This is a genomic window from Pseudenhygromyxa sp. WMMC2535, assembly GCF_011083025.2.
Genome location: NZ_JABJWV010000001.1, coordinates 1,382,090 through 1,497,136, shown reverse-complemented (window position 1 = coordinate 1,497,136; position 115,047 = coordinate 1,382,090). Strand labels below are relative to the sequence as shown.

General features: G+C 68.0%; 101 protein-coding genes (1 of these 101 running past the window's edge). 47 read left to right on the top strand and 54 right to left on the bottom strand.

The window, feature by feature from the left end; genetic code table 11:
• Positions 1-125: 125 nt before the first annotated feature.
• On the top strand, positions 126-719 hold the full coding sequence (locus G6O69_RS05515) for a cytochrome P460 family protein (protein WP_172302478.1): 594 nt from the start codon (positions 126-128) through the stop codon (positions 717-719).
• A gap of 37 nt (positions 720-756) precedes the next feature.
• Here G6O69_RS05515 and G6O69_RS05510 read toward each other — a convergent pair whose 3' ends face one another.
• Entirely contained in the window at positions 757-1,692 is a 936-nt protein-coding gene (locus tag G6O69_RS05510; protein ID WP_172302477.1) for a ribonuclease Z, read from the bottom strand.
• A 93-nt stretch (positions 1,693-1,785) separates the two neighbouring features.
• Between G6O69_RS05510 and G6O69_RS05505 the strand changes: the two genes are divergently transcribed.
• Positions 1,786-3,252 (top strand): dihydrolipoyl dehydrogenase, encoded by a 1,467-nt coding sequence (locus G6O69_RS05505; protein WP_172302476.1) that lies wholly within the window; start codon positions 1,786-1,788, stop codon positions 3,250-3,252.
• Between the two features lie 18 nt (positions 3,253-3,270).
• Here the strand turns inward: G6O69_RS05505 and G6O69_RS05500 are convergent, their stop codons facing one another.
• The 4 genes from G6O69_RS05500 to nhaC all read right to left on the bottom strand — a co-directional run bounded on the left by G6O69_RS05500 (position 3,271) and on the right by nhaC (position 8,767).
• A complete protein-coding gene (locus G6O69_RS05500; RefSeq protein ID WP_172302475.1) occupies positions 3,271-3,834 on the bottom strand; it encodes a hypothetical protein in 564 nt (187 codons plus the stop codon).
• A gap of 298 nt (positions 3,835-4,132) precedes the next feature.
• A complete protein-coding gene (locus G6O69_RS05495; protein WP_172302474.1) occupies positions 4,133-6,058 on the bottom strand; it encodes a DUF255 domain-containing protein in 1,926 nt (641 codons plus the stop codon).
• Positions 6,055-7,182 (bottom strand): ferritin-like domain-containing protein, encoded by a 1,128-nt coding sequence (locus tag G6O69_RS05490; RefSeq protein ID WP_172302473.1) that lies wholly within the window; start codon positions 7,180-7,182, stop codon positions 6,055-6,057. The genes G6O69_RS05495 and G6O69_RS05490 overlap by 4 nt, the downstream gene beginning before the upstream one ends.
• Before the next feature lie 118 nt (positions 7,183-7,300).
• On the bottom strand, positions 7,301-8,767 hold the full coding sequence (nhaC, locus tag G6O69_RS05485) for a Na+/H+ antiporter NhaC (protein ID WP_172302472.1): 1,467 nt from the start codon (positions 8,765-8,767) through the stop codon (positions 7,301-7,303).
• A gap of 88 nt (positions 8,768-8,855) precedes the next feature.
• On the opposite strand from nhaC, the gene add reads away from it, so the two are divergent.
• Positions 8,856-9,905 carry an adenosine deaminase gene (gene add / locus G6O69_RS05480; RefSeq protein WP_172302471.1) on the top strand — a complete coding sequence of 350 codons (1,050 nt, stop codon included), beginning with the start codon at positions 8,856-8,858 and terminating at the stop codon, positions 9,903-9,905.
• Positions 9,902-10,567 carry a cyclase family protein gene (locus G6O69_RS05475; protein ID WP_172302470.1) on the top strand — a complete coding sequence of 222 codons (666 nt, stop codon included), beginning with the start codon at positions 9,902-9,904 and terminating at the stop codon, positions 10,565-10,567. The genes add and G6O69_RS05475 overlap by 4 nt, the downstream gene beginning before the upstream one ends.
• Positions 10,568-10,774: 207 nt before the next feature.
• Here the strand turns inward: G6O69_RS05475 and G6O69_RS05470 are convergent, their stop codons facing one another.
• On the bottom strand, positions 10,775-11,920 hold the full coding sequence (locus G6O69_RS05470; protein ID WP_172302469.1) for a site-specific integrase: 1,146 nt from the start codon (positions 11,918-11,920) through the stop codon (positions 10,775-10,777).
• A 68-nt stretch (positions 11,921-11,988) separates the two neighbouring features.
• Positions 11,989-12,216, bottom strand: coding sequence for a helix-turn-helix domain-containing protein (locus G6O69_RS05465; RefSeq protein ID WP_172302468.1), 228 nt, complete (start codon positions 12,214-12,216; stop codon positions 11,989-11,991).
• 125 nt (positions 12,217-12,341) lie between these two features.
• On the opposite strand from G6O69_RS05465, the gene G6O69_RS39810 reads away from it, so the two are divergent.
• The 4 genes from G6O69_RS39810 to G6O69_RS05450 all read left to right on the top strand — a co-directional run bounded on the left by G6O69_RS39810 (position 12,342) and on the right by G6O69_RS05450 (position 16,296).
• A complete protein-coding gene (locus tag G6O69_RS39810; protein ID WP_255215709.1) occupies positions 12,342-12,470 on the top strand; it encodes a hypothetical protein in 129 nt (42 codons plus the stop codon).
• 371 nt (positions 12,471-12,841) lie between these two features.
• Complete coding sequence (locus G6O69_RS05460) at positions 12,842-13,642, top strand: hypothetical protein (RefSeq protein WP_176396648.1); 801 nt, start codon at positions 12,842-12,844, stop codon at positions 13,640-13,642.
• Between the two features lie 213 nt (positions 13,643-13,855).
• The gene (locus G6O69_RS05455; protein ID WP_172302466.1) at positions 13,856-14,437 is read left to right on the top strand and encodes a hypothetical protein; all 582 of its coding nucleotides are present in this window, start codon (positions 13,856-13,858) and stop codon (positions 14,435-14,437) included.
• 656 nt (positions 14,438-15,093) lie between these two features.
• Complete coding sequence (locus tag G6O69_RS05450) at positions 15,094-16,296, top strand: hypothetical protein (RefSeq protein WP_172302465.1); 1,203 nt, start codon at positions 15,094-15,096, stop codon at positions 16,294-16,296.
• Between the two features lie 141 nt (positions 16,297-16,437).
• Here the strand turns inward: G6O69_RS05450 and istB are convergent, their stop codons facing one another.
• Entirely contained in the window at positions 16,438-17,196 is a 759-nt protein-coding gene (istB, locus tag G6O69_RS05445) for an IS21-like element helper ATPase IstB (RefSeq protein WP_172301648.1), read from the bottom strand.
• Positions 17,193-18,635 carry an IS21 family transposase gene (istA, locus tag G6O69_RS05440; protein WP_172302464.1) on the bottom strand — a complete coding sequence of 481 codons (1,443 nt, stop codon included), beginning with the start codon at positions 18,633-18,635 and terminating at the stop codon, positions 17,193-17,195. Before istA ends, istB begins: the two co-directional genes overlap by 4 nt.
• 214 nt (positions 18,636-18,849) lie before the next feature.
• On the opposite strand from istA, the gene G6O69_RS05435 reads away from it, so the two are divergent.
• Positions 18,850-20,073, top strand: coding sequence for a hypothetical protein (locus G6O69_RS05435; protein WP_172302463.1), 1,224 nt, complete (start codon positions 18,850-18,852; stop codon positions 20,071-20,073).
• Between the two features lie 18 nt (positions 20,074-20,091).
• On the opposite strand, the gene G6O69_RS05430 is transcribed toward G6O69_RS05435, so the two are convergent.
• The 6 genes from G6O69_RS05430 to G6O69_RS05405 form a co-directional block, all read right to left on the bottom strand.
• On the bottom strand, positions 20,092-25,302 hold the full coding sequence (locus G6O69_RS05430) for a CHAT domain-containing protein (RefSeq protein WP_172302462.1): 5,211 nt from the start codon (positions 25,300-25,302) through the stop codon (positions 20,092-20,094).
• Between the two features lie 63 nt (positions 25,303-25,365).
• Complete coding sequence (locus G6O69_RS05425) at positions 25,366-26,070, bottom strand: SIR2 family protein (protein ID WP_255216092.1); 705 nt, start codon at positions 26,068-26,070, stop codon at positions 25,366-25,368.
• Positions 26,071-26,448: 378 nt separating this feature from the next.
• Positions 26,449-29,577 carry a type I restriction endonuclease subunit R gene (locus G6O69_RS05420; RefSeq protein WP_172302460.1) on the bottom strand — a complete coding sequence of 1,043 codons (3,129 nt, stop codon included), beginning with the start codon at positions 29,575-29,577 and terminating at the stop codon, positions 26,449-26,451.
• The gene (locus G6O69_RS05415) at positions 29,574-30,809 is read right to left on the bottom strand and encodes a restriction endonuclease subunit S (RefSeq protein WP_172302459.1); all 1,236 of its coding nucleotides are present in this window, start codon (positions 30,807-30,809) and stop codon (positions 29,574-29,576) included. The genes G6O69_RS05420 and G6O69_RS05415 overlap by 4 nt, the downstream gene beginning before the upstream one ends.
• 40 nt (positions 30,810-30,849) lie before the next feature.
• Positions 30,850-32,442: a class I SAM-dependent DNA methyltransferase gene (locus tag G6O69_RS05410; protein WP_346017136.1), complete on the bottom strand. Its 1,593-nt coding sequence runs from the start codon at positions 32,440-32,442 to the stop codon at positions 30,850-30,852.
• 720 nt (positions 32,443-33,162) lie between these two features.
• Positions 33,163-33,501 carry a helix-turn-helix transcriptional regulator gene (locus G6O69_RS05405; RefSeq protein WP_172302457.1) on the bottom strand — a complete coding sequence of 113 codons (339 nt, stop codon included), beginning with the start codon at positions 33,499-33,501 and terminating at the stop codon, positions 33,163-33,165.
• Between the two features lie 394 nt (positions 33,502-33,895).
• Between G6O69_RS05405 and G6O69_RS05400 the strand changes: the two genes are divergently transcribed.
• Positions 33,896-34,210: a helix-turn-helix transcriptional regulator gene (locus tag G6O69_RS05400; RefSeq protein ID WP_346017007.1), complete on the top strand. Its 315-nt coding sequence runs from the start codon at positions 33,896-33,898 to the stop codon at positions 34,208-34,210.
• Positions 34,211-34,219: 9 nt separating this feature from the next.
• Here G6O69_RS05400 and G6O69_RS41930 read toward each other — a convergent pair whose 3' ends face one another.
• Positions 34,220-34,444 (bottom strand): helix-turn-helix transcriptional regulator, encoded by a 225-nt coding sequence (locus tag G6O69_RS41930; protein ID WP_172302455.1) that lies wholly within the window; start codon positions 34,442-34,444, stop codon positions 34,220-34,222.
• A 133-nt stretch (positions 34,445-34,577) separates the two neighbouring features.
• Here G6O69_RS41930 and G6O69_RS05390 point away from each other — a divergent pair, with 133 nt between their 5' ends.
• From G6O69_RS05390 to G6O69_RS05375, 4 genes are all read left to right on the top strand, one after another.
• Positions 34,578-34,949 (top strand): hypothetical protein, encoded by a 372-nt coding sequence (locus G6O69_RS05390; protein ID WP_176396644.1) that lies wholly within the window; start codon positions 34,578-34,580, stop codon positions 34,947-34,949.
• Positions 34,949-35,362: a hypothetical protein gene (locus G6O69_RS05385; protein WP_172302453.1), complete on the top strand. Its 414-nt coding sequence runs from the start codon at positions 34,949-34,951 to the stop codon at positions 35,360-35,362. Before G6O69_RS05390 ends, G6O69_RS05385 begins: the two co-directional genes overlap by 1 nt.
• A 572-nt stretch (positions 35,363-35,934) precedes the next feature.
• Entirely contained in the window at positions 35,935-36,153 is a 219-nt protein-coding gene (locus tag G6O69_RS05380; RefSeq protein WP_255215707.1) for a helix-turn-helix domain-containing protein, read from the top strand.
• Positions 36,143-37,348: a site-specific integrase gene (locus G6O69_RS05375; protein ID WP_172302451.1), complete on the top strand. Its 1,206-nt coding sequence runs from the start codon at positions 36,143-36,145 to the stop codon at positions 37,346-37,348. Before G6O69_RS05380 ends, G6O69_RS05375 begins: the two co-directional genes overlap by 11 nt.
• Before the next feature lie 17 nt (positions 37,349-37,365).
• Here G6O69_RS05375 and G6O69_RS05370 read toward each other — a convergent pair whose 3' ends face one another.
• The 5 genes from G6O69_RS05370 to G6O69_RS05350 all read right to left on the bottom strand — a co-directional run bounded on the left by G6O69_RS05370 (position 37,366) and on the right by G6O69_RS05350 (position 40,844).
• Entirely contained in the window at positions 37,366-38,235 is an 870-nt protein-coding gene (locus G6O69_RS05370; protein ID WP_172302450.1) for a hypothetical protein, read from the bottom strand.
• Positions 38,236-38,721: 486 nt separating this feature from the next.
• Entirely contained in the window at positions 38,722-39,063 is a 342-nt protein-coding gene (locus G6O69_RS05365) for a helix-turn-helix transcriptional regulator (RefSeq protein ID WP_172301374.1), read from the bottom strand.
• A gap of 64 nt (positions 39,064-39,127) precedes the next feature.
• The gene (locus G6O69_RS05360; protein ID WP_172302449.1) at positions 39,128-39,682 is read right to left on the bottom strand and encodes a Uma2 family endonuclease; all 555 of its coding nucleotides are present in this window, start codon (positions 39,680-39,682) and stop codon (positions 39,128-39,130) included.
• 24 nt (positions 39,683-39,706) lie between these two features.
• Positions 39,707-40,147 carry a hypothetical protein gene (locus tag G6O69_RS05355; RefSeq protein WP_172302448.1) on the bottom strand — a complete coding sequence of 147 codons (441 nt, stop codon included), beginning with the start codon at positions 40,145-40,147 and terminating at the stop codon, positions 39,707-39,709.
• 157 nt (positions 40,148-40,304) lie between these two features.
• Positions 40,305-40,844, bottom strand: a complete 540-nt coding sequence (locus G6O69_RS05350; RefSeq protein ID WP_176396643.1) for a sigma-70 family RNA polymerase sigma factor — start codon at positions 40,842-40,844, stop codon at positions 40,305-40,307.
• 154 nt (positions 40,845-40,998) lie between these two features.
• Between G6O69_RS05350 and G6O69_RS05345 the strand changes: the two genes are divergently transcribed.
• Positions 40,999-42,498: a serine/threonine-protein kinase gene (locus G6O69_RS05345; RefSeq protein WP_255216091.1), complete on the top strand. Its 1,500-nt coding sequence runs from the start codon at positions 40,999-41,001 to the stop codon at positions 42,496-42,498.
• Here the strand turns inward: G6O69_RS05345 and G6O69_RS05340 are convergent.
• The 5 genes from G6O69_RS05340 to G6O69_RS05320 form a co-directional block, all read right to left on the bottom strand.
• Positions 42,495-43,025 carry a hypothetical protein gene (locus G6O69_RS05340; protein ID WP_172302445.1) on the bottom strand — a complete coding sequence of 177 codons (531 nt, stop codon included), beginning with the start codon at positions 43,023-43,025 and terminating at the stop codon, positions 42,495-42,497. The two genes, G6O69_RS05345 and G6O69_RS05340, sit on opposite strands and share 4 nt — an antisense overlap.
• 102 nt (positions 43,026-43,127) lie before the next feature.
• Positions 43,128-43,394: a hypothetical protein gene (locus tag G6O69_RS05335; RefSeq protein WP_176396642.1), complete on the bottom strand. Its 267-nt coding sequence runs from the start codon at positions 43,392-43,394 to the stop codon at positions 43,128-43,130.
• A gap of 176 nt (positions 43,395-43,570) precedes the next feature.
• Complete coding sequence (locus tag G6O69_RS05330; RefSeq protein WP_172302443.1) at positions 43,571-45,532, bottom strand: hypothetical protein; 1,962 nt, start codon at positions 45,530-45,532, stop codon at positions 43,571-43,573.
• Positions 45,532-45,744 carry a hypothetical protein gene (locus G6O69_RS05325; protein WP_172302442.1) on the bottom strand — a complete coding sequence of 71 codons (213 nt, stop codon included), beginning with the start codon at positions 45,742-45,744 and terminating at the stop codon, positions 45,532-45,534. The genes G6O69_RS05330 and G6O69_RS05325 overlap by 1 nt, the downstream gene beginning before the upstream one ends.
• 28 nt (positions 45,745-45,772) lie before the next feature.
• Positions 45,773-46,900, bottom strand: coding sequence for a hypothetical protein (locus G6O69_RS05320; protein WP_172302441.1), 1,128 nt, complete (start codon positions 46,898-46,900; stop codon positions 45,773-45,775).
• 365 nt (positions 46,901-47,265) lie between these two features.
• Here G6O69_RS05320 and G6O69_RS05315 point away from each other — a divergent pair, with 365 nt between their 5' ends.
• The 12 genes from G6O69_RS05315 to G6O69_RS05260 are packed head-to-tail and all read left to right on the top strand — an operon-like array spanning position 47,266 to position 57,727.
• Positions 47,266-47,658, top strand: coding sequence for a hypothetical protein (locus G6O69_RS05315; protein WP_172302440.1), 393 nt, complete (start codon positions 47,266-47,268; stop codon positions 47,656-47,658).
• A gap of 30 nt (positions 47,659-47,688) precedes the next feature.
• A complete protein-coding gene (locus G6O69_RS05310; RefSeq protein WP_217909773.1) occupies positions 47,689-47,958 on the top strand; it encodes a hypothetical protein in 270 nt (89 codons plus the stop codon).
• Entirely contained in the window at positions 47,955-48,554 is a 600-nt protein-coding gene (locus G6O69_RS05305) for a hypothetical protein (protein WP_255215706.1), read from the top strand. Before G6O69_RS05310 ends, G6O69_RS05305 begins: the two co-directional genes overlap by 4 nt.
• A complete protein-coding gene (locus G6O69_RS05300) occupies positions 48,554-49,012 on the top strand; it encodes a hypothetical protein (RefSeq protein WP_255215705.1) in 459 nt (152 codons plus the stop codon). The genes G6O69_RS05305 and G6O69_RS05300 overlap by 1 nt, the downstream gene beginning before the upstream one ends.
• Positions 48,975-49,661, top strand: coding sequence for a hypothetical protein (locus G6O69_RS05295; RefSeq protein ID WP_172302439.1), 687 nt, complete (start codon positions 48,975-48,977; stop codon positions 49,659-49,661). Before G6O69_RS05300 ends, G6O69_RS05295 begins: the two co-directional genes overlap by 38 nt.
• Positions 49,658-49,858 carry a hypothetical protein gene (locus tag G6O69_RS05290; RefSeq protein ID WP_172302438.1) on the top strand — a complete coding sequence of 67 codons (201 nt, stop codon included), beginning with the start codon at positions 49,658-49,660 and terminating at the stop codon, positions 49,856-49,858. The genes G6O69_RS05295 and G6O69_RS05290 overlap by 4 nt, the downstream gene beginning before the upstream one ends.
• Before the next feature lie 3 nt (positions 49,859-49,861).
• Positions 49,862-50,683 (top strand): hypothetical protein, encoded by an 822-nt coding sequence (locus G6O69_RS05285; protein WP_172302437.1) that lies wholly within the window; start codon positions 49,862-49,864, stop codon positions 50,681-50,683.
• Entirely contained in the window at positions 50,673-51,419 is a 747-nt protein-coding gene (locus tag G6O69_RS05280) for a hypothetical protein (protein ID WP_346017006.1), read from the top strand. Before G6O69_RS05285 ends, G6O69_RS05280 begins: the two co-directional genes overlap by 11 nt.
• Entirely contained in the window at positions 51,416-51,841 is a 426-nt protein-coding gene (locus G6O69_RS05275; RefSeq protein ID WP_172302436.1) for a hypothetical protein, read from the top strand. The genes G6O69_RS05280 and G6O69_RS05275 overlap by 4 nt, the downstream gene beginning before the upstream one ends.
• 28 nt (positions 51,842-51,869) lie before the next feature.
• Positions 51,870-52,709, top strand: a complete 840-nt coding sequence (locus G6O69_RS05270) for a hypothetical protein (RefSeq protein ID WP_172302435.1) — start codon at positions 51,870-51,872, stop codon at positions 52,707-52,709.
• Positions 52,710-52,751: 42 nt separating this feature from the next.
• Positions 52,752-57,092, top strand: a complete 4,341-nt coding sequence (locus tag G6O69_RS05265) for a methyltransferase (protein WP_172302434.1) — start codon at positions 52,752-52,754, stop codon at positions 57,090-57,092.
• Positions 57,092-57,727 carry a peptidoglycan recognition family protein gene (locus G6O69_RS05260; protein WP_172302433.1) on the top strand — a complete coding sequence of 212 codons (636 nt, stop codon included), beginning with the start codon at positions 57,092-57,094 and terminating at the stop codon, positions 57,725-57,727. Before G6O69_RS05265 ends, G6O69_RS05260 begins: the two co-directional genes overlap by 1 nt.
• A 319-nt stretch (positions 57,728-58,046) precedes the next feature.
• Here G6O69_RS05260 and G6O69_RS05255 read toward each other — a convergent pair whose 3' ends face one another.
• Positions 58,047-58,820: a GGDEF domain-containing protein gene (locus G6O69_RS05255; protein WP_172302432.1), complete on the bottom strand. Its 774-nt coding sequence runs from the start codon at positions 58,818-58,820 to the stop codon at positions 58,047-58,049.
• A gap of 64 nt (positions 58,821-58,884) precedes the next feature.
• Here G6O69_RS05255 and G6O69_RS05250 point away from each other — a divergent pair, with 64 nt between their 5' ends.
• Positions 58,885-59,640 carry an NAD(P)H-binding protein gene (locus G6O69_RS05250; protein ID WP_346017005.1) on the top strand — a complete coding sequence of 252 codons (756 nt, stop codon included), beginning with the start codon at positions 58,885-58,887 and terminating at the stop codon, positions 59,638-59,640.
• Positions 59,641-59,686: 46 nt separating this feature from the next.
• Here the strand turns inward: G6O69_RS05250 and fmt are convergent, their stop codons facing one another.
• From fmt to G6O69_RS05215, 7 genes are all read right to left on the bottom strand, one after another.
• Positions 59,687-60,655 (bottom strand): methionyl-tRNA formyltransferase, encoded by a 969-nt coding sequence (gene fmt, locus G6O69_RS05245; RefSeq protein WP_255215704.1) that lies wholly within the window; start codon positions 60,653-60,655, stop codon positions 59,687-59,689.
• Between the two features lie 43 nt (positions 60,656-60,698).
• Complete coding sequence (locus G6O69_RS05240; RefSeq protein ID WP_172302431.1) at positions 60,699-63,407, bottom strand: DUF4388 domain-containing protein; 2,709 nt, start codon at positions 63,405-63,407, stop codon at positions 60,699-60,701.
• A 240-nt stretch (positions 63,408-63,647) separates the two neighbouring features.
• On the bottom strand, positions 63,648-65,048 hold the full coding sequence (locus G6O69_RS05235) for an MYXO-CTERM sorting domain-containing protein (RefSeq protein WP_172302430.1): 1,401 nt from the start codon (positions 65,046-65,048) through the stop codon (positions 63,648-63,650).
• Between the two features lie 157 nt (positions 65,049-65,205).
• Positions 65,206-66,768, bottom strand: coding sequence for a zinc-dependent metalloprotease family protein (locus G6O69_RS05230; protein ID WP_172302429.1), 1,563 nt, complete (start codon positions 66,766-66,768; stop codon positions 65,206-65,208).
• Positions 66,769-66,939: 171 nt separating this feature from the next.
• Entirely contained in the window at positions 66,940-68,298 is a 1,359-nt protein-coding gene (locus G6O69_RS05225; RefSeq protein ID WP_172302428.1) for an MYXO-CTERM sorting domain-containing protein, read from the bottom strand.
• Between the two features lie 136 nt (positions 68,299-68,434).
• Positions 68,435-69,964: a zinc-dependent metalloprotease family protein gene (locus G6O69_RS41925; RefSeq protein ID WP_172302427.1), complete on the bottom strand. Its 1,530-nt coding sequence runs from the start codon at positions 69,962-69,964 to the stop codon at positions 68,435-68,437.
• 173 nt (positions 69,965-70,137) lie between these two features.
• A complete protein-coding gene (locus tag G6O69_RS05215) occupies positions 70,138-71,466 on the bottom strand; it encodes a hypothetical protein (protein WP_172302426.1) in 1,329 nt (442 codons plus the stop codon).
• A 264-nt stretch (positions 71,467-71,730) separates the two neighbouring features.
• On the opposite strand from G6O69_RS05215, the gene G6O69_RS05210 reads away from it, so the two are divergent.
• The 6 genes from G6O69_RS05210 to G6O69_RS05185 all read left to right on the top strand — a co-directional run bounded on the left by G6O69_RS05210 (position 71,731) and on the right by G6O69_RS05185 (position 76,988).
• Positions 71,731-72,576 (top strand): DNA-formamidopyrimidine glycosylase family protein, encoded by an 846-nt coding sequence (locus G6O69_RS05210; RefSeq protein ID WP_172302425.1) that lies wholly within the window; start codon positions 71,731-71,733, stop codon positions 72,574-72,576.
• Positions 72,577-72,619: 43 nt separating this feature from the next.
• On the top strand, positions 72,620-73,492 hold the full coding sequence (locus G6O69_RS05205; RefSeq protein WP_172302424.1) for a S8 family serine peptidase: 873 nt from the start codon (positions 72,620-72,622) through the stop codon (positions 73,490-73,492).
• Positions 73,493-73,665: 173 nt separating this feature from the next.
• On the top strand, positions 73,666-75,105 hold the full coding sequence (locus G6O69_RS05200) for an AAA family ATPase (RefSeq protein ID WP_172302423.1): 1,440 nt from the start codon (positions 73,666-73,668) through the stop codon (positions 75,103-75,105).
• Positions 75,098-75,940 (top strand): hypothetical protein, encoded by an 843-nt coding sequence (locus tag G6O69_RS05195; protein ID WP_172302422.1) that lies wholly within the window; start codon positions 75,098-75,100, stop codon positions 75,938-75,940. Before G6O69_RS05200 ends, G6O69_RS05195 begins: the two co-directional genes overlap by 8 nt.
• Complete coding sequence (locus G6O69_RS05190) at positions 75,937-76,374, top strand: hypothetical protein (RefSeq protein ID WP_172302421.1); 438 nt, start codon at positions 75,937-75,939, stop codon at positions 76,372-76,374. Before G6O69_RS05195 ends, G6O69_RS05190 begins: the two co-directional genes overlap by 4 nt.
• Positions 76,371-76,988: a nucleotidyltransferase domain-containing protein gene (locus G6O69_RS05185; protein WP_176396640.1), complete on the top strand. Its 618-nt coding sequence runs from the start codon at positions 76,371-76,373 to the stop codon at positions 76,986-76,988. The genes G6O69_RS05190 and G6O69_RS05185 overlap by 4 nt, the downstream gene beginning before the upstream one ends.
• A gap of 10 nt (positions 76,989-76,998) precedes the next feature.
• Here the strand turns inward: G6O69_RS05185 and G6O69_RS05180 are convergent, their stop codons facing one another.
• Positions 76,999-77,916, bottom strand: a complete 918-nt coding sequence (locus G6O69_RS05180) for a sigma-70 family RNA polymerase sigma factor (protein WP_172302420.1) — start codon at positions 77,914-77,916, stop codon at positions 76,999-77,001.
• A 7-nt stretch (positions 77,917-77,923) separates the two neighbouring features.
• Positions 77,924-78,259 (bottom strand): antibiotic biosynthesis monooxygenase family protein, encoded by a 336-nt coding sequence (locus tag G6O69_RS05175; RefSeq protein WP_172302419.1) that lies wholly within the window; start codon positions 78,257-78,259, stop codon positions 77,924-77,926.
• Positions 78,260-78,446: 187 nt separating this feature from the next.
• Here G6O69_RS05175 and G6O69_RS05170 point away from each other — a divergent pair, with 187 nt between their 5' ends.
• Positions 78,447-81,089 (top strand): hypothetical protein, encoded by a 2,643-nt coding sequence (locus tag G6O69_RS05170; RefSeq protein WP_176396639.1) that lies wholly within the window; start codon positions 78,447-78,449, stop codon positions 81,087-81,089.
• Here the strand turns inward: G6O69_RS05170 and G6O69_RS05165 are convergent.
• Together G6O69_RS05165 and G6O69_RS05160 are read right to left on the bottom strand one after the other, a co-directional pair.
• Complete coding sequence (locus tag G6O69_RS05165) at positions 81,080-81,397, bottom strand: hypothetical protein (protein WP_172302417.1); 318 nt, start codon at positions 81,395-81,397, stop codon at positions 81,080-81,082. The two genes, G6O69_RS05170 and G6O69_RS05165, sit on opposite strands and share 10 nt — an antisense overlap.
• A complete protein-coding gene (locus G6O69_RS05160; protein ID WP_172302416.1) occupies positions 81,394-82,107 on the bottom strand; it encodes an SDR family NAD(P)-dependent oxidoreductase in 714 nt (237 codons plus the stop codon). Before G6O69_RS05160 ends, G6O69_RS05165 begins: the two co-directional genes overlap by 4 nt.
• A gap of 106 nt (positions 82,108-82,213) precedes the next feature.
• On the opposite strand from G6O69_RS05160, the gene G6O69_RS41920 reads away from it, so the two are divergent.
• Both G6O69_RS41920 and G6O69_RS05150 read left to right on the top strand, forming a co-directional pair.
• Positions 82,214-83,854: a zinc-dependent metalloprotease family protein gene (locus G6O69_RS41920; protein ID WP_172302415.1), complete on the top strand. Its 1,641-nt coding sequence runs from the start codon at positions 82,214-82,216 to the stop codon at positions 83,852-83,854.
• Between the two features lie 84 nt (positions 83,855-83,938).
• Positions 83,939-84,373, top strand: coding sequence for a ribonuclease III domain-containing protein (locus tag G6O69_RS05150; RefSeq protein WP_172302414.1), 435 nt, complete (start codon positions 83,939-83,941; stop codon positions 84,371-84,373).
• Positions 84,374-84,418: 45 nt separating this feature from the next.
• Here the strand turns inward: G6O69_RS05150 and G6O69_RS05145 are convergent, their stop codons facing one another.
• The 4 genes from G6O69_RS05145 to G6O69_RS05130 all read right to left on the bottom strand — a co-directional run bounded on the left by G6O69_RS05145 (position 84,419) and on the right by G6O69_RS05130 (position 89,049).
• Positions 84,419-85,576, bottom strand: a complete 1,158-nt coding sequence (locus G6O69_RS05145) for a DUF3089 domain-containing protein (RefSeq protein ID WP_172302413.1) — start codon at positions 85,574-85,576, stop codon at positions 84,419-84,421.
• 105 nt (positions 85,577-85,681) lie between these two features.
• On the bottom strand, positions 85,682-86,545 hold the full coding sequence (locus tag G6O69_RS05140) for a carboxypeptidase-like regulatory domain-containing protein (protein WP_217909771.1): 864 nt from the start codon (positions 86,543-86,545) through the stop codon (positions 85,682-85,684).
• Between the two features lie 380 nt (positions 86,546-86,925).
• On the bottom strand, positions 86,926-88,494 hold the full coding sequence (locus tag G6O69_RS05135; RefSeq protein ID WP_172302411.1) for an OmpA family protein: 1,569 nt from the start codon (positions 88,492-88,494) through the stop codon (positions 86,926-86,928).
• Between the two features lie 51 nt (positions 88,495-88,545).
• Positions 88,546-89,049 carry a hypothetical protein gene (locus G6O69_RS05130; protein WP_172302410.1) on the bottom strand — a complete coding sequence of 168 codons (504 nt, stop codon included), beginning with the start codon at positions 89,047-89,049 and terminating at the stop codon, positions 88,546-88,548.
• A gap of 208 nt (positions 89,050-89,257) precedes the next feature.
• Here G6O69_RS05130 and G6O69_RS05125 point away from each other — a divergent pair, with 208 nt between their 5' ends.
• Both G6O69_RS05125 and G6O69_RS05120 read left to right on the top strand, forming a co-directional pair.
• Complete coding sequence (locus G6O69_RS05125; protein ID WP_176396638.1) at positions 89,258-90,616, top strand: hypothetical protein; 1,359 nt, start codon at positions 89,258-89,260, stop codon at positions 90,614-90,616.
• A gap of 88 nt (positions 90,617-90,704) precedes the next feature.
• On the top strand, positions 90,705-92,438 hold the full coding sequence (locus G6O69_RS05120; protein ID WP_172302408.1) for an IgGFc-binding protein: 1,734 nt from the start codon (positions 90,705-90,707) through the stop codon (positions 92,436-92,438).
• A gap of 215 nt (positions 92,439-92,653) precedes the next feature.
• Here the strand turns inward: G6O69_RS05120 and G6O69_RS05115 are convergent, their stop codons facing one another.
• Both G6O69_RS05115 and G6O69_RS05110 read right to left on the bottom strand, forming a co-directional pair.
• Positions 92,654-94,252 carry an IS1182 family transposase gene (locus G6O69_RS05115; RefSeq protein ID WP_172302407.1) on the bottom strand — a complete coding sequence of 533 codons (1,599 nt, stop codon included), beginning with the start codon at positions 94,250-94,252 and terminating at the stop codon, positions 92,654-92,656.
• Between the two features lie 204 nt (positions 94,253-94,456).
• Positions 94,457-94,822, bottom strand: coding sequence for a TerB family tellurite resistance protein (locus G6O69_RS05110; protein WP_172302406.1), 366 nt, complete (start codon positions 94,820-94,822; stop codon positions 94,457-94,459).
• 43 nt (positions 94,823-94,865) lie between these two features.
• Here G6O69_RS05110 and G6O69_RS05105 point away from each other — a divergent pair, with 43 nt between their 5' ends.
• The 3 genes from G6O69_RS05105 (at position 94,866) to G6O69_RS05095 (ending at position 99,397) form a co-directional block, all read left to right on the top strand.
• On the top strand, positions 94,866-97,241 hold the full coding sequence (locus G6O69_RS05105) for a hypothetical protein (protein ID WP_172302405.1): 2,376 nt from the start codon (positions 94,866-94,868) through the stop codon (positions 97,239-97,241).
• Complete coding sequence (locus G6O69_RS05100) at positions 97,238-98,476, top strand: hypothetical protein (protein ID WP_172302404.1); 1,239 nt, start codon at positions 97,238-97,240, stop codon at positions 98,474-98,476. The genes G6O69_RS05105 and G6O69_RS05100 overlap by 4 nt, the downstream gene beginning before the upstream one ends.
• A gap of 105 nt (positions 98,477-98,581) precedes the next feature.
• Positions 98,582-99,397 (top strand): hypothetical protein, encoded by an 816-nt coding sequence (locus G6O69_RS05095; RefSeq protein ID WP_172302403.1) that lies wholly within the window; start codon positions 98,582-98,584, stop codon positions 99,395-99,397.
• Here G6O69_RS05095 and G6O69_RS05090 read toward each other — a convergent pair.
• Entirely contained in the window at positions 99,381-100,670 is a 1,290-nt protein-coding gene (locus G6O69_RS05090) for an O-antigen ligase family protein (RefSeq protein ID WP_172302402.1), read from the bottom strand. The genes G6O69_RS05095 and G6O69_RS05090 overlap by 17 nt on opposite strands.
• Before the next feature lie 84 nt (positions 100,671-100,754).
• Here G6O69_RS05090 and G6O69_RS39790 point away from each other — a divergent pair, with 84 nt between their 5' ends.
• Positions 100,755-101,450 (top strand): hypothetical protein, encoded by a 696-nt coding sequence (locus tag G6O69_RS39790; protein ID WP_255215701.1) that lies wholly within the window; start codon positions 100,755-100,757, stop codon positions 101,448-101,450.
• 508 nt (positions 101,451-101,958) lie between these two features.
• Here the strand turns inward: G6O69_RS39790 and G6O69_RS05080 are convergent.
• Complete coding sequence (locus G6O69_RS05080; protein ID WP_255215700.1) at positions 101,959-103,257, bottom strand: XRE family transcriptional regulator; 1,299 nt, start codon at positions 103,255-103,257, stop codon at positions 101,959-101,961.
• A 115-nt stretch (positions 103,258-103,372) separates the two neighbouring features.
• Positions 103,373-106,258 carry a serine/threonine-protein kinase gene (locus G6O69_RS05075; protein ID WP_172302399.1) on the bottom strand — a complete coding sequence of 962 codons (2,886 nt, stop codon included), beginning with the start codon at positions 106,256-106,258 and terminating at the stop codon, positions 103,373-103,375.
• Positions 106,259-106,369: 111 nt separating this feature from the next.
• On the opposite strand from G6O69_RS05075, the gene G6O69_RS05070 reads away from it, so the two are divergent.
• Entirely contained in the window at positions 106,370-107,776 is a 1,407-nt protein-coding gene (locus G6O69_RS05070) for a hypothetical protein (protein ID WP_172302398.1), read from the top strand.
• A 105-nt stretch (positions 107,777-107,881) separates the two neighbouring features.
• Positions 107,882-108,853: an FHA domain-containing protein gene (locus G6O69_RS39320; protein WP_172302397.1), complete on the top strand. Its 972-nt coding sequence runs from the start codon at positions 107,882-107,884 to the stop codon at positions 108,851-108,853.
• A gap of 19 nt (positions 108,854-108,872) precedes the next feature.
• Here G6O69_RS39320 and G6O69_RS05060 read toward each other — a convergent pair whose 3' ends face one another.
• The 7 genes from G6O69_RS05060 to G6O69_RS05030 form a co-directional block, all read right to left on the bottom strand.
• Complete coding sequence (locus tag G6O69_RS05060; protein ID WP_172302396.1) at positions 108,873-109,655, bottom strand: hypothetical protein; 783 nt, start codon at positions 109,653-109,655, stop codon at positions 108,873-108,875.
• A 167-nt stretch (positions 109,656-109,822) separates the two neighbouring features.
• Entirely contained in the window at positions 109,823-109,987 is a 165-nt protein-coding gene (locus G6O69_RS05055; RefSeq protein WP_176396637.1) for a hypothetical protein, read from the bottom strand.
• Positions 109,962-110,141 carry a hypothetical protein gene (locus G6O69_RS05050; RefSeq protein ID WP_176396521.1) on the bottom strand — a complete coding sequence of 60 codons (180 nt, stop codon included), beginning with the start codon at positions 110,139-110,141 and terminating at the stop codon, positions 109,962-109,964. The genes G6O69_RS05055 and G6O69_RS05050 overlap by 26 nt, the downstream gene beginning before the upstream one ends.
• A gap of 188 nt (positions 110,142-110,329) precedes the next feature.
• Entirely contained in the window at positions 110,330-112,465 is a 2,136-nt protein-coding gene (locus tag G6O69_RS05045) for a DUF4215 domain-containing protein (RefSeq protein WP_172302394.1), read from the bottom strand.
• Between the two features lie 117 nt (positions 112,466-112,582).
• On the bottom strand, positions 112,583-113,437 hold the full coding sequence (locus G6O69_RS05040; RefSeq protein WP_172302393.1) for a class I SAM-dependent methyltransferase: 855 nt from the start codon (positions 113,435-113,437) through the stop codon (positions 112,583-112,585).
• Between the two features lie 38 nt (positions 113,438-113,475).
• The gene (locus G6O69_RS05035) at positions 113,476-113,958 is read right to left on the bottom strand and encodes an FKBP-type peptidyl-prolyl cis-trans isomerase (protein ID WP_172302392.1); all 483 of its coding nucleotides are present in this window, start codon (positions 113,956-113,958) and stop codon (positions 113,476-113,478) included.
• Between the two features lie 10 nt (positions 113,959-113,968).
• Complete coding sequence (locus G6O69_RS05030; RefSeq protein WP_176396636.1) at positions 113,969-114,217, bottom strand: hypothetical protein; 249 nt, start codon at positions 114,215-114,217, stop codon at positions 113,969-113,971.
• 31 nt (positions 114,218-114,248) lie between these two features.
• Between G6O69_RS05030 and G6O69_RS05025 the strand changes: the two genes are divergently transcribed.
• Both G6O69_RS05025 and G6O69_RS05020 read left to right on the top strand, forming a co-directional pair.
• Positions 114,249-114,923 carry a hypothetical protein gene (locus G6O69_RS05025; protein ID WP_172302391.1) on the top strand — a complete coding sequence of 225 codons (675 nt, stop codon included), beginning with the start codon at positions 114,249-114,251 and terminating at the stop codon, positions 114,921-114,923.
• An 84-nt stretch (positions 114,924-115,007) separates the two neighbouring features.
• Positions 115,008-115,047, top strand: the beginning of a protein-coding gene (locus tag G6O69_RS05020; RefSeq protein ID WP_172302390.1) for a hypothetical protein. The gene runs 290 nt beyond the window's last position; 40 of the gene's 330 nt are visible here — the first part of the coding sequence; the start codon lies at positions 115,008-115,010; its stop codon lies off the right edge, out of view.

The window sequence follows — 115,047 nt, the reverse complement described above, 5'->3', positions numbered from 1 at the left end:
CGATCCCCCGCTGGAACCCTCCCGTCACTCTGTCTCCCCGCGTGAATGGCCATTCTCTGGGGGGGCGGCGGGGCGCCGAGGCGACGCGCGCGTAACACTCGCGGGCGCCCGGGAGTTGGGCTGCCATGCGCTCTTCACTCGCGTGCTTCGTCTGTCCACGCTCTCCCGCCTCGATCGTGGCGCTGTGCCTGTGCCTGGCTGCGGGCGCTTGCGTTGGGGAGGGGGCCAGGGATGGGGATGAGGGCGAGGGCGGGAGCGCGGATGAAGGCGTCGACGAGAGCGGCGGCGAGCCGGGGGAGCCCGACGCCGCCGCCTTGGTCGACCAGGCCCTCGGCTACCCGGACTTCGAGCGCATCAACGCGGCCCCTTTCGCCAGCCAGCACGGCCTCGCGGCCAGCGTGAACGTCTGGGTGCCCGCGCAGTACGCCGACGCCTACCGGGCCATCGATCCCGACGATGCCGAGGCGACGGCGGACTTCCCTGCGGGGGCGATGATCGTCAAGGAGCACCTCGACGACATGGGCGAGGCCGTGGGCGTGACGATCATGGTCAAGGCCGAGGCCGGCTACGACCCGGAACACGACGACTGGTGGTGGGGCAACGCCGACCTCGAGGGCAACATCAGCGACGCCGGCGTGGTCGGCTACTGCGTGAGCTGTCACGAGCCGCGGGCCGCGGCCGACTGGCTGTTCGGCGTGGCGCCGGCGGATCAGCTCTGAGGCCGAGACCCCCGGTGTGTTGGCTCAGCCTGTGGATTCAGTCGGGGCGCAGGCGCTTGGGCACGGGGAGCACGTCGAAGTCGCGCGCGGCGACGACCTCGCCGTCGAAGACCTCGCGGGCCTGCTCCAAGAAGGGCGCCGTGCGATCGTAGCGCCGCGAGAAGTGGGTCAGGACGAGCAGTCGGGCGCCAGCTTGGGCGGCGATCTCACCGGCCTGGCGCGCGGTCAGGTGGCCGTTGTCCTTGGCCCGCTGGATGTCCTCGTCGAGGTAGGTGGACTCGCAGATCAGCATGTCGGCCCCGGCGGCGAGCTCGAAGGCGTTTTGGCACAGCCGCGTGTCCATGACGAAGGCGACGACCTGGCCGCGGCGGGGCAGGGCGACGTCGTCGAGGGTGACGACGCGGCCCTCGATCTCGACCTGGCCGTCGATCTGCAGCTGCTTGATGATCGGCCCGCGCAGCCCGGCCTCGCGCAGCTTCTCGGGCTGCATGGTCCAGCCGGCGTGCTCCTCGAGGCGGTAGCCGTAGGTGGGCACGCCGTGGCTGAGCGGGAGCACGCGCAAGCTGACGCCGCGCCCGGCCTGCTCGTGGCGCCAGATCTCGCCGGGCTCGCGGATCGGGTTGCTGTGGACCTCGGCGCGGTCGTGGTAGATCGAGGCCCGCCGCAGGCGGCGGTAGTACTTGTCGCCGGAGGCCGGGTAGTAGACGTTGACGGGGTGGGGGCAGCCGTCGAGGGAGAGCAGCTGGGAGATCCCTGCGAGGCCCAGGCAGTGGTCGCCGTGGAAGTGCGTGATGCAGATCTTGGTGATGTCCGTGGACGACACGCCGGCGTGGATCAGCTGGCGCTGGGTCCCTTCGCCGGGATCGAAGAGCAGGCCCTCGCCATCCCAGCGCAGCAGGTAGCCGTTGTGGTTTCGGTAGCGCGTGGGTACCTGGCTAGCGGTACCGAGGACGACGAGCTCGCGGACGGACATGGAGGGCCGCGAGCATAACCGCTCGTCGGCGAGAGGCCAGCCCCGCGGGCGCGCGGCGTATCTTTTCTCGCCGCATGGACGTAGGCTTGAACAATGATCGAAACGAAGCGCGAGGTCGATGTCGCAATCATCGGGGCGGGCTCGGCGGGCCTGGTGGCGCGCCGCCAGGCCCTCGCCAACGGCGCCAAGCGGGTGTTGCTGATCGAGGGCGGCCCCTATGGCACGACCTGCGCGCGCGTCGGCTGCATGCCTTCCAAGCTGCTGATCGCCGCGGCAGAGGCGGCCCACGGGGCGCAAAAGGCGGGGGTGTTCGGGGTCGAGGCCGAGGTTCGCGTGGACGGCGAGGCGGTGATGGCCCGGGTCCGCCGCGAGCGCGATCACTTCGCTGGCGGCGTTGTCGAGTCGACCGAGGCGCTGCCCGAGGATCAGAAGCTGCGCGGCTGGGCGCGCTTCGTCGGGCCGAAGAGCCTGGTCGTCGAGGGCCTCGACGGCGAGGGCGAGACCCACGTCGACGCCGAGGTGATCGTCATCGCGGCCGGCTCGGCGCCCTGGGTGCCGCCGCCGCTGCGCGACCTCGGTGATCGCCTGCTGAGCAACGAGAACATCTTCGAGCTCGCAACCATCCCGCGCTCGCTGGCCGTGGTCGGCACGGGGGTGATCGGCCTCGAGCTCGGCCAGGCCATGGCCCGGCTGGGCGCGCGCACGCGGGTCTTCGACGTTGCGACGCGCATGCCCCTGGTCAAGAGCGAGCCGATGCAGGCCGAGGTCCGCAGGTGCTTCGAGGCGCGCCTGGATCTCGACTTGGGCGTCGAGGACATCGCCGGCGAGCGGATCGAGCTCGAGGGCGGCGGCGCGGGGGTGCGCCTGAGCTGGACCGACGCCGAGGGCAACGCGCACAGCGACGAGTTCGAGTACGTGCTCGCGGCTACGGGTCGCCGGCCGCAGCTCGAGCGCCTGCAGCTCGCCGAGGCGGGGATCGAGCTCGACGATCGCGGCGCGCCGCTCGGCCTCGACGAGCGCACCGGGCAGATCGGCGAGCACCCGATCTTCATGGCCGGCGACGTCACCGGCACGCGGCCGCTGCTCCACGAGGCCGCTGCCGAGGGGCGGATCGCGGGCATCAACGCGGGGCGCTGGCCCGACGTCCGTGCGCAGCCGCGCTACGTCTCGCTGGGCGTGCTGTTTTGCGATCCCCAGGTCGCGGTCGTCGGCGAGATCCCCGAGGAGGGCGAGGGCGAGTGGTGGGAGGCCGGCGAGGTCAGCTTCGGCAACCAGGGCCGGGCCCGGGTCATGGCCAAGAACTGCGGGCGGGCGAGGATCTACGCGTCGCACAAGTGCGGGACGCTGATCGCGGCCGAGCTCGTCGGGCCGCAGGTCGAGCACCTCGCTCACCTGCTGGCCTGGGCGATCGAGGAGAAGGTCACCGCTCAGCGGGCGCTGGCCTTGCCCTACTACCACCCGGTGCTCGAGGAGGGGCTGCGCACGGCGATCCAGAGGCTGGCGCGCAAGCTCAAGCTGGTCGCCAAGCCCCACGCCCTGGACTGCGGCCCCGGGGTCTGAGCGCCCGCGCGCGGCCGCTCAGCGGTCCATGAATTCGAAGCGGTAGCGGCAGCCGAGCTTGTTGTCGGCTGCGCCCTCGATCCGCTGGGGATCGAGGCGGCGATCCGTGATCAGCTCGAAGAGCCTGTGGACGTAGCCCATGGCCGAGTACTCGAGGGAGATATGCCAGCGCGAGGGGCCCTCGATCGCGACCACGAAGCCGTTCTCGGTCTCCTCGGTCGTGAACTGGCCCTCGTCGCTGTAGACCCGCCACAGCCGCGTGGTCAGGGGCTGGAGCTTGACCTGGCCACGCCGCGCGCTGTCGAGCAAGTGCGCGTAGGGGCCCTCGGTCAGCGCCCAGTCGGCGGACTGATAGCCCAAGGTCCAGTAGGCGCGCTCGTTGCCCTCGTAGAACATCTCGAGCAGCAGGGCCTGGAGGCCGACGTAGTCGTCGAATTCCAGCAGGCTCGTCGGGGTGATCAGTCGGCGCAGCGAAGGCTGCCGCTCTCGCAGCGTCGCCTCGAAGCGCTCCCAGGCCTCCTCACCGAAACGCTCACGGATGAGCGTCCGCCGACCAGCGTAGATGGTGCCTTTGATGAACAAGCTTCGTCCTCTTGGCCAGCCTAGTCCAAGCGGACTTGGTCGCCAATGGCTGGATTCGAACATTTCGAATCGCGAGCAGTGCCAAATGGATCACTGCTCCAACGACCGATGGCCCACATGTGTTCGACGTCATTTCGCATACTCGGACAGCCGAACTGCGGATAAATATGGATGTGGGCGCGGGCGCGCGAGGGGCTGTCAGACTCGCGACCAGGGGGTCGTTTGCGGGTGAGTTCAGAGTCGAGACAATTTGCGTGAATTGCGCAAATGTAGTGTTGGGCGGCGAGCGGGCGCGGGCTCAAGGCGAGGAGAAGAATGCCTCGGCCTCGGCGGCGAGGGTGTCCGGGTCGCGCAGCGGTCGCGAGCACGCGCGATCGCTACATAGGTAGACGGCGGGCGCCCCCGTGTCGGGGTAGCGGACGCCCGGCGAGCTGCGCTCGACGGTGGCGCGCGGCTCGTAGATCCCCAGCGCGGCCCGCCACAGCGCGTCGGTGCGCGGATCATCGGCCTCGCCGACGACGCTGAGGTCGAAGCGCGGGCCTGCGAGCTGCTCGAGGGCGATCAGGTAGTCGCCGACGAGCTTGCTGCGCGCGGCGAGGTGCTCGGGGCCCAGGGCGAGCAAGGTCGCGCGGGCGAGGTCGAGCCAGGGGGAGGGCTGCTCGTCCGCCCGAGCGTCGAGCGCCGCCAGCTCGATCAAGAAGCGGGCGGCGCGGGCGTTCTCGGGCAGGGGCTTGCGGCGCTGAGCGAACACGCCGATGGCCTGGGGATCTTCGCCGTGGGCGTAGAAGCCACCGTCGGCGGCCGCGAGCACGTCGACCATGGCCGCGGCGAGCTCGCGGGCGGCGTCGAGCCAGCGCGCCTCGCCGGTCACGCGGTGTAGGCCGAGCAGGGCGAGCCCGACCGCGCTCTGATCCCCCAGGTGTAGCTGGGCGTCGTCGACCGGCGCGCCCGCGTCTGCGCCAACATCTGCGCCAACATCTGCGTGGGTGAAGGCGCCCGCGGGGGTGCGGTGGGTAGCGAGCAGGCGCTCGCCAGCGCGGACGGCCGCGGCTCGCAGGTCCTCGTCGGGCGCGGCGCGGTCGAGCTCGGTGAGCGCGTGGATGATCAGCCCGTTGAGGTCGGCATAGATCGCGGTGTCGATCCGCGGCTGGCCCAGGGCCCGGCGGCTGGCGTCGTCGAGGGCGTAGAATTCATCGCCGTGGATGTCCTCGCCGTCGTGGCGGCGGAGGTCGGCGTCCTGGCTCGAGTAGAACCCGCCTCGGGGGTCTTGCATGCGCTCGAGCAGGTAGCGGGTGAGCTCGCGGGCGTCGGCGAGCCAGCGTGGGTCGCCGGTGACCATGGCGGCGTGGGCGTAGTTCTCCACGCCGCCGGCCTGGACCATGGCGATCTTCTCGAAGTGGGGGCGATCCCAGACCCCGCGCAGGGAGTACTGATACATGCCGCCCCACACGGGGTCGATCAGCGCGCGCTCGGCCGCGAGGGTGGCCAGGGCGCGCTCGCGCCAGCGCGCTTCATCGGGCTGGTCTGGGCGCAGGCGCGCGCGCAGCAGGGCGTAGTCGATGGGCCCGGGCCAGGGGTACTTCTGCTTGCGACCCCAGCCGAGGCCCTCGGGGTCGAAGAGGCCGTCGAGGTTGGCGGCCACGCGAAGGCGCAGCGACTCGAGGTCCTGGTCTTCGATGGACGCGGGCTCGTCCCCATTTTGATCCCCATTCTCATCAAAGCGACGCAGCTCTCCGGCCTCGTGCTCCGCGACCAGGGTGCGCAAGAGCGCGGCGAATCGCTCGGGCTCGCGGTAGCCACGGAGGTTGATGGCCGGCTCGGCCGCGGGCGAGAGGATCGCGGTCGCCGGCCAGCCCCAGCGACGGTAGCGCTCGAGCAGATCCGGGCGCGCGTCCGAGTCGACGCGGATGATCACGAAGTGCGCGCGCAAGAGCGCCTGAACCTCGGGGTCGCGGTAGGTGGTGGTCTCCATGACGTGGCACCAGTGGCACCACTGCGCGACGACGTTGATGAGGATCAGGCGATCCTCGTCGGCAGCTCGCTCGAAGCTCGCGGGGTCCCAGGCCGACCAGGCCAGCTCGCCTGGCGCGGCCTCGGCGGGCGCCTCGGCCTGGCCCCGGTCGCGCTGGGCCGAGCAGGCGAGGGCGCACGCGAGCGTGCACAGGCCGAGCGCCCTCGCAAGCCGGTTTGTTCGCCCAGCCACGCGCACGAGATCCGCGCTCAAGACATCCGCGGCTGGTGAGGGTGGAACACCCGAAAGGGCTGAAACACAGGCGGCGGCGGGCTGCTCGGCGAGGCGAAGAGCGAGTCGAAGTGCGAGCGCCGGGGCGCGAGCTCGGCCGCCTCGAGCAGGGCGTCGGCGAACACCTGAGTCATGGTCTCGGCGATGCTGGGGGCGGGCGGACCGAGGGGCTCGGGCACACACGCCAGCGCGCTGCCGCGCTCGCGCAGCTTGGCGATGGCGTCGCGCTGGGCCGCGTCCACGTGCGCGCGCTCGTCCTCGTCGAGCTGCTCGCGCAGCCACTCGTGCAGATCCCAGGCGAGCTGACCGTGGCGCAGCTCGTCGGCGGCGAGGCGGGCGAACACCCGACGCAGCGCGCGGTGTTGAGCCTGGCGGGCGAAGCTGGCCGTGAGCAGGGCAGAGAAGGACTCGTGCACGCAGCCCTCGACGGCGTTGTGCGTGGCGACCTCGACCAAGGTGGGCTGCGCCCGGGGGGTGGTGGTGGGCGTGGGGACTCGTGCCCCACGCAGCTCGGCGAGGGCGTGGATCCAGCGGGCGTGGTTGCGCTCGTCCTCGGCCGCGGCGCGGCAGCGCGCGATGAGCTCGTCTGGCGCGTCCCATGACTCGAGCTGGGCCGCGAGCTCCTCGAAGGCGTGGATCGAGGCCGCCTCGAGGTAGGCCATGGCCGCGAGGCTCTCGCCGAGGGCGTCCACGCAGTCGGGGTCTCCGCCCTCGACGTGACCGAGGGGTCGACGGCCCTTGCAGTAGTACTCGATGCCGACGCCCTCGCAGACGACTCGCCCTGGCTCGCTGGTGGTGTCGGTGTCCTGACCGTCCGCGCCCTCTTCGGGCAGGGTCAGGGTGCAGCGCTCGACCTCGAAGGCCCTCCAGCCACGAAGCTCGGCGTAGACCGACTCACAGACGGTCTCGCAGCGGATCGTGTCTCGGCTGGTCTGCTCCGTGTCGCCGCCCTCGATCAGGGAGGCGATCAGCTCGTCGAGCTCTTCGGCGCTCACCTCTTCGTCGAGGTCGAAGTCTTCCTCTGGCGGATCACAGTTCCAGGTGGTCGGGCAGCCGGAGAGGGGCAGGAGGGCGAGGGCAGTGACAACGGCATGACGCATCTCCATCACTCGAAGGTTAGCGTGGAAGTGACTCGGTGCCGTATCAAATGTGGTCGTGATTAAAATCTGCGCGCTCAATTGCGAGAACGTCGAAAACCTACCGCTCACGTCACGGTGTGATGGGTCATTCGGCCCCGGGTGTTTTTGCCTCGTCCTCACCCGCACCCTGACCGGAGATCGGCGTGGACGCGATCGTCCAGCCCGTGAAGCCGAGCAACACACCGATGATCGGGTTGAGCAGGTTGAGGAAGCACCACGGCAGGTAGGCCAAGGTCGCGACGCCCAAGGTGCTGCTCATGAACGCGCCGCAGGTGTTCCAGGGGATCAGCGGCGAGGTGATCGTGCCGCCGTCCTCGAGGGCGCGCGAGAGGTTCTTGGGGTGTAGCCCGCGCGCGGCGTACTCGTGGGCGTACATGCGCCCGGGGACGACGACGGCGAGGTACTGATCCGCGGCGAGCACGTTGATGCCGATCGCCGTGAGGATCGTGGCGGCGATCAGCGAGCCGGTGCTCTTGGCCGCGGCCAGGGTCTTGCTCGCCAGCGCGCGAAGCTGCCCGGTGTGTTCCATAATGCCCCCAAAGGACATCGCGCAGAGCACGAGTAACACCGTACCCGCCATGCTGTTCATGCCCCCGCGCGCGAGCAGCTCGTCGACGGCGGCCGAGCCGGTGTCGGGCTGGTAGCCGTTCATGGCCGCGCCGAGCACGTCGGCGGCGCTGGCCCCCATGATCCAGGCCATCACGCCCCCGAGCAGCGCGCCGGTCAACAGCGTGGGCAGGGCCGGAAATTTGTAGGCGACCATCAGCGCGACGACGGCCGGGACGGCGAGGTGGATCAGCCCGGGGTCGAAGGTCTCGTCGATCAGCGTGGTGATCTCGGCTACCGACTCGGCGCTGGCGCTGCCCTCGAGGCCGAGGCCGATCAGGGTGTAGGCGAGCATCGCGATCACCCACGCGGGCCCCGTGGTCCACAGCATGTGGCGGATGTGCACGAAGAGCTCGGTCCCGGCCATGGCGGGGGCGAGGTTGGTGGTGTCGGACATCGGCGAGAGCTTGTCGCCAAAGTAGGCCCCGCTGATCACCGCGCCGGCGGTCATCGCCGGGTCGATGCCCATGGCCTCGCCGACGCCGATCAGCGCCAGGCCCACGGTCCCCGCCGTCGACCACGACGAGCCCGAGACCAGGCTGACGATCGAGCACACCGCGCAGCTCGCCGGCAGGAACCACTGCGGCGAGAGCAGCTCGAGGCCCCAGGCGATCAGCGCGGGCACGATGCCGGCGGCCAACCACGTGCCCATGAGCATGCCGATGATTAGCAAAATCAAGATCGCCCCCATGGCCAGGCCGATGGCCTTGAGGATCCCGGCCTGGAGCGCCTCCCACTCGTAGCCGTGGGCCCAGGCGACGAGCCCGGCCACGCAGGCGCCGAGGATCAGCGGGATGTGACCCGAGCCGTCGAGCACGACGATGGTCACGAAGAGCAGACCGATGAGCGCGAGCACGGGGACCAGCGCCCAGATGAAGGGGATCGGCGTCACGCCGGGCTCCGGCGTCGCGCTGCGTGGCTGCTCTTCTTGCACGGATCCGCCCATTTCATGACGAGAATGGCGGTTTGGGGGCGGTCTTGTCCAGCGCGCCGACGCGGGCGCCACGGTGGCCGCGAGCTGATACCGTGCGCTGGTGAGCGACGCAGCCCTCGAGCTCGAGCCCGGCCTCGACCGACTGATCCACGCGCTGCCCAAGGCGGAGCTGCACGTGCACCTCGAGGGCAGCATCGTGCCGGAGCTCGCCCTGCGCCTCGCGGCGCGTCGCGGCGTGACGCTGCCCGGGGCCGAGGGCGGCGTCGAGGGTCTGCGCGAGGCCTATCGCTTCCGCCGCTTCACCGACTTCATCGCGCTCTACGTCGCGCTCTCGCGCTGCCTCGAGCGGCCCGAGGACTTCTGCGACGCGGTCGTGGGCGTGGCGGCGCGGCTCGGGGCGCAGCAGGTGCGCTGGGCGGAGCTCACCTTCACGCCGATGACCCACGTCGCCCGGGGCGTCGATGCGGACGCGATGCTCGCGGGCCTGGCCGAGGGGCGCCAACGCGCTCGCGCGGAGCATGGCGTCGAGATCGCCTGGGTCTTCGACGTGGTCCGCAGCTTCCCGGATCAGGCCGCGCCGACCCTCGACCTGGCCGTGCGTGGGCGCGAGCAGGGCGTGATCTCGCTGGGCGTCGGCGGTCCCGAGGGTCCGCGCTGGCCGGTGGACGCGATGGCGCCGGTGTTCGCCCGGGCCAAGGCCGAGGGCCTGCACAGCGTCCCCCATGCCGGCGAGCAAGACGGGCCCGAGAGCATCCGCGCCAACCTCGAGCTGCTCGGGGCCGAGCGCATCGGCCACGGGGTGCGCTGCGTCGAAGACCCCGCGCTCATGGCCACGCTGCGCGAGCGCGGGATCCCCCTCGAGCTGTGCCCGACCAGCAACGTGGTCCTGGGCTTCTACCCGAGCCTGGCCGAGCATCCGCTCCCGCGCCTGCTCGCGGCCGGGCTCCCGCTGTCGATCAACAGCGACGACCCGCCGCTCTTCGGCACGACCTTGGTCGAGGAGTATCGGCGCTGCGCGGCGAGCTTCGCCTGGGACCGCGCGCAGGTCCTGGCCGTGGCCGCGGCGGCGGTCGAGCACAGCTTCATGAGCGCGGCGGGCAAGCGGGCGCTGCTCGCCGAGCAGGCCGAGGTCGCGAGGACCTGCGCGTGATCGATCTGAGCCTCGCGCTGACCGAGCACACGCCGGTCTTCCCCGGAGATCCGCGGCCCCGGCTGCGCCGCGTCGCCGAGATCTCGCGCGGGGATCCGTTGACCGTGACCCGCCTCGAGCTCGACTGTCACGTGGGCACGCACGTCGACTGCCCGGCGCACTTTCTGGCCGAGGGGGCGAGCCTCGACGCCTACGGCCCGGGCTATTTTTGCGGTCCGGCGCGGGTCTTGGATCTGCGAGACGTCCCCGCGGGCGCCCAGATCTCGGCGGCGCGGATCCAGGCGGCCCTCGGCGGGCGAGCGCTCGCGCCCGGGCTGCACCTGTTGATCGCCACGCAAAACGCCGCGCGTCTGGTGGCCGGAGACTTCTCGAAGCTGGTCACGCTGAGCCCGGAGGCGGCGGAGATCCTCGCCCAGGCGCGGCCGCGCAGCGTGGGCTTCGATCACTACAGCCTCGACGCCGCGGACGACCTCGAGCTGCGGGCGCATCGGGTCCTCGCCGCCGCGGGCGTGCCGACGCTGGTCGCCCTCGACCTGAGCGGCGTGGAAGACTGCGCTGGCGAGTGGGTGCTGTTGACCTCACCTCTGCCCCTGCGTGGCGTCGAGGCGGCCCCGGTCCGCGCGCTGCTGTGTCGGCCGGGCGCGCTGCTCGAGCTCTGCTAGGAGCCCGTGGTGAAACCCAACACGACACCTGGCTTGGTCTTTTCGCCGAGGGCTTTGTCGCCAAAACTGGCAGTACGCCCGGTACAGCGGCGTTTTGGCTTCGCGCCCTCGACGAAAAACCCGGCGCCAGGAGCCGCGCTGGGTTCCACCACGGAATCCTGAATACGCCCCTAAGCCATCGAGATCAAACAAGTTTCTGGAGCCCGGCTAGACCGTCTCCACCATGTCTCCACTCCCGACCGGCGAGCCGGGCGAAGGAAGTTCGAGGAGCTTGATCGCCCGCTCGAGCGCAGCAGGGCTCAAGTGCATGTAGCGCTGCGTCGTCTGGAGGTTGCCGTGCCCGGCGAGCTCCTGGATCGCCCTCGCGGGCGCCCCCCTCATGGCGAGGTGGGAGCAGAAGGTATGCCGGAGCTTGTGGGGCGACCTGTACTTCAGCTTGGCCTGCCGGCACAGCTTCATGAGCCAGTTCGCCAGGCTGTTGACGTGCAAGGGCTCCCCGTCGTCCTCGTAGAGGACCCGCGGGCCTTGTGAGTGCCGGTGCTTCCTGAGCGCCTTCGTGAGCCGCTCGGTCATGGGGACCGTGCGGATCTTGTCGTGCTTGGGCAGCGTCACGTGGCCCTCCCACTCCGCCTGTTCGACCGTGAGCAGCCGCCGGCGGAAGTTGATCGACGACCACTCGAGGCCGCGGATCTCACCGGAGCGCAGGCCCGCCTCGCCGCCGAGCAGGACCATCACGAGCATGCGGTGGTCCAGCCGCGTCGCCGCGGTGACCAGCGCCTCGAACTCGTCGAAGTCGTAGAACTCCATCGCGGTCATGGGCAGCTTGAGCATCTCGATCTCGAGGGGCATCGCCTCGATGATCCGCCAGCGGACGGCGACCTTGAGCATGGTCTTGACCTGCCCGAGGAGCTTGTTGACGGTGCTGTTGGCGAGGTGCTTGCGCTGGCCCTTGAAGAGCTGGATGTCCTCAGGCGCGAGCTCATGGAGCCGAGTGCCCCCGAAGGCGGGGAGGATGTGAAGGCGCAGCTTCTTCTTGGTGTTCTTGACGGTGGTCTGCTTGTGCCGGTTGGCGTACACGTGTCCTTCGAGGAAGCGCGGCGCGAACTCGGCGAAGGTCGGGACCTCCTTCGTCTCCGACCGGGGCGCCGCCCCGGCCTTGGTGCGCGTCGACGTCTTGGGCGTGGGCCCGTGCTTGAGCAGGTGGCGCTCCCGCTGCTGACCCCAGCGCAACGCGGCCGACTTGAGCTCGACGGGCGCCTTGCGGCGCTCGCGGTATCGCTCTCCGTTGTCGAGCCGGATCATGATGTCGACTTCCCAGCCGCCCTTGCGGTACGGCCTGATTTTCACGGTCATTGCCTGTCTCTCCTGAGAGGCGCGACCGCACGTCTGATGCCCACCCAGCCTAGCAGCGGGGGATCGACCTAGCCAGCCCACGGGCCAGGCTCGACGGAGGAGGCCAGCCACGCCTCGAGAGCGTCACGGCGGAAGCGCAGCCGCCGGCCGAGCTTGGTGACCCCGGGGATCTCTCCGCGCTCGACCATGGCGTACACGGCCTTGCGGCTCACGCGGAGGAGCTGGGCGACCTCGTCTGCCTGGAGGAGCAGGGGGAGGTCTTCGAAGCCTGGCAGGCGACGGGATCGGCGCGCCATCCAAGGAGTGTGGCGCGGGTCCGAAAGGCCGCCAACGGCCGTGGGGCGGGGATCGATGCCGACGTCTTGCGATCGTTCCGGTGTGTAGGCCGGGCGGTGATGTCGGGTCGCACAGTCGCCCTTGGGTGGCTGGGCTTCCGGCCACCGACGAGCCCGGCCAGTACAGCGTGCGGGTCTCGCCCCGGGGCTGGCACGTCGGCCTGGCCTTCGACGTGCTGCGGGCCTTCACCCGGGCCAACCGCCTGCGCTCCTGAGCAGCTGGGCATCCCAGGTACGAAGGTCGCCCACGCCAAAGCGTCGAGCAACTTGGCCCGGCGCGACCCTCAAAGATCGCGCCGAGTACGATCTCAGCAGCGCTGTGAATCCTGCTAGGGTCTCCGACGGGGTGCGAAGTTTCCCAATGATGGCGCGGACTTGGCACGCATCCCGTTGGAATTGCTTGGGTTTCTCGTGCCGTCTAGTTCCGTGGGGTTCCGCCGCGGGGGGCGGGCAAGTGCAGGGTCACAGCACACTGGCAGCACCGGCTCTCAGCGCGACCTCGACCACGGTCTCGACAACGACTGCTCGACTCGTGGCCGCGGTACGGCAACTCCGTCTCGGCTGACTGGTCGACTATCATCTCGTCATGCCGCCGAGTCCTCTTTCCGTGGGTCGTCAAGCGCTGCGAGCTGGCAGGTGGGCTCTGGGGCAGTCCGAAAAGCGGGAGCTGCTAGACGAGTTCGAGCAGGCAACGACAGAGCACTCGCTGGCCATGCTGGACTCACTGCTAGCAGCGATGACCCAGCATGCCATCGAGACCGGTTCAGACCCACAGTGGCTCGCGGCGCTCGACGACTCCCTCCCTCCAGCCCAACGCGCGGAGGCACTCACGCTGCTCAAGGACGCCTTCTTGTCCGTACTCCGACTCTCGCACGATCCCATCTTGGGCAACGAAATGCTGGCCCTAGTCGCAGCGGGGGTTCACAAGGTCTCTGCACCAAGTCAAGCCATCCCTCGGATCCTATCTCTCGCCCCACAACTCGTCCCTCAAGATCTCGAACTGCTGAAGCGCTACATGATTGAGGGGGTTGAGAACATTGAAGAGACGCCCGAAGGCAGCCCCCGCATGTTCCCTCGAAAGATGCTCCAGCATGATTTCAAGCTGTACTTCATCTCGCCGAGTGGAGTTCGTTCTCACCCACTTGATTCGTACTCCTATCAAGCTCTCAAGCGACACAGCCTCATCCGCGACACACCATGGTGGCAGGATCCGGAGCGGCCTCGCGGCAAGCCCAAATCTCCTCCAGGGATGTCCATCGGCACCGTTAAGCACGAGCCGTTCAAGATGGAGTGGATGCTCACGGAACTGGGCTGGGCTCTACTTGAGGCGGTCAATGGTCGGCGGCTCATCGAGTTGTGGAGCACGTGGACCGGACGAGCGGACTAAAGGCAGCCTAATGAGCACCTCCGACTTCTTGGTACCTGGCACCCGAATATCGTGCTATCGTTTCGGGCTAATCTCCGTTGGCGGCTCCCAGCGGACTTGCGCAGCCATCACGAGTCACTACTAGGAACCGCGGCTTTGGCGAACCCGCAGACCAGCCCGTACGTACGCACTTTGTGGCAGGCGTGGCCAGAGAGTCCACTGGGCACAACTCTGTTGACCAGCTACACGCTCAACGCGCCATTTTTTGAGGCTGTCCTCCTGCCGGAGCTTGTTCGGCGTCGAGCATCCCCGATCGTGGTGTTCGTCGACCGGACGACGGGCTACACGCCGGCAGTCGGTGCTGTCGGCAGCCTGACAGCGGCCGGCCGCGACTACTACCTCGTCCCCGTCGACTGGGGAGCACGGGCATTCCATCCCAAAGTCCATTTGTTCTGCCACCGAAACGTTGCACTCGTGGGCAGCGGCAACCTCACTCCATCGGGCATGGGCCGCAACCTCGAAGCCTTCGATCGACTCGACGGGCAGGCCGAGTCGGCCGCCCTCGACCAAGTTCGGGAATTCTTTCGCGCGCTCATCAAGCATGAGTTGGCCTCCCTCCCACAACGCGAGCGCACCCACTTGCTCGCGCGCGTCCCTGCGACGAACGGAGGCAAGGGGGACGCGTCATTCCTCCATTCGCTGGGTACCAGAGTCTCTACGAGCAACTCGAGAGCATCGACCTGGGTGGCGATGGCGACGAAAGTCTACTTGCGGCTCCGTTTCAGGACTACAACCACAAGACCAACCGCGAGTTGAGCCGACGGCTGCGACTCTCGAGCGTGCGTTTGGCGGCCGACGAGCGACGGCCACCTCCTACCCCATCCGGCTTCCAGACGGGCGTGATTTCAGACGGGACTGGCCGACGGCTGCACGCGAAGGTGATCCATCGCAAGGGCGCAGAATCGGCGATGTTGGTCGTAGGGAGTGCGAACCTGTCCAGCGCTGCGTGGGCGGGTCGAAATGTAGAGGCGGTGGTAGTCCGCCAGGCCCTCGAGCCCGACGCGTTCTCGGGGATGTTCGAGGTCGCACGGTTTGAGCCAGCCGAGTGGAGTGAGGCAGCGGAGGTCGAGCGCCGGCCAATTGAGAAGCTGCCGCTGCTGCCCCAGCCAATGGTCGCTCTGTCTGGTCGCACACTCGTTATCGAGCTCATGGCACCGAATCTGGACGTGGAATTTTGGTTGGACAACGGCTCGAGTCGAAGCCTCCTCGCAGCTGAACGTGACCAACCGACTCAATGGGTGTGCTTACTCGAGGAAGAGCCTCGCGGCGTCTCGCGCGTCGTCGCGCGGGCACCTGGATACCGAGACAGTGCTGCGCTCGTCCTCCACACGGCCGACCTCCACACGCCAACGTGGCACGCTCGGATCAAGCGGGCGCGTCGAGGAGAAGGTCCAATCGACGACCCACTCCGGGTGGAGATCTTGGGACAGATCGGGGAGATTCTCGCTCGCCTTCACGGCAACGTCGCGGCGAACACCGAGTCGAAGCCCGCGCCGACCAAGAAGAACGTGGGGGGGCGGCGAGAGCCCGAGGCCATAGGGGAGTTCGAGATTGTCGACGAGCTGCCAATCGGTGTCCGGCACATGGGTGGGAGCGCACGGGCCCAGCTGCTCGAACTGACCCAGCTCATCGAAGTGGCGCTCTCGACCCCGTCGACGGACGACGACGGGGACGATGCGTGGACCCCGAGTGACCTGGACGAGGTCACGCAAGACGAGGAGGAGGACGAACAAACGAGCGGAGCGCGCACGAAATCGGGTGGCGAACGAAATACCGAAGGAAACTTGTCGCCCAACCTCGTCGAGGCGGTGCTGAAGCTCGCCCGCAAGTACCGGGAGCCAATGCGCAAACTCGCGGTCCAGGCTCCGCAGAACGCCATCGTGTTGTTCGAGGGCGTCGTGCACCTGCTGCTGACGACTGCAGCGATCAGTCGGGAACTCCGGGACAAGCTCTTGCCGGAGCTCGTCTCCTGGCTCTGCATAGCCTGGGCGGAGGCGCAGTGGCCTGAGCGAACGCGTGGGTGGATGCTGTCCGTCGAGTCTCCAGAGGAGTCCAACACGGAGTGTGTCTCGCCCGATCCTGTCGCTGCCTTGGTGGCGGTCTGTAGGTGGCTACATTGGATCGATCTCGACATCGAGGAGGGCACTGCGGCGCACCACGGCATGGATCAAGCACGCTCCGTACTCCAGGGGCTCGAGGCGTACATCACCGCCCATCCAGATTCCGGCGATCTCACCGCCCCCGAACTCGATCAGTATACAGAGACGCTGTTCCTACTGCGCTCCCATGTCTCGCGGGCCGAGCAAGCTCAAGCCCTGCTTGCGCCTGTCTGGAAGCTCGAGAAGCTCGGTCGTGCCATCAAGCGTTGCTCGACTCACCTCACCGAGATCCAATCCGAGCTCCGCGAGATCGAACGTATCTTGGAGAGCTTCTCTCATCGCTCGACCAGTTACAAGGAGGCTGCTGCACGCAAGGAGGTCTTGGGCGAACGCCACGGGAAATTGACCAAGCGACTAGCCAAGCTCGATCGAAAGAACAAGCAGGCAATCCACGCCGCATCCACGAGCACTCACGCCGGAGCTCATGAGCTCTACGAACGATGGAAGCACCTCTGATCAGCGTCAATTATTTTTTCCGATTGGCGACGATTATTCCTGCCGGTGCGAGACTTGCGCGTCCCCGTGCACGGCGACCTCGCGCGCGGGGTAGTTGTCGTTCGGGCAGTTGTCGCAGCCCGGTGTAGTTGTCGTCGGGCGTCAGCCCTTCTTGCGCCCCTTGGCCTTCTCGGTCCGGTAGCTGGGCACGTTGAATTCCAGGATCACCGAGTGGTGCACGAGCCGGTCGATCGCGGCCGAGGTCGCCATCTTGTTGTTGAAGATCCGGTCCCACTCGCTGAAGACCAGGTTGCTCGTCAGCGCCGTCGAGCGTCGCTCGTAGCGCTCGGCCAGCAGGGTGAAGAGGACCTCGGCCTCCTCGGCCGACTGCTTGACGTAGCCGATGTCGTCGAGGATCACGAGCTCGAAGTTGTCGAGCCGACGCAGCTTCCGGGGCAGCTCCAGATCTCGCTTGGCCGCGAGCAGCTCCTGGATCAGCGAGTAGGTCGGCGTCCACAGCACCGAGCGGCCCTGCTCGACGAGGGCGTGGCCGAGGGCCGCGAGGGCGTGGCTCTTGCCGACGCCGGGCAGGCCGAAGGCCAGCACGTTGATCGCCTCGTCGAGGAAGTCGCCGGCTTGCAGCTCGCGGAGCTTGCGGACCACCGGTCGCGGCAGCCGCTTGTCGTCGAGGGTCTCGAAGGTCTTGCCGACGCTGAGCTTCGAGGCCCGGCGCAGGCGAGCGACTCGGCGAGCGTGGCGGGCCTCGGCCTCGAGGTCCAGGACCTCGGCGATCGTCGCCAGCGCTGGCTCGTGGCCGTCGGTGACCAGGCGCGGGACCAGCTCCTCGGCCGCGGTCGTCAGCTTGAAGCTGCGCAGCAGCGTGGTGATCTGCTCGGCGTGGGCGGGGGGTCGAGGGTTCACGCCGCACCTCCGAGCAGCTCGTCGTAGACGCCCAGATCGGGCTCGCCGACCTCGAGCTGCGGGACCTCGGACTCCGTGGGCTGGACCCGCTGCTTGACCGTCGCGTAGTCGAAGGGCGCGCCGGCCTCGAGCAGCTGCGCGAGTTCGGCCTCGACCGTCGACTCCATCGTCATCGCCGCGAGGTGCAAGATCCTCACGTAGTCGACGTGGCCGCGCCCGGGTCGAGCGCGCTCGAGCGCGTCGTAGGCCCGGCGGAAGATCAGCGAGGGGTACAGCTCCTCGCGGAAGCAGTTGGGGAAGGCCCCGGGCTTGCGCACCAAGGAGGCGATCACGTGGCGGTAGTCGATGCGGTGCGCGCCTTCGCCTCGCAGCCGCGGGAAGGTCTCGACCACCTCACCGCCGTAGCGCAGCTCGACCTCGTTGGCGTGCAGCCGGACCTCGACCTGGTGGCCGATCAGCTGCGAAGGCACCGAGTAGATCCGCCCCCGCACCTTGATCGTGCTCCAGCGCCGGACCTTCGGCGTCTCGGTCGTGTAGGTCGGCACCGGCTTGATCGGCAGCGGCCTCAGCAAGGGGCTCTCGAGCTCGAGCTTCGCCGTGACGTGCTGGTTGTGCTCGCGCTCGAGGGTCTGCTGGACGAAGCGCTCGTAATCCTCGACGCTGGCGAAGTCCCGGCTGCCCCGCAAGATCAGCGCCTGCTTCAGCAGCTTTTTGGTTCGCCGATGCCGGACCTCGACCGCGCCGTTTTCGTGCGACTTGCCCACGTTGATGCGCCGGACCGTCTCGATGCCCAGATGCGTGCACGCGTCCGCGAAGCGCTTGTTGAGGCTCCGGCCCCGCGCCTTCTTCAGCTCGTGCGTCGCCGCCGACATGTTGTCGAGGGTCAGCTTCCGCGGCACCCCGCCCAGGGCCCACAGTGCCCGCTGGAGCCCCTCGACCAGCGCCTCGTAGCTCTCCGACAGCGCCACGCAGGCCCAGGTCCACGCGCTCGCGACCAGGACCAGCTCGAAGAGCAGGTGGCGGAAGGGCTCGCCCGCGATCGTCACCTGCAGCTCGTTGCAGTTGGTGAAGTCCAGCGCCGCTTCCTCGCCGGGCGGGTGCTCTTGCTGGAAGTAGACCTCCTTGTCTGGTCCGTGCAGCGCTCGCCAGTCCCGGACCCGCCGCTGCATCGTCCGCAGCTGGCCCTGGTTGAAGCGCTCGGGCTTCTCCTCGATCAGCTGCTTCAGCAGTGTCTTGGCTTCGAGCTCGCCCTCCTTGTCCCGCTCGAGCAGCGGGACGATCTTCTCCTCCCACACCCCCTCGAAGGGATCCTTGCGCGTCCGCCAGTGCCGCGGCTCCTTGGTCTGCGAGGGCAGTGGCCCGCTCTGCCACTTCCGCGCCGACCTCACGCTCATTCCCGCCGCCGCTGCTGCGGCCTGCTGTGTCTTGCCTTGGTTCATCTTGCTCCGTAGCAGCCGTACTTGCTCGTCCGTGACCACGTGGGGGCTCCTGCTCCCCAGCGTCCCACGCGCGTTCTGGCTGGCTCGGACCGGCAGGTTTAGTTGTCGTCGACCGGCAAAAGTTATTGTCGTCGATCAGTTCGCCTTCGTCCACGCAACTCGCCGGCATCGACACGTCGACGGCGGAACCGGGAGCGCAGTTGGCATCCAGTCGGTGCCCCGGAGCAAGGGGAGCAAGCTCCCGCTGGTCTCCGACAAGCGTCCGCCCTCAGCCTTTGATGCTCCCAACTATGGGCCCTCGGTCAAGGCTCTGGGGCTTGGTAGTCGCGCGGCAGGCCGGGTGACAAAGTTCGCGAAGAAGCTCGGGGCCACGCTCGACCTCGACGTAGCGTTGCCACCACCGGGTAGCAAAACCATCAGCGAGACCACGGTCGAACATCTTGGCGGCCTGTGCCTCTGCAACTCGCCGCTGCGAGGCGAACGAGACATGCTAGAAGAGCTGCTTTTTCGCCACGAACAGCGCCGCAGCCAGCACATCGAGAAGCGAGTCGATGGTCCCCGTCGACGGTCGCTCGCCTTGCTCCTGCACGCCCTCGAGCCCACTGAGAGCCCCCGCTTGTTCCTTCTCCAACGCTTCATCGACTGGCAAAAGGGCACCGGAGACTACGAGCCGCCGTCCGCACTGCTCGAGGAATCCTATGGGTGGGCCCTCCTCGGCCTGCGGTGGTTCTTCCGCCACTCACTCGAATCCGTTTGGGCCGGTTTCGGCCACCTGATCGACCGAGGCCACGTGCCGAGCACCGATCTCACAGAGACGGTAGCGGTCGTGCTCGATGCTGCAGATGGGTCGTCTCGATGGCTGCCGCATCACTCCTCGACGCTCGGTGAGGTGACCCGAGGGTTTGCGGAGGAGGCTGGCATCCAAGGAGAGGGGCACGAAGTGATCGGGTTGACGCTCGATACGGATCCAGGAGCGGGAATTGTAGCTGCGGCCGTCTCACTTGCGGCGCTGGCGATGCGCATCGATCGGATCGTGGACCCCGAGCGTCGGTATCGTAACTTCGCTTCTCTGGGCCAGTCTCTGCGCGTCAGCATGTCGGTATTTTCCGCGCATCCTGAGCCCGACACGACCCTCCACGAGTGGGTGGGACACCTGCTCGCCCGGTACGCTGTTGGGCAACACTTCGTGACCGCAACACGTAAGTGGCAGGGCGGGATCGACGGCTTCTTTTTCCACCCAACGCCCAACGGCTACGAACTCGCGCCAGGGGTGTTTCCTTGGACGCCCCATGGAGGCCCGACGAAGATCATGGCGGCGCTGTGGCTGATGCAGGGCATCGGTCTCGTGGCCCAGAGGGACGAGGGATGGATGCGAACGCCAGCCGGGGAACGCACCATCAACCGAGTGATCCAGGCAGGTGGCGGAGCGTCCGAATAACCTGGGCTTGCGGGCAATTTACCCAAGCCACACGACAAAACTCTGACGCTGCAGCATCAAGCCCTGGGCCCGTGTCTCCTCCGTCGCCTCCAGCACTTCGCCCTCGCCGACGATCTCGGCGGGCAACTCCGCGATGATTTGCCAGAGGCTCAGCTCGCTCTTGAGCCCATCGAGCACATCGAGCGCCACTCGTTCAGCCACCGATAGGTACACACTCCAAAGTGGTGCAACGACCGCCTTTGCGCCCGCGGACAACAATGCTCCAGCGACCCCATCTGGCGAGTGCTGGTCGCCGCTGATCCGGCCAGCCGAGCATGACAGCAACATCACCGTCGCCCCAGCGAACGCCTCTGGCTGCTCCGCGAGCATCCGACCGGTGAGGTCGTCCTCAGACCCATCCCGATCGACACACACAATCACGGCCTCGTCCGCTGTTCCTGCTGCGCCATGAGCCAGGACGATCAACAGCCCGTGGTTGGGTGCCTCGGCGAGCAGGTCCTTCGCGCTCGCCGGAGAGTCACGTGCATCCAGCGGCCGCAGCTGCTTCCCGTAGCGCCTGCCTGCGCTCACGAGTGTCTTCACAGGCCCCAAGCGACCCGCCCCCCTAGCGATGTGCGCAAGGGGTCGCGCAAACTTGGATAACAGCCGATCTCCTTGGCTGAATGCCCCACAGACGAGGGTCGAGTTCGGCCGCGTCGGGGCCGGAGTCGCTTTCAACGCCAGCGTATGCGAGCACGCGACGGGGACTCCATGCCACAGGATCGACGGGGTGACCAAGCGCAGCAGCGGCCCTGGGACCCACAGTAAAGCCCTGGGCGGTGTCCTCAAGAACCCCAGCAGTGGCTCGACGACCGACCCCCGCGCCCAGCGGACCATGGACTCATGCATGGCAAGAGCCCTTGGTTGCCCCCTGATCATCTCGTTGATCTGCTTCCCCAGCTCACGCTCGGTGTGTGGCGGCACCGGCACCTCGAGACACAGAACGCGCATGAGCCGCTGGCCCTCGCTACCGATGTGGAGCAGCGCGATACACGACACAGGATCGTCCAACAGCAACGACACGCCGACCGCACCCGGTTCGTGCTCGAGCCAGCGCCATGTCTGCTCGAGGCTCGGATCTCCGACCAAATAGCGGGGCTCGTCTTGATGGATTTGCTCGAGCAGGCGTCCGAGCTCCGGGCCATCGCGGGCATCGAGAGATTCTTGCCAACGCGACCACCAAGACGCAGAACCCGAATTGGGGCGAACGAGCCGCGCGTCGAGCACACGACGCGCGCTCGCTTCGGCCCGCAGCATCCAGCGGAGGACGAGTTCACTCGCGGCGCTGTCGAGCGCCCGCACGCCATCGTCGCCAACACCCACCACCCCCTCATCGAGGTGCAACTTGGCGAGGTGCAGCGCCACATGGCGCGCAACCCTGGACTCTTGCGCGCGCTCGGAGTCGTTGAGCAACAAGTACGGGGCCGCCTGCAGAAGCGCGCTCCAGGCCTGCTCGGCGTAGCTCGCGGCTTGCGACGCATTTGTCACTCCGCAGGCCAGCCAGACCAGCCGAAACGCCGCGTCTGTAAGCTCCTGTCCACCACCGAGTTCCGCTGCCGCTGACAAGGCACGGGACAACCATGTATGGGCCTGACGCACTGCTTCACGGGGAGGCCAAGGAAGCATCTGCATGTTCAGCCCCGAGTGGCCGAACAGCGCCTCGACAATCGTCAGGCCGGCCTCGTAGCAGGTCTCCCAGGCATGGCGCGCCGAGTGAGGGGCCCGAACCCGCGTCGAGCTCTCGAACAAGTTGAGAGAACGAAGCAGATCGGTCGCTGTGACGCCGCGACGTCGCCGGAGCTTGATCGCCAGATTGTGTTCGAAGGTCGCACGCTCGTAGGGGTCGAGCGAAGGATCCGCAAGGCGGCGTTCGTAGAGCTCGAGTTCCGCGACGTCACCGCCACGGATGGATGCGAGCCCACCCTCACATACGGCGCGCAAGCTTGCCCAGCTCGAGGTTCGAGGGACCGCGCTTTGGTCGACAGCGTCAAACTCTGCGAGGGCCTGGACGAGCACGCCCTCACGCTCCCGAGCAGGAACGTAGTCCGCCATCTTTGTGCGATACCAAGCGATCGAGGTCTGAAGCTCTGCGCGGCGCGTGGGGCTTTGAGCCAGTTCGAGCCCATGCTGCAAGGTCTCAATGCCGCGAAGCCAACGCTCCATGCGATCGCCGACTCCCATCTCGAGCTCGGCGTCGACCCGGTTGTTGAGCGCGTGCGCAGCCGAATCGCCGTCACCGTCGGCGCGTGCGCGCTCATACACCAGATGATAGAGGTCACGGGAGCGGCGTAGATTTTGGTTTCGATCGCCCGAGCGCGTGTAGCGAAGGCAACGGGCGAGCATCGCCAGTGCGTCGGTATGGACGACGTCTTCGCCACCCGCGACAGCGATCGCAGCTCGAGCCAACTCGCCAGACAGATCGAGATCGAACGCGGGAGACTCGGCAGCCGGCTCAGCGGGCTGCATGAGCGTTGAGAGCATGACGAGGAGTGCCTGCTTGACCCTGGGCTCGTCGCAACGAGCTATGGCTGCCCGCGCGGTTGCGATGGCTTCGCGCAGCTGGGGGCCACCGACTCGACCCCCCAACACCAGCCTTTGAAGGACGAATACACGGGCGACGGCGTGTCCAGCCGATTCACCGTCGAGCTGCTGCAGGTAGTCGTCGAACTCGCTCTCGCTTCCCTGAGCGAGGAGTATCTGGGCCGCCATCACGCTTTGCAGCTCTGGCTCGGTCCTGAACAGCTCCATCATCTGAGCCTGCGTGAGCCGCTCTTGGCGGCCGCTCACGCCGTGCCGAGCTCGGGAGATGGTGACTTCGTGCTGGGGATAGCGACGCTGGAGTTCGTCGAGGAGCGGGTCGACAGCCGCCCCTGGCTCGAGTCGCCGCAGCTGAACGATACGATCGCACAACCCCTCGAGCACAGCCGCGCCGAGCTCCTCATCTGCACGGGCCGCGTCCATCAGGTAGGTCACCGAGCTGCGTAGACGTGCGACCTCGTCCGCGTCGGGGTTCAGTTCGGCGATCAGCGTGGCCGAGCTCAGCGACTCCGCACGCAGTCGCCCTGTGCGCAGCGCGATCGAGCGATCGATGAGGGCCTGCGCCCAGCGGATGTCATCGGGGCTCCCTCGTTTGCGCAGCGTATCGGCAGTGACCTTCCACAGTTTGGCCAGACCCTGCTCGTTGGTGATACCGAGCCCTTGCGCCGCCTGATACTCGGCCAGGGCGCCGTCTACATCGGGCGGGTCCCCCCACTGCAGCGAATTCCCAAGACCAACCTGAGCGGTGAACTCGAGCCAGCTGTCTTTGAGTTCGCGCGCGGCAGCGAGTGCGTGACGCCACATCGCGCGGGCTTGCGCGCTGACTGCAGTTCGGTCGGTGGCGGACGAGTCTCGGCACTGCGTGGAGACGTAGCGTGCTTCGTGGATCAGGAGCTCGACCGCGGCGCGACCACTCGCGGGGACCTCGCTGGGCTCGAACTCGAGCTCTTCGCCCCGGGCACGCGCGATGCTCAGGGCGATCATGCGCAGGTCCGGCGTATCACCCTGCTCGAGGGCTTGCCCCACCACGACATGAAGCTCCGGCCACACGTCGGGTCCCGCCAAGTCGGGGATCTCGACACACCTTCTCAGCACCGGCTCGACCACCTCGAGCCATGTTGGCGAAGCGAGGGCGGTTCGAAATAACCAGGCAAGAATCGCATCGGCGCGGTCGCTACGCGCGCTGATGACCTGCTCGAGTAGCTCGAGCCTGGGCGGGCCTGTCTCGACGTCGAGCGCCGGGGAGTGACCATGGACGAGCGCCACCAACCAGGGCGCTGCTCGATCGAAGGGGCCTGGGGGCCAGTCTCCGGGCGCGACGGGCTGGTTTTCTGCCAGGCTCCGCATCCACTCGGCACGCGCTCGGGTGATCGATAGGAGCGACTCATTCACGCCGAGGACTTCGTGGGCGAGCATGTCCGCTACCTCGATGACCTCGCGCGCGCAAATCGGACCGGCAGCGGTGAGCATGAACGCAGCGTTTGAGCGAATGATAGCGAGCCGCCGTGGGTCGACTCCAGGAAAGGGCTGCCAAAGAAGGCGCACTCCGTAGGTTGCCAAGGCAGGCGTCGGCTCGAGCATGCGTAGCTTGATAATCAGCTCGAGCAATTCCGCCATGAGCCGCCGGCCAGGGTTGCTGCCGTCGAGCATGCGCAGGTTGGGCGCCGCTCGCTCGACGTGGCTCAGCGCCTGCTCGAGTAGCTCGGGATCCTTGCGCGCCTCACCGACCATCGCCATGGCAAAGGCCACATCGTGGCGCATGGATGGATCGTCGTGGCGATCGAGCGCGAGCACGAGCTGTTGCGCGCAACGCAGGCGCTCGTCCATGGCATCTGGCGGGAGGTGCTCGAGCAGGGCGTGGAGGGAGCCCACCCGTGCATAGCCCTCGTGGTGCTGCGCGCCCTGGCGCAGGAACTGGAGCGCCTCGTCTTGCCGCCCGCGCCGGGCCAGCAACATGCCGCAGATCTCCGGTGCGGTGTCTCGACCCCACTCGAGTACGCTCTCGCACAAGGGCTCGGGCAGTTGTGCGCCAAACTCCCACAGGATCCCTTTGACCACCTGGAGTTCGTCGACGTTTCGGCCGTCGCGCAGGACACCCGCGATCAGTGGCTCGGCCCACTCTGGCCAGGTCCCCTCACGAAGGGTCATGTGCGCCAGTTGTAGGCGGAGGTATCGCTGCTCTGGCGTCCCCTCGAGCTCGGCCACACCGCGCTCGATCACTCCTAGATATTCTCGCCCTTGTCGTCGCTCGTCGGCGGCCTCGAACAAGGTGAGCTTCACCCGTTGAGAAGGCGTGAGCGAGCCGCGACGGTCACGGAGCCATACGAACGCGTCGTCGGTGTCGGTCCGATAGTCTGGGAAGTCGAGGCCCAACGGAATCATGGCCAGGCGCGTGCGCGTCTCGAGCTCAGGGTCTCCTCGCAGGTAGGTGAGGGCTTCACGGCAGCGACGGCCCAGCTCCGGGGTCAGACGATCGAGCCTGTTGTGGACTTCGACGATGGTGAGATGAAGCGTGCCGAGGATACGGGGCGATGTCGTCGGCGGCAGCTCGTCGAGGGCCGCAAGCGCGGCTTCGGCCGCGCCAGCATAGTCGTGGGCGTCGAACAGAGCTTGGACGCTATCGAGGACCTTCGCGTGTGAGTCGGTGCTCATTGTTGTTCGGCAGTCTTGCTGGCCGGCTCATGGTTGAACGCGGGCTAAAACGCCAAGTCAGGTCTAGGTTTGAAGCCGTCCCGTCGCCTGGATGAGGTACTCGAGCAGGGCTTCGATGGCTGTAAAATCTCCTTTGGGGAACCAGATTGGAACGATGTTGATTTCGGTGAGAAACTTCTCTCGATCAAGTATGTCACCATCATCGGGGCACTCGAGAATTGCGAAGTGCCGGGAGACACGTCCCGCCCCCTCGCGCTGTATCGTCTGACGAAAGACGTCCAGGGTTCGATCCGAGCACAGGCTACATCCGATGAAAAGCATACACTGACGAGAATACAGTGTTGCAAGTAGTTTTGGGAGCGGCCGATCCATGTCAAGCGGTGCTCCGTAGAAAAGATCGTACTCCGATTTGGTGAACACACGACCATTAGCGTACTTGCTGTCGCCATGCAGCTTGATCAAGGCAGTGCTATCAGGCCCGGTCGAGACCCTGATGACCTCATCTGGAATGCTTGCTGGATGCCAAACTTCACTGAATGGACTGTCCTGAGTTCGGAATGCAAGCTCCAGGACCTCATCGAAATTTGTTGTAATCACAAATTTCTCTGTGAGAGCTCGAATCTGAAGGACCGGTCCCGAGAGTTCAGCCTTCGATGAATAGCGAGCCTCGACCTCAAGGTCAAACATATGCCGACCGCGTTGAGCGATGATCTCTTGCGCAACCTCCTCATACTCCCCTTGGTCGAGCCGCGTCCCGACGGGGCCCATTTCTGCCAATTCGGCCTGCCTACACAGAAAGCTCCGCCATCCCTCCTTGTTGCACGGGATTGACACTCCTGCCCCACAAAAGGAACCACCAGCCCCTGCGAGACCACACTCGCAAGCATTTCAACAAATCCTCGATTCGACCGAAAGCTAAGAACCTTTTCGATATGGTTGGCCCGGTCTTGCCGAACCGAGTTCTGCCACTCTTCGAAGCAAAGGTCGAACGCGACTCGATCTTGATGATAAAGCGCGTGTCCTCCCGAAATGACGTATCCATTCACTTCTGCGGGGTGCTTCTTGTTGAAATGATCGATAAATTTCGAGTACTTGGCGGCCTCGTCTGGTGGAAGATCGTATGCCATGTGCAATTTGCCCCTGCAGCTAGGCAGTCGTGCTGCTGACCCAGTGTTTCGCCACCCGCTCAGCCTGTTCGATGACGGTTTCTACAGCGTCCTCCCGCTTGTCGGGGGGGTAGCCGTGCTTTCGGAGTAGCCGTTTGACCTTCCGCCGCATGTCCGCCCTAACGGCCTCCTTCTGCGTCCAGTCGATAGTCACCGAGCGACGAATCACCGTCACGAGATCGTGAGCGATCTCCGCAAGTACGTCGTCACTCATCACCTGCTTCACATTCCCGTGATCGGCGAGGGCGTCATAGAAGGCGAGTTCGTCCTCGTTGAGCCCGAGCGTCTCGCCTCGCTTGGGCGCATCACGCATCTCCCTGGCCATGTCGATCAGTTCGACGATGACCTGAGCGGCCTCGATGGTGCGGTTTTGGTAGCGGATCAGCGTCTGCTCGAGCATCTCGGAGAAGCGCCGGGCCTGGACCACGTTGCGCTCGCGCTGAGTTTTAATCTCGTCTTTGATCAGCTTCTTGAGCAGCTCGACCTGCAAGTTCTTGTGCCTGGACTTCTTGACGGTCTCAAGAAACTCATCCGAAAGCACGGAGATGTCCGGCCGCTTGAGCCCCGCAGCGCCGAACACATCGAGTACGCTGTCAGAGGTGATCGCTCCCGAGACAATCTGCCGGATGGCGGCGTTGAGCTCGGTGTCGGTCTTGCCCGAGCTGCGCACCGTGTACTTCTGGATGTTGCGCTGGACCGCCTGAAAGAAGCCGAGCTCGTCCCGATACTTGCGCGCGCCTTCGAGGTGTAGGGCGATACCCGCGGCCTTGTTGAGGCTGGTCATCGCTTCCATGTAGCGCCGCTTGGCGCTCTCGGGGTCTCCGGGGTCGAGCCCGCAGATGTGGTCCACGCCACCCGACAGCGCGGTCAGCCGTTCGCTCGCCTTGGCGGAGTAATAGCTCTGGTAGTCGAAGCCGTGGAACATGGCCTGGACGACCTCGAACTTCTCTTGCAACACGGCGAGGGCCGCCTCGACAGGTATGCCGGGCTTGTCGCCCTCGCCACCGCCGTACCGCTCGACGGCCTTGCGGAGTTGGTCGGCGAGGCCGATGTAGTCGACCACGAGCCCGCTCGGCTTGTCCTTGAAGCGCCGGTTGACCCGGGCGATCGCCTGGAGCAGCCCGTGCCCCTGCATCGGCTTGTCGACGTAGAGCGTGTGGGCGCAGGGCACGTCGAAGCCGGTCAGCCACATATCGCGGACGATCACCAGCTTCAGCGGATCTTCGGGGTCTTTGAAGCGCCTCTCGATGGTCTTCTTGCGCAGCTTTCCGCGGATGTGCGGGTGGTACTCTTCGGGGTCGCTGCCGGCGCCAGTCATGACCACCTTGATCGCGCCCTCTTCGTCCTTGTCGGAGTGCCAGTCGGGCTGCAGGCGCGTGATCTCGCGATAGAGGTCGACGCAGATCCGGCGTGACATGCAGACGATCATCGCCTTGCCGTCGATGATTTCGAGGCGCCGAGCCCAGTGATCCAGCAGATCTCGAGCCACGAGCTTGAGCCGCTTTTTGGTTCCGACGAGGGCCTCGAGCTTGGCCCAGGTGCTCTTGAGCTTCTCGCGAGTCGTGTCTTCCTCGTCCTCGGTCAGCTCCTCGAACTGGTCGTCCACGCGGGGCTTCTCCGACTCGGGGAGGCTGATCCGGGCGAGCCGGGCCTCGTAGAAGATCGGGACCGTGGCGCCGTCGTCGACGGCCTGGCGGATCGTGTAGGTGTCGACGTAGTCGCCGAACACGGCGGGCGTGCTCTTGTCGTCGAACTCGATCGGGGTGCCGGTAAAGCCGATGAAGCTGGCGTTGGGCAGTGCGTCGCGGACGTTGCGGGCAAGGCCGTGGCTGACCTTGCCGGTCTCGGGGTCGACGCGCGACTCGAACTCGTACTGGCTGCGGTGAGCCTCGTCGGCGATCACGACGATGTTGCGACGCTGGGACAGGGTTGGGAAGGCGTCGCCGAGCGTGCGCTCCTCGTCGGTGAGCGAGAACTTCTGCACGGTCGTGAACACGACGCCGCCTGACGCGACGGTCAGTAGCTCGCGCAGGTGTTCGCGGCTCTCAGCCTGCCTGGGGGTGACGGGAAAGAAGTGCCGGGCAGCGCAAAACTGGCCGTAGAGCTGGCCATCGAGATCGTTGCGGTCGGTGATCACGACCAGGGTCGGGTTTTCCATCTCCGGCTCGAGGGCGATCTTGCCGGCAAACAGACACATCGAGATGCTCTTGCCGCTGCCCTGGGTGTGCCAGACCACGCCGATCCGCCGGTCACCGTCGAAGCCCGCGGCCTTCAGGGTGGAAGTGATGGCCTTGTTGACCGCGTAGTACTGGTGGTAGCCGGCGATCTTCTTGATGAACCCCTCGTCGGCTTCCCAGAGCACGAAGTGGTAGACGTAGTCGAGGAACCGCCGGTGCTCGAACAGGCCCTGGATGAGCACCCGGAGCGTGGGCATGGCCTCGGGCGCGAGGCTCTCGCCGTCGATGCTCCGCCACGGGCCGAAGCGCTCGAAGCCCGCGGTCAGGCTGCCGACCCGAGTCTCGGTGCCATCGGACACGACCAGCACCTCGTTGGTGTGGAACAGCGCGGTGATGTGGCGCTTGTAGAGCTGGAGCTGCCGCCAAGCCCCCTCGATTGTGGCCGCGGGGTCTTTTGGGTTCTTTAGCTCGATGACCGCGAGCGGAAGTCCGTTGACATAGAGGACCAGGTCTGGGCGCCGGTTGTTGTGGTTGCCGTCGATGACTGTGAGCTGGTCGACGACGAGCCAGTCGTTGTTCTCGAGGTTGACGAAGTCGAACAGCCAGCCGAGGTCGCCGCGGGGGCCCTCAGGGGTGTGAACCTCGACCTCGAAGCCCCGGCGGACCATCGTGTGGAAGGTGTAGTTGTTCTCCTCGAGCGAGGGCGAGTCGAGCAGCAGGACGCGGCGGGCGATGTCATCGATGGTCTCGGGGGAGAGGTGGTTGTTGATGCGGGTCAGGGCGGAGCGCAAGCGCTGTTCGAGGATGACGTCGCTATAGCTGACCCGCTCCGGGGTCGGACCGTCGGGCGCGATGGCTGGGCCATGGATGTGGGTCCAGCCGAGGGCTTGGAGCCACTCGATGGCGGAGGCTTCGACGTCGGACTCGTTCATGGTGGGGTCTCGATGAGCTCGGCGGCTTCGGGGACGCGGAGTTCGCCGGAGATGAGCTTGGGGAGGAGGGTGTCGCGGATCTCTGCGAGGGTGCGGGACTGTTTCGCGTTTCCAAGAATCTTGCTGACAATCGGTGCTGCGACGTGATGGAAACGAGCGTGTACATCGTTCGGAGGCACTAGAACAGGCATCGTCATGAGATCCCGCCTTGGAATACCTGGAATTGCGGCTCCCGTTCCCCGCCGCCGCATCTCGGCCATCATTGGATCGGAAGAGAGCCAGAAATACAAGTACTCTTGCGACAAGAGGCTGGATGTCCGAAGGCGGTACACGTGGCTATTTATCGCATATTTGCTGAAAGGGAAGTTGTCGCCGAACATTGTCACATGAGGACGAAAGTCGCCTGGTTTGCCGCCATCTTTGTACACCAGCACATCGCGATCTGCGACAATACCCTTCGTCATGTCCCTGAAAAAGGCTGCTGGAATGTACTTTGTCTTGTCAAAATCAAACTTCCCCAATCCCACGATGCTCTCGGCTCCCACACTGGGAACTCCCGACGTAAACTTGGCCACGCCACCTTTCGGCCTCTTGCCAGTCTCCAGAACCGAGAGTCGGTCGTTCAACGTCTCGACGTTCCAGCCCCTCGGGATCGGGCCCAACTCGCTGTCCACGAGATCGTCGTGCCCGTCGAAGTCGATGAACCAGGACTTGAACAGGGCCTGGGCCATCTCCTCCAGCGTCCGGTTCATCTTCCGGTTCAATTCGATCTTGTCGTCCAGCGCCCCGAGGACGGCGGCGATGCGGCGTTGCTCTCGGTAGGGGGGGAGGGGAAGAGTGACCCGCCGGAGTTCCTTTTGTTTGATTCCAGTGACCGTAGTTCCGGTCGAGCGAGCCTGAAGCCTATGCTGGACCGTCTGGGACATAAGAGTGAAACGCAAGAAAGTGTTATCAAGCACCTTTGGCGCTCCTCGGAGAAGGATAACTCGTTGTGCAAGAGCAACCCTATCCGTATGCAGTTGAGCAACCTCGCCCATTGGCGCCTCTGTTGTAATAACAACGTCCCCTCGCCGAGGGAGTCCACGCCTCATCCAGTCGTCATATATATCCTCTGCGATATACTCACCGACTTCAAGCAGGCGGCCATCTTTAATAATCTTTGCAGTTACCAGGGGAACCCCCGATGGTGCCTTGGGGGGCGTCTTTCCTCGATAGTCGATGATGCGGTCCATCACTGACTCGATGGGCTCCTCTCGCCATCCTTCAGGCAGATCAGTCATAGCCTAGCCTCCGAAGCTCAGCCCGAATTTGCGCTTCCAGCCGACCTGACTCGCCAATTTGCTCAAAGAATCGAGTGGTCAAAGACCGCATCCTTTTCTCGAAGGGCTCCCCGTTATCTTCGGTGTTCACGGGGTCGACGTAGCGCCCAGGGGTTAGTACGAAGTCGTGAGCGCAAATATATTCCTTTGTCGCCGCTTTACAGAACCCTGCTGCATCTTCATACCCTTCTCCTTTGCGCCACGTGTGATAGGCGTTCACAATCACTCCAACGTCCTGTTCGCTGAACACCCGATGCACCCGTGTCTCCATCCGTCCGAGCTTGCGAGCGTCGATGAACAACACCTCTCCCCGTCGATCGCGGAACTTCCCGTTTCGCTTGTCCCGGGCCAAGAACCACAAGCACACTGGAATCTGCGTCGCATAGAATAGCTGCCCTGGCAGTGCCACCATACAGTCGATGAGATCCGCTTCGACCAACCGCTGCCGAATGTCGCCTTCCCCCGACTGCGTCGAAGACATTGACCCGTTCGCCAGCACGATCCCCGCCGTCCCCGTGGGTGATAGGTGATGTACGATGTGTTGCACCCAGGCAAAGTTCGCGTTCCCCGCCGGCGGCACCCCGTACTTCCAGCGAACGTCCTCGAGCAGCCCCTTCCCACCCCACTTCGAGATGTTGAAGGGCGGGTTCGCCATCACGAAGTCCGCGCGCAGGTCCGGGTGCAGATCCTCCTTGAAGCTGTCCGCGTGCTTGTGCCCGAGGTTCGCTTCGATTCCCCGGATCGCCAGGTTCATCCGCGCCATCCGCCAGGTCGTCGGGTTCGACTCCTGCCCGTAAACACTGACCGCGTCGCGTTTCCCGTCGTGGGCCTCGATGAAGCGCAGCGACTGCACGAACATCCCCCCGGACCCGCAGCAGGGGTCGTAGACGCGCCCCGAGTAGGGCTCGAGCATCTCGACGAGCACCCGCACGACACTGCTCGGTGTGTAGAACTCGCCCCCGCCCTTCCCCTCGGCCGAGGCGAAGCGCGACAGAAAGTACTCGTACACGCGCCCGAGCGTGTCCTTGTCCCGGTCCTCCTTCGAGCCGAGGCCGATACCACCGATGAGGTTGATGAGCTCGCCGAGGTTACGCTTGTCGAGGCCTACACCTCCGTAGATTTTAGGCAGCGCCCCCTTGAGCGAGGGATTGTCCTTCTCGATAGCGATCATCGCGTCGTCGACCAACTTGCCGATTGTCGGCTGCGTCGCCTGGCCCTGGAGATGGTGCCAGCGGGCCTGGTGCGGGACCCAAAACACGTTCTCGGCCGTGTACTCGTCCCGGTCCTCGAGCAGCTCGGCGAGCTCGGCCTCGCGGTCGTCGAGGTCCTCGATGTACTCGTCGCTGTCCGGGTCCGAGACCAGCTTGATGAGCTCCTGCTGCCGCTCCTCGAAGGCGTCCGAGATGTACTTGAGGAAGATCAGGCCGAGGACGACGTGCTTGTACTCGGCCGGGTCCATGTTGTTGCGGAGCAGGTCCGCGGCGGCCCACAGCTTGTCCTCGAAGCCGAGCGAGCCGTTGCGATTGTTGGTCGTTGACTGCTCCATACGCTTTGTCTTACCCGTGGCCGGCTTGGGCGAGCGGCGGCCACGTCGCTTCGAAGTCGAACCCTCGGCGCTGCCGCTCGGGTTCGACTCTTCGCCAAGAATCCGGGCAGCGATCTTCGCCTTCTCCTTGCCCGAGTCGTCGAGGTCGTGGGCCGCGCAGATCTTCTTGAGCTCTTTGCGGCTGAGCCTGCCCAGAATCTCGGCGAAGCTCGCCCGCTTGGAGCGACCGAGGACGTCGACGAGGTCGTCCTTGCGCGTCAGACCGGCGCGGTCGAGATCGAAGTCGTCACAGAGGCCGGTGAGACGCTTGACGGTGAGTTCATGTAGTGCCGTGCGCTTGGTTGGCTTTCTCATCGCGAAGTCCAGAGAGGGTACAATGTTCGGCAGCCGTGTGGGGGAGCTCCCCCTACAGTGGACCGGCAACGCGCGAAACCCACATCTGGGACGACGGCGGCGGTCAAGTTGCGCGTTCTTGGTGCTCGTCAACCGACAATATAAGGACAACCACGGCTTTCGGCGGCAGCCGAGCCCTGCCTGCGTCACCCGTGGTGCGGACTCAGGCGTGGGTCTGCTCGAGAAGATGTCCTCAAGCAGCTCCCGCCGCTGCTCCTTGGGGGTTCTTGTCAAGTCGAACTCGAAGGAGCTCTCGTTGTCCCCCGGCTCTCGGCCCCTTGCGGCTCGCGGCCAACGGCTCGCGGCTCTCGTCCGCTGGCCACCAGCTCATGCTTCGCTGGGACTCAGCCGCCCTCGGAGCAAGGCCAGGAACTGGAACAGCACCCGCTGCTCTTCTACCGTCAGGAAGTCGATCGCGTCGCTGAACTCGCGTCGCGCGTCCCGCTCGCCGAGCTCGAAGCCCTCGAAGAGGGTCGAGAGCCGCAGGTCGAGGCCCTTGCAGAGCTTGCGTAGCGTGTCGAGCGAGGGAGAGAACGAGCCCTGCTCGAGTCGACGGATCGTGTCCGCCGACAGACCGCAGGACTCCGCCAGCTCTTCCTGGGTCTGCCCGCGCGCGCGCCTACACGAGCGGACGTGACGACCGAATGAGTTGGTCGGGCGGCTCACGGCAACACCTCGAACACTAGCGAAGACTCCGACCGAAGCATGGCGAGAACATCCCGGACGCGATCCGCCATGAACAGGCCGTCGATGTCGGTTCGTGGCGCAGTCGATGCCGAGTTGCCAATGCGTGCCTTCTCGCTGCGCTGCCTTGCTCCACTCGGAGGGCGCTGGTACCGTGATGGCGGCCCGTGCAAGGGCTCGGAGAGCACAACTTTTTGCCCCCTGCGGTCATCTCCGGCCGTTGGGCGGCCTGTCGGGCGAAGTCGGGGCCCGGCCAGTAGCGGGGCGGTTGCACCCGCCTCGCACCCGCATGCCCGTGCAAGGGCCGGAGAACCATGAACCATCGAACCCTCGATCCTCCCGCACCATGTAGCTCGTCACCGCTGGGGAGGACGCCGTGTTGACCGCCAAGCAGATCGCCAGGCGCCTTCTCAAACGCCGCCACGCCGTGGGTCTGACGCAAGAAGCGCTCGCCGCAGCCGCCGGCCTGTCGACCGAGACCATCGGCCGACTCGAGCGGGGCGTCATCCACACCAACCTGTTCACCTTCTGCAAGGTGGCCGAGGCACTCCAGACCAGCCCCTCCGCCCTGCTCGCGGAGAAGCGCAGCGACGAGATGGTCGAGATCGCTCTCGGATTGCCCGAGCCGGAGCTACAGATGGCCACCGTCATGCTGCGCGCCCTGTCCGACCACATCATGACGCGGAGCTGACGCACGCCGTCAGTTCAAGTCGCGCTCGGCGAGCAGATCTGAGGCTGTCACGCCGAGCACCTCGGCGATCTGCCCGATCAAGCCGAGATCGGGGTCGAAGTCGCCCCGGAAGATCGCCAACAAGCGCTCGGTCGAGATGCCGCTCGCGCGGGCAACCGCGTCGAGCGACATCTGCTTGGCCAGCGCGTAGCGCCGCACGTTGGCCTCGACGACTTCGTTGGGGGCGCGCTTCACGGCGGCATCGTACCCGAAGCACCCGTCACCGACTACGGCTCGGTCCCACCTCGCGGTCCTGTTCGCCGTGGTGACGGTTCGCCATGTTGAATCCGTGAACGATGACCTCGCGAGTGTTCGACAAGCGGTTGCAGTGGCGGGAGAGCATCTCGGGCCCGATGGCGCCACCCAACGCTTCATCTACGACGTCGAGCAGGGCACGTGGCGACAAATGGTCGCGGAGCTGCTCCACGAGGCGACCTTTGATGCGGACACCCTGGGCGAGGCGTCATCCAGGCTGGGACTGTCCGTCTCCGAGTTGGAGACGTGGATGCGCTGGGTCCGAGGCCCGCTGGATGGGATTCAGCCCGCCTACCTCGTCCCGATGGGCTCATGGTCCGAGATGCGGGATGGCTTGCTGCTGTCGATCGTCACCGACGCCGGCTCGATGAGGAAGGCCGCGAGGTCCGTCAACGTGCCGAGGTCGACGCTCGGCCACTGGGTCCGCAGGGCCAGGCGGCGGTGATGGTCGCCATCGTGCCCAGCGGTCCGCCGGTCGAGATCGACCTCGATGCCCTGGCACCGTTCGTGCGCGAGTTGGTGAGCTGGCTCGGCGTCGACGAGTGCCCACCAGCGCTTGCCGACCTGGTCAGCCGTGCTCCGGTGGGGCTGCTAGATGATGTACGCCGCGATGTCGGCCGAGAACGAGATAGCCTGCGCCCGTGGACGCTGAATGAGCTCGTGCGCCATGTGCTCGTGCCGCTCGGCGAGCTCTCGCTGGTCGACGGGCAGCCCGTGATCCCAGAGCTCGGGGTGGTGTTGGTCGACGTTCTCGGAGATCCCCGCCTCGGCGCGCCCGAGCGAGACGACGTGGAGCTCATCCTGCTCGACAGCGAAGTGCTGGAAGGACACCTCATCGCGGAATCCCAGGGCGGTTGACTCGGCCGCGAGGCCAGGTCGACGAGTACACCGGAGCTCTGCGTTCCTCGTGCATGCGGGATCGCCTGCGAGCTTGGTCGGCCTTTGAACAACGCCGGGGATTGGCATCTGCGACAGGAAATCACCCTCGCGCGTAGGGACATCTCGGGCGTGCCGACTCGAACCACAACCTACGAACGGCCTGCCGCCAGACGGCGGCGGTGGGTTTTCGTGTGGAACCTACCCGTTTCGGCGCCCCACGAAGGATTCTTGGTGGCCGAGTCCTAAAAGTCGATTCCTCGCACACAGGAGCCTGTTCAGAGGCCGAATTCGTGTCGTGGGGAGCATGCGTGTGGAAATCGCTGTGGGCGTTAATGTGGAAATTCGGAAACCGCCACTTACTCCGTGCTAGCTGTCCGATTTCGCGGAGTGATTGACTTCCCCACGGCGACCACACGGCCCAAAAAAGACCGCGTCCCCACGAGTTCGCGCCACGCGCCCCCACGTGCCTCTCCACGCCAAGGTGCTACGCCGAAACCCATTGGCGATGGACTGCCTCCGGCCCGCTCACGCAGCGGTCGGAGCACTCACGGATGAGGTCCCCGATGCGTGGCGAAGAAGCGATCGAAATTCTCACAGCCGACCAGCTCGCGGAGCTCTTCGGCGTCAACCGCAAGACCATCTACGAGGCCGCGAGCCGCGGCGAGATCCCGCACCGCCGGCTGGGCCGGCGCCTGATCTTCGAGCGGGGTGCTGTGCTACGTTGGCTCCGCCAAGACCCGCCATCGGAGGATAACACCGATGAGCGTTAGGAAACGAACGTGGCGGGACAAGCATGGCCGCCAACACACACGCTGGATGATCCACGTACACCACACCTGGCCTGACGGCCGCAAGCAGTCCATCCGCAAGGTCTCGCCCGTGCAAACCAGGCGCGGTGCCGAGGCCTACGAGCGGGAGGTCCGCAAGCTGCTGGCGTCTGGCTCGTGGAAGGAAGGAGAGCGCAAGCAGACCCCGACCCTCGAGGGCTTCGCCGAGGAGTTCCTCGCGTACCAAAAGACCCTCAACAAGCCGTCCGAGCTGGCGAACAAGGAGATGATCCTCCGCGTTCACCTGCTCCCGGTCTTCGGCAAGCGCCGGCTCGATCAGATCGACGAGCGGGCGATCGACGCCTACAAGGTCGAGAAGCTCGACCAGGTGACCAGGCGGGGCAAGCCCTACAACCCCAACACCGTCAACAAGCACCTCAAGCTGCTCGCGCGCATCCTCCGAGTCGCGCGCAAGTGGAAGCTGATCTCGGACGTCCCCGAAGTTGGCCTGCTCAAGGCGCGCAAGACCGACTTCGACTTCCTCACCTTCGAGGAGGCCGACGCGTTCATCGCCGCGGCGAAGCAGCACGTACCGCACTGGCACCCCTTCGTGGTCGTGGCACTGCGGACCGGGCTGCGAGTCGGCGAGCTCATCGCGCTACGCTGGCGCGAGGACGTCGATCTCGTTCGCGGTCGCGTGACCGTGCAGCAGTCCTACAACCCCCACAACGGCTTCACGTCGACGAAGAACGACAAGATCCGCGAGCTCCCGCTGACGTGGGACGCGATCGCGGCACTCGAAGCCCAGCGCGAGTTCGTCGATGTCGACAGCGAGCTCGTGTTCCCCGGAGCGGACGGCGAAGTCCTGTCCGCGAACAAGACCAACGAGGTCCTCGCGGAGATCTCCGAGGCCGCCGGCATCCGCCGGATCCACAACCACTGCACTCGTCACAGCTTCGCGAGTCACGCGGTCATGCGCGGGATCCCGATCCGCCAGGTCCAGGAGTGGCTCGGCCACGGTTCCATCGTGGTCACGATGCGCTACACCCACCTGGCCCACGGCATCGGCGACGATCTGATCCGGCGGCTCGCGCCGCCGACCCCCGATGATGCTGCAAAGTCGCAGCACATACACAGCCCTCAAATTTGGCGATCGCCGAATTCGGGCTCCCAGACCCCGATAGACCCCCTAAATTAACCAACCCGAAGACCCTGCTAGAGCGTCTTGTACTGGTTCAAGCGCCTGCGCGCGCGATTGCGATCGTCGTAGCTGGGTTTTTCTTTGTCGAGTGTGGAGGGGAGAAGCAAAGCGGTGTTGCGTATGACGTCCGCGTAGGTGCTGCGGACGAGCGCGGGCTGGATGCCGGGCAGGTTGTGCTTGTCAGGTGCCGCGAGGGCGGCGCTGAGGCTGCTCCCATTGGCGATGCGCCACAAGGCATAGATGATGGACTTGCTCTGCTCGAGGACGACATCGTCCACGACGCGCTTGGCGTTGATGCCGATGAGCTGAGGATCGAGCTGGTCACGATTCGCGGGGTCTTCGGCGTAGCGCTTGACCGCCTCGATGGTCTTATTGAGGGCACCGAGTTGCTCGGCGTTGAACTCCGAAAATCCCAGCAAGCTCGACTGAACCGAGTCCGGCGGAAGCTTGGGCAGGCCAATGATGTCGATGTTGATGCGAACGCTGGCCATGCCCAGCTGGGCTTGGGCGGCGACTCCGGCGACGGAGGCTTGAAGCTCACCTTCGATCTTGGTGGCGGCCAGGGCGATACGAAAGCCAACCCCGTAGACCGCGCTCACCAGAACCTTGGCGGGATCACTGGTCGCGGAGACAGACCCGCGCATCATGTAGTCGAGGACGAAGAGAGTAGAAGAGCCTTTGCTGCTAACCTCGAATATACCCCCATAGCCGATGTTGGCCGCAGCCTCGACACTGAGTTGATCTCGTTTGAGCTTGATGTTCGAAGCAATCTCTCCTGTGAAGCCTGGGACAACTGGCACGATGCTAGTGCCGTGAACCTTTTGTAGGTAACTGAGCGTCGGGCCGGGGTCGCCGGGATCGATGAGGAATTCGGACTGACTCATGCTGTGAAGTTAAGGCTCTTGCACGAGCGCAGCAAACGCAAACTTGACCAGGTCAGCCAGCCGGCCGAAAACGTTCATTCAGGGCAACTGCGAGGACGAGGGGCGCCACACCTGCACGCGCGCGCATTTCATTGATCGCATCCACACGATCGCACACAGATCTTCATCTGGCCGAAGCGGCGTCCGATCACTCACCATTTGTGACCATGCGCACTGCACGTTTACCGATGGAATGACTAATCAATTCACCTACTCACTGAGCCTGACGTCGAGGGGCACGACCGCGGGAGCAAAGCGCAGGCGGGCCCCTCGGCGAGTGCGGCCTACGGCAGTGGGCCCTTGGTCTCGGACGTCCACATGCATCTGTACCGCATCGCTGATCACCAGCAGCCGCACCGCGGGATCATCGGCCGCTCCCGGACCGAGACGCCAAGCACAGCCGTGAACACGACCATCGACTCGCCAGGCCGTTCTTGGATCGGGGGCTTACCCCTTGAGGCAATCGAGCAACACCTGCAACACCCTGAGCATCTGCCTCACCTCCTGCGTCTCGAGCCCCCTGAGTAAATCCTGGAGCTCCCGACTCGGATCCAGCTCGCCAAACTCGAAGGCCGCGAAGAGCGTGCTGAGGCTGAGCGTCATTCCCTGGGAGAGCTTCCTCAGCGTGTCGAGGCTCGGCGAGAAGTTCCCCTTCTCAAGCCGGCGGATCGTGTCCGCGGACAACCCCGAGCTCTCGGCGAGACCCTCTTGAGTCATGTTCCGAGCCTTGCGCAGAGATCGAACATGACTGCCAAAGTCTTGGCTGAACTTCTTGTCGGTCGTGTTCATCAATCACCGATACCGATTCGATAGAGACCTTCTCGCTCAGGAGGCGAGCTCGCATTTCGGGCGATCACCACAGCGGGCCCAGGCTCAGGGTGCACGAGACAAAAGGATCGGCTCGCACGTAGGCGTTGCCGGAGTGAGTCTGGAGCAGGGCAGGCTCGCCATCTCGTGTCTGATAGATCTCCAGCCGCCGTCGGGGCCGGTCGATGAGCCAGACGAAGGCCACTCCGGCTTCGGCGTAGCGCGGCAGCTTGCGCTGGCGATCGAGTTCCTCGAACGCAGGCGTGAGCAGCTCGCAGACCCAGTCTGGCCGCTTCTGGGCGCAGATGTGCTGCGCCTCGAACTCCGTGGCCTCGCCCTCGTAGCGCCACCCTGCGATGCCGGGCACGAGCAGCTCTACTTCATCGAGCCGGAGCAGGGGCTCCTCGAGGAGTAGCCATCCCTCGAGCCGCTCCAGCTCGCTGAGCAAGGTCGAGCGCACCACGAGGTCGAAGAAGTGGGGCGCGGGTCGGCTGTAGAGGTCTCCCCCGATCAGCTCCGTCACCCGGTCTTTGCGATCGTGCTGGTTGAAATCACGAAAGGTGGCCCCTCGCTTGATGGGCTTTGGCAGGGCGCGGCTCATCGCAGGCACGCAGGAGGGGCCCAACTAGGAACGCTCTACCAACCCCCAGCGTGTTCCGCTGGTCTGACCGTGACGCCGCACGACCCCCGCGGCCTCGAGACGGCGCATCGACGCTTGCAGCTTCCAGCGAGGGCCCCCGAGGCGAGTTCGCAGGTAGGCCGCCGCGACAGGCCGTCCAGCTGCGGTGAGCACCTCGATGGCGAGCTCATCGAAGTCCTCCCCGGTGGCCTTCTTGGCGCGCCCCAGGCGGGCGTAGTCGATCGCTGACGGGTCGGAGTCGCCGCCCTGCGCCGTGCGGCTGCCTTGGAGGAGCTCGTCGATCGTCAGGGTTCTGAGGACCGGAGCCAGGGGATCGTCGCTCATGACGAAGCTGGCGAGCTCGCCGAGGCGGATCTCCGGGTGATCATAGATGACGCGGAGCACCGCGCTGCGCTGACCGTCTTCGAAGAGGGCTTCCAGGCTCATGCCTTTAGGTCACCAATCCCCTCGAAGTGATGGCCAGAATTCGAGAAGTTAAACGAGAGTTAAATCATGCCTCTTCGAGAGGGCGAGTCGCGCCTGCGAAGATGTGCCGTGTTTTGTCGTGCAAACGTGCACGGTCTCCAGCCCAAGCAACGCGTCGTCAAGGGGAAGAGCTGCCGAGAGAAACTCGGGGCTTCCTCTGGCTCTCATCGAGCAGTCGCCGGAGCTGACGAACCACCTCCCCCATGCGCCACCGAGCCGTGCTCAGCTGGATGGACTCGGCCTGCGCGAGCGCTTCGGGGCGACCTCCCGCGAGGCGATGCCGAAGCGCACGCACGAAGATCGAGCCGAGCTTGGCCACAGCGCTCTCCAAGCGGCTCGCCTGCTCCTGCATCTCGAACTCCTGACTGGGGCTCTTGTCTCGCGCCAGTGGTTCGGCCTCGAGCTGAACCCAGGGCCGCCTGATCTGGCTCTGGTGGGCTTGAAGGCGCTTGTTCTTTGCAGTCACCCGCAGCCAGCGCAGAAGGGAGTCTTCCTGCCGAGGCTCGAAGGACCAGATCTTCTCCCAGACAGCCAAGAAGGCGTCATGAGTGAGATCCCCAGAACCCAGCATGCGCTCGAGCTCCTCGGCGAGCACCTTGCCCAGCGCCTGACTGGCACCGGGCTTTTGGGCGAGCGTGTCGACTCTGAGTTTTTCCAAACGCTTGGCCAACCCTTCGTCGTTCACCATCAAACGCTATCACTGACTGCAACCGACGCGAAACTGTACCAAGGTCCATGCACGTTGGTGTAGGATTGGCGCCCCGGGGTCCCTCGTGGAGATTAAGTACCATTCCGAAGAGCAATACGTGCCGATGACGCCCGAGGAATTCGAGGTGATCGAGCGCGAGTACGCCAAGGTCTTCGGCCCCGATGACGCGATCGATCGTCCCCGCGCCGCCGATGAGGGCAAGGATCGCTACGCCGAGGGACCCTGGCGAGAGCTGCGACGCGAGGTCGATGAGCGTCATCTGAGTGCCGTGCTGGGTGACGGGGAGCACGTGGCCATCGGGCGCTTCGAGCTGCTCTGGGAGATCGGCCATGGGGGCATGGGCGTGGTGTTCCGGGCCTGGGACTCCACGCTCGGGCGCATGGTGGCGCTCAAGCTGTGGACCGACGCGATGCCCAGCGAGGACGCGCGGATGCTTCAGGAAGCGCAGGCCCTGGCTCGCCTCTCGCACCCCAACGTGGTCTCCGTGTTCGACGTCGGCGAGTACGAGGGCCACCTCTACGTGGTGATGGAGTTCATCCGTGGTCAGGACGCCGCGCACTGGGATCCGCGCCACTGGAGGGAGGTGCTCTATGTCTACGGCCTGGCGGCTCGTGGTCTGATCGCCATCCACGCGGCCGGCTTGGTCCACAACGACTTCAAGCCCGAGAACCTGCTGCTCGGGGACGATGGGCGCGTGTGCGTGGCGGATCTGGGCCTGGCGGCGTCGATGCCCCGGGGCAGTGAGTCGGAGCAGAAGCCTGGGGGTACGACCGGCTACATGGCGCCCGAGCGCGTGATCGGGGGTCCTGGGGATGCACAGTCCGATCAGTTCTCGTTTTGTGCGGCGGTCTACGGGGCGCTCTATGGGACGCTGCCCTTTGGTGGAGGGACACGCATCGCCGTGCTCGAGGCCATGGAGGCCGGGGAGTTGGCGGCCGGAGACAGAGCCCTGCCGGGGATCCCTCCGCGGGTCCGGGCTGCGTTGCTTCGGGGGCTGGCCTGGCGAGCGCAGGACAGGCACCCGAGCATGGAGGCCCTGCTCGCCGAGCTCGAGAGCGCGGAGCGAGAGGCGCTGGAGCGGAAGACGCGCAGGCGATCGATGTGGGGGCAGGTGCTCCTTGGGGGTCTGCTCTTGGCCTCCCTGGGAGGATTTGCGGCAACCAAGCTCGGAGATGTGCCTGGTGAAGAGAGCTCCATGCCAGTCCTGCCGCTGCCCTCGGAATCAAGGCTGTGGGAAGGGCTGCAAGAAGGCGCGAAGAGCTGGAAGGCTGCCAGTGAAGCCGATGCCCAAAGGACCTATGATCACTGGCGAGCAAGTGACATGATCCTACGTTCAGCCTGCCCTCAACTGGATGGGTTCTTGTCCGAGAAGATCGCGGCTAGGCTCATCGAGCCAGATACGGCCGTTGTCGACAAGATTGTCGCAGGCTGGATCACTCAAGGAGCCGCTCAGGCGTGGGAACGCGCACAAGCATGGGAGCGTGCTGCAAGAGCTGGAAATATTGCCTCGTCTTTGTTTCTCGAAGCAGGAGAGGATGGACTTGCAGAGACTCAGCTTCACTGTGCGCTGATCAATGCAGAAGGCAAAAGCTGCTTCCGTTAGTACTCGTCGCACCCAACGGTTCCATCTTCATTTGAGTATGGGGAGTGACAGTTGAGAAAGAAACCTCCGCATGTTTCAGCAAGGCTTAGCTCGTAGCAATTATTGAGCCCCGCATAGCAGCACAATGGTGCTGTATACTCAAAGGGAGTACTCCCTGGGGGTGCCTTCTCACAAAACCCCCGATCGCAAGCATCGTCGAAGGGCTGGTAGCACACCACCTCCCCGTTGATCTTCTCCCCGTAGTCGCACCACATCTTGATGCCTGTCGTGCATCGCCCGTTCTCGTCGGTGGCCGTACAACTCGCGCTCGCGCCGATCGAGCAGCACACGTGGTCGGCCCACAGCGGCGCGTCGGGCCCGGTCCACTTGCAAAAGCGAGAGAGCCTGGTGCCCTCGCTGTCGGTGACTGGTGCGCCGATCTCATCGAGGTAGACGTCGTCGCAAAGATCCGGAAGCGAGGCCAAGGCCGAGGCTGGCAGCAGTAGTCCCAGGGCAAAGGCGAGTATGAGCGTGTTGTTCCTGATCATGATGGGCTTCCTCGAAGGGCCAAAGGTAGCCCACTTCGAGCTCTGAAGGCGAGAGGAACTCGAGCAAGCCTCTGGCCGAAGCTCAAAGAGCTCAGTCAGGCGCTACAAGTCGCAGGTGATGAACTTGTTTCGAGCACCATCGGGCAGCTCGGGACACATCTCGATGGCGTCCTGGTAGGCGACAGTGCAGTCATCGTACCAGCCGGCTTCGCACCCTGGGTTCATGCTCAGACAGTTGCCGTAGTCCTCCATCACTGGATTCGCGCAGTCGAGGTAGCGCTTGCCCTCCTCCTCGAAGCCCTCGAGCGAGTCCGCAAGGCAGTCGCGCTCCTCTTCACTGAGAAAGAGAGAGTCTCCGCATGCCTGCATCGTCGGGTAAAGCACGTCCTCAGGGCATTCACAGATCTCTGCGGAAGCCGCGTCCTGGAGGTTCGCGTAGAGCACGACGTCCCCAGAGATATCCGGTGCCTGCTGACATGCCATGCAGAAAACTGAGGGCATCAAGAGAGTGCGGTATGAGCGCCCTATCATGGCGCCATGGTAGGCTATCCCTCCTGATCTTCGCTAGAACGGCTGAGCCTGAGTGTTGCACCAGCAAGCACGGCTGCGCTACTCACGCCAATACCCACGGTGACCGCCCGACGCCAACGGCTCCGACCGGCCGTGTTCATCGGGACACGGGGCGCCTTAGCCGCGATTTCGTTCGCACTGGTGAGGGTGGGTCGCCCAACGACCTGCGGCCGTCGGGGCGCCCTCGGTGGCCTGATATCGGGTGCGAGCAGCTGATGGCCATCGACCCCCGGACCTTTGAGCAAGGGATTGACCGGCGATGCCTTGACCCCGACGGCCTCGAGCTCCGCGCGGTACTCGGGATCGCTCACCTGCCGGAGGTCGATGAGCATCCGCTTGCCGTCGTTGAGGAGCGCTCGCCGAGCATCCATGAAGCGGTCGGCGAGCGCCGTGGAGCGCAGCTTGCCGCCGGGATGGTAGAGCGCGCCTGCTCCTGGCGGGACGTAGGCGACTTGAAAGGAGTCGAGGTAGTGGGCCTGGAGCGCTCGCAGGTCCTCGCAAAACGGCTTGATGATCCTCGAGAACACCGACGCCTCGAAGGGGATCGAGAACGTGCTGTCCTCCCGCGGTGACGCGATCAGCCCGAGCGGCATGTCGGGCTCCCGTCCCCCCAGCTCGGGCCCGGTCTTCCCGTCGAAGGATGTCATCAGCGTTGCCAGCCGGGAGATCAGCCCGCGCCAGCCTTGGCCTTTGTAGTGAAGCCACTCCTTCTCAGCAAAGATCCAGAATTTCTCGAAGGAGTTCTTCCACCTGAAAATCATCGCTTCAGTGTCCAGCGTATAGAGCAGTGGCCCCGGCCGGGAGATCATGTCGAGAGTGTTGAGCAACAACTTGTTCGTCGATGGATAGAACGCCCCCACGTTCTCCCCAGGGGTCGACGCGTTGAGCGGAGCCCCGCCGTAGGCCCACCCGACCCCCTCCGTCGGCCACACCGACTCCGGGTCCACGCACTGCCGGCAGTCTCGGCTCCCGTCGAAGGTCTTCACGCCCTTGTAGCAGGGCTTGTCCACGCCCTTGCACCTCAAGGTGTAGCGATCCACCGACGTCCCGCGCACCGAGTAGTAGAAGCGATACGACGCCTGCAACACCCGCAGCGTCACCATCGTGCCTGGCATGAACCCGAAGGTCGATCCATCGCCGGGGTCGAAGCTGAACTCCGTGTCGCCCTTCGGCCCCCGTGCAACCTGCGGGGTCCCTTGTTGCGCGGCGATCCCATCTTCGCGATGCTGAAAGGTCCAAGGCTGATCGTGGCGATAGGCCGGCAAGTATAGCGAGGTGTAGTCGGCGTTGTAGGCTGGCTCGATCTTGCCGTCGGGATACACGATCCCGCCGGTCCCCAGCTCCCTGAAGACCTCGAACACGCGGTTGACCTGCCACGAGTCCGTCGCGGGGTCGTCGGTCTGGAGCGGCGGCAACACCACGTCCTTGCCCAGCTCCTCCGCCCGGATGGCCATCCCCACGTCCACCGCCCACACCGCCACCGCGATCACCTGCGCGATCGTCCGCGCGATGATCCCCGTGTTCGCGGCGATCAACTGCAAGACCTGCAAGCCCATGTCCTTGAGCAGCGTCGGGAGCACCTCCTCGGCGTTCTCGAAGTTGCCGAAGGCGTCGAGCGTCCGGGTGATGTTCCCGTAGACGGTCGCCACGGCGCCGCCGAGGTCGACCTTGTCCAGCGCGGGGAGCCCCACTCGGGTCGCCAGCTCATAGACTCCGATCTGCATGCTCGAGATCCAGTTTTGCCAGTCCGCCGAGGCGAAGGCTTGCATCGCCAGCTCCCCCACGAGCCCCACGGCGGGATCGAGCACGGAGTTTTGAAGCACCTCCTTGCCCGGCATCTTGCTGGCAAAGGTGAGCCACTCGGACCCCTGGGGAAAGACTCGCTCGGCTCGCTTGGTGACCTCGCTGATGTAGGTCTCGGCTGGTCGCAACAGCATCAGTCTTTCTCCCGTCGCCCAGGTCCGACCTGGGTCACCTCGAGTCGTTCACCGCCGCTCGAGGGCGCGGGCCGTGGCGTGTCGACGAGATCGACGAGATCGCCGAAGAGCGCGAGCGCGAGGACTTCTTCGTCCTCGAATTCCTCGAACCCCAAGGCCCGCTCGAGGTCCTCGCAGGTGAGCCCCCCGAGCTCGCCCGCCTCGAGCTCCAAGACCGTCGGACCGAGCCGCCCTTCAGAGCTACTCTTGCGCTGGCTCGCCATAGTCCCCCAGCCTGTACATGGCCAACCGGCCCACGATGTAGCGCCCCGCGAGCTGCTGCTCGGGCGTTCCAATCTCCAAGAATCGTTTGGTCACAAATACCTTACTCATCCCACGCAAGTGCAAGAGCGCCTCGCGTTCGTCTTCCATCTTTGCAGCTTCCTCCACCAACACCATGAATCCTTCGATCGCATTGCGATTGTCATTGAAGAGCTTGCATATCTGCGGCTGCGTCAGTGTCATCCCCACATAGGCCAGCGCTTGCTGTGCGCATCGAAACTCAGGGAACACCTGCATGGAGCGGTTGGCCCAGTTCTCGAACATCGCCCGTGCCGTGGGCACGACCGTCGTCAACGTGGCGTCGACTGCGTAGCGTAGGAACTCCAGGGTCATCCCCCGACGCTGGGTCTGCTGCTTGGCCTCGAAGGCGCGGGCGCGGGCTTCGGTCCGCCCGGTGTGTTGGTCGAGCAGCCCTCGCACCTGCTCCTGCTCGTACTCGATCGCCCGCTCGAGGATCGCCCGGGTGCTCGAGATCAGCTCGGGCGCGGCGGCCGACGCTTTTTGCGCGAGCGAGAACGAGTGGTTGCGCTCCTCGGTGAGCTTGAGGAGCAGCTCGTCCTTGATCGCGTTGATGCGCTCGAAGTCGTCTCCAAACCGATCCTGCGGCGGGGAGTGCTCCTCTTCGCCCATCTCCTCGCTGGGGCCTCGCCCGCCTTCGACGCGGCGTGAGACCTCGAAGAGCACGGCACCGTCTTCTCCGTAGCCGCGCAGCTGGAAGTCACAGCGCGAGTCGAGGCCGCGGGCCCAGTGGACACAGCGGCGCCACAGCCCCTCGACGATGAGCCGCGCCTGCTCGCGAAGTTCCTGCGGATCCTCGTCCTCGCCGGGCGGCCACTCGAAGTGGGTATCCGAGAGCTCGAAGCCCTCCCAGGTCCTTACGGGTGCCCCCTCGAACTCGGACAGGTCCAGCGCCGGCGAGACCATCGGCCGGTACCGGCTCGAGCCTCGCCGCCACAGCAGCCGTACTCGGAGCAGTTGTTCGTCGTGGGCGACGAGCGCATCGATCCACTCGTTCGGCGCGGACGCCTCGCGTTTCTTCACCGTCATGTTCTCTCCTTCTAACGAGCGACGAACACCAAGCTGAGGGAACCCTGGGCAAAGGTCAACGGCAAAAGTCTATTTTTCCTCTCCGCTGTCTAATTCGAGGATCTATGAGCACAAATAGACCGGACATTAGACCGGATGATAGACCGGGCAATAGAGAATCGAATAGACCGGAAGGCCTGAAACACAAACGAAAAAACCAGGCGGTGACCTCGAGGCTCTCAAAAGCGGGAACATTTGCCGGTTTTCGACAACCCCTGGCGATGGCACGCCAAAAGGCATGTGCATGACCTGTCCGCGAATAATCTGGACACATGCAGACCCGCGGGCATGTTGACGCTTTGCGAAAACCAGCCCAGTTTGTTGCCATGGCAGTCAGTAGTCAGTTGGCGACGCGCGAGGAGATGCTCGACAGCCTCGACGCCGAAATGGTGAGGCTCACCGAAGAGACCGAGGCCACGGCCTTTGGTCTCGAGTGCGCTCGACGAGAGGCCGAAGATGAGCGCCGCTCGCTCTTGTTTCACCGCACGGCCGAGGGCCTGGAGGTGGCCACGAGCGTGTGCGCGGGCAGCTTGTCCACGGTGCATCTGGGCTCCGTGCCTGCTGGCGCTGCAGCGAACTTCTTGATCGGCGGCGCCTCGAAGGTGCTCAGCTTCATGGCCCCCAAGCACCCTGCGGCCCAGGTTCTCAGCCGGGGAGGCAAGGAGTTCTTGCACTGCCAGCTGGCGATCCTCGCCCGCAACGCGATCCTCGACCCCTGAGCGCGCATGCGCACCCACAAAGGTAGACCCATGACCAAAACCCAGACACAAGAGCGCCCCCTCGAGCAGCGAAAGATGCAGCGCAAGCAGGCCAAGCAAGCAGGCCGCGACCGTCGGGCCGAGATGATCTTGGCGGTTCAAGACGAGAAGAAGACCCGCGACGAGCAGCTGGAGCTGCAGATCGCCAACGTCGACGTGCGCGTCGCTGGGCTGGAGGCTCGCTTCACCAAGCTGGAGACCCTCCTCGCCGAGTTCGCCCCTGAAACCCAGTCCCAACTGAACCAAGAGACCAAGTCATGATCGGATCCCATCTCAACAGTCTTCTCCCTTGCACCACACCAGGCTCGCCCTACGGCCTCGAAGCCGCGCAGGAGGCCATGGAGCGCAAGATGGTCTGCCCCAGCGAGTTTGCCTTTGGCTGCGTCGTGCCTTTCGAGGTCGAGATCGCCTTGGCCCCTGGCACACGGGTGAGCCATGAGGTCAAGCCCAATGTCCGGCTCCTGCCCGTCGCCATGGTCGCCCACTTGTCGGGATCGGATATTCGGATCGAGGCGATCACGCGCCGAGACGACCGTGCAGCGGGACTCACGGGAACGGGGATCACGACCACACGCGACCCCGACAGCTTCGACTGGGAGCCCCTCAAGACGCCCTTCAACCCTTTCCCCCCAGACATCGGCCCCGTCGACAGCAGCAAGGGCTTTCAGATCACGGTCTCCAACCTGACTGGCGACAAGAGCCAGCTCTTCCAGGCCACCTTCTTCGGGGCGATCGGCGGCTACGCCGGGCTTCGCTACCTTCAGGACAACATCGGTCTGTCCGATCAGCTCTTCAGCAAGCTGGGCACCTGGCTGCGAGAGTCTGGGATCACGATCGAGAGCAGCGGGGCGAAGTGATGATCCGCTTCCCCATCGAGCTTGTCGGTGAGCAGCTGCTCAGCGAGGGGGCGGTGTTCTTCACCGAAGCCCTCGCCAAGCTCAACGCGCGTCAGTTCGTGCGTGAGCAGCCCGAGGACTCGCCTTGCTGCGCGCAGTGTGCTGGCTGCGAGTTCGATCGGGAAGCCCCGCTGCGCGACGCCAAGCGCCTGCTCGAGGCAAGGCAGGCTTCGCCCGCGAGCATCGTCGCCTACTCCATGGGCCGCGAGCTCGCGCAGGGCGTGGCCTGCCGCGTGGTGCTGATCGACGGGCAACGCCTGGCCTATCAGCGTGAAGACGGCGCGGTCGCGGATCCGCTGAGCAAGTTCGAGAGTGAGACGAAGGAGCAAGACCATGGCAAAGAGCAGTGCTGCTGCGGACAAAGCGAAGGACAGGCCGGCGATGACACCCACGCAGGGTGCCAAGACAGCCCGCGCTGACCTCCCGGCGACTCGCCCCAAGACCGACGAGCCGGCGCGCGTCGACGTCCGCAGGTCCTCTGGTGGGGTGGTCGCGGCGGGCCTCGGCGCGGCCGCGGGCACGGGGCTCGTCGCCTTTGGCCTCTACAAGCTCGGCGAGCGTGCCGGCTGGTGGGGGGATCCCAGCACGATCGTGATCGACGACCCTGCGGACAGCGGCGGAGATCAAAGCGGCGGCGGGGAGAGCAACTCCGGCGGCGGCTCCAAGAGCTCGACCATTGCGATCGGGAACCCACCCAACATGAGCGGAGATGCAGAGGGGTACAACACCTCGCTCTTTCCTTCGCCGGCGGCGGTCCGCCTGGCGCTCAAGTCCCTCGGCTATGACGTGGAGTTCGAGGCTGCGCCCCTCGTCGGCTACGAGGAGACCCACGGCGAGGTCCAGCGCTTTCAAACCGACTGGAACCGGGTCATCAAGGCGATCGACACCGGCAAGATCAGCTTGCCGAAGTCCGTGAAGAGTCCGGAGAAGCTGGCGATGTATCGCGGGCTGCTCAGCGTCGACGATATCCCCGGGAAGTACACCTTGCGCGCCATCGAGATTGCGATCCGCAACGCGCTGACCAACCTCGTCAAGTTCACCAAGATGCGAGAGGAGTCGAAGCGATGAACAGCCGACGCAAGCTCGAGGCCCTCGGCTACGGGACGACCGCCAAGGAGATGGAGCGCTTTCAACGCGACTACAACTGCTTGCCGCCCAAGCGCCTGCTCCCTCTCACGGGGCGCTTCGACGCCGCAACCGCCAAAGCGATCGACCTCGCCTACGAGGTCCGCACGATGTTCATCCTGACCCGCGACGGAGACTGAGCCATGCCCGACTTCGTGGACCTGCTCATTCAACCCTCCGTGGCGACGGCGTCGCTAGAGCCGAGCCTCGGCCCCGAGGTGATCCCCTTCGTTCCGGCACAGAGCCTGGGCGCGAGCCCGCCACACGACGAGGTCTACGAGCTCGACGACATCGACCTCCAGGCTCTCGAACCCGGACAGCCGCCGGTCCTCGGCGAGCTCGAGGCTCCGCACTACACCGAGGTTCTCGACCAGCTGTGGATGGAGTTCGACGATCCCGAGGAGCGCACGGCTGGTCGCATGCTCGCCCTGGTCGAGCAGGTCGCGGCCGAGTCCATGCGCCTGCACCAATTGCAGCTCGAGTTTTGGGACTCCCTCGCGGCCAAGACGATCCCCGAGTCGGAGTTTGACCGCTTTCAAAGCGAGTATCTGGCCTATCTCAAGCGGCTCAAGGGCTACAAGCAGACCCTGCTCGTGCTGCCCGAGACCAGCAGGGACACCGACGAGATCTACCTGGGCTTGATCAAGCGTCGATCGGGGGCAGGCCCCGTGCCGGACGCGATCATGCACCTGTACTTCTCCAACCAGATCGGGATCCTCGAGCAGCACGCCGAGGACATGAGCGAGGGATTTGTGGGTCGTGTCATGACGGCCCTCGCGGTCGTGGATCGCGTCGCCGAGGACGCCGCCGAAGCGCTCTCGGACGAGGTGCGAGATACCGCCGAAGACGCCCAGTCCGCATGGAAGCGAGCGTACTGGTGGATCGTGGGCGGGGTCACCGTGGTGGTGAGCGGGGCCGTGGGCACCGCGGTGTTGCTCACCCGCGAGGGCAATCGTGAGCGGTGATCTCGAGATCCCAGGGTGGGCCTGGGCGGCCCTCGGCGGCGTCACCCTCGGCGGGTTGCTCGGGGCCATGGTCATCAGCGCGCGCCGGCCTGCCTGGGAGATCCTGCTGCGCCGAGCGGGGGCGCCCCGCGAGCTGTGGCCCTTCGCGGCGATCCAGCGCTACACCGAGAGCCGCGGGAACCCCAAGGCCGGCCTTGGCCGCCCCGAGCTCTTCCCTGCGTGGGCCGAGCCCCGCAACGCCTCGCGCGCCCAGCAGCTCAACGAAGCCGACGCGGCCGCGTCCGCCTACGACCGCAACGCAGAAGCCTACGCCGAGTCGCCCTATCCCAGGCAGATGTGGGTCTTTGGTAGCGGCGGGGCCTATGGCCTGCTCCCCGCGAATGCGCTGGCGCCGTGGCAGGACACCGACGCGCTACGCCGCGGCAAGGTCACCCCCTACGACGTGTTCAACCCGTGGCGCTCGACGGTCTTCTTCCTCGAGTACGTCCGCCGGTTGATCGGGAAGTCGAGCTTCACGAGCTTGCCCGAGCGCTCGCGCACCTTCATGGCGCTCAAGCGCGGCATGGCCTCGCCTGCGCTGGTGAGCGACGTCAACGAGCAAAAGACGCGCTCGCAGACCTCCCGGAAGAACGCGACCAAGGCCCTGAAGTCCCTCGGCTTGCGGGAGGACTATCTCGACCAGCCCGTCCCCCTCGACTGGCCCAACTACCGCGGCGGCCTGGAGCTGGTGCCGTGATCTGCTGGACCACGGTTCGCCGCTTCGACGGGGACGTGTCCGAGGCCCTCCACACGGCGATCGTTCCCCCCGAGATGTCGGGCCTACGCTTCATCGCGCTGGTGACCCTCGACAAGGGCACCGGGACCTACGCGCCCACCCCCGACGCGCCCACGCTGACCGTGGCCTGGGTGCCGCGAGAGCGTGTCACCGACGAAGCGAGCTCCACCGAGGAGATCGACGCCGCGCTCGCAGATCCCGACCAGGTGCCCTTGGTCATCACAGGGGATCAGCCGGTGTTCTATCGCAGTGACGACGGCTCCGCCTTTCCCGCGGTGGGGATCAAGGGATCCCTGATGGTCTTGGCCGTGCGCTTGACGAAGATCGTCGAAGGCGTGCACGGCCAGATCACCTTGGGATGGGAGAGGCGTTCGAGGTGTTGAAGAGAATCGAGAGCAAGAGGATGCAGACATGAGCACGAAGTGGATCGCCTGGCTCGCCGGCGGCGTCGGATTGGCCGCCGTCATCGGTGGCCTCGTCTGGGCCTACAAGCGGCGCCAAAACGGGCAAGCGAGCTCCAACGAGGACGGGGACAGCCCCGACATCGTTCCCAGCGCGCCCCCGCGAACGCCTGGTGGCGCCAAGCAAACCCTGGGATACGAGTTCCTCGGGGACGAGGCGCTCAACAAAGAGGAGTCCGAGACCCTCGATGAGATCCTCGGCGACGGCTGGCCACCCTCGGAGGAGACGCTCGACCAGCTCGAAACTGGCGACGTGATCGTCTTTGGGGTCGAGAGCCGACCGGTCGGCGCCTACAAGGCCGCACGCGAACTGATCTCGGCGAGCGTGATCGTGGTCGAGAAGACCCTGATCCGCGCGCGGGTCACCGGAGAGATCCGCTACGCCGAGCACTTCGGAACCAACGCGGGCCACGGCCTGCGGGCGGGGATGGCCGTCGACGTGCCGCGCTCCGTCGTGCTCGGTGCCGGTCGTCCGCAGCCCGCCGAGGGCTACGGGAGCAAGGGTGATCCCGTGGACACCTTCAAGGCCAGCACCGAGACCGGGAAGACCTACAAGATCCACCCGAGCACGCCCTACGACTTTCAGCTCCCCTATCGCACGAAGGAGCTGGAGTGGTACGTGGATCCACAGCTGGCGACGATGAAGCACATCGGGGAAGACGGCCTGCTCGAGCAGGTCATGTTCACCGAGGGCAGCATGCGCGGAGACGTGACGGTGCGGGCGATCGACAACGATCCCATGCACGGCAAGGTCCTCGTGGGCCGCTGGGACTTCGTGCTGGACGACTGAGCGTTCGCCGGCGAGGCCGGTGACGAGACAACGAGGTGAGAGATGCAGATCGAAGCTGCGCAGCTGCGCATGGCAGACGTCGTCTTGGTTCCGGGTGTCGGTGAGCAGGAAGTCCGTCGACTCGAAGCGGGCACAGACCGAGTTCGAGCCTGGTTTCGCGGAGACGAAGCGCAAGACGCCCCCAGCCAGACATGGCCGCCCTCCGAGGTGCTGACGATCAAGCGGCCCGGGGACATGTTCGAGGCGCCGGCCCTGCCGCGACCCAAGACGGTGCACGAGGCCAACCGGCGGATCATCGCGCGTCTACGGGCGATCGGCTGGGAGTCCCATCAGGGGGGACGCTACACCTACGTCAGCGATCCCACAGACTCCGTGCGCCTCCAGCTGCGCGAGCAGGTGGTCCATCACCAAGGTCGGATCCGCAACCATCGTGGCTCCTGGACGTGGAACCCCAACACGGCGTCCATGGGTTTCACCAAGGACTATGCGATGCAGCTCGACCGTGAGGTCCCTTCGCTCGCGCGTGAAGCCGAGGAAGCCGCGAGGGCGCGACACGCATCCGACCAGGCGCTGATCGACGCGCAGCGTGAGCAGCTGGGTCCGCCCTCGTCGACGGCGGACATGTCGACGCAGGTGGTGGTTCGCTACTCGCGGATCGCAGGGGTGATCTTGTGCGGGGAGACCTACCCGCACCGCGCGAAGATCCGGGAGATCCGTGTACCTTATCGGCTCAAACCGTCCCGGCGGCTCCCGAAGGGCTGCGCTTGGTACGTCCCGCGGACACGAGACACCTTTCAGCCGCGCGAGCGCGTCGAGCAGCTCGTGGAGGCGCTGCGCCTTCGAGGAGTGCCTGCGGTGCTGGACTACGACCACGAACCCGAGGCCGACGCCTTGAAGACGGTCCCAGCCCTCGCCCCGGCACCAAAGACTCCCACGGCCTCACGCGCGAGGGCGAAGACGAAGGCGACAAAGCCAAAGCCCCGAGGTCGGACGCCCGACGCGAGCAAGCGCGCAGCAAAGCTGCGGGCGGTCGCGGACAAGGCCGCCGCCGCCGCGCGCCGCGAGCTCGACACCGACCGCCTCGAGAACACCCATCGGCGGGCCGAGCAAGCCGCCAGCGTCCGGCAACGGGCGCGCGGGGAGCTGGCGATCGCCGAAATTCTGCGCAGGGCCGCCGATGAAGTCGAAGCTGGCGAGCTCGAGCATGTCTCGCGGATCTCCAACAAGACCCAGGTCAAGGCGTTGGATCTCGAGCTTCGGCGCGCGGGCTGGGAGCGGGCGCGTAGCGAAGGACGCCCGTCGTCGAGCGTCACCAATCCTGCTGCCGAGGACATCGCGTTTGCGACGCTGAGGCCCCTTCGTGCGTCCAACTACGCCGTCGATGACCTCTTGAAGGCCACCGAGGGGCTCTCGGGTGTCTCGGGTGATCGCGCCCGCGTGCGAGCCCTCCACAAGAAGATGCGCGACGACAAGGCCGAGCTCGACGCCGAGGATGTCGAGGCCGTCCGCGCCCTGCTCAAAGCCGCCAAGAAGCACGAGCGCAAGGTCTTCTTGCCCTCCGAGATGCTCGCCGACGATCTGCGCAGCCGCGACCGACTGGCGAAGCTTTCGGTCACCGACACCGTGTCCCTCAAGGCCGCGCTGCGCGAGTACCTGGGCTGTTGCGCGGTCGCTCCCAAGGGCGAGGATCCCAAGCATGCCCGCGGGCGCAAGCTGCTGAACATCAACATCTCGGGGTTTGTCCCGACCCCCGAAGACCTCGCCAAGCGCGTGGTCGATGCCGCGGAGATCGAGGCGGGCATGCGCGTGCTCGAGCCCTCGGCGGGTGCGGGGGCGTTGGCCTCGGAGATCCGTGCCCGTCACCCGGACGCGACGCTACACCTGATCGAGCTGAGTCCCACGCTGCGGGACATGTTGTGTGAGGACGGCTTTGAGGTGATCGCGCGAGACTTCTGCGCGCACGTGCCCGAGCGACCCTACGACCGCATCGTGATGAACCCACCCTTCGAGCGTCAGCAAGATGTCGAGCACATCGAGCGCGCCCTGGGGATGTTGGCGCCGGGTGGGCGCCTCGTAGCGATCGCGTCGGCCGGGCTCCAGCATCGCAGCGACAACAAGACCGAGCGGCTGCGCAAGAAGCTGCTCGAGCTCGACGGCAGCATACGGAAGCTCCCCGCAGGGTCCTTCAAGGCGTCGGGCACCGCCGTCGAGACGGTGCTGGTGATCGTCGACAAGGCACCGGCGAAGAAGGTGATGCCAGCGCACGAGCGGCCTGTCCCCAGTTCTGCCAAGACACGGTCCCCGGGATCCTCGAAGCGGCCAGCGCCGAGCAGGGACATTCAGCACCTGCTCAGCAAGTGGCGTCGCCACGAGGCGCAGCGCCAGCAGGTCGACAAGGAGCGCTACTGGAACGCCATCCCCAAGACCGCGTGCTGGATCCGCAAGGAGGGGAGCGTCTCCGTGACGCTGTGCGCGGCTTTGCTCGACGAGCCGACCGGCGACTGTCCGCCGACCCAGGCCATGCTGAAGGGGAGCTCGTCGCAGCTGGTGCTGTGCCAAGCGGGCGAGGGCCCCGAGTATTTTCGGGGACACACGCCTGGGATCACCGCGGCCAAAGCCGAGGCCGACAACCGGATCGTCCGCGGTCGCATGCGCCGCTTCGCCGAGCTCGATGCGCCGACGCGCCCCGTGGCCATCGACGACTTCGAGGCACAAGAGCAGCTCTTGGACACGCTGGTACCCACGCGAAGGGTCTACCTCCCGAGCACGCCCTTCCAGCTGCTCGACGTGGTGCTGCTTCCACCCCAGATCGTGACGCCCGACGGGGCGTCCGTCTCGATCCTTCGCTGGCGTGGCGCGATCCCCAAGGACGCGCAGATCGTCATGCAGGTGAGCGCGAGCAGTCGGATGGACTTCGATACGTTCGAGGCCAAGCTGGGCTCGACGCTCATCCCCTACCGCGGCCACGTGGCTCCCTCGACCGCAGCGCACGTGTTGAAGGAGATCCCCGCGCCTCGTCGTGCCGAGCTCGCGGCGCGTGGTCTGACCATGCACGATATTCAGTTTGGGCGGATCGGTAGGCGCTCGCTGTACTGGCTACACGACCACGAAGGCCGGTTCACCTACGGGCCCGTGACCGCGACTGGAGAGCACGTCAACACGAAGGCGATCCGAGCGCACTTCAGCAAGCTCTACGCCGAGCCAGCGCTTCCCTTGCCCGAGCTGCCCGCAGGCTGGGATCCCAAGACGACGCTTCAGATCACGAGCCTCATCAGCAACCGGGTGGTCTGGAACCTGTGGGACACCAAGACGGGGAAGATGCTCTTCAAGGCGGAGGGCGACGAAGACTGGCTCGAACAAGACGCCCTCCCGAGGCGCGCGCAGTGGGCCGAGAAGGACGGGTTCGTGGACATCATGCACGCCTCGGCGTACGCGCTTCACGAGGCTGTGAAGCGAGCACCCGACTCCGTTCGGCTGCGCGTGGCCGGGCCGTGGCTGGGCGTGCTCTATCCGAGCGACTTCGGGGACCGGGTGAGCTTCGATCCGCCGACAGGTGGAGCGGTGAGCGTGGAGCAGGCGACCGAGGAGTACGGCGAGTACGTCTCCTTGCTGAGCGCGTCCCCGGACAATGAGCCGCTTCAGCTGTGGGTGAAGATGGGGCCGAAGAGGATCCGCTGGGTGAAGCGGTGGCTTCGAGAGCAGAGCTCGGCGAGGGCGGTTTCCAAGCGGTCGAAGAAGACTTCTGCGGAGGACGATGACATGGGCAAGCACAAGAAGAAGACCACTGCCACCAAGAAGAAGACCGCCGCCAAGAAGAAGGCCGCCGCCAAGAAGAAGGCCGCCGCCAAGAAGAAGGCCGCCGCCAAGAAGAAGACCGCCGCCAAGAAGAAGACCACCGCCAAGAAGAAGGCCACCGCCAAGAAGAAGGCCACCGCCAAGAAGAAGGCCACCGCCAAGAAGAAGGCCACCGCCAAGAAGAAGACCACGACCAAGGCGGGAGCACGCAAACGAACTGAGAGTCCGCAGACCGAGCGCAACGAGGGCAAGCGCCGGGAGCCCAAGGGGTTTCGGCTGCGTCGCAACGACAAGGTCCGGTTTCGCTCCAACTCGCGGATCGCCATCGGCCTGGGCATCGACAGCGAGCGCGTGTTTCGGGTGCTGCGTGTCGTGGCCCGCGACAACCGGGAGTTTGCTGTCCTCGACTTGGGCCTGACCAAGCCCAGCCAGGCGCCCGCGATCCCCGTGGGCCATCTCGCCTTGGTCGAGCGCGCAGACGCGATGCCGGCAGACATCCGCCGCTGCGCCGCACGGCTCTCCAAGCTCGGGGGATCTGTCTCGAAGGCGACTCAGCGGCTCATGGTCGAGCTCGCGCGGAGGTACTGATGCTCGAGCTCGTCCTTGGCCTGTCGTCGGTGCTCGCCTCTGGGGTCGTGATGGCCTGGGCACGGGCGCGGGCGAACACGCTCGAGGTCGTGGATCTGCGCGCGGAGGCCCCGGCGAGCAAACGCCAGGTACGCAAGGCCACGGTCGATGCTGTCGTCCTTCATCAGACTGGATTTTCTCGTGGGCTCGATCCGATCCGCTATCGCAAGGTGACAGCGCACTTCGTGGTCCTCCCCGATGGGACCGTGGTGCAACTGCATCCCGTGTCGGCGCGCTTGTCAGCCTCGAACGGGTTCAACTCGAGGTCAGTCGCGGTCGAGTTCGTGGGGAATTTTCGATCGGTGCAGGGCGGGTGGTGGAAGCCGGAGAAGTACGGGCGCAACACGCCCTCCGCCGCACAGATCCGTGCGGGTCGACAGCTTTTGCGCGAGCTTCAGCGAGTGGGCGTGCGCTACGTGTTTGCGCACCGGCAGAGCCTGGAGACGCGAGGGAACGACCCGGGGCCGGAGATCTGGCACGCGGTCGGGCAGTGGGCCGTGACGGCGCTGGGCATGTCGGACGGCGGCCCGGGGTACGCGGTCGGGACCGGGGCGCCGATCCCCGACGCGTGGCGACGAGCACCGACGCTGGCGTGATGATCTCTCGAGCATGGAGACGAGGGCGACCCGGCGGGTCGCCCTCGTCTCTTGTGCGATCGATCTCGATCGGCTAGAAGTGCTCCCAGCCGGCAGTTCTGGGCCTCTACAGACCCTTTGGCACCGGCAAGGATCGATCCAGAATAGCCCCCGAGCCGTCTCCACCATGTCTCCACGAGATCGGAGGAATTGGCGGGACGGATGGGGACTCACGAGGACTCGATGAAGGGGCGGCTCCAGGCTCCGAGGTGGCGTCTGCTGCAAAAGATGTGCGGTGGCGCCTAGTTAGAGAACCGATGTCAGACTCCACCACGGGCTCCTAGGTCGGGCTCGTCGCGGGCTCGCCGTCGACCCAGACCGACGCGCGATTTCGACCTGTGCGTTTGGACTGATAGAGCGCGAGGTCGGCGTGCTCCAGGAGGGTCTCGGGGGCGAGGCGGTTGCCTGGCGACTGGACGGCGACGCCGACGGAGACGGTCTGGGGCCCGGGGTGCCCGAGGGCCTCGGGGCCGAGGGCTTCGATGGCGGCGCGCAGGCGCTCGGCGACCTGACGTCCCGTGTCAGCGTCGGTCTTGGGGCAGAGCACCGCGAACTCTTCACCGCCGTAGCGCGACACGAGGTCGGCGTCGCGGCTGTGCTGTTGCAAGGCCTCGGCCACGGCTCGCAGGGTCTGGTCGCCGACCAGGTGTCCGTGCTGGTCGTTGACCCGCTTGAAGTGATCGAGGTCGAGCATGAGCGCGCACAGAGGCTGGCGGGCGCGCTGGGCCTCGGCCTGCATGCGCGGGAGCGACTCCCGCAAGAAGCGGCGGTTGAAGAGGGAAGTGAGCCCATCGCGCACGACGGCGGCCCGGAGCCGGTCCATCAGCCGGCCGGCGAACCATCCGAAGATCACGAAGACCACGGCCGTCGCGCTGCCCGAGTAAGCCATGGCGATGTGGGTGATCTCTGGCGGGGTGTCTGGGGCGAATACCTGCATCCACAGCCACAGCCCGGTGGGTGCACCGACCGACAGGAGCAAGCCTGACACCGCCCACCGCCGGGCCAGGGGTTTGTGCAGCCGAAAGTCGGCGGCTTGCCACATATCCCCAGGCATCGCCGCAGTGTAGCCCCGAAGTGAGGCTGGTGACCACGACAGACATCGTTGCTACCGTGTCGCCGTGCCCGGACCCGGCCCCGTGTTCATCGCAGGCGCGACCGGTTACACCGGGCGCGAGGTCGTTCGTGTTTGCGTCGAGCGAGGGCTCGAGACCGTCGCGCACGTGCGTCCAGACAGTCGCCGCCTCGAGCACTGGACGCGGCACTTCGAAGCGTTGGGGGCTCGAGTCGACACGACGGCGTGGTCGCTCGCGGACATGAAGGCGACCCTCGAGGCGCTCCAGCCCGGCGGCGTCCATGCGCTGCTGGGCACGACCAAGGCCCGCGGCAAGCGTGGCTCGGGCTCGGCCGTGGTCGATGACTACGAGAGCGTCGACTACGGCCTGTCGGTGATGTTGCTCGAGGCCGCCGTGGCCTGCGGCAGCAAGCCGCGCTTCGTCTATCTCTCGGCCATGGGCGCGGACGGGCGACCGGTCAACGCATACATGGACGTGCGCAAGCGGGTCGAGGCCGCGGTCCGTGGCAGCGAGCTGCCCTACGTGATCGCGCGCCCGGCCTTCGTGACGGGCGACGACCGTGAAGAGCGGCGGCCCGCGGAGCGCGTCGCGGCGAAGGTCAGCGACGCGCTGCTCGGGTTGATCGCGCGGGTGGGCGCGGGCGAGTTCGCGGACCGCTACCGCTCGCTGACCGGGGCCGAGCTCGCCCAGGCCATGGTGGCGCTGGCCTGCGAGTCTCGCGACGGGAAGCTCGTCGCCGAGACCAGCCAGCTGCGTGGGGCGCTGGGTGGGGCGCTGGGTGGGGCTCTGGGCGCAACCTGAGCGAGGCAGGCCGCGAGCGTCAGGCGGGGCCTGGCGCGTGTGGGGCTCAGCTCGCGCCGAGCAGGTCGCCCGCGGCGAAGGGCTGGCCGGAGGCGTAGTCGCGGGCGGCCATGCGCCGCTTGCCCGGGGCCTGGACCTCGCCGACCCGGACCACCGCATCGCCGGCGCACACGTGCATGCCCGCGGCGTCGACCTCGAGCACCTGACCGGGGCGCGCGTCGGCGGGTCGGGCCCGCTCGCTGCTCCCGGCGGCGTAGAGCTTGAGCCGTTGATCCCCGCGGCTGGTCCAGGCCGCCGGCCAGGGATCCATGCCGCGCACGTGATCGATCACGGCCCGGGCCGGGCGCGACCAGTCGACCTCGCCCTCGGCCTTCTCGAGCTTGGCGGCGTGGACGACCTCGCCCTCGAGCTCGGCCTGATCCACGGGCGGGGGGACGTCGGGGAACTCGGCCAGGAATTCGCCGAGGACCTCGCCGCCGAGCTCGGCGAGGCGCTCGAAGAGCGCACCGGCGGTCTCCTCGGGGCCGATCGGCGTGGCCCGCATGCGGTAGACCGGGCCGGTGTCGCAGCCGATGTCCATGCGCATGATCGCCACGCCGGACTCGGCGTCGCCGGCGAGCACGGCCCGCTGGATCGGCGCCGCCCCGCGCCAGCGCGGGAGCAAGGAGGCGTGGACGTTGACGCAGCCGTGAGCCGGGAGCTCGAGGACGTCGCGGCCGAGGATGCGCCCGTAGGCGGTGACCACGATGATCTCCGGGGCGTAGGGCTCGAGCAGGGCACTCAGCCGGCCCTTGCGGACCTTGGTGGGCTGGAGCACCGGCACGCCGAGGGACTCGGCGAGGACCTTGACCGGCGGGGGCTTGAGCTTGCGCCCGCGGCCGGCGGGGCGATCGGGCTGGCTGACGACCGCGACGAGCTCGCAGCGCTGATGGACCGCGCGCAGCGAGGGCAGGGCGAAGTCGGGGGAGCCCATGAACACGGCGCGGAGCTTGGGCTTGGCGTCGGAGTTGGTCATCTTCGTGGTGCTGGGAGAGCTCGGAGGGCTCGGGTGGTGGCGCTCAGGCGTCGGGCTCGGTGAGGTGCGCGAGGTAGGCGGAGCGCATCGCGTCGTCGATCAGGATGTCGCGGGCCTCCTCGAGCGCAGCCCGGAGCTCGCGGAGCTCGCGGGCGTAGCGGCGCCGGGTCTCGAGCTCGAGGGCATCGTCGGCGAAGGTCTTGCTCAGCGCGGCGTGGGACTGGCGGATCTCACCGCGGGAGGCGTCGCGGCCGAGGCCGAGGAGCTCGAAGTAGTCGGCTTCGCGAGCGAGGCGCAGGCGCTCGAGCACGCGCTCGCCGTCGATCGTCGCGGGCTCGCGCTCGCCCTCGGGCTGAAGCTCGGGCTGCTCGCGCAGATCCACGAGCTCGGTGAGCGCGAGGGTGTAGAGCAGCGCGAACAACCCCTGCTCGTCGGCGCCCTCGGCGAGCAGCGCGGCCACGCCCAGGCGCCCGTCGAAGCGGCGCAGCCAGCCCTCTTCTTCGGGCAGCAGACGGAAGCGCTCGGCGAGCTCGGCGAGCAGCTCGTCGATGTCGTCCTCGTCGGCGCGGAGCTTGGGGATCATCGCGCCCCGGCCCACGCGCTCGTCGAGGTGGCGCTCGAGCTGGGCGGCGTCGAAGCGGTAGCGCACGCCGTCGAGGAGCAGGGCCTCGACGGGCAAGTCGAGCTGCACGGGCTCGTCGCTGCGCTCGCCGGGCTCCGTGGTCCAGTTGCCCTCGGCCCAGGGGAAGGTCGCGTCGATGATCCGGGCGAGGTGCTCGCGGAGCAGGACCTCGAGCTCGCGCGGCTTGAGGAAGCCGGCGTCGACGAGCAGCGCCCCCGCGCGGCGCGGCTCCTTGGCCGCGAGGCGCCGGGCGGTCTCGTACTGTGGGCGGGTCAGCACGCCGCGGCGCAGCAGCCCGTCGACCAGGCGATCGCTGGTCGCGTTGCTGCGCGCGAACGCGGGCTCGCCGTCGCGCAGCCAGATCGACTTCTCCACGCGCTGACGCTGGACGCGGAGGCGGCCAGTGAAGCGCAGGCGATGCAGTGTCCACAGCAGCGCCGCGACGGAGGTCTCGGCGGCGATCCGGCCGGTCTCGCTGACGCTGGGATCGACCGGGAGCTCGCGGCCGCGGTCTTGGTGGTGCGGGCGGTGGAGGTTGGCGCGCGGCTCGGGCTCGCCGGGGCGTGGGCCTCGCTTGGGGCGGGCGTAGCTCGAGCCGCCGCCCGGGCGGTCCTGGCCGCGGTCCTGGCCGCGGTCCTGGCCGCGGTCCTGGCCGCGGTCTCGCTTGCGCTCGCGCTGTCCGCTGGGGCTCCTGCCCCAGGTGTAGCCGCGCAGCTCCGCCGAGCTCTCGCTGGAGCTACGGAAGGACTGGCTGCGCTCGCTGTGGCCGCGCTCGGCGGGGGCGCGGAAAGACTGGCTGCGCTCGCTGTGGCCGCGCTCGGCGGGGGCGCGGAAAGACTGGCTGCGCTCGCTGTGGCCGCGCTCGGCGGGGGCGCGGAAAGACTGGCTGCGCTCGCTGTGGCCGCGCTCGGCGGGTGCACGAAAGGACTGGCTGCGCTCGCTGTGGCTGCGCTCGGCGGGGGCGCGGAAAGAGGAGCTGCGCTCGCTGTGGCCGCGCTCGGCGGGGTCGTGCTCGAGGGTGTCGCGGCGCGCGAAGTCGAGGGCCTCGCGCTGGTCGGGCCAGGGCTCGCCGCGGGTCTTGGGATCGTCGAAGCGCTCGCGTCCTGGGCGTCGCCCGAGCAGCACCGCGCTGCGGCTCCCCGTGTCTCGCTGGGGCTTGCGGGGGCGCAGCGGGCCCTCGCTGGCCGGTCGCTGCCAGGCTCGGGTGCGCAGCTGCGGGTCGCTCTCGGACTCCGGCTCGAACTCGCGGTCGACGCGGCCGGTGTCGTGCTCGGGGTCGAGGCTGCGAGGCGGCAGCTGGCTGGTGCGCCGCATGGGGTCGCGGCGGCGTTCGTGGGTGGCCTTGGCGGGGCTCTTGACGGCGGTGGGGACGTCGCTGCGCACGGACTCGTCGCGGCTGCTGCCGCGCAGGTGCTCGCCGATCTCCGTGACCAGGGGATCGCCCTCGTCGAGGTGCTCGTTGGCGGCGTCGACGTCGGGGACACGGTCGAGGCCGAGCTCGTCGAGGTCGACCTCGCCGGGGTTGCTGTCGTGCTCGTGGCGGAGCCGGGCCTCGAGGCGGTCGAGGGTGCGGTGGAGCTCGTCGAGGCCGCCCCGGGGGCGGGGTTGAGGCGCGTCGCCGCGCTCGCGCCTGGGAGACTTCTGGGCCGCCTCGCCTCGGGGGCGGCGCTCGCCGGTCCGCTCGCTCGCCCGCGCGCCGGTCCGCTCGCTCGCCCGCGCGCCGGTCCGCTCGCCCGTCCGCTCGCGCGGATCCGCGTGCTGGCGCTGCGCGGGCCCGGCGTACTGATTGAGCGCGTCGCCCAGCTCGCGCTCGTCGGCGGGCTCCTCGAGGAAGTGATCCGCGCCGATGTCGAGGACGTCGGCGAGATCGCGCAGCTCCCCGCCCAGCCGACCGTAGAGCAGGACGGGGATCGAGGCCCCCGCACGGGTCCTGCGCAGGCTGGCGAGGAGCACGTCGGTGTCGAGATCCTCCATGCACGCGATGATCGCCGCGGGCGGCGAGCTGGTTCGCACGCGGCGGTTGAGCTCGCGGGGCTGGCAGGAGGCGACCTCGTAGCCGAGCCCCGCGATCGTCTCGGCGAGCGCTCGGCGTCCGGCCGGGTCGCCGACGATCAGGATCTCTGGCGTCACGCGGCCGCAGTCTACCGCGCCGCGCCGATTTTGAAACCGAGCCCCAGCGGGGGCGCGGAGGGGCTCGGGTGCTGTGTCTGGGGGCGCTGAGCGAGCTTCTGGCGAGCGCCTCGGGGTTTCGAGGGCCTCGGCCGGGTCCGCGGGCGCCGGGCGGGTCACTGCGTGCGCGCGCAGGCCTGGGCCGCCGCCCCCACTCGAGTGACCGGGCCCGGGCGCCCGCGGACCTAGCCGAGGCGCGCTTCAGTCGTCCCGGCGTCGGCGCAGCAGGCCGAGCGCGGCGAGTGCGAAGAGGCCGAGCAGCCCCCCGCCCCGTGGCCCCTGGGTCGCGCAGCTGCAGCCGCCCTCGCCACCTTCGTCGTCGTAGCCAAAGGTGTCGAGCGGCCCTCCGCCAAAGGTGTCGTCGCCGACATCGTCCTCGCCGCTGCCCCCGGAGGAGGAGTCCTCGCCGGACTCGCCGGCGGTGTCGCCCGAGTCGTCGCTGCTCGAGGACCCGCTGTCGGAGTCCTCCGTCGTCCCGGAGTCCTCCGTGCTGCCCTCGGTGTCCTCGCCGGAGTCCTCGGTGGACTCGTCGGTGGTGTCGTCGCCGTCGGGGTCGGGGTCGGGGATGCAGGAGTTCGAGCCGAAGTGGCAGATCTCGCCCTCGAGGCAGTCTTCGTCGCTGACGCAGCAGCCCTCCGTGAACTCGTAGACGCAGCCGAGCTGGGAGTTGCAGGAGTCCTGCGAGCAGATGTTCATGTCGTCGCAGGCGATGTCCTCGCCGAGGCACTCGCCGTCGACGCAGGTGTCGACGTCGGTGCAGGCGTTGCCGTCGTCGCAGGGGTCTTCGTTGGTCGGGTGCACGCACTCGCCGGCCTGGCACAGGTCGTCGGTGCAGGCGTTGCCGTCGTCTTCGCAGACGCCGTCGGGGTCGACCTCTTGCACGCAAGCCCCGTCCACGCAGGCCGCCAGGGTGCAGGGGTTGTCGTTCTCGACGCAGTCGGCGTCGCTCTCACAGGGCGTGCCCAGGGCCCAGATCCACGTGTCCGACATGATCGTGGCCCCGCCAACGCCGTAGGCCACGCCGCCCCAGACGTTGTCGTTGCCGTAGGTGACCATGCCGATCGGCACGCCGTTGGTGTCGAGGCCGATGAAGGCCGAGTCGCTGCTCGGGACCCAGGTCACCTGGCCGAGGATGTCGCCGTTTTCATCCCAGACCGTGAGGTACTGGGTCCCGTTCTTGCCCGCGGTCAGCCCGACCTGAGTCACGGGCTCGCTGAAGGTCACGGCGCCGCCAAAGTAGGTGTAGAGGCCCTCGGCCACGCCCCCGCCGGCGATCGGCGCGGGGAAGTTGGCGAAGTTGTTCTGATAGGTGGGGGTGCTCGCGCTGCCGGCCTCGTCGACGCCGGCGAGGATGTCCGAGAGGGCGCCGGTGTGCCAGGTCGCGCCCTGGGCCGTGTACTGGGTCAGGCTCATGGAGGCCCCCGACGTGCCGCTGTCGAAGTCGGCGGTGCCGACGATGCCCTGGAGCTGGTTGACGTCGTCGAGGGCGGTGACGTTGCCCTGGGCGGTGATCGTGCCGGCGTGGGCGAGGCCCGGGGCGAGGGTGATCAGGGCAAGGGTGGAAAGGCGCAGATCGAAGAGGACGCGGCGAGGGGGATGCATGACAACACTCCAGTGATAAAAGGCCGGGCGATCATATCCCCATTCGAATCAGCAAAACGAAGAGACCGAGGTCCCATTTTGCCTCGGTCTCGAAATGCTCGCTCTCCTCGAGCTGTGTTACGAATCGTTACCAGCTGGCCGCCGGTATTCTTTTTCGTCAGGGATTTTGAACCCTTAGCCCCGCGACCCGAACCTCGGAGGGGCTGAGCACCCGCCTGGGCAGCCCAGCCCGGACATGGGTGATCGAGTCGATCTGCTCGAAGCCGACGCGCTCGGGCATCGGCGCCACGATCCAGACCGTCTCGTCGTCACTGAGGGTATGCACGGCCGTCGGCTGCTCGATGGTCAGCCCACCAACCTCGAAGTCGACGCGCTCGCTGGCGTCGAGGGTGTCGACCGGCACGCCGCCGTCGACCACGAACCAGTCCTCGGCCCCGCTGGGATAGAGCGCCGCGATCAAGACCTGGCTGCCGGGAACGCCCGGCTCGCCATCGGAGCTCGAGGATTCGTTGTTCCAGCTGGTCAGGGTCTGGATCCGCTCGTAGGTCTTGTTGAAGGTCCAGTCCGAAACCCAGGTCCGGCGGCAGTAGCTCATGTAGTCATAGCTGACAGTGGGGTTGTGCAGCGAGAAGCTGCGGATGCCATAGCCCCAGTTGCCGATCTTGCCCTGGGAGTGGGGGTAGGTGGGGTCGGTGTAGTCCGGGCTTCCGCTCGCGCATGCGACGTGGCCCAGGCCCTGGTTGTGCCCGACCTCGTGCACGAAGGTGTCGGCGGTGGCGTCGAGATCGGCATCGTTCCAGATCGTCGCGGCCACCCGGGCAAAGGACTCGTCCCTGGTCGCCCCGGCGAGCATGGCGATCCCGGCCGCGCCCCCGCCCAGGCAGCCCTCGATCGCACAGCCCGTGTCGATCAGCGCGTGGTAGTAGACGTTGTCCGCGGCGTCGTCGCTTTGCTTGGTCGCGGCCATGATCGGCAAGAGCGAGCCGAGCTCTTCGAGGAAGGGCGCGTAGACCACGGGCTCGGCCCGGATCTCGTAGTTGATCTTCTGGAGCGGGTTGTGCTCGAACAGCCGGTCGATCAGCCGGTCGACGTTGTCCTGGCTGAGGTCCGGGAGCCGGACCCCGCCCTCCTCGGCGCCGTAGTACGCGATGGGCACGAGCACGATGTCGAGCTCCATGGGCGTGGACTCGAAGCCGATCGGCTCGGGACCGGTGGCCGGGTTGACCGCGCTCATCGCCGGCAAGTCCACGGGCTGGTCGACGTCGTACTCGACCAGCTCGACCTGGTAGCGGGTGCCAGGGGCGGTCTCACCTGTGCTGGCGAACAGCCCAAAGTAGAAGGTCCGCGAGAATGCGGTCGGCGAGGAGTCCTCCTCCACGAGGAGCTGCTGCTCGTGGACCGTGGCCTCGTCCCCGCTCGCCGGGTAGACGTGGAGCCGAGCCGTGACGTTGTGCGGCTCCCAGCCCTCGGCGACCTCGAAGTGCACGCGGATCAAGGTGTCGCGGTCGCCGATCAGCGGCACGGAGCGGTCTGTGGTGGACAGCCACGCGCCATCGGGGCCGCCGATGGCCACGCGCGTGCCCTGGTTGGCCTCGACCTCGGTGATCGAGATGCCGAGGGCCTCGACGAGCCCCCCCTCGGGGGCGGTGTCCTCGCTCCCGAGGCCCTCGGCCTCGCTCCCGAGGCCCTCGGCCTCGTCTCCCCCCTCGTCGATACTCATCGAATCAGCACTGCATGCCATGGCGAGCGAAGAGAAGATGAGGAATGTAGGGAGAGATAGTTTCCGCATCGAGGAGACTATGACTCGATACTGGATATATTAGCAATAGATGTTTGTTTTTTGGTTTTGTGCCAACCGAACACTTGGTGTCACGACAGGGAACCGAAGACCTCAATCGTCGCGTCGTCGGCGCAGCAGGCCGAGCAGGGCGAGCCCAAAGAAGCCGAGCAGCCCATCACCGCGGCGCCCCTGGGTCGCGCAGCTGCAACCTTCATCACCCAGGTCGCCGCCGGCGGTGTCGGACGAGCCACCAAGAGTGTCTTCGCCGCCGTCGTCACCGACGTCGTCACCACCGTCGTCGGAGGAGGATTCTCCTCCGGACTCGCCGCTCGTGTCACCTGCGTCATCGTTGCCCGTGGTGTCGCCCCCCGTGTCGCTGTCTCCCGTGTCGGGGTCGGGGTCGGGGTCGGGGTCGGGGTCGGGGTCGGGGATGCAGGTGTTGGTGTCGGGGTCGCAGAGCTGACCTTCGGAGCAGTCTGCGTCGGAGACGCAGCAGCTCTCGAGCACGAATTCGAACACACAGCCAAGCGCGGGGTCGCAGGAGTCTTGCGAGCAGACGTTCATGTCGTCGCAGTCGATGGTCGCGCCGAGGCACTCGCCGTCGATGCAGGTGTCGACGTCGGTGCAGGCGTCACCATCGTCGCAGGGTGCTTCGTTGACGGGGTGCACGCACTCGCCGGCCTCGCAGACGTCGTCGGTGCAGGTGTCGCCGTCGTCTGCACAAAATCCGTTGGGATCGTCCTGCTCCACGCAGGCTTCGTTGACGCAGACCGTCTGGGTGCAGGTGTTGCCGTCGAGATCCGAGCAATCGGCGTCGCTCTCGCAAGACATGCCCGTGGCCCACAGCCACGTGTCCGAGTAGTTCACGAACCCGCCGAAGTTGTAGGTCTCGCCGCCCCAGACGTCGTCGTTGCCGGCGGTGACCATGCCGATCGGCACGCCGTTGGTGTCGATGCCGACGAAGGCCGAGTCGAGGTCGGGGATCCAGTCGACCTGCCCGATGAGCTCGCCGTCTTGAGCCCAGACCGTGAGGTACTGGTTCTCGTTCCTGCTCAAGGTCATCCCGACTTGAGTCACGGGCTGACTGAAGGTCACGGCCCCACCCCTGCGAATGCACAGGCCCTCGGCCACGCCCCCGCCGGCGATCGGCGCGATGAAGTACTCGAGGTCGTCCTCGTAGCTCGGGGCGAAGGCGCTGCCCGGCTCGTCGACGCCAGGCAGGATGCTCGACAAGGACCCCGTGTGCCAGGTCGCGCCCTGGTCCGTGTACTCGGTCAGGCTCATCGAGGCCCCCGACGTGCCGCTGTCGAAGTCGGCGGTGCCGATGATGCCCTGGAGCTGGTCGACGTCGTCGAGGGCGGTGACGTTCCCGTGGGTGGTGAGCGTGCCGGCGTGGGCCAGGCCGGGAACGAGGCCGATCAGGATGATGGTGGGCAGACGCAGAGCACGGGAAATATGAGCGAAAGACATGATGGCAGTTCAGAGGCGAAGCTGTCTTCAATGATCATATGCTCATTCGGGTAGCAATGTGAAGGATTGTGATATTTGTCAGCGAGTGCTGCAAATTGTCATGGGCCGGCCGCCGGCACATGTGATGAACGCGCTCCTAGGGGTTTTGAACCTTTCGCGCGGAGATCCGCACCTCGGAGGGGCTGAGGACCCGGCGTGGCACGCCGGCTCGCACGTGGGTGAGCGAGTCGAGCGCGGCGAAGCCGACGCTCTCGGGCACCGGCGTGACGACCCAGACCGTCTCGTCGTCGCTGAGGGTGTGCACGGCCGCCGGCTGCTCGATGGTCAGCCCGCCGACCTCGAAGTCGACGCGCTCGCTGGCGTCGAGGGTGTCGACCGCCACGCCGCCGTCGACCACGAACCAGTCCTCGGCGCCGCTCGGGTAGAGCGCGCCGATCAGCACCTGACCTGGGTTGTCATTCGAGCTCGAGGACTCGTTGTTCCAGCTGGTCAGGGTCTGGATCCGCTCGTAGGTCTTGTTGAAGGTCCAGTCCGAAGTCCAGGTCCGGTCGCAGTAGCTCATGTAGTCGTAGCTGGCGGTGGGGTTGTGCAGCGAGAAGCTGCGGATGCCGTAGCCCCAGTTGCCGATGTTGCCATTGGCGTGGGGGTAGCTGGAGTCGTTGTTGGCCGAGCTTCCGCCCGGGCATGCGACGTGCCTCAGGCCCTGGTTGTGCCCGACCTCGTGCACGAAGGTGTTGGCGGTGGCGTCGAGATCGTGCCAGATCGTCGCGCCCACCCGGGCAAAGGACTCGTCCCTGGTCGCCCCGGCGACGAAGGCGATCCCGACCGCGCCCGCGTTCAGGCAGCCCTCGATCTCACAGCCCGTGTCGATCAGCGCGTGGTAGTAGACGTTGTCCGCGGCGTCGTCGCTTTGCTTGGTCTCGGCCATGATCGACAAGAGCGAGCCGAGCTCTTCGAGGAAGGGCTCGTAGACCACGGGCTCGGCCCGGATCTCGTAGTTGATCTTCTGGAGCGGGTTGTGCTCGAACAGCCGGTCGATCAGCCGGTCGACGTTGTCCTGGCTGAGGTCCGGGAGCCGGACCCCGCCCTCCTCGGCGCCGTGGTACTCGATGGGCACGAGCACGATGTCGAGCTCCATGGGCGTGGACTCGAAGCCGATCAGCTCGGGACCGGTGGCCGGGTTGACCGCGCTCATCGCCGGCAAGTCCACGGACTGGTCGACGTCGTACTCGACCAGCTCGACCTGGTAGCGGGTGCCAGGGGCGGTCTCGCCCGTGCTGGCGGACAGCCCAAAGTAGAAGGTCCGCGACATGGCGGTCGGCGAGGAGTCCCTCTCCACGAGCAGCCGCTGCTCGTGGACCGTGGCCTCGTCCCCGCTCGGCGGGTAGACGTGGAGCCGAGCCGTGACGTTGTGCGGCTCCCAGCCCTCGGCGATCTCGAAGTGCACGCGGATCAAGGTGTCGCGGTCGCCGACCAGCGGCACGGAGCGGTCTGCGGCGGACAGCCACGCGCCATCGGGGCCGCCGATGGCCACGCGGGTGCCCTGGTTGGCCTCGACCTCGGTGATCGAGATGCCGAGGGCCTCGACGAGCATGGCCTCGGGGGTGGAGGCGTCCTCGCTACCCCCGGAGTCCCCAGCCTCGTCGCCTCCCTCATCGACGCTCACCAATTCGTCACCGCATGCCATGATGAGCGACGAGAAGATAAGGAATGTGGGGAGAGATAGTTTCCGCATCGAGGAAACTATGACCCAGGACTAGCTATGTTAGCAATGGATGTTTGTTTTTTTGCGTTTGGTGCCAGTCGGTCACTTGATGTCACGACAGGGAGCCGAACACCTCAATCGTCGCGGCGTCGGCGCAGAAGGCCGAGTAGGGCGAGGCCAAAGAGGCCGAGCAGCCCATCACCGCGGCGCCCCTGGGCCGCGCAGCTGCAGCCGTCCTCACCGCCCTCGTCGTTGCCGAAGGTGTCGAGGGATCCGCCGAAGGTGTCCTCGCCGACGTCGTCGTCGTCACCGCTGCCCTCGGAGGAGCTGTCCCCGCCAGACTCGCCGCCCGAATCGCTGGTGTCGTCGGTATCGCCGCTGTCCTCGCTGCTGGTGGAGCCGTCGTCGGACGAGGACTCCTCCGTCCCCGAGTCGTCCGTGTCGCTCTCGGTGTCTTCGCCGGTGTCCTCACCGGTGTCCGTGGTGTCGCCGGGATCGGGGTCGGGGATGCAGGCGTTCGCCTCGAGGTCGCAGATCTCGCCCTCGAGGCAGTCCTCGTCGCTGGCGCAGCAGCCCTCCGTGAACTCGTAGACGCAGCCGAGCTCGGTGTCGCAGGCGTCCTGCGAGCAGACGTTCATGTCGTCGCAGTCGATGCTCGTGCCCACGCACTCGCCGTCGATGCAGGTGTCGACGTCGGTGCAGGCGTCACCGTCGTCGCAGGGGTTTTCGTTGGTCGGATACACGCACTGACCGGCCTCGCAGAGGTTGTCGGTGCAGGCGTTACCGTCGTCTTCACAGTCGCTGTCGACCTCACACTGCGTGCCCAGGGCCCAGATCCACGTGTCCGACATGATCGTGGCCCCGCCAATGCCGTAGGTCACGCCGCTCCAGACGTCGTCGTTGCCGTAGGTGACCATGCCGATCGGCACGCCGTTGGTGTCGAGGCCGATGAAGGCCGAGTCGCTGTTCGGGACCCAGGTCACCTGGCCGAGGATGTCGCCGTTTTCATCCCAGACCGTGAGGTACTGGGTCCCGTTCTTGCCCGCGGTCAGCCCGACCTGAGTCACGGGCTCGCTGAAGGTCACGGCGCCGCCAAAGTAGGTGTAGAGGCCCTCGGCCACGCCCCCGCCGGCGATCGGCGTGGGGAAGTTGGCGAAGTTGGATTGATAGAGGGGCGTGCTCGCGCTGCCGGCCTCGTCGACGCCGGCGAGGATGTCCGAGAGGGCGCCGGTGTGCCAGGTCGCGCCCTCGGCCGTGTACTGGGTCAGGCTCATGGAGGCCCCCGACGTGCCGCTGTCGAAGTCGGCGGTGCCGACGATGCCCTGGAGCTGGCTGACGTCGTCGAGGGCGGTGACGTTGCCCTGGGCGGTGATCGTGCCGGCGTGGGCGAGGCCCGGGGCGAGGGCGATCAGGGCGAAGGTGGACAGGCGTAGGTTGAAGAGGGTGCTGCGGTGGATGTGCATGAAAATGCTCCAGTGACTAAAAGGCGAAGCCAGCATATCCGCATTAGAAATCTTCATGTGGATAAAAAAGATGTCCTCTTTTGCCTCGGTGTTTCAATGCTCGTTTTCGCTAGTTCTCGCTTCAAAATGGTGACAGGGCAGTTTCCTTCGCCAAAGTCGACATTCTCGATGAGGCGGCGCGGAGCGCATGACCGTCGCGTCGTCGCGGGGATGGGGGCGTCAGCAAACTCGGGGTCGAAGATCCCGGCCTGATAGACTGCCCGGATGCCAGAGGGCGACACCTTGCACGCGACGGCGCTGACCTTGCGCGCGCTCCTGGCAGGCCGCCGCCTCGAGGCCGTCGACTGCGAGCTCGCGGCGGCCGAGGACTGGCGCCTGCCCGGGCGCGTGGTCGAGCGGGTCGAGGCCCGCGGCAAGAACCTGCTGATCCACTGCGCTGCCCTCGAGGGCGCGGGCGTCGAGCAGCCGGGCGGCCTGCCCGTGGCGATCTGGACGCACATGGGCATGACCGGCTCGTGGCATAGCTACCGCCTTGGCGAGCCGTGGCAGCTGCCCCGCGAGCGCGCGCGCATCGTCTTGCATACCCAGCGCCGCGTGCTGCCCTGCTTCTCGCCCGAGGCGCTCGAGTTCCTCGGCCCGCGCGGCCTGGCCAGGCACCGGGTCCTCGCCACGCTCGGCCCCGACCTGCTCGACCCCGACGCCGACCTCGACGAGGCCGTCGCCCGGCTCCGCGCTCTGGGCGAGGTCCCGCTCGGCGACGCGATCATGCGTCAGTCGGCGGTCGCCGGGATCGGCAACGTCTACAAGTCGGAGCTGCTCTTCCTCGCCGGCCGCGATCCCTTCGCTCCGGTCGGTGCCCTGAGCCCGGCGACGCTCCGTGCCCTGCTCGAGCGAGGCCGCGAGCTGATGCAGGCCAACCTCGCCAGCGGCCGACCCCGGCGCACGCGGGCCGAGCTCGGACCCTCGCGCGGCCGCTACTGGGTCTACGAGCGCAGCGGTCAGCCCTGCCGGCGCTGCGCCACGCTGATCCGAATGCGTCGCCAGGGCGCCCTGGTCCGCTCGACCTACTTTTGTCCCCGCTGCCAGGATGGGGGCGACTCGAGCTCTTGAGCTTCCCAACCCGCGCACCCTCGCCTGGCCTACAATCGCTGTCGTGCAGATCCCCTGGCACTTGCGCTGGCTCGACCTCGACGACGGACCGCTGGCGGACGCCCACGGCGCGGGCGTGACCGTGGCCCTGCTCGACAGCGGCGCCGCGGCTCTCCCCGCCCTGCCCGAGTCAGGGATCCGCCGCCTGTCCTACGCGGGCGAGGCCGCCGACGCCCGCGACAGCTCCCTCGACGGCCATGGGACCTCGGTCGCGGGCATCGTCGCCTCTCGAGACGTCAACATCCCCGGCGTGGCGATCGAGGCCGAGGTCCTCGCCTTCGACGTCTACGGCGTCGACGGCCGGCCCACGGACTACCGCGTCGTCGCGGCCCTGACCAAGGCCCTCGAGCTCGGCGTGGACCTGATCTGCTGCACCTTCACCTTGCCCGAGCTCGACGACGACCTGCGCGAGGTCCTGGCCGCCCTGCGCGCGGCCGAGGTCCCCGTGATCGTCGCCGCCGGCAACCGCGGGCGCCAGCGCTCGGCCTTTCCCGAGGACGTGGGCGAGGGGCTGATCACCGTCGCCGCTCTCGACCCCAAGGACCGCGTGCTCGCCAACTCGCGCTACGGCGAGTGGACGACCATCGCCGTCCCGGGCCTGCAGATCCTGACCTGGACGAGCTCGGGCCGACCGCAGCGCAACTTCACCGGGACCTCCGCCGCCGCGCCCCTGCTGACCGCGGTGCTCGCCCGGGTGCTGACCAAGGTCCGCGAGCGCGGGGGCGAGGCGGGGGTGCGGGCGGTCAAGGCGAGGCTCGTGGACCTGCTCGTGTCCACGGCGCAGTCGCGGCGCAGCCCGGTGCCGATCCTCGGGACGGCGGCCTTCGTGGAGGCTTGCATCGCGCTGGCGGACAAGCTCCACGGGGCGCCGGTCTGAGCCGCTGTCAGCGCTGGCGCGAGCGCGGCAAACCTGGCCAGGTCCGCGCAGGGCGGCTCGAGGGGCGGCCAGAACCCAGCGTTTCACGAGCCAAAGCAGGAGATCGAGTCTGGCCACCAGGGCTCGTTGCCTCGATGGCGAGGGAGGCTTCATGATCCAGGTTGGAGCCCGCCATGGCGTTCTCGATACGATCACCAGATGATGGCGTCTCGCTCGACGCCTTGCCCGGAGACATGATCCTGCGCCGGGTCTCCTGGGACGACCACGGCCATCGCCTCTTGTTTCATCTCTCGCGGCATGGGGAAGATGGTAGGGAGCGGGAGATTGGTCTGCTCAAGATTTTGAACACCAAAGCGCCCCGCGCGGAGTTGAACGCGAGCTTCGAGCGCTTGGATGACCACTGGTGCAGCATGGGCCAAGGCCCTGCGTTCTACGACTCGCTCGACGCTCAGGAAGACGCGCGCGAGTTGCTGCTCGCGCTGCGTGACTTGACCGTCCTGGGCGACGCCGAGCGAGAGGCGCTAGCGAGCAACGCCGACGTCCAAAAGACGCTCCTGCGCACGTCGAGCGCACGCTTCGCCTACGAGCGGGAAACGCGGCCGCTCGCCTCCGACATCCAATTTCGGATCAGCCTACAAGTGAAGGGCTTTGCTGAACGCCACGAGGTGCACTTTCACTTCAGCCGCGAGCGTGCCTTGGGGCGGATGGTCGTGCTGGTCGGCGAAAATGGTACGGGCAAGTCTCAGCTCCTCAACGGGCTCATCTACCCGACCCTCGGGATCTACGATCCAAAGTTGGCGGACATCGATGTCGTGCCCGCGATCTCGCGGGTGATCTTCTTGTCCTTTGGCGCCTTCGATCGCGGTCGCATCCCACGGTCGGTTGGTCGCTACTCGGTGATCTCCTACGACTATTGCGGGCTGCGCCACTACGCAAATTCGATGCGGGGCGAAGCGATCGTCGACATGCAGTTCGCTCTACGGCGGCTCAGTGAAGCTCATGATGCGTTGACGGAGCGGAGGCGGGGAGACTTGTGGCGGCGCTGCGTGAGCGAGCATGGCATGCGGCCGCCGGAGCGCGGCTACCTCGAGGCGTGGGTCGAGGAGCGCAGCGCAGGGCAGAAGTTCATCTGCTTCGTGTTGACGCACTTATTGGCCAAGCTCGAGCCTGGGGCCCTGGTGGTGTTCGACGAGCCCGAGACCCACACGCACCCAAAGATGCTGTCGCTGCTCATGCGCCAGCTCGACGAGATGCTCGAGGACCATGACGCCTTCGCCATCGTCGCCACCCACTCGCCGATCGTGCTGCAAGAGCTTCCGGCCAGGCAAGTGCGGGTGCTTCGGACCGAGGGGGAGGGGCGATCCCTGCCCTTGGTTCTCGACTATCCCCGGGAGTGTTTCGCAGAGGCGCTGGATGAGATCGTCAAGGTGGGGTTCGGCTTGGATCTCGAGGACACCAACTACATGAGGCGACTGCGCGAGATGGTGCGCGAGAACCCGGAGGGGATCGAGGAGCTGCTCGCGCAGGGAGGGCTTTCGGCTCGGCTGGCACTCGCGCTGGCGAGGAAGCGCGAGCGTCAGCAGGAGGAACGAGGAGGGGAAGGCGATGCGTGAGCTCGTCGCACCGAATTGGGACGCGTTTGATGACTATGAGGCGATCGTCTCGCGCAGCGTTGGGCCGAATAAAGTTACGCGAGAGGCCTATCGAGACGATGTCCGAGAGCGGTACCAAGCGTATCTGGACTGCGCGCCCGACTTGGAAAACATGGTCTCGGTCGTCGCCGAGGGGCCGCCTCGAGATGCTCACATGAGGAGCTGCTATGGGCACGAGCACATGCGCGACGTAAAGCACCGAATCAGCGCGCTTCAGCGAGACCCTTACTTGCTCCGATTTTGTCAGTTCTGCGGCGGGATGGCTGTCGTGAGCCAGTGGGATCACTATCTGCCACAGGCAGAGTTTCCCGAGTTTGCCGCGTGTGCATACAATATTACTCCGATATGCGGCGTATGTAATCACACTAAACGAGAGCGGGGTACGACCCAAGGCGCGAGGGAAGTGGTGCACGTCTTTTATGATGATATTCCCAGCGACCTCGCCTATCTCGAGGCTACGATTGTTTGGTCGGCAGAAGGACCTGACATCATCTTTTCCCCATCGATGCCTGCAGGGGGAGATCAGCAGTTCTTCGCGCTCTTTTGCCGGCACGTCGACGCGCTGGCGCTCGAGGATCGCTTCGCAGACTACTATCGTATCCAACTAGAACGGGAGGCGAAGAAGATCGCCAAGTCCGTGAGGCGTGGCCTGGAGCTCGAGGTGATTCGAGACTTGCTGCGCGACTCGGCTGAGAGTGAGCCGGGGGGCCCCAGCTCACCCCTCGCTGCGCTGTTGCGCGCGGCCGCTGACAGCGACCGCTTCCTGGAGTACGCTGCGAGCGGAGCAGGGCAATGAAGGACGAAGACCCCGTCAGCGAGCGCCAGGCGCGTCTGGTCGAGGTCCGCGAGGCCCTCGAGGCGGTCCAGAGCGCGTTGAATCGGCTGGCCGATGACTTGTCGACGGCCTGTAACCCGAGCTGGGACGATCAAGGGGACTTCGAGGGCGCGGCCCGCGAGGTCCTCCAGGTCTCGGCTGGCCTCGCGCAGGAGCTGGTCGATTGGCTCGAGCCCATGGACCTCGGCTATGGCGACCTCGACGAGGTCCTACAGGGGATCGCCGCCAGGGTGCCCGCGCTCGCCAAGCACGCGAAACAGGGCTCCGCGGTGTTCGAATTCCTGCGTCAGGTATCCTACGCCTCCAGCCCCGATCCGCACCAGGCCCCAGACATGGAGGCCTTCAACGTGCTGCTCGAGGAGCTGGTCGACACTCTCGAGGAGAAGTCCCCGTGACGCCCGCGCCCGAGCTGCTCGACTGTCTCGCCGCGCTCGACCTCGACTGGGAGTCGCTGCGTCGAGACACGGCGGGCGTCATCTTGTTTGGGTCCCGCGCGGCGGGGGCCGCTCGAGCCGACTCGGACTGGGACCTGCTCTGCGTCGGCGCGGGGTCCCAGCGCCTGACCCGACGCCTGGACATGATCTGGGTCGGCCGCGCGCGCGCCTGTTCGCGGGAGCAGGACTGGATCGGCAGTGAGCTCGCCAACCATGTCGCGCGCTTCGGTCGAGTGCTCTTTGGTGAGCGCCCCTGGGCGGAGGACCACGGGCGGCAGGAATTGGCGATCGCGCGCAAGCGCAGGCAGATCTGCGGCCATGTTCGCGGGCTCTCGAGCGTATGGCCGCGCTTGAACGCGGTGTATCGCCAGCGTCAGCTCGGGCAGCTGCGTCGGGATCTCCAGCGCCTCGAATTGCTCGATGTCGGGGAGGTCGTCCCGCCTACCGCGATGCTCGATCGCATGTGCTGCGAGGGCGTCGACCCCGAGCAGTATGTGCTCGAGGCCCTCGACCGCGCCGGGCTGGGCTCGGCGACGCTGGACAGGCAGCTGGCCGCGGAGCCTGCGGGTTCGTAGCGGCTGCGGCTCAGGAGCGGCTGCGGGAGCCGAGGCCGCTCCACCTGGTCAAGTGCCCGAGCTTGTCGGGGTTGCGCACCACGTAGATCCCCGCGATCGACCCCGCCCCATCCACCATCAGCGCCGTCGTCTGCAGCACCCCCTGCTCCACGCTGACGAAGCCCGGCAGCCCGTCGAGGCGGACGTAGCCCAGCAGCTCGGAGGGCGCCGCCGCGAAGCCACGCGCGAGCGCGGCGTGGCGGGCCAGGACCTGCGCGCGCCCGAGGATCGGCGCCGGTGTGGCGGGGACCTTGCCCCCGCCGTCGGCCTGGGCGAACACGTCGGCGGCCAGCAGCGCCTCGAGCTCGGCCATGTCTCCGGCTCGAGAGGCGCGAAAGAAGGCCGCGGCGATCCGCTGGCCGTCGGCGGGGCTGACCGCGAAGCGCGGGCGGGCGGTCTGGAGGTGGGCGCGGGCGCGGCTGGCCAGCTTGCGGCAGGCGGCAGGCTCGCGGCCGAGGGCGTCGCCGATCTCGGCGAAGCTCACGCCAAAGACGTCGTGGAGCAAGAAGGCGGCGCGCTCCAGGGGGGAGAGGCGCTCGAGGGCGAGCATCAGCGGCAAGGTGATCTGGTCGGCGCGGCGCTCGGCGGCCTCGAGGGGGGACTCGGTCAGCGGCTCGACCAGGGGCTCGGGCAGCCACGCGCCCACGTAGGTCTCTCGCCGGCGCCGCGCCGACTCGAGCTCGTTGAGGCACAGGCGCGTGACCACGGTGCGCAGGAAGGCCGCGGGGCTGCGGACCTGCGCGCGGTCGCAGCGACGCCAGCGCAGCCAGGCGTCTTGGACCATGTCTTCGGCATCGCTGACGCTGCCGAGCATGCGGTAGGCCAGGCGGGTCAGGCCTGGGCGCAGCGCGTCGAAGACTTCGTCACCTGGCTCCGCGTCCGCCTTCATGCCCACCTCAGCGCAAATGTACCGCGTCCACCCGGTAGATGCTGGGTGTCACCGAGCTCGCAATGGCTGCGAATGTCTCTAGCTGGGCCCGGGTCTCGGGGCGCCTCATGAAGGCCTCGAAGTCGGCCTGCGAGGCCCACTGGGCGTAGTTGATCACCCGCTTGCCGTCGACGCTGCTGTGCACGCAGACCGAGACGAAGCCGGGTTGTTGGCGGATCCCCGCCTCGGTGAGCTCGGACAGGGCCCGGGCCAGCTCGGCCTGCCTGGCCGGCTCGACCTCGTAGACGTTGATCAGGGTCAGGCGCTCGGCCTGGGCGTCGATGCTCGCGGCAGCGTTGGTCATGTCTCCAAGACCGAGCGGGCCGCAGGAAGGTGACATCGAGGACGAGCGCGGCTGAAAAAAAATGCTCGCGGTGAGCGCGAGCGAGCCGACGCCAAATGGTTTGCTGGCACCGCGGCCTCCCAGACCCCCGGCCGGAGTAGCAACCCACTGCGCCCCGGCCCTACCATGAAGCTCGCGTGCTCCCATGATGCTCCGCCTTCGCTCCACTTCTCGCGCCCGCGCCCTTCGTCCTCTCGCTCTGGCCCTCGGCCTCGGCCTCCCGCTCGCCTGGGCCCCCCCGGCCGCGGCCGCCGAGCCGCCCGCGCGCGACCCGGAGGCGCGGCTGAATTTCCTCTCCGCCGAGGAGTACGAGCGCGTCGCCCAGACTGAGCCGATCCGCGTGCCGATCCAGGTGGTGATCAGCTCGGACGCCTCCACCCGCCTGGCCAACGCCTGCGCCAAGCTCGACGACCTCGGCGCGCGGGACTGGGAGGTGGGCGTCAGCGTGGACCTGCCCTATGTGCTCTCGGACTCCGGGCGCAGCGATCTCTTCGATCGCCTCCAGCAGCTCAACGACGACTCCACCGACGCGGAGGTGCTCGCGGCCGCCAGCGAGCTCGCGGGCCTCGGGACCCAGCTGGCGGGGCTCTGCGATCACATCGCCGGCCTGTCCGGCGGGCTGACGGCCGACGACGTCGTCCACCTGCGGGGGATCTTCGCCGACGGGGCGGTGCGCTTGACCCAGCTCGTCGAGGTCCTCGACAAGACCGCCGAGGAGCTGCTGGACGTGCTCACGGCCGCGCCGGCGAGCTTCGAGCAGGCCAAGCTCGCGTTCGTGAAGGAGGTCGACCTCGGCGAGCCGGGCACGCCCCAGTCGATCGGGACGCTGTCTTCGCTGGGCGAGGCGGCGAGCACCGCCTTCGAGGGCCTGGCGCAATTCCTGATCGACCGCGCCAAGGAGGAGGCGATCACCTATGTCCGCGACCAGCTCAGCGAGGCGATCTGCACGGCGGACCCGGGGCTGTTCATCCCGCGGACCTGCGAGGTGCTCGCGTCCACCGACCCCAGCATGTCGCTCAGCGGCATCGGGGCCTCGCTCAACGCCGCGCTGGTCGCCGACCTCGAGTGGATGCCCGACCGCCTGCTCGCGCTGACCTCCGTCCGCGCGCCGGCCTCCGCCCACGCGGCGACCATGCTCCGGGTCATGCTCGCGCTCACCCGCGACGCCCGCGAGCACGGCGGGCCGCTCGATTTTCTGGTCTCGCTGCACGAGATCGACGAGATCGACTGCGAGCGCAGCCACGCCCAGCTGTCCGCGGGCGAGGTGTCCGCCGACGCCAAGATCGCCGCGGCCGACCGAAGCTGCGCCGAGACCATGGCCATGCTCCGCCTGTCCTCGGCCCTGAGCCACGCCATCGTCAGCCAAAACCGCGACCTCAACGACGTCTACAAGAGCCTCGGCGTGGCCTTTGGGGTGGAGCGCCACGTCAACGACATCCCGCTTCCGGTCCGCGAGCACCTCGCCGAGATGATCCCCGAGCTCGGGTGGACCGAGGACGCCCAGCTGCGCTTCGAGCCGGTGCACCTGCGCCAGCTCCACCGGATCATCGCCGACAGCGTGGCGTTGGTGCAGACCCTCCAAGATCGCATCGACGCGCTGTCGAGCAGCTACGACCGCAGCCCGACCACCGAGGACGTGCTCGACACCGCCGCGGTCGCGGCCGTGGGTCTGGCGAGCATCGGCCTCGACATCATCGACCTGCTCGAGAAGGTCCGGGCCGAGCGCGGCGCGGACCAGGCGAGCGCCGCGGCGCCCGAGGGCTCGACGCGGACGCAGGCCGGCGCCGCGCTGCTCGCCAGCCCCCGCCCGCTCGCGGACCAGGCCGCGCTGCTCGCCCTCGCGGCTGACATGGGCGACACGACCGAGACCGCGGCGGCCGACACCGATGCAGCCGACACGGCCGCCGCCGTCGACCCCTCGCTCGCGATCCTGCGCGCGCTGCTCGAGGACGCCAGCGACCTCTACTCGGTCGCCCGCGACCTCAGCGACCGCGACTGGAGTCAGGCGACCATGAGCCTGTTCGAGCTGCTCGACGACCTGATCCGCGAGCACGCCCCGGCGGGCGCCGAGGGCGACTCGGCCCGCACCCTCGACAGCCAGCTCGACAAGCTGCGCCGCTACCTGCCGATGTTCATCGAGGTCGCCAACGCCAAGTCCAGCGACGAGGTCGCGGCGGCCCTCGAGGCGGCCTTTCCGGCCGGCGGCTACCAGCTCAAGTATCGCCAGGGCGTGGTCGCCATCAACGCCATGTTGGGGGCCTACGGCGGCGGCCTCTATGGCGCCGGGCTCCAGTCCGACGGGACCACGAGCCAGGGCCTGGTCAACGGCGAGTTCGCCCTCTTCGCGCCGATCGGCGTGCACCTGACCGGCCCGGTGGGCGTGCACCGCAAGCGCCCCTGGCACCTCGGGGCGATGATCTCGGTGATCGACATCGGCGGCATCACGACCTCCAAGTGGAGCCTCGAGGACAGCCTCACCCAGGACACCAGCGAGGGCGGCAGCGAGGAGACGGTGCTCGGCGAGCCGAGCAATTTCAACTTCGCGGGGATCGTCGCGCCCGGGGCTTACTTCACCATCGGCGCCGCCAAGTCGCCCTTCGTATTCGGCCTGGGCGCGTCCTACAGCCCCTTCGCCCAGCAGCTGAGCGTGACCACCTACGACAGCAACGGCGACGAGACCGACTCGATCAGCAGCTATGTCGGGGCCCTGCGCTTCGGCGCCTTCGTGGCCGTGGACATCACGCTGGTCGGCTTTGGCCTGCGCGGCAAGGGCGGGCGGGCTCAGCCGTAGGGCTCTTCTTCGCGGACCGCGACCAGGGTGATCCGGCCGCCGCGCAGGATCCCCACCTTGTAGAGGGTGTGCGCGAGCATCTGCGGGCAGGCGTGCACGCGCAGGCGGCCGTGGGTCTGGGCGATGGCGCGCAGGTGGTCGACCCAGGCGGCGACGGCGGGGCCGTCGTCGCGCTCGAACTCGAGCTCGGAGAGGTCGAGGTCGACGGCGGCCCCGTCCTCGCTGCGCTCGAGGGTCGCCCCGAGCCGAGCGAGGGCCGCGTGCTCACGGCGCTCGCTCGCTTCGCGGTTCTCGCCCTCGTCGCTCACGCGCGCCCGTAGGCCTCGAGCACGGCCCCGCGCACGCACTGGTTGGCGGGGCTGGCGAGGCCCACGATGGTCTGGGCGAGGGCCGCCGGGGTGACCCAGCTGCCGTGGTCCGCGTCGGGCATGGCGGCGCGGTTGGCCGGGGTGTCGATGATCGAGGGGGCGACGGCGTTGACCCAGATGCTCTCCGGGGCGAGCTCCTCGGCGAGGGTGCGGGTCATCGCGGCGACGCCGGCCTTGGCGGTGGCGTAGGCGATCATCCCGGCGCTCGGCGTGAGCGCGGGGCGGGCCGCGATGTTGACGAGCCGGCCGCCGCCTCCGCCGCCCTCGCGCATGCGCCGGACGGCCTCGCGGCAGCTGAGGAAGCACGAGGCCACGTTCATCCGCCACATCGACTCGAAGGCGGAGAAGCTGGTGTCGACCACGGGCGACATGGCGAAGCCGCCGGCGATCTGGATCGAGGCCCAGGGCGGGGGCGTGCGGCGGTAGAAGTCGGCCGCGGCGGCCTCGTCGTCGAGGGCCACGCCGTGGACGAAAGTGACCCGCTCGTGATCCGCGAATTCGACGCCAGCGGGGGTCTGGTCCTCGAACACCGGCACGTGGACGCGCGCGCCGGCCTCGAGCAAGGCGGCGACCACGGCCCGACCCAGGCCGCCGGTGCCACCGGTGACGACGACGACGCGATCTTCGAATTCCCTGGACGCAGTACTCATCGCTGCGAGCTTAGTCCTCGCACCCTCGGAGCAAAAGTGATCCCCGCGGCGGCGCGAGCATCTGCGTGCTTGAAGGCGCCTGTCTCCTCGTGAGACCGTCTCCTCGGTGTCACGTGACAAGCTGAGCTCCTCTTCCCCGCGCGCCCTCGCCTGGGCCCTCGCGCTCTGCTCCCCCTCGTTCGCCTGCACCTCCGACGAGGTCAGCGCAGACAGCGGGGCCGACGAGGCCGACGAGTCGGGTGAGTCGGGGGAAGAGAGCGGCGGCGAGGAAGAAGAGCAGCTGGTGATCGGGCCGCCGGCGGTGGGCATCGACATCGTCGAGGTCGAGGCCAATCAGGGCACCGGCGTGGCGATCAGCGCTGGGGCGGCGTGGATCCCCGCCGACGAGCGCAACGCCTACCTGGTCCGCAACCGCGACACCTTGCTGCGCGTGCAGTACAGCGTGGCCGAGGGCTGGGAGCCGCGGGAGATCATCGCCCAGCTCCACCTCGAGACCCCCGACGGCGAGCGCCTCGAGCCCCGCGTGCAGGCCCTGACCGTCGAGGCCGACTCGGATCCCCGCAAGCTCGCGACCAGCTTCTACTTCCCGATCTACGCCGACGAGGCCCTGCCCGGGACCAAGTACTGGATCGAGCTGCGCGAGTCGGGCGAGGAGGCCGGCCCGGCCAGCCTCGCCGAGGGCGTCAACGCCTCGCCCGCGGACTTCGCCGAGATCGGCTACGAGTCGACCACCCTCGAGATGAAGGTGATGCTCGTGCCGATCGACTACACCTACCTGGCCGAGCCGACCTCCGTCGATCTCAGCGAGGACGACCTCGCGCTCTTCGAGGCCGAGCTGCTCCAGCAAAACCCGCTCCAGTCCGTCGAATTCACGGTCCACGAGCCGATCGAGTACGACACCCAGCTGACCAACCTGGGCACCTTGCTCGGGGTGATGAGCGCGCTGCGCTCCGAGGAGCAGGCCGAGGCCAACGTCTACTACCACGCGCTGCTCAACATCCGCGCCCCGGCGCTGAGCCACGTCGCCGGCATCGCCCAGCTCAACGACGCCAGCAAGGAGGCCGCGCTCGGCCGGGTCGCGGCCACGGTCTATTACAAGTACGAAGAGGACGCCCCGGCCGGCGGCAGCGCGCGGACCTTCGTGCACGAGGTCGGCCACAACCAGGGCCTGCGCCACGTCTACTGCCCGAACGCGGCGACCGAGGCCGCGGGCACGGATCCGGCCTACCCCCACGACGGCGGCAAGATCGGGGTGTACGGCTTCGGGATCCGCAGCGCCCAGCTCTACAGCCCCACGGGCTCCCACGACTACATGACCTACTGCGCGAACTCGTGGGTCTCGGACTGGACGTGGAACAAGACCTTCGCGCGGATCGAGACGCTGACCAGCTGGGACTATGAGGGCGCGGCCGAGGGCGAGGCGGCGGCCGAGGTGCCGCTGCTCTGGGGGCTGATCTCCCCCGACGGCAGCGAGCAGTGGATGAGCTTCCGCGGCCCGGCCCCGCACCCCGAGCAGCTCAGCGCCAAGCAGCGGATCCTCGCCAGCGACGGCCAGGGCGGGCAGCGCGAGAGCCTGGCCGTGGTCTCGCCGCTCAGCGACGACGCCAGCGAGGTGATCATCGCGCCCCTCGAGCTGGACCTCGACGAGATCGACGCCCTCACGCGCGTGGACTGGCGCGGGGAGCAGCACGCGATCGACCTCGCCCGCGTCGAGCGGCGGGATCGCGCGCTCTCGGCCGCGCGCTGAGCCCGAGCCGAGCCGAGGCGCTGAGCGCTGAGCTCGAGCAGGGGCGCTGGGTCCTGGCGCGCCGGCTCGTGCATAATGCCCGCGGTGTCGGACGCCCAAGACGAGCCCCTGCGTCAGCGATCCTTGCGGACCTTGGCCTGGATCGGCGACGCCGAGTTCGAGCGCGAGGTCCGGCTGCGCCTGGCTCGGCGCGGGGACTATCCCACGGACAAGCTCGACAAGCTGCGCGCGGGCATCGTCAACGCGGTCGCGCAGGCCGAGCTGCTCGCCGGGCTGCTCGCGGCGGAGGTCCTCGACGAGCGCGAGCAGGCGGTGGTCCGGCGCGGGCGCAACACGGCGGTGCGGGCCGCGGGGACGCGCAGCGGGAGCGTGCGCGAGTATCGGGCGGCGACGGCCCTCGAGGCGCTGATCGCCTGGTGGATCCTGGGTGGCGAGCGCGAGCGCTTCGAGGCCCTGGTGATCCCCGAGATCGAGGCGCGGATCGAGGCCGCGATCGCCGGCCTTCGCAAGCGTCGCTGAGCGCTCGGATCCCGTAGACCCGTCGGGACTCAGCCCCGTCGGGACTCAGCCCTCGCCGGGGCGGGTGGCCAAGAAGGCGTCCACGCGTGCGCGAGCATTGTTGCGCAGATCGACGTAGAAGAGCTGGATGTCGATGGGGTGGTAGTCCTCGGGGCCCATCGCCCACAGCAGCAGGGCGCTCATGAAGTCGCGCTCGAGCTCGCCGAGCTCGGTGACCACCAAGGTGCCGTCGACGCACTGCGCGTCTGCGAAGTGCGGGAGCAAGGCGGGGTCCTTGGTGTCGAAGAACACCGCGCCGGCGTTTTGCTGCGCTGGCACGTGGGCGCCGTCGAGGGTCCAGGAGATCGGGTTGACGCAGACGCGCCCGCGCATGGTGTCGGGGTCCTCGGCGTCGAGCTCGAAGGCGTTGGGCTGAAAGCGAGGGCCGCGGGCGTTCCAGCTGATCACGCAGCCGGTCTGGGTCGGGCTCGCGCAGATCGCCAGGTCCGCGACGCTGCCCTGACGCAGGGCGGCGCCGGGCAGGTAGGCGGCGACCAGGCGCGCGCGCAGGTCTGGCTGCGCGGCGATCCGCTCGCGCAGGAGCCTCGCGCCGAGGATGGCGCCCTGGCTGTGACCGGCGAGGATGAAGGGGCGGCCGTCGGTCCGCGCGAGGAAGTGGTCGAAGGCAGCGGACAGGTCGGCGTAGGCGAGGTCGATGGCCTGGCCGCCCTGCGCGCTGGGGTGGGTGAACGCCTGGCCGTTGGCCTGGCGATAGCGCGGCGCATGGACGGCGCAGCAGGCATTGAAGGCGCTGGCCTGGATCGAGGTCGCGCCGCGGGTGGTCGCGGCGACGATCTCGGGGTCGTCGATCGGGGCGTTCCACTCGCTGCCCAGCCAGGTGGTGGGGTGGAGGTAGAACACGTCGACGGGGGCGGCCGCCTGGTCGATCTGGTCGATGGCGGGGAGCTCGGGGAGGGCGAGGTCGGCTCCGTCTCGGCGCTCGGGCAGCGCCGCCCAGGCGGCGGGGTCGTCGTAGTCGGGGGCCGGGGGCGAGGCGGCGGCGTCGAAGGGCCCAGGGTCGAGGACGCGAAACAGCCAGCGGTCGATGGTAGCGAGGGCGAGGGCCGAGGCGAGGGCGAGCAGGACGAGGCCGGCGAGGGCGAGCTTGGCGAGGCGCAGGCGCTGGCCTCGTCTCGGGGTCTTCGCTTGGGGGGGGCTGGGCATGGCTGGTCTCGATGGGGCTTGGTGGAGAGAGAGGGCGGGGCCCGAGTCGAGGCCACCGCCCTCTCGGGCAGCCGGGGCTGCTGGATCCACTGGGGACCCGTCGCGTCAGGGCGCCGGCGGGCAGTCGATCTCGATCAGCGTCACGTAGCGCGGGAGCGTGGGGAAGGAGGGGTGCAGCACGGTGCACTCGCGCTCCGGGTGCTCGACGCTCACGGAGTAGGTGCCCGCGTCGGCCGGCTCGAGGTTGAAGGCGACCCAAAAGGGCAGCAGCGAGGAGTCGATGGTGTCGCCGTTGAGCACCGGCTTGTTGTCGGCGTCGACGCCGTAGTAGCTGCCATCGGGCAGGGCCGGCTCGAAGGTGACCACGGCGCCGGTGGCCGTGGGCTGGCGCAGGCGCACGATGGCCACGCCCTTGGTCTCGTCGGCGGTGACGTTCTCGTCTTGCTGCTGAAGCAAGCTGAGCTGGGTGTCGATCAGCTCGTTGCTGACCTGACCGAGCTGGAGGTCGTCGACGTCGGCCTCGGGGATCGTGGCCGGGCGGATGCCGCCCCAGTAGGTGTCCTCGTTGCCGTCGATCAGGAAGAAGACCTCGGTGTTGGGCGGCATCCCGGGGATCGCGTACTCGCCCTCCTCGTCGCTGACGGTCTCGAAGCCGGGCATGTCGAGGACCGAGACGTTGGCCCCGGGGATCCCGGCCATCGTGAAGAAGTCCGTGACCTCGCCGCTGACGTTGATCTCGGTCGCGGCGGTCTCGGTCTCGGTCTCGGTCTCCGTGTCGGTCTCGGTCTCCATGGTCCCGGACCCGGACTCGGACTCCTCGCCGCTGTCGGACTCGGACTCGCTGTCGCCGGTGTCGGCCTCGTCGCTGCCGCTGGGGGTCGCGTCGTCGGCACAGCCGGCGCCGAGCAGGCCGGCGCTGGCTAGCGCGAAGGCGGGGAGGGTGCGCTTCAAAGTATTTGCAATGTTCATGTGTAGTGTCTCCAAAGCGCCCGCGAGAGGTCGGGGGGGCGGGCGTGGAGACAGCTTACCACCGGCGAGGGGACGCAGCGGGGCCCCGCGTGCCAGGGGAGGTGTAAAGCTGCGCCGGCTGGGGGGCGCGCCGGCGCAAAAGTGCGCTCACGAGGGTGGGAAATTATGAGGTTCTTCGAGGATAGTATCGCCGCGGTCGACGTCCGGGAGGCGTTCAATGGGGCTCTGGGGACCAGATGAAGCCCCGAGGGTCGATGGCTGCTCACCTTCCACTCATTTTTTCACACTTCATTCAATGTTCAATTACGGCGTGGGCTCGATAGATACGAAAATGCGCCGGCACGAAGCGTGCCGGCGCATCGGGGGGCGTCCGCGCGGGCTCAGGGCTCGACGCGCTTGGCCTTGATGATCTTGAACTCGGTGCGCCGGTTCTTGGCGCGACCGTCTTCGCTGTCGTTGGAGGCGATCGGCTCACTTTGGCCAGCGCCGCGGGTCTCGACGCGATCGCTGGCGATCCCGCCGTCGACGAGGTACTGCTTGACCGCGTCCGCGCGCTCCTTGGACAGGGCTTCGTTGTACTCGGCGGTGCCCTCGTTGTCGGTGTGACCGACGACCTCGATGCGGATGTCCGGGTACTCCTCGAGCACCTCGATGGCGCGGTCGAGGATCGGCTTGGACACGTCGCGGACGCCGGCCGAGTCGTACTCGAACTCGATGCCCTCGATGACCCCGGTGAACTCGCGGACCTTCTCGGGGATCTCGTCGGGGCAGCCGTCGGTGTCCTCGTAGCCGTTGTCCGTCTCGGGCTGGTCGGGGCAGCTGTCGCGCTCGTCGGGGATGCCGTCGCCGTCGCGGTCGCGGACCGGGCAGCCGTCGGGCTCGACGCCGGCCTCGTAGGGGCAGGCGTCTTCGGTGTCGACCCAGCCGTCGTTGTCGCTGTCCCGGGGCGGGCAGCCGTCGGGGGACACGCCGGGGGTGTCGGGGCAGCTGTCGCGCTCGTTGGGGAAGCCGTCGCCGTCACGGTCGGGGTTGGGCGGCGGGGTCGGCTTGGGCTTGGCCCGGGGCAGGGTCAAGGACAGGCCAAAGAGCAGCTCGGCGTGGCTGGTGACCGAGTTTTGCGTGGCCTCCTTGGCCGAGAGGATGTGCCGACCCTCGACGCGGACCGCGAGCCAGCGGTTGACGTAGACCTTGAGGCCGCCGCCCCAGTGCATGGCCGGGTCGACGTCGTTGCCCAGCAAGATCGCCGGCCCGGAGGTGCCCATGGCCTTGGCGCCGATGAGCACGAAGGGGGTGACGCTCCAAAAGGGCAGCTGGCCGATGATGTGTCCGCCGGCGGACCACAGCAGCGCGAAGTCGTTTGTCGAGTTGCGGACCCGCGAGGGCATCACGCCGCCCTCGGCCTCGATGCCCAGGTACTCGAGGGGGAAGAAGGCCGCGCGCAGGCCCGCGCTGCCGTTGAGCTTCCACAGCGGCTTTTGTCCGCTGGCCGGGTTGTAGAAGTCGTGGTCGTCGGCGGGGAAGAACAGGCCGCCGTAGATGCCGAGCTCGGCCATGTTGCGCTCGGGGGCCCAGCGCCTGATCCATGGCACGTCGGTGCGCTTGTACTCGCGGGAGTCGACGCCGCGGCTGGGGGCGTCGGCGCTCGCGTCGGTGTCGGCGCTCGCGTCGGCGTCGGCGTCCGCCCCCGCGGAGGACAGGGAGACCGCTCCCGAGGCCTGGGCGTCGGCTGCGGACGCGTCGTCGCTGGCGGCGTCAGCTGCCGCGTCGTCACTGGCAGCGTCGGCTTCGGGCGCGTCGGCTTCGAGCGCGTCGGCTTCGGGCGCGTCGCTGGCAGCGTCGTCGCTGGCAGCGTCGGCTTCGGGCGCGCCCGCTCGCGCCAGCGTGGGGGCGAGGGTCAGGCACAGCGAGAGTCCGCAGGGGATGAGCAGTGGGCGCGCGGGGGGGTTCATCGCAACTCGAGAGGGGAAGCGCGGTTTGGAGGAGGGTCCTGGAGGGGCGGCCTACTGGCAGGCCGCGGCCTCTTCCATGCAGCCCGGCGGCTCGGGGTCGGTGGCCATGGCGGCGATGCAGGTCAGGCAGGTCGTGTCGTCGGACTCGGCCCCGCAGTCTCCGCTCTCTGCGCAGACGTTGCCGATGCACTCGGCGAGCTTGATCAGCAGGTAGGCCTCGTCCTCGCTGAGCCCCATGTCGCACTCCAGGAAGCACGAGAGATCGGGCTCGGGGTCGGGGTCGACGATCGCCAGCGACTGGCAGATGACCAGGCAATCGATGGCGTCGCGGCAGGTGGTCTCGAAGGGGCCGGTCTCTTCGGCCGTCCAGTTGTCGTCCGTGACGGTGTCGGTCTCGTCGCTATAGACCGCGCCGCTCTCGGTGGTCGTGTCGTCGGAGACCTCGTCGGCCCCGATCTCGTCCGAGTCGAACACGCAGGCGGCCCCGGCGAGGGTCGGCAGCAGGAGCGCCAAGAGCAGCCGCCGTGGTCGGAGAATCGTCGACACCGTGTCCACGGCTGGACCGTAGCAGCATTTTGTCGCCAAGAGGAGCGATTGTGTTTTCGAGGCGCTCGTCAGGGGCGGCCACGCTACAGCGAAATCAGCGCTCCTGGGTCCGGCGACTCGGACCCATGACATTCATGTCATGGCCTGGGCTCGCGTTCATGGCTGAGCAGCTGCTGCGAGCTTGTGCTGACGCCTTGGGCCCGCCACACTGTTGGTCATGGGGCATTGGCTTGAACACAACCGCTCGCGGCGGGGCGGCGCGTATATCCTGGGCAGCTGTCTAGGGTTGAGCGCGGCGCTCTTCGGCGGCTGCCGAGGCGAGGACCTCTACTTCGACTGCGAAGAACAAAGCGCGCGCTTTTTGGAGGTCGCCGAGTCCGAGGGCACGCTGCTCGAATCGGTACCCAAGGGCGATCCCTACCCCGTGGCCATCAAGTTCTCCGAGGACGGCCTCAACCGCCTGCTCGAGGGCGTGGTCGGCTCGGACGTGCCCTTCACCGGTGAGCTGCCCTTCGTGTGGTTCTCGGGCCCGGGCACCCTGGAGTTCGAGGCGACCAGCGACCCCGTGATCGAGCTCGAGTCCCTCGAGGGTTGCTCGACCTGTGTGCAGTACTCCTTCGACTTCAACACGGTGCTGATCGGCATCGACGAGGAGCCCGAGGGCGCGGGCATCGGCTCGGTCAAATTCCGCGTGCCGATCATCTTGCGCGAGCAGAGCGAGACCTCGACGGTGCTGATCGCCGACTACTCCAACCTCCGCGTCCAAGACCTGTGGCTGAGCGCCTTCGGCCTGGTCACCGAGGATCACGAGGCCCTCGTCGGCGCGCTCGGGCGCTTCATGGAGGAGAAGATCCAGGAGACCTACGGCGAGACCGAGCTGCTGACCTTGGACTCGTGGGAGATCGGCAACGGCGACGTGCGCCTGCTGGCCCGCAAGCTGCTGGTCTTCCCCGAGGAGGACACCATGGCCCTGGCGATGCAGAGCAACCTGCCCCTGCCCGCCGGCGGCGGCCTCGACATCACCGGCGAGATGCCCACGGGCATCCCCATGGTCCTCGACTTCGACATCGCGATGCTCCAGGCGATGATCGAGCGCATGCTGACCGAGGGGGAGATCCCCCGGCGCTACGACGAGGACGGCGTGCCCGACGAAGAGGGCACCTACGGCGTGACCTTCGAGTCCCTCGAGGGGCAGCCCAACGGCCAGGCCCTCGACTCGCAGTTTCGGGTCTGGCGCATCGCCGACGGCTACTGCGGCTACGCGCTCGCGTCCATGGGCATCGACGTCGACCTCGACGACGAGACCTCGGCGATCACGCTCAGCGCGGGCGAGGTCACCGTGCTCAGCGGCCAGGGCTCGGGCGCCGTCGCGGCCGAGGAGACCCAGCTGGTCGAGGACAACCAGCAGGTCGTCGAGACCTTCCGCGAGGGCGTGACCGACAACCTCGGGACCACCCTCAACTACGACGCGCTGGCCATCGAGGGCAGCTCGATCATCTTCGAGACCAAGGCCCGCGACGTCTACGAAGATCACCTCGAGGCGTGGATCGACTTCTTCGTGGTCGAGAACCCCTGAGCGCCCGCCCGCTCGTCGCCTCTCTTTCCCTCCTCCCCCCCTCTCCCCTCTCCCCCGCTCGCGCTTCGCCGACACCTTCGTTGACGCCATGGCCCTTCGCTTCGCCGCTCCCGCTCCTTTCACTGGGCTCCTCGCGCTCGCCTCGCTCACGCTCCCGCTGACCCTCGCCGGCTGCCCCGCCGCCGAGGAAGAGGGCAGCAGCGAGTCCTCCGTCGGCGAGGACGACGATGTCGCCCCCGACGACGAGGTCGGCCAGAGCGAGGACGACAGCCCGCAGATCATCTGTGTCCCGGGCGAGACCCAATGCGAGAGCGACACGGTGCTCGAGACCTGCGCGGCCACGGGGCTCGAGTGGGAGCAGTCCTTTTGCGGGACCAACGACTCGTGCATGGCCTGCTCCGACGAGGACCCGGACTGCACCGGGGCCGTGTGCGTGGGCCCCTGCGAGCTCACCGAGGAGCTGCCCTCGTCGGCGGGCTGCTCGTTTTATGCCGCGGGCATGATGATCAACACCGGGGCCGAGGGGGTCGCCGACGCGATCGTCGTGGGCAACCCCAACGAGGACGCCAGCGCCACGGTCCAGCGCTACCTGGTCCCGATCGGCTCGAACCTCGAGGAGGCGGTCGGGGAGCCGGTCCTGCTCGAGCCCGGCGAGACCGTGGTCTTCGAGTTCGAAGAGGACCTGACCGAGAACAAGAACAACGGCGCGGGCACCTCCAAGCTCCAGTCCGGCGGCATGTACCACGTGGTCAGCGACCTGCCGGTGATCGCCTACCAGCACTCGCCCTACGAGGAGACCGCGACCAACGAGTCCTCGCTGCTGCTGCCCGAGGACTCGGCCCGCGAAGACTTCGTGATCTTCGCCTACGACCCCTTCGCCGAGCCCAGCTACTTCAACGTGATCGCGCTCGAGAACCAGACCACGGTGTGGTGGAACCCGACGATCGAGACCGCGGGCAACAACTTGCCGCTGCCCTTCGTCGAGGTCGGCCAGACCGGCGAGTACACGATGAACCGCCACGACCTGATGCGGATCGCCGCCTCGGCGAACCTCGGGGCCGCGGAGTACGAGCAGGACCTCTCGGGCACGGTGGTCTGGTCGGACAAGCCGATCCTCGTCATGGCCGGGGTCGTGGGCATCAAGGTGCCCTACTGCGCCACGGGGACCTCCAGCGCCCCCGACGGCTGCTATGGGACCACGGACCACGTCCAGGAGCAGGTCATCCCCCTCGACTACTGGGGTGAGGAGTACGTCTGCGCGCACTCACCCACGCGCGCCGACGAGGAGCACTACTGGCGGGTGTTCGCCGGCGACGACAACGTGACCGTGACCGCCGAGCCGGCCGTGGACGGCAGCCCCTTCCACTTCGAGTCGCGCGGCGACTGGGTCGAGTTCAGCGTGCCCAACGGCACCGACTTCGTGCTCTCGGGCGACGGCCCCTTCATGCCCGTGCAGTACACGGCCCGCCACCTGCTCGCCGGGGGCATCGGCGACGCGGCCATGTATCAGATGATCCCCACGGCGCAGTTCCTCGAGCGCTACCTGTTCGTGACCGCCGAGGGCTACGACCTCGACTACGTCCAGGTCATCCGCACCGCTGACTCCGCCGAGGTCATGCTCGACGGCAGCGCGGTCACGGGCTACGAGGCCGTCGGCAACTACGAGGTCGCCACGGTCCAGATCGTCTCGGGGGCCCACGACATCCAGAGCGAGGATCCCTTCGGCATCCTCCAGGTCGGCTACGTGATCGCCAACTATCCCAACGGCCTCGACGCGAAGGCGACCAAGTACCCCGCGGCCTACGGCTACCCGGGGGCATGAAGGTCGAGCAGATCTTCATTCCCTAGGAGCCCGTGGTGAAACCCAACACGACACCTGGCTTGGTCTTTTCGCCGAGGGCTTTGTCGCCAAAACTTGCAGTACGCCCGGTACAGCGGCGTTTTGGCTTCGCGCCCTCGACGAAAAAACCGGCGCCAGGAGCCGCGCTGGGTTCCACCACGGGCTCCTAGAGCGGCGACCAGTTTGAATTCGGTGAGCTACGCCGCATTTGCCAGCTTCGGGCACTCCAGCTCATGCTGGATGACCTGCAGATTGACGAGCACTGCCGCTCGCGTGGAGTCGTACTCATTCTTGCGTATGCCGAGGTAGCGAGCTCGGTTGCCTTGGCGCTGGCCGACATGAGCGAGCGTATGCTCGACGACGACGCGCTGTCGCAGTCGCGCGCGTCCGCGCGGTGCTCGTTGGAGGACCCGTAGTTTCGCTTGCAACGGCTCGTTGGCGGCGATTCGGAGGCCTCGGCCCCGGTCCGAGGTCGTGCACTTGGGCTTGAGCTCGCAGGCGTTGCAGACATCAGCCTCGAAGCGGGCGCTCTCGCCGAGGAGCATGGGTTGGGTCTGTCCCCCTGGGCAGGTCACCGTCTGGCTGACGAAGTCGAGGCTGAAGTCGGTCTTGGCGAATTTGTCGCCGTTGGACTGCCGCCATGGCTTGCAGATGACCTCGACGCCGCTGGCCACGAGTTCGGGGACGTCCGAGCTCTCGATGTAGCCCCGGTCGAAGTGCAGGCTCGCGAGTTCGAGGCCCAGATGTTCGACTCGGTCGACGAGCGTGGGGAGGCTGTCTTTCTCCGGCTGGTTCGCCGGAGCCACCGTCACAGCGAGGATGAGCTTGGTGTGAAGACTGACGACGACGTGGCGCTTGTATCCGTTGAAGGACTTCGTCTTGGTCTTGCGACCGTGACGCATGTCGGGGTCCTCGACGGACACACGCCGGTCTTTCGCCACGCCCCGCTTGATGCGCTGGCCTCCGCGGTCGGGGTCGGGCTCGAGATCCTGTCCACGTAGCTGCTCGAGTAGCGCGAGCTGGTCTTGCAACGGAGGCTTGCTGCTCTCGCTCGACAGGTTCGTCTCGACCCACTGTTCGAGCGTCTCAATCTGTCCGAGCAAACGGTTCAACGCCGCGCTCTTGGCCGCAGGGTTGGACCAGTCGATATCGAGCGCCTTCTTGATGCTCGGCTCCGCGAGCAGCGGGATGCCGAGCTCGTCGACGAGCAGCTCCGCCGGTCGAGCGCGTAGCTCGGCGACGCACAGCACGACCTTCCACGCCGCGTGAGCGAGGAGGTTGAAGGTGTCCTCGACCCGACCCGCACCTCGAAGCGGGCTCGAGTCCACGGCGACGTCGAGCTTCTTGGGCAGCTTCTTGAAGTCGAAGGCGCCAGTTCGCTTGGCGAGCTCCCGAGTGCGCTCGAGCAGCTTGCGGTCCATGTCGTGAGCGATGAGCCGCTCGCGGAAGTTGAACAGCGAGCCCTGGGAAAACGGCGGGTCATCGCAACCAAGGCAGCCGAGGACCAGCTGCCATCGAGCATCACAGGCGGCGAGTTCGACGGCCTCCGAGTCCGACGCGTTGGAGTAGCCCTGAAGCAGTAGGGCCATGGCGAGCAGTGCGGGCGGCATCGGGTTCTTCCCGGCTCCGGTGTCGCGGTACATCTGCTCGAGTTCGGCTTGGAAGTCGTCGTCGAACAGCTCGAGCCGGTGGTCACACAGGAAGCCAAACAGCTTGCGCTTCTTGCCGACGCGCTTGCGGATGCGGGCTTCGCGGGGAGACAGAGTGACGGGAGGGTTCCAGCGGGGGAGCGTCATGCGTGGCCTCGTGCGAGGCCTACGGGATCACGACCGCCAGACGTTGTCGAACCGCGCCGCTAAGCGATCGGAATCTATTAACAATTCAAACTGATCGCCGCTCTAGAGCGCCGCTCTAGGCGCTGGCAGGCGGGGTTGATGGCGGGACCGCGGCGGGCCCCGCCTCCTGCGAGCCAGGGTCCGCGAGCCAGGGTCCGCCGGGGCTCACAGCCCGAAGCTGCGGGTCGTGTCGGCGATGAACTGCTTTTCTTCGGCGGACACGTGGCCGTCGGCGGCGGCGATCGCCTCGAGGTCGGCGAGGATCGTGCGCAGCTGGTCGGGCTCGAGCTTGCCCTGGAGGGCCTCGGTGGCGCCGCGGGCGGTGAGCAGCTTGTCCTCGGCGCCCTTGTAGGTGGCGACGGTGGTCTTGAGCAGCTCGCCGATGTCACCCAGGGCGGCGTCGGGGGCCCAGGCGCGCAGCTTGTCCGCGAGGGCGCGCATCTCCTCGCCGCTGAGGATGCCGTCCGTGCTGTGGCCGAAGGTCAGGTAGAGGAGGGCGAGAGACTCGAGGACCTGCTTGTCAGCGCTCATCGGGCGCACGGTAGCAGGCCCGCTTTCGCGTTACCATGCCGCGGTGTCCGAGCCGGCGCAGCAAGGCGAGCGCGCGAGCAAGCTGCCGTGGTCGCGCGCGCTCTTGCTGATCGCCGTTGCCGGTCCGGCGCTGTGTCTAGGCGGCGTCAAGCCCTGTGTGATTCCTTCGTTTTGCGTGGTGGTCTTCGCGCTCTTGCTGCGTCGCTGCCTGCGAGACCGCGCGGCGCTGCGCGTACCTGCGTGGTGGTGGCTGGGCGCGGCCGCGGCCGGGCTGACCTTTTTACAGTGGATGCCCCTGCCGCCGGCGCTGCTCGACGCGCTCGCGCCGGGGCTGCGCTCGACCCTCGGCGAGCTGCTCGCGGGCACGCGCGCGTGGCCGTGGTCGCGGCTGAGCGTGCAGCCTGGGCAGACGGCCCTCGAGTGCGCGCGCCTGCTGGCGCTGACCGGGCTGTTCGTCGCGGCCGCGCAGCTGAGCTGGCGCCTGGTCGCGACGCAGGTGGCCGTGGCCAGCAGCGCCGTCGCGCTGATCGGCCTGGTCCAGAAGCTCGCCGGGGCCGAGGCGATCTACGGCGTCTACAGACCGCGCCAGGACTTCTTCGCCCTCGGCCAAGGACGCGGCACGCCGCTGCTGACGAGCTTCGTCAACCCCAACCACCAGTCGGCGCTCTTCTTGCTCGGGGTGTTCGTGACCGCGGCCCTGGCCATGGACCTGCGCAGGCGAGCGAGCCGCTCGCGGGGGGATCGCCACGAGCGCGAGCGCCTGGCCGACCGCGCGTACCTGGCCTGGGGCGCGGTGGTCGTCCAGGCCACGGCGCTGGTGCTCTCCATGTCCCGCGCGGCCCTGGTCGCCGCGCTGATCGTCGCGCCGCTGGCCGCCTGGCTGGGCACGCGCGGCGGCCCGCGGCGCGCCGTGGCCGGGCCGGGGGAGGGCCGCTGGGCTCGCCGCCTGCTGCCGGGGATCGGCGTGGCGGTCCTACTGGCGATCGCCGCCAGCGAGGGCGCCTGGGCGCAGCTGTCGACCCTGGGCGATCGCCAGGCCTTCATCGATAAATTTCGCGTCGCCTACGAGGGCGCCGGGCTGATCCCGATGTCGCCGGCGCTCGGGGTCGGGCGCGGGGCCTTCGTGGACCTCTTCCCCCTCGTCGACTCGCAGCCGGGGGTGGTGCAGTTCACCCACCTCGAGTCCACGCCGGTGGCGGCCATGGTCGAGTGGGGCCCGGTCTTTGGGCTTGGGCTGATCGTCGCGCTGGCGCTGTGGTGGCTGGCGAGCATGCGCGCGGCCGAGGGCGCGGCGCGGCGCGTCGCGCTGTGCGGGCTGCTGGCCGTGGCGATCCAGGCGGGGGCCGACTTTTGCCTCGACTATCTGGGGGTGGCGGCGCCGGTGGTGGCGATCGCGGGGACCTTGGGCCTGGCGCGCGCGCGGGCTGGCGCGCGCGAGTGGACCCCGCGGGCGGTGCTCGTGGTGGCCGGGCTCGGGGCGATCGTGGGCGTGGCGATGTCCGTGACCGCGATCCCCAAGAGCTGGTCGGCGCGCCACGATCGCGACCTCGCCCTGCTGGCGGGTGATGCCCCGGCGGGGGCGACCTCGACAGCGCTGCTCGACACGCCCCTCGATCCCTTCGTGCACCTGGTGATGGCGCGGGAGCTGGCCGCGGCCGGCGAGTGGTCGGCCGCCGCCGAGCGGGCCGAGGTCGCCGCGCGCCTGCGCCCGGCGGCCCTCGACGCGCGCCTGCTCGCGGCCGTGGCCGCCGCGAAGCTCGGGCGCCCCCTCGACGCCATCGAGCACCTGCGCGGGGGCCTCGAGCACCTGCGCGAGCCGGCGCCGCCGGAGCTGATCGACTTCTTGCTCGAGCGCTTCCCAGAGCCGGGCTCGCTCGCCGCCTTCGCCCCGGAGGACGCCGGGGCTTGGGCGAGCTTGGCCCAGGCCCTGCGCGAGCGCTCGCCGGCCCACGCCCGCGCCCTGGCCCAGGCCCGCGTGCGCACCCACCCCGAGGATCCCGAGCCCCTGCGCCTCCAGGCGCAGCTGGCCCTGGCCGCCAAAAACCCCGGGCTGGCCCTGCACCACGCGCGCTTTTTGGTCAGCCTGCGCCCCGACGAGGCCCTGGCCCACAAGCTGCGGGCCGACGCGCGCTACGCCCTTCGTGACCCCGAGCAGACCCGCGCGGCCGTGGCCGAGCTCGAGCAGGCCCGCGATCGCTCGCGCATGGACGACCTCGCGGTGATCGACGAGATGCTCGTGCTCGGGCTGCTGCGCCTGGGCGACCGCGAGTCCCTCGAGCGCGCCGAGCTGGTCCTCGACGAGCTCCTCGCCCGGCGGGCCGAGCCGCAGGCACGCCGCCGCCGCGAGGCCCTGGCGGATCGCGTCGCGGAGGCGCTGGTCGGCCATGACATGAGGGAGCAGCCGAGGGCGGACCCATGAGCGGCGCTCGCCCGGAGTCCGTGCGCCGCAGCCTGTCGTGGACCTTGCTCGGCGAGCTCGTGTTCGCCGCGGCCCAGTGGCTCGCGCTCATGGTCGTCGCCAAGCTGGGCTCGCCCGAGGCTCTGGGTCGCTACTCCCTGGGCCTGGCCGTGGCCACGCCGATCTTCGTGTTCGCCAACCTCCACCTGCGCCCGGTCTTCGTCGTCGCCGCCGAGGGGCGCTGGGCCTTCGCCCACGCCTTCGCCCTGCGCCTGGTCGCGCTGCCGCTCGCGCTGGCGGCCACGGCCGGCTTTTGTCTGGTCCGCGGGTGGCCGTGGGAGACCGCCGTGGCCGTGCTCCTGGTCGGGCTGATCCGCGCCAGCGGCTGCGCCTCCGACATCCTCTACGCGCGGGCGCAGCGGGCCGAGACCATGCGCAGCATCGGGATCTCGCGGGCGCTGCGAGGCGGGCTGTGGATCGGCCTGCTCGCCCTCGGCCTGCGCCTCGGCGGCGAGGTGGCGGCCCTCGCCCTCGTCGCCGCCGGCCTGGCCGCGGTCACGCTCTTCTACGACCTGCCCAGGGCCGCCGCCCTCGGCGAGCCCGGCTCGGCGCGCCCGCGCTTCGACTGGCCGCAGCTGCGCGCGCTGGCCCGCCACGCCCTGCCCATGGGCCTCGCCGCCGGCCTGCTCGGCTTCACCCTCAACGCGCCGGCCTACGTCCTGGAGGGCAGCCACGGCCTCGAGGTGGTCGGCTTCTTCGCCGCGGTCTTGTCGATCATCCAGGCCAGCGGCGTGTTCAACATGGCCCTGGGTAACGCCGCGATCCCCCGGCTGGCGCGGCTGTCCGCCGAGGACGCGCGCGGCTTTTGGGCCCTGCTCGCCAAGCTCCTCGCCGCCGTCGCGGCCCTCAACGGGGCGGGGCTGCTGATCGTGATCGTCGCGGGAGATCTCTACCTGCGCTACGCCTACACCCCGGCTTACGTGGCCTATCACGACCAGCTGATCCTCGCCGCCGTCGCGGCCGTGATCGTGGGCCTGGCCAACATGCTCTCCCAGACCCTCACCGCGCTGTCGCGCTTTCGGGCCCAGCTGGTGATCAACGCCGTGGCGCTGGCCGTGTCGATCGCCGTCGCGGCCTGGCGGATCCCCGCGCGCGGCCTCGACGGCGCGATCGAGACGCTGCTGGCCCTGGCCGGCTTTCGCTTCGTGGTCTACCTGGGTGCCAACTTGGCCCTCGGTCCCAGGCACCCGCGCTGAGATCTCGGCAAACGAATTGCCCACCATTTCGATGTCCCGCGTTCAGCGCGGCCGACCCAATAGCCTGGCCCAAAGGCGTGGGCTGAGATACCTTTGGCCGCCGTCATGGGCGTCAATCACAGAGTCCTGAGCGATCTCCTGTCTTCCAAGCCGGCTGTGGCCAAGCTCTTCGACGCGATGCGCGAGGGAGACCTCGCCGCCGAGCCGCGGACGACCGTGGACGCGGTCGCGGCCCTCGAGGGGGTGAGCCGCCGCGAAGCCGTGGACGCCCTGCGGGCCCTCGAGGGCGCGGGGGTCGGCGAGTTCAAGGTCGGGCGCAAGGGCCACCCGAGTCGCCTCGAGTGGACCGTGGATCCCGAGGCCCTGGCCGAGGGGGTGGAGGAGGGCGATCTTTCCGAGCTGCCGACGCTCGAGCCCGCCGCGCCGGCGGCCGCGTCTGCACCCGAGAGCAAGGCCAAGGCCAAGCCAAAGGCCAAGGCCAAGGCCAAGGCGGCGCGCAGCGAGCTCTCGCTCTTCGAGGAAGACGCGGACGCGGACGCGGGCTCTGGCGAGGACGAAGAGCCAGACGCCGTGGCTGCCGCGGGCGAAGCCTCGTCGGCCCTCGAGGAGGTCGCGGCCGAGGGCGCAGATGGGGGCCCTGAAGCAGCGCAAGCAGCAGATGCCGCGGCGCTGGAGCCCGTTGGCGAGCCCGCCAAGCAAAAGCGCAAGGGTCGGCGCAAGCGTGGGAGCCAGGGCGCGCCGGCGGTCGCCACGTCGGAAGCACCCGCGCCCGCGCCCGCGGCGAGCGTCGGCGGTGGGATCGAGCACGTCCATCGCCTGCGCGCCGACTTCGAGGTCCGCGTCGCCCTGCCCGCGGACCTCAGCCCCGCCGAGGCCAAGGTGCTCGCCGACTGGGTCGCCAACCTCAGCTTCGAGCGCTGAGCCGGCCCCCGCCGCCGTGGCTCGGGTGTCCCTGGCCCGCGCGTCGGCGCAGCGCCCCGCCGCGCAGGGGCATCCACGCCAGCGCGAGGATCACGAAGGCGTGGCGCCAGTGGATGCTGTCGATGACCAGACTCTCGACCAGCAGCCCGACGATCCCAGCCGCGATCGCGGCGCAGAGCAGCTGCTCCTCGTCGTCGGCCGCGTCGATGGCGTACCAGGCCGCGCGGGCGCCCGAGAGCACCATGAAGGCGGTCAGCGAGAGCAGGCCCAAAAAGCCGTTCTCGATCAGCGTGCGCACGTAGGTGCTGTGCGTGGCCCGACCAAAGGTGTGCTCGGACTGGCCGGGGCCGATGCCCAGGGGGTGCTCGAGGCTGGTCAGCAGCGCCTCCTCCTGGGTCGCGAAGCGGTGCGTGTCGTAGGACTGCATCTTCAGGCGCATGGCCAGCATGTCCTGGACCGCGTCGAGGCTGAGGACCTCGAAGAGCGCCGCGGCGAGGGCGACGATCGCCACGGGCAGGGCGATCATCGTGATCAGCTTGGCCCGGGGGGAGCCGACCGAGAGCAGGCGCAGGGCGAAGAACACCGCGGCCGAGAGCGCGAAGTTGATCCACGCGCCGCGCGAGTAGGTGAGCAGGATGACCAGCGCCGCGACCAGCAGGCAGCCCAGCCACCACCAGCGCCGCCGCCCGTGCAGGGCCATGAGCCGGGCCAGGGCGTAGACGGCGATCGGCACGCTCCACGCCCCGAACACGTTGCCGTCCTTGAACAGGCCGTTGAGGCGGCCGTTGTGGAGCATCAGCTCGCCCAGGGGCAGCAGGCCCAGGCTCGTCGCCACGCCGAGCACCCCGCAGCCGACCATGGCCACGGACCAGCCGCCCATGATCGCGTGGATCCGCGGCGCGCAGCTCGGCTGGGACTCGTCGTGGATCAGCCCGACGAGACCCAGCCACAGCGCGAGCAGGTAGAGGGTGATCGCGGCGAAGCGCAGGGCCACGTTCAGCGAGGTGACCGCGGGCAGCGAAAAGGCGTTGGCCAGCAAGAACAGGCCGAGCAGCGCCGAGGGCAGCAGGATGCTGGTGTCGAGGCGGACGCGGCGAGCGAGGAGGGCGGCGGCGAGCAGCAAGACCGCGAGCAGGTCGAAGGGGGCTGGCTCGAAGAACACCACGCCGCCGGTGGCCATCAACGCGAAGAGCAGGCGATCCCAGCGACGCGCCCGACGGCCGCGGGCGGGCGCGGTGGCCGAAGGGGCGCGCTGCGGGAGCCGGCGGGGCATCGGAGCGAGCCTAGCAAGGCTTCGCGGGCTGAGCCCAGCTTCAAATGTGCGGTGATCCCGAGGTGCTGCTAGCATCGCCCGGCCATGACATCGCCCGACTCGAACTGGCAAGGCTCGCGTCTCACAGGTCTTTGCCTCGCAGCCCTGGCGTGCGTGGGCTGCAAGCCGAGCGCCTCTCTCGACGAGCCCGAGCCACAGGCGTGCCCCGAGCCGCCGCCCGCGGCGATCGTCGAAGCGAGCCCGGAGAAGCTGTCTCCGGCGCTGGTCCACGGCGCCTACGCCTACGAGTTCTCGCCCGAGGGCGACAACCTCATGGGGGAGACGGTCATCGACTTCGTGGGCGATCTGGCGCGCTTTCGAGTGCGCTATCTCGACCGGCCAGAAGGTACGAGCGCTGCGTCGAGCTACGCGACCTGCGAGGCCGAGGTCGAGGTCCCGATCCGCTGGACCGCGACGGGCTTTCGTGTCGAGTACACGCTCACGGTGGCCGCTACCCGTGGGGACTTCACGCGCGGGGAGCTGGAGCCCACCGCCGACGGCAGCCGCCGCTCGAACACCAACAAGCACGTGGAGTCCTGCTGGATGACGGTGCTCGAGGGGGAGTACGTCATCTACGAGGTCGACAGCGCGACCACGCGCGGTCGACCCAAGTCCTTTCGGCTGGTCGAACCGGACGGCAAGGAGAATAGGGCGTGGGCCCACGAGCCGCCGAGCGAGTCGGACTTCGTGCGCCGCATCGACGAGTATTTTTGGCATGAGGCGCCGGCGGGGGGAGGCTGAGCGCTCACTCGAAAGGTGTGGCCCCAGATCGCCGCAAATGCAGCAGGGGTGGCGTGCTGAACCCCGCGGAGTTGGCACAGGTCGGGGAGCTTGGATCCTTTCTTGGTGTACTGATCCGAGAGCTCGTTGGAGACGACGACGTGGCCGTGTAGGTCCGCGTGCAGGACGATCGCTGGGTCCGCGACGCCGAGATATCTGCGGACGTTTTGCGGTGGGTAGTCGCGGATGACCTTCCCCGCGAGCAGATCCGACTCGAGGCGCGTCAGCGCCGAGTTCATCGCTGGATCTCCCGAAGTCTTTCTGGACCAGCCAGGAGCATGGAGATCGAGGAAAGTAACGAGATCAGGCACCTGCTTGCGCAGCTCCCCGTAGACTCGATCGATGACGAAGAGTTGTCTTCCGCTCGCTGCGGACGCGAGGACCGTCCACACGCGGGGGAAAGTGTCGTAGGGGTACCAAATCTTCCAAGCATTCACGAAGTAGCTGGTGTCGATGGAATAAGCCACGCTCACTGCCTCCCTTTGCTGCGCCATGAGTCGTCGAGCGCGATGAGGGGGAAGGCATCCATCCGGGGGAGCTTCTGCTCGGGCTCGGGCTCCTCTTGCTGGCGCGCCCGAGCTCGCTTCGGCTGAGCGAGCCTGAGCGCAGTATCGAATTGGACGCCGAGGAGCTCCAGGGCGTCCGACGCCGAGGGGGTACCAGTCGTCGCCGCCGAGGCCAGCAGCTGGGTGAGCCCCGACCCATACCAGGAAGGGTAGCTGTTGTATGGCGAGCCACCGGACTTCTTGGGCGGCTTTGGCTGGCGCCGCAAGCTGGCGACGAAGCGGCCGAAATCGTGTGGCTGTGCGCGGTGTAGGGAGGCCGCGCGCCGACCCGCGAGCAGCGGCGTCACCTTCAGCGCTGTGCCGACCTGCTGGAGGTGGCTCGAGTCCAGCTCCCTCCTGGTCTGGCTTCCCCACGCACGCTCGAAGGTGTCCGTGGGCAGCAGTAGCGCCTCGGCGACCTCGTCGCAGAAGCGTTCGATGTCGGGCTTGTCCTCGTCGAAGTCGGCGATGTCTTCGTTCGACACGCCAGAGCCTCCGGTCACGAGGTGGGCGAGTTCGTGGCCCAAGGTGAAGAGCTGGGCCGCGTCGAGGTCCTTGCGGTTGATGAAGATGACTGGCGCGAGCTGCTCTTCGTCGATCAGCGTGAAACCCTTGAATTCCTCGGGATCCAGGGACCACCGCGTCTTGTTGGAGACCTGGCCCATGCGAAGGACGAGCACCCCCATGGTCTCCAGCTTGGCTCGGATCGCCTTGAAGAATTCATCGGCGTCGCTGGCCGACTCGCGCAGGGTCTCGAGCTCGAGCGCGGCTCGTAGATAGTCGGCCACTACCTGTGCCGGAGCGCGCTCGGACATGGCCCCGACGAGGGTGACCGGGCTGTCTCGTTCGTGGGAGCGATACTCGGCGACCCAGGTCTGTATCGCCAGGGCGTGCTCGATCGCTCCCCGGAGGTTTTGTGAGAGCACCGCGAGGGGGCGCTGATTGCTGGTTCGGAAGTCGACGATGCCGAGGTCATCGAAGACGCGCGGCGGCTCGTCGTAGTGGAGCCAGCGCTCGGGGATGCGGAAGATCTCGGCGAGACGGCGCTGCTGTGCTTCCGAGGGGCCGCCGTCTCCTCGCTCCCAGCCTTCGATTGTGCTCGCGTCGATGGTCTTGCGATTCAGCTGCTTGGCGACGTCGGCGCGACTCAGCATGGCGCGCGCTCTGGCCCACTCCAGGACTGCTGGAGACACTCGCCTCCTGGCTGACGCTGCCCTCGCCATGTCGACCAGAATAGCCCGAGTTCGAGTGCTGATGGAATTTCGCTGTCCACGACGGTGGCCAGCTCTCGAGCCGTCCTGGTCTCGGGGCATCGCCAGAGCTTGGCGCCTGTGACGCTCACTCGTCGGGGTGCGCCGCCAGCCAGCCCTCGAGCGCCGCGGACCGCTCGTTGTTTTGCGGGTCGTTCGTCCGACAGTCACGAAGCCCTTCCGCTGCGACGGCGCGGGCCCGAGCGTGGTCGCCCTCCGCCCAGAGCACGCGGGCGTGGACGGGGCCGACGACGCAGCGGGCGGCCTCCTCGGGCGGACGATCGCGGCTCTCGGCGAGGGCGAGGTCGAGCTGGCGTCGGGCCGCGCCCAGGTGCGCTGGGCCGAGCTCGAGGAGCGCGGCGATCAGCGGGGCGCGGACGTTGGTGATGAAGTTGTGGCCCGCGGGCAGCCGGGCTTCGCGGATCTCGAGCGCGCGGGCGAAGGAGGCGCGGGCGGGCTCGATCTGGCCGAGGCCGAATTGGGCGAGGCCGAGGCCCTGGAGGCGCCGGGCCATGAGCAGGTCGTCGGCCTCGAGCTGTCCGTTGGAGATCGCCAGGGCGCGGCCATAGATCTCGAGCGCGGCGCGGTGGTCTTCGCGCTCGAGCTCCAGGCTGCCGAGGTTGTCGAGTACGCGGGCGACCTGGAGGTCCTCGCGGCCGAGCCTGGCCTCGCGGATCTCGAGCGCGCGCTCGAGGTGTTCGCGGGCGCGCTCGGGCTGCTCGAGCACGCGATAGATGACGCCGAGGTTGTTGTGCATCGCGGCCACGTCGTCGCTGCGCGGGCCCTTGCTGGCGATCCAGATGTCCAGCGCGCCCTCGAAGGCCTCGCCTGCCTCGCGGTAGCGGCCGGTGCGGACATAGAGGGCCCCGAGGCTGTTGAGGCCGCGGCCCGCGAGAGGGTGCCCGCGGCCGACCTCGGCGGTCCACAGCGCCTGGGCGCGCTCGAGGTGGGCCTGGGCGAGCTCGTAGTTGGAGAGCTCGAGCTCGATGAGGCCGAGGTCGTCGAGGATCTCCGCGCGCAGCAGCGGGCTCGGGTTCGCGGCGCCCTCGTGCAGGGAGAGGGCCTCGGCGTAGGCCTCGCGCGCGGCGCTGTAGTCCCCGCTGCTCTCGAGCGCCTCGCCGCGGTTGAGGGCGAGCTCGACGCGCGAGGCATCGTCGCCGGTGTAGCGGATCTTGGCTTCGGCGAGGTCGGCCCAGCGCAGCGCGGCCTCGACCTCGCCCTGGCGATAGCCGACGACGTGGGTGAGGGCGAGGGCCGCGGACTGGGCGACGAAGAAGGCCCCGTGGGCCTCGGCCTCGAGGTAGGCGCGCTCGTAGGCCGCGGCCGAGGTGTCGGCCTCGGCGAGGTCGTCGAAGATCAGCCCGCGGGCGAGCTCGACCTCGGCGATCAGCGGGGAGTAAGCGCTCTCGGCCGCGGCCGCGGCGAGGCCCTCGACCTCGGCGCGGGCGTCCTCGAAGCGCCCGGCTCGCTCGAGGGCCCGGACCTCGCTGAGCGCTCGGTAGCCGGCCGCGACCTCGCTGGCGACGGCCGGAGGGGGCGGCGGGATCTCGGCGGTGAGGTAGTCGAGGTCGGCGCAGCGGCTCAGCGCGGGCAGTGACTCGGCCGCGCTCACGGCTCGCTGCCCGACCTTGGCCGCGCGCTCGGGACTGGCAGCGTCGGCGTCGAGGAGGACCCCGACGAGGGCCTCGAATTCGCGGGCGTGTCCGTCGAGGCAGCGCATGCGCGCGTCCATCAGCGCCTCGGACTGCTGGCCGAGCACGCGGGTCGCCTCACAGCTTTGCTCGCGCGCGCCCTGCCACTCGCTCGCGTAGGCGTCGAGGCGCGCGTCCACGGCGAGGGCGGTGGCCTGGGGGTCCGCGAGCTCGAGGCCGAGCAGGGCGTCGCGCAGCCCGGCGCGGGTGTCCTCGGTCCACAGGGGGATCGGGTCGCCGGCGCGCTCGCAGAGCTCGGGCTGTCCGCCGAGCCCGACGAAGGCCGCGGTGGCGATGGCGAGGGTCGCCGCGCTCAGCGTTCCACCGATGGCCAGCGCTCGCCGGCGCGCGCGGAGGTCGGGATCGAGGGCGCGCAGGAGCGCCTCCATCGACGGCCAGCGCCCCGCGCGAGCGCCGAGGCCACGGACGAGGGCCGCGTGCACCCAGCTCGGGACCGGGTGCGCGCGAGAGGGCGGGCGCAGCCGCCTGGTTTCGATGTCGGCGAGCAGCGCGGGGAGGTCGACGCCGGTGAAGGGGCGATGGCCATAGAGCGCCTCGTAGAGCGCGACGCAGAAGCTGAACTGATCGCTGAGCGCGTCGGCGCGCCCGCCCGCGAGGACCTCCGGGGCCATGTAGGCCGGCGTGCCGACGAGCACGCCCGTCTTGGTCAGCGCGTCGGCGCGTGGCCGCGGGCCCTCGGCGCGCCCAGGTTCGAGCTCGAGCTCGAGCTCGGGGAGGGCGAGGCCAAAGTCGGCGACCCGGACGCGCCCGTCGTCGCCGATCAGCACGTTCTCCGGCTTGAAGTCGCGGTGGACCAGCCCGGCCTCGTGGGCCGCGTGCACGCCTCGCCCGGCCTGGACGAACAGGCGCAAGCTCGCCTCCCAGCCACCCTCGCCCACGCCCTCGCTCAGCCAGCGCTCGAGGGTCGGGCCCTCGACGTACTCCATGGCGATGAACACCTGCTCGCCCACGCTCCCGACCTCGTAGACGACGACCACGTTCGGGTGCGTGAGCCGAGCCATGGCCTGGGCCTCGCGCAGGAGTCGGCGCTGACGCTGGCGCGAGCGCGAGGTCGGGCGGACCAGCTTGATCGCCACGCGGCGATCGAGGTCCTCGTCGATCGCCTCGTAGACCACGCCCATGGCACCCTCGCCGAGGACCCGGCGCACGCGGAAGTGACCGAGCTGCTCGGGGAGCGGGAGCCTCGGCGAGAGCGGCCCGACCTCGCTCGACCGGGTTGTCTCGGAGTCGGCGATGTCGAACTCATAGCGTGGGTCGAGCACGAGCGTCGCCTGGCCGCGGGGTGGGGTGTGCCCCACTCGGGGTCGAGCGCGACGGAGGCGTAAGGTCGATGTCATGGTCTGGCCAGCGCGCGCGGCCCAGAGTGCTTGGCCATGGGAAACACAATTCACGTCGCAAACAAGCTCCGCGAGAAGATCTACGTCGTGGTCGCGCCGGACACCGGGTGGGCGATCGCCGATCTCTGCGCTGCGGGGGCCTCGCTGCTCACCGGCCTGAATTCGGTGGCCTCGGCGGCGGCCGCTGCCGGGACCATCGACGACGTCGTCAAGATCTCGAGCCTGATCGCCGCGATCAAGGCGGTCAGCTTCGGGTTGACGGCCGATACCCTCGATGACGCGCTCAACGCCATGGACGCCTTCAAGAGCGACGCGATCGAGATCGGCCCGGGGGACTACGCGGCCGTGGCCGAGAAGACGACCGAGAACCCGCTGAACTACCTCAGCCCCAGCGGCTGGGCGGCGATCTCGGGGGCGAGCGACATGGCGCTGCTGATCCTCAGCGAGTCCGGGAGGATGTTCGCCTCGTTCTCGAGCAACTCGGATCACTCGTGGGTGGTGACCACGGATCGGGTCGTCCGCGCGCGCTACGGCAAGATCTGGGTCGAGGACGCCGCGGCCGGGTGGAAGCCCTGGGAGGGCACCTACGCCGGGCGGGCGCTCAGCGAGGACGGCCACAGCTGGCCCAGCGCGCTCGAGCCCCTGGCCGCGGGGGGCTGGCGCACGCGTCACCCCGTCAGCCTCCAGCCGATGACCGGCCAGCTCTGGGGCGCCTACGTGGGCGTGGGGAGCGACGAGATCCTCCACGGGCGCGCGCCGATCGAGACCTCGAAGCTCGCGGCGCTCGAGCGGATCTTCCACGACGAGTGGGAGACCCATGACAGCGTCGCGTTGACGACCTATGGCGACAGGATCGTCGCCGGGATCGTCGGCAAGAACAAGACGGTCTACCTCGGCTACTACGACAACTACGCGTGGCACGTCCACCACTTCGCCGACTGGCAGACCGAGCACGCCGTGGCCCTCGTCGGGCTCGGCGAGGACATCATGGTCGCGCACACCGGGCTCAGCGGGGGACTGCACGTCGCCTACGTCCGCCTGCCGAGCTTCGAGCTGATCAACGGGGGCGTCGCGACCATCCCCGATTTCACGACCAAGCTCGCGCCGACGCTGGCCACCGACGGCTCGAAGCTGGCGATCGCGGCCGTCCGCGAGGACGGTGCGGCCTGTGTGTTCACCGGCAACGACGGGAGCTACACCCGGCTCTTTGGCGACTGGACCACGGCCAGCCCCCTGGGCCTCGCCTACCACGGAGGCGAGCTGCACCTGTCCTTCATCGGGGACATCCACGGCGGCATCCATGTCGCGCGCTCGAGTGACGGGAAGACCTGGGCGAGCACGCCGACGAGGATTCTCTCGGGCTATCTGAGCCGCAACCAGGCGCCGCTGTGCTCGGCCTTTGGCAAGCTGGTGATCTCGGTGTCGGGGGTGCCCACGCGCTGACGAAGGGCGCGGCTCGGGGCGAGCCGACCTGCGAGCGGGGCAGGCCTCGCCCCGCTCGCGGGTCTCGTTGACAGCGCGAAGCCGCCCTCGCTAGCGTCGGATTGGATGAAAACGTGGCGACTGGAGTTCGAGGCGGGCGGTGACTATGCCCTACGCCCTGGGGTGACGGTGGTCGGTCGCAGCGCCGCGTGTGACATCGTGCTCGATGATCCGGCGGTCAGCCGCCGCCAGCTGCTCTTGCACGTGCGCGCCGAGGGAGTCGAGCTGGTCAAGCTCGGCCGTCGAGCGACCCGCTGCGGCGGCGTCGAGTTCGAGGGCGAGCACCTGGCCAAGGCTGGAGAGCTCGTGGAGATCGGCGGGCGGGCCTTCGCCTGGCTGCGCGCGCTTCCGCAGCGAAAGTGGCGCGCGCGCTGGCTGCTGCGCCTCGACGGCGGCCCGGCGATCGGCATGCGCAAGACCCCCTTCACCATCGGCAGCGGGCCGAGCGACGACCTTCGAGTCGCCGACTGGCCACCTTCGGCGCTGCGCCTCCACGACGCCGAGCGAGCGCTGATCGCCGAGCTCGCGGCGCCCAAGCTGCTGCGCGCGGGGCAGCAGGCCGGCTTCGACGCCGAGGGCCTCGTGCGCATGGCCCCCGAGCAGGGCCTCGAGCTCGGCGGCCGCAGGCTCGAGATCGTCGCCACGGCGACGCAGCTCGAGCGCAGCACTCGGCTCGACGACGGCCCCGTGGAGCTCTCGCTCGAGCGCTACGAGCGAGGCGGCGCCCTGCACCTCGGCCGTGGCGGCGAGCGGCGCTCGGTCTACCTCGCCCCGCGCCGCTTCGCCCTCGTTCGCGCCTTGATCTCGCCGCGGCCACCGACCACGCCCGGGGAGCTCGTCGGCGTCGGCGAGCTGTGCCGGGCGATCTGGCCCGAGGACGCGGCCAAGGACGAGACGGACTTCAACGTGCTGCTCTACAGAGTCCGCCGGGCGCTGTTGCAGGCGGGCTTCGACGTCGACGAGCTGATCTGCCGCGAGCGCGGGACGGGCATGCTGCGCGCGCCCCTGGCGGCCGTGGCGAGCGTGCGCGTGGACTGAGGGCTGGCTCGGCAGCGGCTCAGCAGCGGCGGGTGCCGTAGGCGAAGGACATCCCGTTTGTGAAGCCGACGATCGCCTGGATCCCGTCGAACCAAGCCGTGACCGCCAGCGCCTGCTCGGGCGCGGGGCGAGCCAGGACCTCGTGGGTCAGCGACACGCCGAGCACGCCCACGCTGGCCAGGCCCCTGATCTTGGCGCCCGGGACGCAGCGATGGATGAAGCCCATGCCGAACTCGGGGCCGTGGCGCAGGCCGTAGACCGGCGCGGAGGTGTCGAGGTGGCCGCTGCCGCCGAGCACGGCGCTGGTGCGGTAGCTGATGATGAAGGCGTCGCGGATCAGCAAGCCCACGCCGAGGCCGAGCTCGGCGAGCAGGCGCCGGGCCGGGGACTCGAGCCGGGGCATGTGATCGTAACGAAAGGCCGCGTGCGGGCGCAGGGCCAGGCCGAGGCCGGGGATGTTGACGAGGGTGGGGTCCGCCCAGCGCGAGAGCACCATGTCGTAGCCGAGCTCGAGGCGCATGGTGAACTGCGTCGGGGTCAGCGTGGTCTGGCCGACGGGGATGCGCGCGCCGGCGTCGAGGCGAAAGGAGGGCAGGCTCGCGAGCTGAAAGGGGGCGGGGCTCGGGGGCTCGTCGAGCACGGAGGGCTGGGTGCTCGCGCTCGCCGAGCTCGCCTCGGTCGCGCTCGTCTCGGTCGTGCTCGTCTCGACTGCGCTCGCTTCGGGGTCTCGCGCTGCCTCGACCGAGTCCTCGCCTTGAGGCGCCGCGAGCAAGGCGAGCACGAGCACGAGCGTGGCTTTCACGCTGACGATGATATCGGCCGGGGCAGACGAGGAACTAGCAGGGAGTGGCCGTTATCCGGCGCGAAAGCACGCGCAGCGGCCATTTGAGCGCACGCGGGTGATCCCCCGGGTGCACTTCCACGCCTCCAGGCTAGCGCTCGGGTGGGCGGCCGGCTCGCCGTCGAGCTTCACTCGGAGGGCTCGCGCAGCGCGGCGAAGCGCGTCCGCGTCCACTTCGACGCGCCCGGCCCCGGGCGAAACTCGAGGTCTCGCCCGCGCAGCACCTCGCCATCTTCTCCGCGCATCCGCTGACGGGGGATCGGTCGATCACAGCGGCGGTCGATGACCGCCATCGGCTCCTTGCCCTCGCCAGAGCTCCACGGGCCGCCCACTGGCGCAGGGCCGTGAGCACCATGGATAGAAGGCCTCGCGGATGATCAGCAAGGTCCACCAGTCGCCCAAGACGTCGAGGGCCCGGGCTACGGAGCAGGCTGACGGCAGCTTCACGCAGATCGACTGGGACAGGGCGATCCGCGAGGTCGCCGATCGGCTTGCGACGGTGCGTGACGCTCCCGTGGGGGACGGTTCTGGCGGTGTTGTGAGAGTAGTGATGCCCATCCCCCTCGCGGAGCGAGGGGGCGTTCGCCGCGAAGCGGCGGACGTGCATGGCCCCAGTCGCCAACGCAGCGAGGGGGTCAAAACAGCGGCAGCGCGCCGACGCTGGCGGGGACCTCGTTGTCGCCAATGAAGTCCAGGTTCCCGTAGCCCAGCCGCCCCTCGCCGCTGTCGCCCCAGCACAGCACCCGCCCGTCCTCACGCACGGCGCAGGTGTGGTTCCCGTCCACGAAGATGTCGGTCGCGAGCCCGCCGATCTCCACCGCCCCCGCGCTCGAGGGCAGCTCGTTGTCGCCGACGTTCGTCGCGTTGCCGTAGCCCAGCTGCCCGCGCGCGCCCCAGCCCCAGCAGCGGATCGTCCCGTCGTCGAGCAGCGCGCAGGTGTGCGCCGAGCCGGCGTCGACCTCGACGGGGGTGCCGCCGACGTCGACGGCGCCGACGCTGGCGGGGGTGTTGGCGAGGCCGATCCAGGCCACGTTGCCGTAGCCGAGGCGACCCTCGTTGCCCTTGCCCCAGCACTTGATCTCGTCGCTGTCGAGGAGCACGCAGTTGTGGAACCACCCGCCGGCGATCTGCTTGGCGGTGCCGCCGAGGGGGACGTCGCCGGCGCTGGCCGGGGTCTCGTCGTCGCCGATGTCGTTGGCGTTGCCGTAGCCGAGCTGGCCGTTGTTGGACTCGCCCCAGCAGCGCACCGCGCCGGTGTCGAGCAGGGCGCAGGTGTGGGCGAAGCCGAGCGCGAGCTGCTCGACCGTGCCGCCGACGTTCACGGGGCCGAAGGTGTCGACGTGCTCGGCGGGGGTCTCGTCGTCGCCGACGTCCTCGGAGAAGGCGCCGAGGGCGTAGCCGAGCCGGCCCTCGTTCTCGCGGCCCCAGCAGACGAGGTCGCCGCCCTGGAGCACGGCGCAGCTGTGGAAGGCGCCGCCTTCGGTGTGCAGGAGCAGGGGCACGCCGCCGAGGTCGAGGACGCCGGCGCTCGCGGGGGTCTCGTCGTCGCCGATGATCGTGGTGTTGCCGTAGCCGAGCTGGCCGTCGGTCGGTCGGCCCCAGCAGCGCACGGGGTTGTTGGCCTGGTCGAGCATGGCGCAGGTGTGCGAGATGCCGGTGACGAGGGTGGCCACGCTGCCGCCGACGTCGACGAAGCCCATGCTGTGGGCGAGCTCGTCGTCGCCGATGTTCTCCTCGCTGGCGTAGCCGGTGCGTCCGTCGTCGCCGTTACCCCAGCAGCTGATCTTGCCGTGGTCGTACTGGGCGCAGGTGTGGTTGCCGCCCATGGCCACGTGGGTGATCCGCGTCAGGCTGCAGTCGTTGTGGCAGGCGTCGTCGTCGTTGGCGTTCTGGTCGTCGCACTCTTCGTTGTCGGCCCACACGAAGCCGTCGCCGCAGGTCGGGAGGGTGCACAGCGTGGTGCAGTCGTCGGTGTCGTCGGCGTTGCCGTCGTCGCACTCTTCGCTGGGGCCCTGGTCCCCGTCGCCGCAGCCGTTGAGCACGCAGCCGGTCAGGCAGTCCATGCCCGGGCCGATCTCGTCCTCGCCGGGGTCACACTCCTCGACGCCCTCCCACTGGGCCCCGTCGCCGCAGACGTTGAGGGTGCAGCTGGCCGTACACTCGGCGCTGTCGGAGTTGAGCGCGCCCTCGTCACACTCCTCGTTGCCGGCCCACACGAAGCTGTCGCCGCAGCTGGCCGCGACGCAGGTGCTCAGGCAGGCGTCGGTCTCGATCGCGTTGCCGTCGTCGCAGTCCTCGCCGGTGTCGACGATCCCGTCGCCGCAGGTCCCGGTCGTGCAGTCGCTGTTGCAGCCGTCGCCGTCGATCAGGTTGCCGTCGTCGCACTGCTCGCCGGGGCCGGTGAAGCCGTCGCCGCAGACGTTGACCTCGCAGCCGGGGACGCAGGCCTCGTTGGGCCCGATCTCGTCCTCGCCGGGGTCACAGGCCTCGACGCCCTCGTAGATGAAGCCGTCGCCGCAGACGTTGAGCACGCAGGTGTCGAGGCACTCGTCGCTGTTCGACTCGTTTTGGTCGTCGCACTCCTCGTCGCCCTCGACGACGCCGTTGCCACACTCTTGCTCGCCGATGTCGGTCTCGGTGTCGGCCGTGTCCTCGAAGCTCCAGCTGGTCTCTTCTTGATCGGGGTCGACGTAGGTGACGGCGTCGGTGCGACCACAGCCGATCAGCGAGAGGGCGCAAGCGGCCGTTGCGCGACGAATGGCGACGCTCATGGATCGGAATTTACACCCGAAATCAGGCCTTGTCCGGCGCTGGCGGGCATTTTGAGGCGATCCACGCAGGCGTGAAGGATCCCGCGGGCGTGGCCATGCAGGTCCGGAGCCCACGGCTCAGCGCATCCTGGCGACGACCAGGACCCGGTTCTCCCAGCCCGTGGCGCGGCCGAGCAGGCCGAAGCCGACGATCCCCGCGCGCAGGACGGGGTTGCGCTTGTTCTTGGCGAGGAGCTCGCGCAGCGGGGTGGAGCGCGGGACGAGCTCGAGCACCTCGAAGCCGCGGTCACCGAGGATCGTGGTCCAGGCCCGGCGGCCGAATTTGAAGATGTGTGTGCCGGGGTGGACGCCGACGTCGACCTCGCGGCCCTGCTGCAGGCGCCCGTGGACGCGGCCGCGGAGAAAGAGCACGTGGTGATAGACGCTCTCCTGGGCCGGGGTCTCGGCGATGAGCACGCCCCCGGGCCGGAGCACTCGCCGGACCTCGTCGAGGAATTGTGCCGGCTGATCCATGTGCTCGATGACGTTGAAGGCCGCGACCACGTCGAGGGAGGCGTCGCCGTAGTGCGCGTCCAAGGTCCCGTAGCGGACGGCCCCGGGCATGCGCCGGTTGGCCTCCTCGACCGCGCTCTCCGAGAGGTCCGCGCCCTCGGCCTCGAAGCCGGCGCCGCGCGCCTGGTAGACGAAGTCACCGTGCATGCAGCCGACCTCGAGCACGCGCGGGTGGCTGTGCGGGGCGATGTGCCGGGTGAGCTGATGCAGGCGCGCCGCGTTCTCGCCGTGGACGGTGGCCTCGACCTCGAGGTAGGCGGCCTCGTCGTCGGCGTGAAAGTCGTCGTCGAAGCGGGCGGGGTCGCACCACATGACCGCGCAGTGCGGGCAGCGACGCACGCGAAAGCGGGGCAGCTCGAGGTGCACCGGGGCCTGGCTGTAGCCACAAAACACGCAGTCGGGCAGATCGTGGCTGGTCACGGGCCCCAGTCTACACCCGCTCGCGGGCGCCGGCCGGCTCAGCCCTGTGCGAGGTCCACGAGCTCGACGAGGAAGGTCAGGTTGGCGTCGGGCGGCACCCCGGGCAGCTTGCGCCCGCGATACCCGAGCTTGGGCGGGACCGTGATCCTGCGCCGCTCGCCGACCTGCATGCCCTCGACGCCCTCGTGGACCCCGGAGATCACGTCGTTGCTGTGGCCGAGCTTGAAGTAGAGCGGCTTGTCGCCGTGGGAGCTGTCGAGCTGGGCGCCGCCGGGGAGCAAGGCCACGTAGTGCACGCGCACCCACTGCCCGCGCGCGGCCTCGGGGCCCTCGCCGCTGGCGAAGCGCTCGATGAACACGCAGGCCCGGCCCTCGGTGGTGTCGCGCAGGCTCGCGGGGTCGCAGGTCTCGCTGACGACGGCCGCGGGCTCGCCCTGGTAGGCCGCGGCGGGGGCCGGATCCTTGGCGCAGGCGAGGGCGAGCAGGGCGAGGGCTGTCGGCGCGAGGCGGAGGGGCTGCATGGTGAGTCGTCTACTCCCAGGTCTGGGCGCTCGGGCTCCAGCGTCCGCGCGCGCGGCCGTCGAGCACGGGGATCTTGCCACGGGAGACCGTTGAGCCGCACCTCCTCGGTGTAGCTCGTGTGCCACGCAGGAGGGAGGCCGGCGGATCATGCACACAAGGCGAACTCGAGCTGACCGGGCAACTTCGGCCGAGCTCGCGGAGGAGGCCGCGGACCGAGCCCGAGCTCGGCCAGACCACGAGCGAGCTCGGTCCGTTCACCGATCGACCCGCGTACCTTATCGTCCCCCTGATGGTCGAAGGCACCAACCATCGGCTCGCGCGATCCTCGATGGGTCTGGCGACCCTCGGCCTCGCGGGGGCCGTGGCTTGTCATCCGAGCGAGAGCCCGGCCCCCCAAGCTTCGCCGCCCACGAAGCCCGTCGCCGGGCTTGCGGACTCCGCCAGGCTGCGGGCGCGACTCGGGCTCGCCGCCTCGGACCCCGAGCTCCCCCAGCTCAGGGCCGAGCCGCGCGACGGGCATCTCGAGCTGCTCGTGGACGGTCGCTCGCTCACCACGCTCGAAGGCGAGGGCGCGGCATGCTCGTTGCTGAGCAACTCGACCCCGTGGCTGACATTCGAGGGCTCGCAGGCCATCGCTCTCGTCATCGGCGAGCGCCCCGCCTTCGTCGGCGTCGAGCTCGCGAGCGAGCGACTCCGCTGCTGGGAGCTCGACTCGCCGCCGCCGCCCACCTTCGACGGACCCCCCGCGCGCGAGATCGAGAGCGACGAGAGCTCGAGTGCGCTGGAGATCGGCCCGCAGGCGACAGGGGCACAGCCCGCGACGGTCGAGCTCGCGTGGTTCGAAGACGAGCTCGCGCTGAACTGGGCCCCGGCTGGCTCCGCAGCTTCGCGCTGGTCCACGCCGACTGCGAGTCGAAGAGCGCGCGCCTGCTTGCGCAGCAAGCCAAAGGTGGCGTGGCCCTGAGAGTCGAGCTCGACTGTTACGACTGCGAATCCTGTGACGACGCTGCTCGATCGGAGTGGTCGATCTTCGATCTCTGGCAAGCCGGTGACCAGCCCCCCCTACTTGATGGCGCGCGCGACGAGCA

Coding starts and splice junctions, on each gene's coding strand:
- G6O69_RS05515 (WP_172302478.1), top strand. CDS start 126: ATGCGCTCTTCACTCGCGTGCTTCGTCTGTCCACGCTCTCCCGCCTCG.
- G6O69_RS05510 (WP_172302477.1), bottom strand. CDS start 1,692: ATGTCCGTCCGCGAGCTCGTCGTCCTCGGTACCGCTAGCCAGGTACCC.
- G6O69_RS05505 (WP_172302476.1), top strand. CDS start 1,786: ATGATCGAAACGAAGCGCGAGGTCGATGTCGCAATCATCGGGGCGGGC.
- G6O69_RS05490 (WP_172302473.1), bottom strand. CDS start 7,182: ATGGAGATGCGTCATGCCGTTGTCACTGCCCTCGCCCTCCTGCCCCTC.
- nhaC (WP_172302472.1), bottom strand. CDS start 8,767: ATGGGCGGATCCGTGCAAGAAGAGCAGCCACGCAGCGCGACGCCGGAG.
- G6O69_RS05470 (WP_172302469.1), bottom strand. CDS start 11,920: ATGACCGTGAAAATCAGGCCGTACCGCAAGGGCGGCTGGGAAGTCGAC.
- G6O69_RS05465 (WP_172302468.1), bottom strand. CDS start 12,216: ATGGCGCGCCGATCCCGTCGCCTGCCAGGCTTCGAAGACCTCCCCCTG.
- G6O69_RS05460 (WP_176396648.1), top strand. CDS start 12,842: ATGCCGCCGAGTCCTCTTTCCGTGGGTCGTCAAGCGCTGCGAGCTGGC.
- istA (WP_172302464.1), bottom strand. CDS start 18,635: ATGAACCAAGGCAAGACACAGCAGGCCGCAGCAGCGGCGGCGGGAATG.
- G6O69_RS05430 (WP_172302462.1), bottom strand. CDS start 25,302: ATGAGCACCGACTCACACGCGAAGGTCCTCGATAGCGTCCAAGCTCTG.
- G6O69_RS05425 (WP_255216092.1), bottom strand. CDS start 26,070: ATGGGCCCCGTCGGGACGCGGCTCGACCAAGGGGAGTATGAGGAGGTT.
- G6O69_RS05420 (WP_172302460.1), bottom strand. CDS start 29,577: ATGAACGAGTCCGACGTCGAAGCCTCCGCCATCGAGTGGCTCCAAGCC.
- G6O69_RS05415 (WP_172302459.1), bottom strand. CDS start 30,809: ATGGACCGCATCATCGACTATCGAGGAAAGACGCCCCCCAAGGCACCA.
- G6O69_RS05410 (WP_346017136.1), bottom strand. CDS start 32,442: ATGGAGCAGTCAACGACCAACAATCGCAACGGCTCGCTCGGCTTCGAG.
- G6O69_RS05385 (WP_172302453.1), top strand. CDS start 34,949: ATGGTCGCCATCGTGCCCAGCGGTCCGCCGGTCGAGATCGACCTCGAT.
- G6O69_RS05380 (WP_255215707.1), top strand. CDS start 35,935: ATGAGGTCCCCGATGCGTGGCGAAGAAGCGATCGAAATTCTCACAGCC.
- G6O69_RS05375 (WP_172302451.1), top strand. CDS start 36,143: ATGAGCGTTAGGAAACGAACGTGGCGGGACAAGCATGGCCGCCAACAC.
- G6O69_RS05370 (WP_172302450.1), bottom strand. CDS start 38,235: ATGAGTCAGTCCGAATTCCTCATCGATCCCGGCGACCCCGGCCCGACG.
- G6O69_RS05365 (WP_172301374.1), bottom strand. CDS start 39,063: ATGAACACGACCGACAAGAAGTTCAGCCAAGACTTTGGCAGTCATGTT.
- G6O69_RS05360 (WP_172302449.1), bottom strand. CDS start 39,682: ATGAGCCGCGCCCTGCCAAAGCCCATCAAGCGAGGGGCCACCTTTCGT.
- G6O69_RS05355 (WP_172302448.1), bottom strand. CDS start 40,147: ATGAGCCTGGAAGCCCTCTTCGAAGACGGTCAGCGCAGCGCGGTGCTC.
- G6O69_RS05345 (WP_255216091.1), top strand. CDS start 40,999: ATGACGCCCGAGGAATTCGAGGTGATCGAGCGCGAGTACGCCAAGGTC.
- G6O69_RS05340 (WP_172302445.1), bottom strand. CDS start 43,025: ATGATCAGGAACAACACGCTCATACTCGCCTTTGCCCTGGGACTACTG.
- G6O69_RS05335 (WP_176396642.1), bottom strand. CDS start 43,394: ATGCAGGCATGCGGAGACTCTCTCTTTCTCAGTGAAGAGGAGCGCGAC.
- G6O69_RS05330 (WP_172302443.1), bottom strand. CDS start 45,532: ATGCTGTTGCGACCAGCCGAGACCTACATCAGCGAGGTCACCAAGCGA.
- G6O69_RS05320 (WP_172302441.1), bottom strand. CDS start 46,900: ATGACGGTGAAGAAACGCGAGGCGTCCGCGCCGAACGAGTGGATCGAT.
- G6O69_RS05315 (WP_172302440.1), top strand. CDS start 47,266: ATGGCAGTCAGTAGTCAGTTGGCGACGCGCGAGGAGATGCTCGACAGC.
- G6O69_RS05310 (WP_217909773.1), top strand. CDS start 47,689: ATGACCAAAACCCAGACACAAGAGCGCCCCCTCGAGCAGCGAAAGATG.
- G6O69_RS05305 (WP_255215706.1), top strand. CDS start 47,955: ATGATCGGATCCCATCTCAACAGTCTTCTCCCTTGCACCACACCAGGC.
- G6O69_RS05300 (WP_255215705.1), top strand. CDS start 48,554: ATGATCCGCTTCCCCATCGAGCTTGTCGGTGAGCAGCTGCTCAGCGAG.
- G6O69_RS05295 (WP_172302439.1), top strand. CDS start 48,975: ATGACACCCACGCAGGGTGCCAAGACAGCCCGCGCTGACCTCCCGGCG.
- G6O69_RS05290 (WP_172302438.1), top strand. CDS start 49,658: ATGAACAGCCGACGCAAGCTCGAGGCCCTCGGCTACGGGACGACCGCC.
- G6O69_RS05285 (WP_172302437.1), top strand. CDS start 49,862: ATGCCCGACTTCGTGGACCTGCTCATTCAACCCTCCGTGGCGACGGCG.
- G6O69_RS05270 (WP_172302435.1), top strand. CDS start 51,870: ATGAGCACGAAGTGGATCGCCTGGCTCGCCGGCGGCGTCGGATTGGCC.
- G6O69_RS05265 (WP_172302434.1), top strand. CDS start 52,752: ATGCAGATCGAAGCTGCGCAGCTGCGCATGGCAGACGTCGTCTTGGTT.
- G6O69_RS05260 (WP_172302433.1), top strand. CDS start 57,092: ATGCTCGAGCTCGTCCTTGGCCTGTCGTCGGTGCTCGCCTCTGGGGTC.
- G6O69_RS05255 (WP_172302432.1), bottom strand. CDS start 58,820: ATGCCTGGGGATATGTGGCAAGCCGCCGACTTTCGGCTGCACAAACCC.
- fmt (WP_255215704.1), bottom strand. CDS start 60,655: ATGACCAACTCCGACGCCAAGCCCAAGCTCCGCGCCGTGTTCATGGGC.
- G6O69_RS05235 (WP_172302430.1), bottom strand. CDS start 65,048: ATGCATCCCCCTCGCCGCGTCCTCTTCGATCTGCGCCTTTCCACCCTT.
- G6O69_RS05230 (WP_172302429.1), bottom strand. CDS start 66,768: ATGAGTATCGACGAGGGGGGAGACGAGGCCGAGGGCCTCGGGAGCGAG.
- G6O69_RS05225 (WP_172302428.1), bottom strand. CDS start 68,298: ATGTCTTTCGCTCATATTTCCCGTGCTCTGCGTCTGCCCACCATCATC.
- G6O69_RS05215 (WP_172302426.1), bottom strand. CDS start 71,466: ATGCACATCCACCGCAGCACCCTCTTCAACCTACGCCTGTCCACCTTC.
- G6O69_RS05210 (WP_172302425.1), top strand. CDS start 71,731: ATGCCAGAGGGCGACACCTTGCACGCGACGGCGCTGACCTTGCGCGCG.
- G6O69_RS05200 (WP_172302423.1), top strand. CDS start 73,666: ATGGCGTTCTCGATACGATCACCAGATGATGGCGTCTCGCTCGACGCC.
- G6O69_RS05195 (WP_172302422.1), top strand. CDS start 75,098: ATGCGTGAGCTCGTCGCACCGAATTGGGACGCGTTTGATGACTATGAG.
- G6O69_RS05190 (WP_172302421.1), top strand. CDS start 75,937: ATGAAGGACGAAGACCCCGTCAGCGAGCGCCAGGCGCGTCTGGTCGAG.
- G6O69_RS05180 (WP_172302420.1), bottom strand. CDS start 77,916: ATGAAGGCGGACGCGGAGCCAGGTGACGAAGTCTTCGACGCGCTGCGC.
- G6O69_RS05175 (WP_172302419.1), bottom strand. CDS start 78,259: ATGACCAACGCTGCCGCGAGCATCGACGCCCAGGCCGAGCGCCTGACC.
- G6O69_RS05170 (WP_176396639.1), top strand. CDS start 78,447: ATGCTCCGCCTTCGCTCCACTTCTCGCGCCCGCGCCCTTCGTCCTCTC.
- G6O69_RS05160 (WP_172302416.1), bottom strand. CDS start 82,107: ATGAGTACTGCGTCCAGGGAATTCGAAGATCGCGTCGTCGTCGTCACC.
- G6O69_RS05145 (WP_172302413.1), bottom strand. CDS start 85,576: ATGCCCAGCCCCCCCCAAGCGAAGACCCCGAGACGAGGCCAGCGCCTG.
- G6O69_RS05140 (WP_217909771.1), bottom strand. CDS start 86,545: ATGAACATTGCAAATACTTTGAAGCGCACCCTCCCCGCCTTCGCGCTA.
- G6O69_RS05135 (WP_172302411.1), bottom strand. CDS start 88,494: ATGAACCCCCCCGCGCGCCCACTGCTCATCCCCTGCGGACTCTCGCTG.
- G6O69_RS05125 (WP_176396638.1), top strand. CDS start 89,258: ATGGGGCATTGGCTTGAACACAACCGCTCGCGGCGGGGCGGCGCGTAT.
- G6O69_RS05120 (WP_172302408.1), top strand. CDS start 90,705: ATGGCCCTTCGCTTCGCCGCTCCCGCTCCTTTCACTGGGCTCCTCGCG.
- G6O69_RS05115 (WP_172302407.1), bottom strand. CDS start 94,252: ATGACGCTCCCCCGCTGGAACCCTCCCGTCACTCTGTCTCCCCGCGAA.
- G6O69_RS05110 (WP_172302406.1), bottom strand. CDS start 94,822: ATGAGCGCTGACAAGCAGGTCCTCGAGTCTCTCGCCCTCCTCTACCTG.
- G6O69_RS05100 (WP_172302404.1), top strand. CDS start 97,238: ATGAGCGGCGCTCGCCCGGAGTCCGTGCGCCGCAGCCTGTCGTGGACC.
- G6O69_RS05095 (WP_172302403.1), top strand. CDS start 98,582: ATGGGCGTCAATCACAGAGTCCTGAGCGATCTCCTGTCTTCCAAGCCG.
- G6O69_RS05090 (WP_172302402.1), bottom strand. CDS start 100,670: ATGCCCCGCCGGCTCCCGCAGCGCGCCCCTTCGGCCACCGCGCCCGCC.
- G6O69_RS39790 (WP_255215701.1), top strand. CDS start 100,755: ATGACATCGCCCGACTCGAACTGGCAAGGCTCGCGTCTCACAGGTCTT.
- G6O69_RS05080 (WP_255215700.1), bottom strand. CDS start 103,257: ATGGCGAGGGCAGCGTCAGCCAGGAGGCGAGTGTCTCCAGCAGTCCTG.
- G6O69_RS05070 (WP_172302398.1), top strand. CDS start 106,370: ATGGGAAACACAATTCACGTCGCAAACAAGCTCCGCGAGAAGATCTAC.
- G6O69_RS39320 (WP_172302397.1), top strand. CDS start 107,882: ATGAAAACGTGGCGACTGGAGTTCGAGGCGGGCGGTGACTATGCCCTA.
- G6O69_RS05055 (WP_176396637.1), bottom strand. CDS start 109,987: ATGGCGGTCATCGACCGCCGCTGTGATCGACCGATCCCCCGTCAGCGG.
- G6O69_RS05045 (WP_172302394.1), bottom strand. CDS start 112,465: ATGAGCGTCGCCATTCGTCGCGCAACGGCCGCTTGCGCCCTCTCGCTG.
- G6O69_RS05035 (WP_172302392.1), bottom strand. CDS start 113,958: ATGCAGCCCCTCCGCCTCGCGCCGACAGCCCTCGCCCTGCTCGCCCTC.
- G6O69_RS05025 (WP_172302391.1), top strand. CDS start 114,249: ATGGTCGAAGGCACCAACCATCGGCTCGCGCGATCCTCGATGGGTCTG.